Annotated in this window: 111 protein-coding genes, 1 tRNA gene, 1 pseudogene and 1 riboswitch (1 of these 114 only partly in view); of the genes and pseudogenes, 66 read left to right on the top strand and 47 right to left on the bottom strand. The window is 64.6% G+C overall.

The genetic code is table 11. From position 1 onward, the window contains the following. The 7 genes from pilM to HWY30_RS19170 form a co-directional block, all read left to right on the top strand. Positions 1-194, top strand: the 3' portion of a protein-coding gene (gene pilM, locus HWY30_RS19200; protein WP_090802137.1) for a pilus assembly protein PilM. It extends 796 nt beyond the left edge of the window; 194 of the gene's 990 nt are visible here — the last part of the coding sequence; the start codon falls outside the window, past its left edge; the stop codon is at positions 192-194. Next, complete coding sequence (locus HWY30_RS19195; RefSeq protein ID WP_090802136.1) at positions 191-877, top strand: fimbrial assembly protein; 687 nt, start codon at positions 191-193, stop codon at positions 875-877. Before pilM ends, HWY30_RS19195 begins: the two co-directional genes overlap by 4 nt. Then, entirely contained in the window at positions 874-1,806 is a 933-nt protein-coding gene (locus HWY30_RS19190) for a hypothetical protein (RefSeq protein ID WP_090802134.1), read from the top strand. The genes HWY30_RS19195 and HWY30_RS19190 overlap by 4 nt, the downstream gene beginning before the upstream one ends. Further along, a complete protein-coding gene (locus HWY30_RS19185; RefSeq protein ID WP_090802133.1) occupies positions 1,803-3,521 on the top strand; it encodes a type IV pilus secretin PilQ in 1,719 nt (572 codons plus the stop codon). The genes HWY30_RS19190 and HWY30_RS19185 overlap by 4 nt, the downstream gene beginning before the upstream one ends. Before the next feature lie 114 nt (positions 3,522-3,635). Beyond that, complete coding sequence (locus HWY30_RS19180; protein WP_090802131.1) at positions 3,636-4,187, top strand: shikimate kinase; 552 nt, start codon at positions 3,636-3,638, stop codon at positions 4,185-4,187. Between the two features lie 8 nt (positions 4,188-4,195). Next, a complete protein-coding gene (aroB, locus tag HWY30_RS19175) occupies positions 4,196-5,272 on the top strand; it encodes a 3-dehydroquinate synthase (RefSeq protein WP_167368607.1) in 1,077 nt (358 codons plus the stop codon). Positions 5,273-5,416: 144 nt separating this feature from the next. Then, positions 5,417-6,619 (top strand): deoxyguanosinetriphosphate triphosphohydrolase, encoded by a 1,203-nt coding sequence (locus HWY30_RS19170; RefSeq protein WP_244144944.1) that lies wholly within the window; start codon positions 5,417-5,419, stop codon positions 6,617-6,619. A gap of 100 nt (positions 6,620-6,719) precedes the next feature. Here HWY30_RS19170 and HWY30_RS19165 read toward each other — a convergent pair whose 3' ends face one another. Together HWY30_RS19165 and HWY30_RS19160 are read right to left on the bottom strand one after the other, a co-directional pair. Continuing rightward, positions 6,720-7,100 carry an ElaB/YgaM/YqjD family protein gene (locus HWY30_RS19165; RefSeq protein ID WP_090802126.1) on the bottom strand — a complete coding sequence of 127 codons (381 nt, stop codon included), beginning with the start codon at positions 7,098-7,100 and terminating at the stop codon, positions 6,720-6,722. A 367-nt stretch (positions 7,101-7,467) separates the two neighbouring features. Then, positions 7,468-8,193 carry an OmpW/AlkL family protein gene (locus HWY30_RS19160; protein ID WP_090802125.1) on the bottom strand — a complete coding sequence of 242 codons (726 nt, stop codon included), beginning with the start codon at positions 8,191-8,193 and terminating at the stop codon, positions 7,468-7,470. A 187-nt stretch (positions 8,194-8,380) separates the two neighbouring features. On the opposite strand from HWY30_RS19160, the gene HWY30_RS19155 reads away from it, so the two are divergent. The 3 genes from HWY30_RS19155 to HWY30_RS19145 all read left to right on the top strand — a co-directional run bounded on the left by HWY30_RS19155 (position 8,381) and on the right by HWY30_RS19145 (position 15,718). Further along, on the top strand, positions 8,381-9,088 hold the full coding sequence (locus HWY30_RS19155; protein WP_013090727.1) for a transposase: 708 nt from the start codon (positions 8,381-8,383) through the stop codon (positions 9,086-9,088). Positions 9,089-9,439: 351 nt separating this feature from the next. Further along, positions 9,440-14,143, top strand: coding sequence for a glutamate synthase-related protein (locus HWY30_RS19150; protein WP_090802123.1), 4,704 nt, complete (start codon positions 9,440-9,442; stop codon positions 14,141-14,143). 105 nt (positions 14,144-14,248) lie between these two features. Then, entirely contained in the window at positions 14,249-15,718 is a 1,470-nt protein-coding gene (locus tag HWY30_RS19145; RefSeq protein ID WP_090802122.1) for a glutamate synthase subunit beta, read from the top strand. Positions 15,719-15,915: 197 nt separating this feature from the next. Here HWY30_RS19145 and HWY30_RS19140 read toward each other — a convergent pair whose 3' ends face one another. After that, positions 15,916-17,181, bottom strand: a complete 1,266-nt coding sequence (locus HWY30_RS19140) for a D-amino acid dehydrogenase (protein ID WP_090802121.1) — start codon at positions 17,179-17,181, stop codon at positions 15,916-15,918. A 27-nt stretch (positions 17,182-17,208) separates the two neighbouring features. After that, a complete protein-coding gene (locus HWY30_RS19135) occupies positions 17,209-18,468 on the bottom strand; it encodes an MFS transporter (RefSeq protein ID WP_090802120.1) in 1,260 nt (419 codons plus the stop codon). A 353-nt stretch (positions 18,469-18,821) separates the two neighbouring features. Here HWY30_RS19135 and HWY30_RS19130 point away from each other — a divergent pair, with 353 nt between their 5' ends. Further along, complete coding sequence (locus HWY30_RS19130) at positions 18,822-19,697, top strand: tyrosine-protein phosphatase (RefSeq protein WP_090805497.1); 876 nt, start codon at positions 18,822-18,824, stop codon at positions 19,695-19,697. 191 nt (positions 19,698-19,888) lie between these two features. Here HWY30_RS19130 and HWY30_RS19125 read toward each other — a convergent pair whose 3' ends face one another. Then, positions 19,889-21,196: an ATP-binding protein gene (locus tag HWY30_RS19125; RefSeq protein ID WP_090802119.1), complete on the bottom strand. Its 1,308-nt coding sequence runs from the start codon at positions 21,194-21,196 to the stop codon at positions 19,889-19,891. Continuing rightward, positions 21,193-21,933, bottom strand: a complete 741-nt coding sequence (locus HWY30_RS19120) for a response regulator (RefSeq protein ID WP_090802117.1) — start codon at positions 21,931-21,933, stop codon at positions 21,193-21,195. Before HWY30_RS19120 ends, HWY30_RS19125 begins: the two co-directional genes overlap by 4 nt. A 434-nt stretch (positions 21,934-22,367) precedes the next feature. On the opposite strand from HWY30_RS19120, the pseudogene HWY30_RS19115 reads away from it, so the two are divergent. Both HWY30_RS19115 and HWY30_RS19110 read left to right on the top strand, forming a co-directional pair. Continuing rightward, positions 22,368-22,853, top strand: a pseudogene (locus HWY30_RS19115) (hypothetical protein); the annotation flags it as partial. Between the two features lie 121 nt (positions 22,854-22,974). Beyond that, entirely contained in the window at positions 22,975-23,646 is a 672-nt protein-coding gene (locus HWY30_RS19110; RefSeq protein WP_090802116.1) for a flagellar basal body L-ring protein FlgH, read from the top strand. Between the two features lie 94 nt (positions 23,647-23,740). Here the strand turns inward: HWY30_RS19110 and HWY30_RS19105 are convergent, their stop codons facing one another. From HWY30_RS19105 to HWY30_RS19085, 5 genes are all read right to left on the bottom strand, one after another. Then, complete coding sequence (locus HWY30_RS19105) at positions 23,741-24,484, bottom strand: response regulator (protein WP_090802114.1); 744 nt, start codon at positions 24,482-24,484, stop codon at positions 23,741-23,743. 101 nt (positions 24,485-24,585) lie between these two features. Continuing rightward, entirely contained in the window at positions 24,586-25,131 is a 546-nt protein-coding gene (locus HWY30_RS19100) for a hypothetical protein (RefSeq protein ID WP_090802112.1), read from the bottom strand. 57 nt (positions 25,132-25,188) lie between these two features. Beyond that, entirely contained in the window at positions 25,189-25,662 is a 474-nt protein-coding gene (locus HWY30_RS19095) for a hypothetical protein (protein WP_090802111.1), read from the bottom strand. A 205-nt stretch (positions 25,663-25,867) separates the two neighbouring features. Continuing rightward, positions 25,868-26,671 (bottom strand): SDR family NAD(P)-dependent oxidoreductase, encoded by an 804-nt coding sequence (locus tag HWY30_RS19090; RefSeq protein ID WP_090802109.1) that lies wholly within the window; start codon positions 26,669-26,671, stop codon positions 25,868-25,870. After that, a complete protein-coding gene (locus HWY30_RS19085) occupies positions 26,668-28,419 on the bottom strand; it encodes an ABC transporter ATP-binding protein/permease (RefSeq protein WP_090805496.1) in 1,752 nt (583 codons plus the stop codon). The genes HWY30_RS19090 and HWY30_RS19085 overlap by 4 nt, the downstream gene beginning before the upstream one ends. 430 nt (positions 28,420-28,849) lie before the next feature. Further along, a riboswitch (TPP riboswitch) is annotated at positions 28,850-28,973 on the top strand. A gap of 221 nt (positions 28,974-29,194) precedes the next feature. On the opposite strand from HWY30_RS19085, the gene HWY30_RS19080 reads away from it, so the two are divergent. The 28 genes from HWY30_RS19080 (at position 29,195) to tatC (ending at position 51,031) form a co-directional block, all read left to right on the top strand. Continuing rightward, positions 29,195-30,331, top strand: a complete 1,137-nt coding sequence (locus HWY30_RS19080; protein ID WP_090802108.1) for an FAD-dependent oxidoreductase — start codon at positions 29,195-29,197, stop codon at positions 30,329-30,331. A gap of 59 nt (positions 30,332-30,390) precedes the next feature. After that, entirely contained in the window at positions 30,391-30,588 is a 198-nt protein-coding gene (thiS, locus tag HWY30_RS19075; protein ID WP_026225709.1) for a sulfur carrier protein ThiS, read from the top strand. A gap of 107 nt (positions 30,589-30,695) precedes the next feature. Then, the gene (locus HWY30_RS19070; protein WP_090805494.1) at positions 30,696-31,511 is read left to right on the top strand and encodes a thiazole synthase; all 816 of its coding nucleotides are present in this window, start codon (positions 30,696-30,698) and stop codon (positions 31,509-31,511) included. After that, on the top strand, positions 31,508-32,611 hold the full coding sequence (gene thiE, locus HWY30_RS19065) for a thiamine phosphate synthase (RefSeq protein ID WP_090802106.1): 1,104 nt from the start codon (positions 31,508-31,510) through the stop codon (positions 32,609-32,611). The genes HWY30_RS19070 and thiE overlap by 4 nt, the downstream gene beginning before the upstream one ends. 91 nt (positions 32,612-32,702) lie before the next feature. After that, positions 32,703-33,527, top strand: coding sequence for an ABC transporter ATP-binding protein (locus HWY30_RS19060; protein WP_018420056.1), 825 nt, complete (start codon positions 32,703-32,705; stop codon positions 33,525-33,527). Continuing rightward, positions 33,524-34,291: a lipid asymmetry maintenance ABC transporter permease subunit MlaE gene (gene mlaE, locus HWY30_RS19055; RefSeq protein WP_018420057.1), complete on the top strand. Its 768-nt coding sequence runs from the start codon at positions 33,524-33,526 to the stop codon at positions 34,289-34,291. The genes HWY30_RS19060 and mlaE overlap by 4 nt, the downstream gene beginning before the upstream one ends. Before the next feature lie 91 nt (positions 34,292-34,382). Next, a complete protein-coding gene (mlaD, locus tag HWY30_RS19050; RefSeq protein WP_090805493.1) occupies positions 34,383-34,913 on the top strand; it encodes an outer membrane lipid asymmetry maintenance protein MlaD in 531 nt (176 codons plus the stop codon). A 19-nt stretch (positions 34,914-34,932) separates the two neighbouring features. Beyond that, complete coding sequence (locus HWY30_RS19045; protein ID WP_090802105.1) at positions 34,933-35,913, top strand: MlaA family lipoprotein; 981 nt, start codon at positions 34,933-34,935, stop codon at positions 35,911-35,913. A 114-nt stretch (positions 35,914-36,027) separates the two neighbouring features. Beyond that, a complete protein-coding gene (locus tag HWY30_RS19040; protein WP_090802103.1) occupies positions 36,028-36,660 on the top strand; it encodes an MlaC/ttg2D family ABC transporter substrate-binding protein in 633 nt (210 codons plus the stop codon). Then, positions 36,657-36,977: an STAS domain-containing protein gene (locus tag HWY30_RS19035; RefSeq protein WP_090802102.1), complete on the top strand. Its 321-nt coding sequence runs from the start codon at positions 36,657-36,659 to the stop codon at positions 36,975-36,977. The genes HWY30_RS19040 and HWY30_RS19035 overlap by 4 nt, the downstream gene beginning before the upstream one ends. A gap of 191 nt (positions 36,978-37,168) precedes the next feature. Beyond that, complete coding sequence (locus HWY30_RS19030; RefSeq protein WP_090802100.1) at positions 37,169-38,101, top strand: ABC transporter ATP-binding protein; 933 nt, start codon at positions 37,169-37,171, stop codon at positions 38,099-38,101. Further along, positions 38,098-38,862: an ABC transporter permease gene (locus HWY30_RS19025; RefSeq protein ID WP_090802099.1), complete on the top strand. Its 765-nt coding sequence runs from the start codon at positions 38,098-38,100 to the stop codon at positions 38,860-38,862. The genes HWY30_RS19030 and HWY30_RS19025 overlap by 4 nt, the downstream gene beginning before the upstream one ends. 15 nt (positions 38,863-38,877) lie before the next feature. Next, positions 38,878-39,117, top strand: coding sequence for a BolA family protein (locus HWY30_RS19020; RefSeq protein WP_008918725.1), 240 nt, complete (start codon positions 38,878-38,880; stop codon positions 39,115-39,117). Between the two features lie 111 nt (positions 39,118-39,228). Further along, positions 39,229-40,491 (top strand): UDP-N-acetylglucosamine 1-carboxyvinyltransferase, encoded by a 1,263-nt coding sequence (gene murA, locus HWY30_RS19015; RefSeq protein WP_090802097.1) that lies wholly within the window; start codon positions 39,229-39,231, stop codon positions 40,489-40,491. Continuing rightward, positions 40,488-41,189 carry an ATP phosphoribosyltransferase gene (gene hisG / locus HWY30_RS19010; protein WP_090802096.1) on the top strand — a complete coding sequence of 234 codons (702 nt, stop codon included), beginning with the start codon at positions 40,488-40,490 and terminating at the stop codon, positions 41,187-41,189. The genes murA and hisG overlap by 4 nt, the downstream gene beginning before the upstream one ends. A 58-nt stretch (positions 41,190-41,247) precedes the next feature. Next, positions 41,248-42,582: a histidinol dehydrogenase gene (hisD, locus tag HWY30_RS19005; protein ID WP_090802094.1), complete on the top strand. Its 1,335-nt coding sequence runs from the start codon at positions 41,248-41,250 to the stop codon at positions 42,580-42,582. A 244-nt stretch (positions 42,583-42,826) separates the two neighbouring features. Then, positions 42,827-43,897, top strand: a complete 1,071-nt coding sequence (gene hisC, locus HWY30_RS19000) for a histidinol-phosphate transaminase (protein WP_090802092.1) — start codon at positions 42,827-42,829, stop codon at positions 43,895-43,897. Positions 43,898-44,012: 115 nt separating this feature from the next. Beyond that, positions 44,013-44,600 (top strand): imidazoleglycerol-phosphate dehydratase HisB, encoded by a 588-nt coding sequence (gene hisB / locus HWY30_RS18995; RefSeq protein ID WP_013090696.1) that lies wholly within the window; start codon positions 44,013-44,015, stop codon positions 44,598-44,600. Positions 44,601-44,761: 161 nt separating this feature from the next. Next, positions 44,762-45,403, top strand: a complete 642-nt coding sequence (hisH, locus tag HWY30_RS18990) for an imidazole glycerol phosphate synthase subunit HisH (RefSeq protein WP_090802091.1) — start codon at positions 44,762-44,764, stop codon at positions 45,401-45,403. 181 nt (positions 45,404-45,584) lie between these two features. Then, entirely contained in the window at positions 45,585-46,337 is a 753-nt protein-coding gene (hisA, locus tag HWY30_RS18985; RefSeq protein WP_090802089.1) for a 1-(5-phosphoribosyl)-5-[(5-phosphoribosylamino)methylideneamino]imidazole-4-carboxamide isomerase, read from the top strand. 246 nt (positions 46,338-46,583) lie between these two features. After that, on the top strand, positions 46,584-47,357 hold the full coding sequence (hisF, locus tag HWY30_RS18980) for an imidazole glycerol phosphate synthase subunit HisF (protein ID WP_090802088.1): 774 nt from the start codon (positions 46,584-46,586) through the stop codon (positions 47,355-47,357). Between the two features lies 1 nt (position 47,358). Then, positions 47,359-47,769 (top strand): phosphoribosyl-AMP cyclohydrolase, encoded by a 411-nt coding sequence (gene hisI / locus HWY30_RS18975; RefSeq protein WP_090802086.1) that lies wholly within the window; start codon positions 47,359-47,361, stop codon positions 47,767-47,769. Then, entirely contained in the window at positions 47,766-48,161 is a 396-nt protein-coding gene (locus HWY30_RS18970) for a phosphoribosyl-ATP diphosphatase (RefSeq protein ID WP_090802085.1), read from the top strand. Before hisI ends, HWY30_RS18970 begins: the two co-directional genes overlap by 4 nt. A gap of 90 nt (positions 48,162-48,251) precedes the next feature. Then, on the top strand, positions 48,252-48,647 hold the full coding sequence (locus HWY30_RS18965; RefSeq protein ID WP_090802083.1) for a DUF4870 family protein: 396 nt from the start codon (positions 48,252-48,254) through the stop codon (positions 48,645-48,647). 93 nt (positions 48,648-48,740) lie between these two features. After that, positions 48,741-49,106 carry a histidine triad nucleotide-binding protein gene (locus HWY30_RS18960; protein WP_090802081.1) on the top strand — a complete coding sequence of 122 codons (366 nt, stop codon included), beginning with the start codon at positions 48,741-48,743 and terminating at the stop codon, positions 49,104-49,106. A gap of 268 nt (positions 49,107-49,374) precedes the next feature. Next, entirely contained in the window at positions 49,375-49,620 is a 246-nt protein-coding gene (gene tatA / locus HWY30_RS18955) for a Sec-independent protein translocase subunit TatA (protein WP_090802080.1), read from the top strand. 48 nt (positions 49,621-49,668) lie between these two features. Then, the gene (tatB, locus tag HWY30_RS18950) at positions 49,669-50,211 is read left to right on the top strand and encodes a Sec-independent protein translocase protein TatB (RefSeq protein ID WP_090802078.1); all 543 of its coding nucleotides are present in this window, start codon (positions 49,669-49,671) and stop codon (positions 50,209-50,211) included. Positions 50,212-50,245: 34 nt separating this feature from the next. Next, positions 50,246-51,031, top strand: coding sequence for a twin-arginine translocase subunit TatC (gene tatC / locus HWY30_RS18945; protein WP_090802077.1), 786 nt, complete (start codon positions 50,246-50,248; stop codon positions 51,029-51,031). Positions 51,032-51,120: 89 nt separating this feature from the next. On the opposite strand, the gene HWY30_RS18940 is transcribed toward tatC, so the two are convergent. Next, complete coding sequence (locus HWY30_RS18940; protein WP_090802075.1) at positions 51,121-52,341, bottom strand: Do family serine endopeptidase; 1,221 nt, start codon at positions 52,339-52,341, stop codon at positions 51,121-51,123. Positions 52,342-52,360: 19 nt separating this feature from the next. Between HWY30_RS18940 and HWY30_RS18935 the strand changes: the two genes are divergently transcribed. The 8 genes from HWY30_RS18935 (at position 52,361) to HWY30_RS18900 (ending at position 59,028) form a co-directional block, all read left to right on the top strand. Further along, complete coding sequence (locus HWY30_RS18935; RefSeq protein ID WP_090802074.1) at positions 52,361-53,107, top strand: Nif3-like dinuclear metal center hexameric protein; 747 nt, start codon at positions 52,361-52,363, stop codon at positions 53,105-53,107. 220 nt (positions 53,108-53,327) lie between these two features. Further along, positions 53,328-53,948: a ubiquinol-cytochrome c reductase iron-sulfur subunit gene (gene petA, locus HWY30_RS18930; protein WP_090802072.1), complete on the top strand. Its 621-nt coding sequence runs from the start codon at positions 53,328-53,330 to the stop codon at positions 53,946-53,948. Then, positions 53,948-55,327 (top strand): cytochrome b, encoded by a 1,380-nt coding sequence (locus HWY30_RS18925; protein WP_090802071.1) that lies wholly within the window; start codon positions 53,948-53,950, stop codon positions 55,325-55,327. The genes petA and HWY30_RS18925 overlap by 1 nt, the downstream gene beginning before the upstream one ends. Positions 55,328-55,350: 23 nt before the next feature. Next, positions 55,351-56,106 (top strand): cytochrome c1, encoded by a 756-nt coding sequence (locus HWY30_RS18920; RefSeq protein WP_090805491.1) that lies wholly within the window; start codon positions 55,351-55,353, stop codon positions 56,104-56,106. A gap of 95 nt (positions 56,107-56,201) precedes the next feature. Then, on the top strand, positions 56,202-56,813 hold the full coding sequence (locus HWY30_RS18915) for a glutathione S-transferase N-terminal domain-containing protein (protein WP_006052302.1): 612 nt from the start codon (positions 56,202-56,204) through the stop codon (positions 56,811-56,813). Between the two features lie 66 nt (positions 56,814-56,879). Continuing rightward, complete coding sequence (locus HWY30_RS18910; protein ID WP_090802069.1) at positions 56,880-57,377, top strand: ClpXP protease specificity-enhancing factor; 498 nt, start codon at positions 56,880-56,882, stop codon at positions 57,375-57,377. A gap of 19 nt (positions 57,378-57,396) precedes the next feature. Further along, a tRNA-Thr gene (locus tag HWY30_RS18905) sits at positions 57,397-57,472 on the top strand. Positions 57,473-57,903: 431 nt separating this feature from the next. Beyond that, the gene (locus tag HWY30_RS18900) at positions 57,904-59,028 is read left to right on the top strand and encodes a methyltransferase (RefSeq protein WP_090802068.1); all 1,125 of its coding nucleotides are present in this window, start codon (positions 57,904-57,906) and stop codon (positions 59,026-59,028) included. Positions 59,029-59,043: 15 nt separating this feature from the next. On the opposite strand, the gene HWY30_RS18895 is transcribed toward HWY30_RS18900, so the two are convergent. Then, complete coding sequence (locus HWY30_RS18895; RefSeq protein ID WP_090805489.1) at positions 59,044-60,315, bottom strand: TIGR03862 family flavoprotein; 1,272 nt, start codon at positions 60,313-60,315, stop codon at positions 59,044-59,046. A gap of 442 nt (positions 60,316-60,757) precedes the next feature. Here HWY30_RS18895 and HWY30_RS18890 point away from each other — a divergent pair, with 442 nt between their 5' ends. Beyond that, complete coding sequence (locus tag HWY30_RS18890; RefSeq protein WP_090805487.1) at positions 60,758-60,967, top strand: DUF1059 domain-containing protein; 210 nt, start codon at positions 60,758-60,760, stop codon at positions 60,965-60,967. A 135-nt stretch (positions 60,968-61,102) separates the two neighbouring features. On the opposite strand, the gene HWY30_RS18885 is transcribed toward HWY30_RS18890, so the two are convergent. Continuing rightward, positions 61,103-61,423 (bottom strand): type II toxin-antitoxin system HicA family toxin, encoded by a 321-nt coding sequence (locus tag HWY30_RS18885; RefSeq protein WP_090802066.1) that lies wholly within the window; start codon positions 61,421-61,423, stop codon positions 61,103-61,105. 388 nt (positions 61,424-61,811) lie between these two features. On the opposite strand from HWY30_RS18885, the gene HWY30_RS18880 reads away from it, so the two are divergent. Further along, complete coding sequence (locus tag HWY30_RS18880) at positions 61,812-62,654, top strand: class I SAM-dependent methyltransferase (RefSeq protein ID WP_090805485.1); 843 nt, start codon at positions 61,812-61,814, stop codon at positions 62,652-62,654. Between the two features lie 20 nt (positions 62,655-62,674). Here HWY30_RS18880 and HWY30_RS18875 read toward each other — a convergent pair whose 3' ends face one another. After that, entirely contained in the window at positions 62,675-63,229 is a 555-nt protein-coding gene (locus HWY30_RS18875; protein ID WP_090802065.1) for a DUF1415 domain-containing protein, read from the bottom strand. A gap of 58 nt (positions 63,230-63,287) precedes the next feature. Next, positions 63,288-63,935: a TetR/AcrR family transcriptional regulator gene (locus tag HWY30_RS18870; RefSeq protein ID WP_090802063.1), complete on the bottom strand. Its 648-nt coding sequence runs from the start codon at positions 63,933-63,935 to the stop codon at positions 63,288-63,290. Positions 63,936-64,086: 151 nt separating this feature from the next. Between HWY30_RS18870 and HWY30_RS18865 the strand changes: the two genes are divergently transcribed. Together HWY30_RS18865 and HWY30_RS18860 are read left to right on the top strand one after the other, a co-directional pair. Further along, complete coding sequence (locus HWY30_RS18865; RefSeq protein ID WP_090802061.1) at positions 64,087-65,370, top strand: MFS transporter; 1,284 nt, start codon at positions 64,087-64,089, stop codon at positions 65,368-65,370. Between the two features lie 169 nt (positions 65,371-65,539). Next, on the top strand, positions 65,540-66,157 hold the full coding sequence (locus HWY30_RS18860; protein WP_090802060.1) for a nitroreductase family protein: 618 nt from the start codon (positions 65,540-65,542) through the stop codon (positions 66,155-66,157). A 103-nt stretch (positions 66,158-66,260) separates the two neighbouring features. Here the strand turns inward: HWY30_RS18860 and HWY30_RS18855 are convergent, their stop codons facing one another. Next, positions 66,261-67,754: an MFS transporter gene (locus tag HWY30_RS18855; protein ID WP_090802058.1), complete on the bottom strand. Its 1,494-nt coding sequence runs from the start codon at positions 67,752-67,754 to the stop codon at positions 66,261-66,263. Positions 67,755-67,942: 188 nt separating this feature from the next. Between HWY30_RS18855 and HWY30_RS18850 the strand changes: the two genes are divergently transcribed. Next, positions 67,943-69,193: an Hsp70 family protein gene (locus HWY30_RS18850; protein ID WP_090802057.1), complete on the top strand. Its 1,251-nt coding sequence runs from the start codon at positions 67,943-67,945 to the stop codon at positions 69,191-69,193. A 134-nt stretch (positions 69,194-69,327) separates the two neighbouring features. Here the strand turns inward: HWY30_RS18850 and HWY30_RS18845 are convergent, their stop codons facing one another. After that, positions 69,328-69,531 (bottom strand): cold-shock protein, encoded by a 204-nt coding sequence (locus tag HWY30_RS18845; RefSeq protein WP_007180251.1) that lies wholly within the window; start codon positions 69,529-69,531, stop codon positions 69,328-69,330. A gap of 430 nt (positions 69,532-69,961) precedes the next feature. On the opposite strand from HWY30_RS18845, the gene HWY30_RS18840 reads away from it, so the two are divergent. Then, entirely contained in the window at positions 69,962-71,557 is a 1,596-nt protein-coding gene (locus HWY30_RS18840) for an APC family permease (protein ID WP_090802055.1), read from the top strand. A 117-nt stretch (positions 71,558-71,674) separates the two neighbouring features. Here the strand turns inward: HWY30_RS18840 and HWY30_RS18835 are convergent, their stop codons facing one another. The 7 genes from HWY30_RS18835 to HWY30_RS18805 form a co-directional block, all read right to left on the bottom strand. Further along, positions 71,675-72,460: a DODA-type extradiol aromatic ring-opening family dioxygenase gene (locus tag HWY30_RS18835; RefSeq protein WP_090802054.1), complete on the bottom strand. Its 786-nt coding sequence runs from the start codon at positions 72,458-72,460 to the stop codon at positions 71,675-71,677. Positions 72,461-72,594: 134 nt separating this feature from the next. Continuing rightward, positions 72,595-73,197: a UbiX family flavin prenyltransferase gene (locus HWY30_RS18830; RefSeq protein ID WP_090802052.1), complete on the bottom strand. Its 603-nt coding sequence runs from the start codon at positions 73,195-73,197 to the stop codon at positions 72,595-72,597. 40 nt (positions 73,198-73,237) lie between these two features. Next, the gene (gene grxD / locus HWY30_RS18825; protein WP_018420101.1) at positions 73,238-73,549 is read right to left on the bottom strand and encodes a Grx4 family monothiol glutaredoxin; all 312 of its coding nucleotides are present in this window, start codon (positions 73,547-73,549) and stop codon (positions 73,238-73,240) included. 112 nt (positions 73,550-73,661) lie between these two features. Beyond that, positions 73,662-74,549: a peptide chain release factor N(5)-glutamine methyltransferase gene (gene prmC, locus HWY30_RS18820; protein ID WP_090802051.1), complete on the bottom strand. Its 888-nt coding sequence runs from the start codon at positions 74,547-74,549 to the stop codon at positions 73,662-73,664. A 10-nt stretch (positions 74,550-74,559) separates the two neighbouring features. After that, positions 74,560-75,642 carry a peptide chain release factor 1 gene (prfA, locus tag HWY30_RS18815; protein WP_090802049.1) on the bottom strand — a complete coding sequence of 361 codons (1,083 nt, stop codon included), beginning with the start codon at positions 75,640-75,642 and terminating at the stop codon, positions 74,560-74,562. A 121-nt stretch (positions 75,643-75,763) separates the two neighbouring features. Continuing rightward, on the bottom strand, positions 75,764-77,050 hold the full coding sequence (gene hemA, locus HWY30_RS18810; protein WP_090802047.1) for a glutamyl-tRNA reductase: 1,287 nt from the start codon (positions 77,048-77,050) through the stop codon (positions 75,764-75,766). An 80-nt stretch (positions 77,051-77,130) separates the two neighbouring features. Continuing rightward, positions 77,131-77,841, bottom strand: coding sequence for a response regulator transcription factor (locus HWY30_RS18805; RefSeq protein ID WP_090802046.1), 711 nt, complete (start codon positions 77,839-77,841; stop codon positions 77,131-77,133). Between the two features lie 229 nt (positions 77,842-78,070). Between HWY30_RS18805 and HWY30_RS18800 the strand changes: the two genes are divergently transcribed. From HWY30_RS18800 to HWY30_RS18790, 3 genes are read left to right on the top strand one after another with little or no spacing between them, the layout of a single operon-like run. Beyond that, positions 78,071-78,343 carry a hypothetical protein gene (locus HWY30_RS18800; protein WP_090802044.1) on the top strand — a complete coding sequence of 91 codons (273 nt, stop codon included), beginning with the start codon at positions 78,071-78,073 and terminating at the stop codon, positions 78,341-78,343. An 18-nt stretch (positions 78,344-78,361) separates the two neighbouring features. After that, positions 78,362-80,176, top strand: a complete 1,815-nt coding sequence (locus tag HWY30_RS18795; protein WP_090802043.1) for an aminopeptidase P family protein — start codon at positions 78,362-78,364, stop codon at positions 80,174-80,176. Positions 80,177-80,209: 33 nt separating this feature from the next. After that, positions 80,210-80,833 carry an HAD family hydrolase gene (locus tag HWY30_RS18790; RefSeq protein WP_090802041.1) on the top strand — a complete coding sequence of 208 codons (624 nt, stop codon included), beginning with the start codon at positions 80,210-80,212 and terminating at the stop codon, positions 80,831-80,833. 14 nt (positions 80,834-80,847) lie between these two features. On the opposite strand, the gene HWY30_RS18785 is transcribed toward HWY30_RS18790, so the two are convergent. The 9 genes from HWY30_RS18785 to ychF form a co-directional block, all read right to left on the bottom strand. After that, on the bottom strand, positions 80,848-81,972 hold the full coding sequence (locus HWY30_RS18785) for a DUF748 domain-containing protein (RefSeq protein ID WP_090802040.1): 1,125 nt from the start codon (positions 81,970-81,972) through the stop codon (positions 80,848-80,850). Between the two features lie 158 nt (positions 81,973-82,130). Further along, a complete protein-coding gene (gene ettA, locus HWY30_RS18780) occupies positions 82,131-83,795 on the bottom strand; it encodes an energy-dependent translational throttle protein EttA (RefSeq protein WP_090802038.1) in 1,665 nt (554 codons plus the stop codon). 231 nt (positions 83,796-84,026) lie between these two features. Further along, positions 84,027-85,115 (bottom strand): sn-glycerol-3-phosphate import ATP-binding protein UgpC, encoded by a 1,089-nt coding sequence (locus tag HWY30_RS18775; protein WP_090802037.1) that lies wholly within the window; start codon positions 85,113-85,115, stop codon positions 84,027-84,029. A gap of 50 nt (positions 85,116-85,165) precedes the next feature. Next, positions 85,166-86,011, bottom strand: a complete 846-nt coding sequence (gene ugpE / locus HWY30_RS18770; RefSeq protein WP_090802035.1) for a sn-glycerol-3-phosphate ABC transporter permease UgpE — start codon at positions 86,009-86,011, stop codon at positions 85,166-85,168. After that, positions 86,008-86,892, bottom strand: coding sequence for a sn-glycerol-3-phosphate ABC transporter permease UgpA (gene ugpA / locus HWY30_RS18765; protein WP_090802034.1), 885 nt, complete (start codon positions 86,890-86,892; stop codon positions 86,008-86,010). The genes ugpE and ugpA overlap by 4 nt, the downstream gene beginning before the upstream one ends. 72 nt (positions 86,893-86,964) lie before the next feature. After that, positions 86,965-88,290 carry a sn-glycerol-3-phosphate ABC transporter substrate-binding protein UgpB gene (gene ugpB, locus HWY30_RS18760; RefSeq protein WP_090802032.1) on the bottom strand — a complete coding sequence of 442 codons (1,326 nt, stop codon included), beginning with the start codon at positions 88,288-88,290 and terminating at the stop codon, positions 86,965-86,967. Positions 88,291-88,515: 225 nt separating this feature from the next. Next, complete coding sequence (locus HWY30_RS18755; protein ID WP_279613292.1) at positions 88,516-89,088, bottom strand: DUF4276 family protein; 573 nt, start codon at positions 89,086-89,088, stop codon at positions 88,516-88,518. 17 nt (positions 89,089-89,105) lie between these two features. Further along, complete coding sequence (locus HWY30_RS18750; RefSeq protein ID WP_090802030.1) at positions 89,106-90,311, bottom strand: AAA family ATPase; 1,206 nt, start codon at positions 90,309-90,311, stop codon at positions 89,106-89,108. Positions 90,312-90,559: 248 nt separating this feature from the next. Beyond that, complete coding sequence (gene ychF, locus HWY30_RS18745; RefSeq protein WP_090802028.1) at positions 90,560-91,654, bottom strand: redox-regulated ATPase YchF; 1,095 nt, start codon at positions 91,652-91,654, stop codon at positions 90,560-90,562. 268 nt (positions 91,655-91,922) lie between these two features. On the opposite strand from ychF, the gene HWY30_RS18740 reads away from it, so the two are divergent. From HWY30_RS18740 to HWY30_RS18720, 5 genes are all read left to right on the top strand, one after another. Then, positions 91,923-92,291, top strand: a complete 369-nt coding sequence (locus tag HWY30_RS18740; protein ID WP_244144941.1) for a hypothetical protein — start codon at positions 91,923-91,925, stop codon at positions 92,289-92,291. A gap of 237 nt (positions 92,292-92,528) precedes the next feature. Continuing rightward, positions 92,529-93,701, top strand: coding sequence for a UbiH/UbiF family hydroxylase (locus tag HWY30_RS18735; RefSeq protein ID WP_090802026.1), 1,173 nt, complete (start codon positions 92,529-92,531; stop codon positions 93,699-93,701). Positions 93,702-93,926: 225 nt separating this feature from the next. Next, on the top strand, positions 93,927-94,652 hold the full coding sequence (locus HWY30_RS18730) for a DsbC family protein (protein ID WP_090802025.1): 726 nt from the start codon (positions 93,927-93,929) through the stop codon (positions 94,650-94,652). Between the two features lie 145 nt (positions 94,653-94,797). Then, complete coding sequence (locus HWY30_RS18725; protein WP_090802023.1) at positions 94,798-96,588, top strand: M61 family metallopeptidase; 1,791 nt, start codon at positions 94,798-94,800, stop codon at positions 96,586-96,588. Positions 96,589-96,779: 191 nt separating this feature from the next. Next, the gene (locus tag HWY30_RS18720; RefSeq protein ID WP_090802021.1) at positions 96,780-97,376 is read left to right on the top strand and encodes an FMN-dependent NADH-azoreductase; all 597 of its coding nucleotides are present in this window, start codon (positions 96,780-96,782) and stop codon (positions 97,374-97,376) included. A gap of 126 nt (positions 97,377-97,502) precedes the next feature. Here the strand turns inward: HWY30_RS18720 and HWY30_RS18715 are convergent, their stop codons facing one another. The 8 genes from HWY30_RS18715 to rpe form a co-directional block, all read right to left on the bottom strand. Further along, entirely contained in the window at positions 97,503-98,318 is an 816-nt protein-coding gene (locus HWY30_RS18715; protein ID WP_090802020.1) for a uracil-DNA glycosylase, read from the bottom strand. Between the two features lie 85 nt (positions 98,319-98,403). Continuing rightward, entirely contained in the window at positions 98,404-99,030 is a 627-nt protein-coding gene (locus HWY30_RS18710) for a CYTH domain-containing protein (protein ID WP_090802018.1), read from the bottom strand. A gap of 62 nt (positions 99,031-99,092) precedes the next feature. After that, a complete protein-coding gene (gene trpC / locus HWY30_RS18705) occupies positions 99,093-99,878 on the bottom strand; it encodes an indole-3-glycerol phosphate synthase TrpC (RefSeq protein ID WP_090802017.1) in 786 nt (261 codons plus the stop codon). A gap of 18 nt (positions 99,879-99,896) precedes the next feature. Further along, a complete protein-coding gene (gene trpD / locus HWY30_RS18700; protein WP_090805481.1) occupies positions 99,897-100,928 on the bottom strand; it encodes an anthranilate phosphoribosyltransferase in 1,032 nt (343 codons plus the stop codon). Positions 100,929-100,947: 19 nt separating this feature from the next. After that, positions 100,948-101,565 (bottom strand): aminodeoxychorismate/anthranilate synthase component II, encoded by a 618-nt coding sequence (locus HWY30_RS18695; RefSeq protein WP_090802015.1) that lies wholly within the window; start codon positions 101,563-101,565, stop codon positions 100,948-100,950. Positions 101,566-101,578: 13 nt separating this feature from the next. Further along, complete coding sequence (trpE, locus tag HWY30_RS18690) at positions 101,579-103,072, bottom strand: anthranilate synthase component I (RefSeq protein WP_090802014.1); 1,494 nt, start codon at positions 103,070-103,072, stop codon at positions 101,579-101,581. Positions 103,073-103,448: 376 nt separating this feature from the next. Next, positions 103,449-104,165 (bottom strand): phosphoglycolate phosphatase, encoded by a 717-nt coding sequence (locus tag HWY30_RS18685; protein WP_090802012.1) that lies wholly within the window; start codon positions 104,163-104,165, stop codon positions 103,449-103,451. A 13-nt stretch (positions 104,166-104,178) separates the two neighbouring features. Continuing rightward, positions 104,179-104,862 (bottom strand): ribulose-phosphate 3-epimerase, encoded by a 684-nt coding sequence (rpe, locus tag HWY30_RS18680; protein WP_018420129.1) that lies wholly within the window; start codon positions 104,860-104,862, stop codon positions 104,179-104,181. A 327-nt stretch (positions 104,863-105,189) separates the two neighbouring features. On the opposite strand from rpe, the gene apaG reads away from it, so the two are divergent. After that, positions 105,190-105,564, top strand: coding sequence for a Co2+/Mg2+ efflux protein ApaG (gene apaG / locus HWY30_RS18675; protein ID WP_090802011.1), 375 nt, complete (start codon positions 105,190-105,192; stop codon positions 105,562-105,564). 145 nt (positions 105,565-105,709) lie between these two features. On the opposite strand, the gene HWY30_RS18670 is transcribed toward apaG, so the two are convergent. Next, positions 105,710-105,871: a hypothetical protein gene (locus HWY30_RS18670; RefSeq protein ID WP_176078910.1), complete on the bottom strand. Its 162-nt coding sequence runs from the start codon at positions 105,869-105,871 to the stop codon at positions 105,710-105,712. A 28-nt stretch (positions 105,872-105,899) separates the two neighbouring features. On the opposite strand from HWY30_RS18670, the gene mltA reads away from it, so the two are divergent. Beyond that, entirely contained in the window at positions 105,900-107,018 is a 1,119-nt protein-coding gene (gene mltA, locus HWY30_RS18665) for a murein transglycosylase A (protein ID WP_090805479.1), read from the top strand. A 178-nt stretch (positions 107,019-107,196) separates the two neighbouring features. On the opposite strand, the gene paaK is transcribed toward mltA, so the two are convergent. From paaK to paaN, 4 genes are all read right to left on the bottom strand, one after another. After that, positions 107,197-108,501: a phenylacetate--CoA ligase PaaK gene (paaK, locus tag HWY30_RS18660; RefSeq protein WP_090802009.1), complete on the bottom strand. Its 1,305-nt coding sequence runs from the start codon at positions 108,499-108,501 to the stop codon at positions 107,197-107,199. 112 nt (positions 108,502-108,613) lie between these two features. Beyond that, a complete protein-coding gene (gene paaI, locus HWY30_RS18655; protein WP_090802007.1) occupies positions 108,614-109,075 on the bottom strand; it encodes a hydroxyphenylacetyl-CoA thioesterase PaaI in 462 nt (153 codons plus the stop codon). A 1-nt stretch (position 109,076) separates the two neighbouring features. Next, on the bottom strand, positions 109,077-109,868 hold the full coding sequence (paaG, locus tag HWY30_RS18650; RefSeq protein ID WP_090802006.1) for a 2-(1,2-epoxy-1,2-dihydrophenyl)acetyl-CoA isomerase PaaG: 792 nt from the start codon (positions 109,866-109,868) through the stop codon (positions 109,077-109,079). A 166-nt stretch (positions 109,869-110,034) separates the two neighbouring features. Continuing rightward, a complete protein-coding gene (gene paaN / locus HWY30_RS18645) occupies positions 110,035-111,735 on the bottom strand; it encodes a phenylacetic acid degradation protein PaaN (protein ID WP_090802004.1) in 1,701 nt (566 codons plus the stop codon). A gap of 135 nt (positions 111,736-111,870) precedes the next feature. Here paaN and HWY30_RS18640 point away from each other — a divergent pair, with 135 nt between their 5' ends. Beyond that, complete coding sequence (locus HWY30_RS18640) at positions 111,871-112,647, top strand: enoyl-CoA hydratase (RefSeq protein ID WP_090802003.1); 777 nt, start codon at positions 111,871-111,873, stop codon at positions 112,645-112,647. Positions 112,648-112,947: the final 300 nt, after the last annotated feature.

Below are 112,947 nucleotides of genomic sequence, written 5' to 3'. Positions count from 1 at the left end.
TTGGCGGCGAAATCGATCTGCTCGACGGCGTCGGCTTTTCACTCGCCGATATTGGCGACGTGCTCGGCTGCTCGGCGCTGCCGTTCGAATGCGCGCTGCTCGGCAGCCACGCGCGGCCGCTCGACGACGCCTTGCTGCACGAGCCGGCTGGCGCGGTCGCGTTTGGGCTCGCGTTGCGCGGGGTGCTGGAATGAAGGCCGTTCTGTCGTTTTCGTCTGGCGTCGCCGCGAGTGCCGATCAGCGCGCCGCTGTACCGTGGCTGGGCGGCTTCAATCTGCTGCCGTATCGCCAACGCAACGCGCGACTCGCGCGGCGCCGCTGTATGCGCGACTGGGCTGTGGCCGCTTGTGTCGGTGCCGCGGGTGTGTTGCTCGTCGCCGGTTGGCAGAGCTTCGCTGCAGCGCGGCTCGATGCGCGGCGCGCGGCGGCCGGGCAGGCGCTGACTCCGCTCGCCGTGCCGCTCGCGGAGCACGCGAAGCTGTCGCGGGCCGAACAGGATGAGCGCGAAGCCGCGGCGCGCGCCGCGAGTCTCGCGAGGCCGCTCGCACATCTGCGCGATCTGCTCGACGCGCTGAGCTTCGAACCCGGCGATCGCGTCGTGTTGCGGCAGTTGCGCCAGCGCGAGTACGAGACTGAATTGCTGGCGACTTCGAGCGGCCATATCGCATCGGCTGAGTGGCTCAAGCGGCTCGGCGCGATCCACGGCGTGCAGGGCGCGGAGATGCGCGATCTGCATCGGCCGACGGGGAAGGGCGGCGCGTCGATGGAACAGGCGATAGGCGGACCCGTGGAGTTCGATGCGCGCCTGCGCTGGGGCGATCCGCCGCACAAAGCGACGCGCGCCCTGAAGGCCGCACGAACGGGAGGTGCGCGATGAGCACGACCTTTTTCGAGGCGGGTGGTGCGGCGCATGGGTCCGCGGGTTTTTCGCGCTGGGTCAAGCGGGCGCGTATGCCGCTCGAGGCGTGGAGTCGGCGCCGTCGCTGGCTCGTCGCGGCGACGCTTGCCGCGCTCGTGTTCGGCGTCGGCGCGTACGGCTGGAACGCGGCTGATCTCGCCGGACTGGAAGCGAGCCGCGCGGCGCTCGCGGTCAGCACGCAGCGTCTCGCGCACGCGCGGCACACGCTCGCACAGCTGCCGTCGCTGCGCCGTGCAGCCGCGGCGATGCCGGCCACGGCGTCGAGCGCCGTGTCGTGGAACTCCGCCGACGACGTGCGCATCGTCTCCGAGCTGGCCACGCAAAGCGGCGTCGCGCTGCTTGCGGTGGAACCGGGCGCGGCGAGCGGCGAGGGCGTCGAGCGGATGCGCGTGCTGCAGCTCACCGCGCGCACCGACTTCGTTCACCTGATGGCGTTTTTCCACGGGCTCGCGCAACTGCCGGTGCTGATCGTTCCCGTCGACGTGACCGTCAAGCAGGACGGCAAAGGGCTCGCGGTGGCCGCGACGCTGCAGGTGTACGCCGCGCTGCGACCGGTGCCCGACACCCCGGCTGCGAGCGCCGAGGCGAGCCCTGACGCCGACGAGGCTGCCGACGATGACGACGAAGGCCTCGTGTTCTTCGATCCGTTTGCGAAGTCGCAGATCTCCGCGAGCGGCGAGCTGGGCGATGCTTCTGAGTTGCGCCTTGTCGGTTTGCTGCGCGATCGTACCCGCGGGCTCGCGCTGCTCGACACGCCAGACGGCACGACGACGGTCGCGGCTGGGCAACGACTGGGCGTCGAGCGGGTCACACAGCTCGACGCGCTTGGCATTACGCTCGCGAACGGCGGCGCGACGCGCACGCTGACGCTGACGGAGGCGTCATGATGCGCCCGCTCAAGCGATGGAGCGTGGCGAAGATGGGTGTCGGACGCGAGGTCCGCGTCGTCTCCGGACGGTGTTTCGGGCTCTACGTCGCCGCGACGCTGGGTGCCGGCGTCGCCCAGGCAGCGACGCCACTGCTGCTGCCGCCGTTGCCGACTTACGCGGCGCTCGACGACCCGGCCGTATCGGCCAACACCGCCTACGAGACGGCGCCGCTGCCGAGCGGCGGCATCGGCCAGGCGGCGAATCCGTTCGGCGACGTTTCCACGCCAGGCGCGGCCCAGGAGCCGGACACGCTCCAGCCGGCCGCGCGTTCCGCGATAGCGCCCGACGCCTCCCCGGACGACCTCGCCAACGGCCCGATGCCGCCGCCTTCGCCAACACAACCCGCCACCCCGGCTCGCGACGACAGTGCCGGCACGCCTGGTCTCGAAGGCCCGCCGGTCCCGCTGCCGCCGCGGCCGCGCCTCGCCGACGCATCGGCCAGTGCGGACTCGGGCCTTCCCGCGGGCAACGAGCCGATCTCGCTGAGCTTTCAGCGTGCGCAACTTGGCGCGGTCCTGAAAGCGTTCGCCGAGTTCACCGGCCTGAACATCGTCGCCAGCGCCAAAGTGCGCGGCGCCGTGTCGATACGTCTCGACAAGGTGCCGTGGCGCACCGCGTTCGACACCTTGCTCGACGTCAACAATCTGGCGATGGAGCGCCACGGCAACGTAATCTGGGTCGCGCCTGCCGCCGAGCTCGCCGCGCGCGAACGTCAGCGCTTCGAAGCCCACGCGCGCGCCGCGGACCTCGAGCCGCTCGTGAGCCGCACCTTCGAGCTGCACTACGCGCATGCCGAGGACGTGCGTCGCCTGCTGACCGGTTCCGGCACGCAGCGCGTGCTGTCCAAACGTGGCGCCGTCACCGCTGATCCGCGCACCAACCTGCTGTTCGTCACCGATCTCGCGGGGCGGCTCGAGCAGATCGCGGCGCTGATCGCTTCCGTCGACCGGCCGACTCGCCAGGTGCTGATCGAGGCTCAGATCGTCGAAGGCGACCAGGGCTTTTCGCGCAATCTCGGGGTGCGGCTGTCGCTCGCCGGCACCAGCGCGGACGGTACGTCGAGAGGGCTGACGGGTGGAACGGACGGCTCCGTGTACGATCTGTCGGCCCGACCGATCTCCGGATTCGATGCCGCGACCGCCGGCCTCACGCTGTTCGCGGCTCACGCGACCCGGCTGCTGAATATCGAACTCTCGGCGCTCGAGTCCGAAGGGCATGGGAAAATCGTGTCGAGCCCACGGGTCGTCACCGCGGACCGGATGAAGGCGATCGTCGAGCAGGGCACCGAGCTGCCGTATCAGGCGAAGGTCGGCCAGGGCGTATCGGGCGTGCAGTTTCGTCGGGCGACGCTCAAACTGGAGGTCGAGCCGCAGATCATGCCGGATGGCCGCGTGGTGCTCGATCTCGACGTCGCGAAGGACAGCGTCGGCGAGCAGACCGACGCCGGGCCCGCGATCAACACCAAGCACGTGCAAACGCGCGTCGAGGTCGAGGACGGTGGTACGGTGTCGATCGGCGGAATTTACGAGACCGACGACCGTGACGACGTCGAGCGGGTGCCCCTCCTCGGCAAAATACCGGTTCTGGGCGCATTGTTCCGCCATCGGACTCATCGCGACACGCGTAGCGAACTGGCGGTTTTCATCACGCCGCGCGTGGTGCGGGAAAATTAGGGCATATAGGGCACGCATGCACCGCCGTCCGCCGGCGGCGCGCAGGCTCGACAAGGCAGCCGCTTTGCCAGTAAGCTGCGGCACGAACTACACCGGATTAGCCAGAGGACACCGTTGCAAGCGCGGGACGCACACGCCAATGTTTTTTTCGTAGGGCTCATGGGGGCAGGAAAAACCACTGTGGGTCGGGCGGTTGCGCGCCGTCTCGAGCGCCCGTTCTTCGATTCCGACCATGAAATCGAGGCGCGCACGGGCGCGCGCATTCCCGTGATCTTCGAGCTCGAGGGCGAAGCGGGCTTTCGCGATCGCGAAGCGAGCGTGATCTCCGAGCTGACCGGGCGCGACAATATCGTGCTCGCGACCGGCGGCGGTGCAGTCCTGCGGCCGGAAAACCGCGAAGCGTTGAAAAGCCGTGGCCTCGTGATCTATCTGCGCGCCAATCCGCATGACCTGTGGCTGCGCACGCGGCGCGACAAGAATCGCCCGCTGCTGCAAACGGAAGACCCCAAGGCGCGCCTCGAAGCGCTCTATGAAGTGCGCGACCCGCTGTACCGCGAATGCGCGCACTTCGTGATCGAAACCGGCCGGCCCTCGGTCAACGGACTCGTCAACATGGTTCTGATGCAGCTCGAGATGGCCGGCGTCGCCAAACATCCTGCTTCATAATGGACCGTATGATTACCGTCAACGTCGAACTGGGCGAGCGCGCCTACCCCATCCATATCGGTGCCGGCCTGATCGGCCAGACCGCACTGTTCGCGCCGCATATCGCCGGCAACTCGGTCACGATCGTCACCAATAGCACCGTCGATCCGCTCTACGGCGACAAGCTGCGCGCAGCGCTTGCGCCGCTGAACAAGCAGGTGTCCACGGTGGTTTTGCCGGACGGCGAAGCACACAAGAATCTGCAGACGCTGAACCTGATCTTCGACGCGCTGCTCGGCTCGCGCGCCGACCGCAAGACCACGCTGATCGCGCTCGGTGGCGGTGTGATCGGCGACATGACCGGGTTTGCCGCCGCCTGCTACATGCGCGGCGTGCCGTTCATCCAGGTGCCGACCACGTTGCTGTCGCAGGTGGATTCGTCGGTCGGCGGCAAGACCGGCATCAATCATCCGCTGGGCAAGAATATGATCGGCGCGTTCTACCAGCCTCGGGCGGTGATCGCTGACATCGGCGCATTGCGTACGTTGCCCGAACGCGAACTCGCGGCGGGCATCGCCGAGGTCATCAAGACCGGCGCAATCGCCGAGGCCGGATTCTTCAGCTGGATCGAGGCCAATATCGAGGCTTTGAACCGCTGCGAACCGGAGGCGTTGACCGAGGCAGTCAAACGCTCGTGCGAGATCAAGGCGTCGGTGGTGGCGCAGGACGAGCGCGAAGGTGGTCTGCGCGCGATCCTCAACTTCGGTCACACGTTCGGCCACGCGATCGAAGCCGGACTCGGCTATGGCGAGTGGCTGCACGGCGAGGCGGTCGGCTGCGGAATGGTGATGGCGGCGGATCTGTCCGTGAGGCTCGGTCATCTCGATGAAGCGTCGCGCAAGCGGCTCGTCGACGTCGTGCTTGCCGCGCATCTGCCCACTCGTGCTCCCGCGCTCGGCGCGGATCGTTACATCGAGCTGATGCAGATCGACAAGAAGGCGGAAGCCGGCGCGATCAAGTTCATTCTGCTGAAGCGTTTCGGTGAGACACTGATCACCCGCGCGCCCGACGCCGACGTGCATGCGACGCTGGCCGCCGCCGTCTAGATTCAACACGGCCCTGCAGCCACGCTTCACGCACCCGCGTCACGAGGCGCCGCCCATGTTTCGGAGGACCCGGTGACTGACAGGCGCAGCGACGATATCCAGCATGACACGACGAGCGCGCGCGCAGGCGCCGGGAACGGCGTCATCGCCGCCACGGCCAGCACCGCGGATGCCGCTGCCGCGGTTGCCACACCCGCCGTCCCCGCGCCGACCCAGCAGGCGCTCGAAGCGCATCTCGCGCCGTACGCGGCGCATTCGAGCCAGTCGCGTGGGCGTCGCTATGCGGAAACCGCGCCGAGCGCGCGTACCGAGTTTCAGCGCGACCGCGACCGCATCGTCCACTCGACCGCATTCCGGCGGCTCGAATACAAGACTCAGGTATTCGTCAACCACGAGGGCGACCTGTTTCGCACGCGCCTCACCCATAGCCTTGAAGTTGCGCAGATCGCGCGCTCGGTTGCGCGCAATCTGCGCGTCAATGAAGATCTCGTCGAAGCGATTTCGCTGGCGCACGATCTCGGCCATACGCCGTTCGGCCATGCCGGCCAGGATGCGTTGAACGAATGCATGCGCGAGCATGGCGGCTTCGAGCACAACCTGCAGAGCCTCACGGTCGTCGACGAACTTGAAGAGCACTACGGAGCGTTCAATGGGTTGAACCTGTGCTTCGAGACGCGCGAGGGCATTCTCAAGCACTGCTCACGCGACAACGCGCGCCGGCTCGGCACATTGGGCGAGCGCTTTCTCGAAGGGCGGCAACCGTCGCTCGAAGCGCAGATCGCCAACGTCGCCGACGAAATCGCGTACAACAATCACGACGTCGACGACGGTCTGCGCTCCGGTCTGCTGTCGCTCGAGCAGCTCGCCGAAGTGGAACTCTGGCAGACGCACTGCGAGGCGGCGCGCGGCGACTATCCGCAGATCGAGGGGCGTCGGCTGATTCACGAGACGGTGCGGCGCGTGATCAATACGCTGATCGTCGATCTGATCGAAACGACGCGGGCCAATCTCGCGCGCTACGCGCCGGCGTCACTCGACGACGTACGCGCGGCGCCACCGCTCGTCGCGCACAGTGATGCGATCGCCGCGCAGGCCGCGGCGCTCAAGCGCTTCCTGTTCAGAAACATGTACCGTCACTATCGCGTGATGCGCATGGCCAATAAGGCACGCCGCGTCGTGGTCGGCCTGTTCGACGCGTTCACCGACGACCCGCGGCTGCTGCCGCCGGACTATCAGTCGGCCGATGCGACGCGGCAGCCGCGTTTGATCGCGCATTACATCGCCGGGATGACCGATCGTTACGCGCTGAAGGAGTATCGGCGGCTGTTCGTGATCGACGACAACTAGGCGCTAGCGGCTGGGCGCGGCAAGCGGTGTAACGTTCAGCCTTCGCATCGAGCGGCCGTCGCGCCCCCTTGCCAGCACCGTCAAACCGGGCAAGCCAGCGTCATCGCGAACGGGACGCGAACAGCGCCCCCAGCACCAGCGCAAGCCCGCCGACGATCGCAATCGTCTGCCACGGATTTTCATGCACGTAGTGATCGGCGTCCGAGATCGCGACGCCCGCACGATCGCGCATCGCGTCGCGCGTGTCGTTCAGCCGCTCGCGCGCGGCGTCCAACTGTTTGCGCAGCCTGCCGCGCAGGGCCACGGCGTCGGCCTGCGTGCCGTCGGCCAAGGTCGATTCGAGTTCCGACAGCAGGGTGCGCAACTCGACCGCGATGTCTTCGGCCGCGTGGCGGCTGTGGCGAGCGATGCGCCGCGCGCGGCGACTCGCGCTGGTCCAGGATTCGCCGAGGGCGTCTCGCGTATTTGGAAGTGCTGTCATGGTCGCTCCGTCGATGAGTTGAAAGGCCCCGCGCATCGTCGCGCGGACACGCAATGCGCAGACGCAGTATCACGTCGTCGCATAGGAAACGCCATCTAAACGCAACTTCGATGCCAAGCGCTGCATTGCCGGCACCGCTGCACGCGTGCGGCTCGCGACAGGATGGGGCGTGCCCGTATCGTCGCCGGATTTTGCACATGGACGCGCCGAATTCGCGTCAAATTTACAAACGCTGATGCCGGATGACGCTGCCATGCCGATGCAACAGAGACGCCAAATGCAAACGCCGTGATCGGTTCGATGACGGCGTTCCCCAGGTCGCGAAAATTCGACTACCCTAATTCAAGCTACCCGCTCTAGCGAAGCGTTAGAAACGGTAACCGACGTTGACGTAAGTGACGATCGGGTTCAGCTTGATCTTGGTTTGCGATTGCACGGTCAGCGTGCCGACCGGCGTGGCCGATGCCGAACTGAGCTTTGCGGTCGTGCTGAGCGGCAGGTACGAGATCGACACGCCGGCGAACCAATGCTGATTGAAGGCGTACGTGAAGCCCGCATTAAACACAGGTTCCCACGAACTATCCGTCGACACACTGGTCGGACCATGCAGAACGTTGGCTACGAATGCGCTGTTGGAAATGTGTGCGTCGGTGAACCAGATGCGGCTCACACCGAGACCGAGATACGGGCGGAACGAAGCAGTCGGCGCGTTGAAGTAGTACTTGAACAGCAGCGTCGGGCTCCACTGTTTGGCCTGCCCGAGCTTGCCGAACTGCGCGAAGCTGCCCGTGCCGTACAGATCGAAAGTAGGGGGGACGCCAATGACGAATTCGGTTGCGATATGGTCGGTGACGAAGTAGCCGGCGGTGAAACCGATGGTATCGGCCGAACTCAGCGAGGCGCCGGTGTTGGGTTCGGTGATGTTGGTTGGGCTACCGCCAATGCTGGTCACGGTCAGTGGGTCGCTGCTCGATTGGGGCGCAAGATGGAACCAGCCCGTCGAGAAGTAAATGGTGCCGGCCGATTGTGCGTGCGCTGCCGTGCTCATGCAGGCTAGCACTGCCATCCCCGTTACGGCCTGTTTTAATTTCATATGTGCTCCTCCAAAAAAGGCCCGCTCATTATGACTACAACGTTTGAAACAAACCATACGCGGCGGTTAGAGTTTTCTCCCTAAGCACCGCGTGGTTTCTGGCTTGGCCGCATGGCGCCGAACCTTGCGCCCATGCGGCTCTTCGGACCTTCGGGTATATACCAACGCGACTATTGGACACTCCAGCATGGCACGGCTTGCACGTCTTTATGTCCCCGACCAGCCGCAGCACGTCATCCTCCGCGGGCTCGACCAGCAGCCCGCCTTCGTCGACGACCAGGACTACGAGCTTTTCATCGACTGTCTGAAGGCGGCCTCCCGGGACCATCACCTTTCGATCCACGCTTACGCCTTGATGCCGGGCGCCGTGCAACTGCTCGTCACGCCCACTGAGGAGTCGAGCCTGCCCAAGGCGATGCAGGCCGTCGGGCGGCGCTATGTCGCGCACTTCAACCGGCGCTATGCGCGTCGCGGCACCTTGTGGGAAGGCCGTTACCGGGCCACCGTGATCGAGGGTGAGCGCTACTTCCTGCTTGCGAGCCGGGTCGTGGAAATGTGTCCGGTGCGCTTGCAGCTGGTCAACGCGGCCGAGGATTATCGCTGGTCGAGCTACCGTCATCACATCGGCCTCACCCTCGACAGTCTGATCACGGATCACCCCCTTTACTGGTCGCTCGGCAATACGCCGTTCGAGCGACAGCGTGCTTATCGCGAACTGTGCGAGCAGCCGCTCGACGAGCGCGAGGCAAGTCAGCTCCAGCAAGCCACGTTGAAGGGCTGGGTGCTCGGCAGCGACACGTACCGCGAATGGGCGGCGCGCGCCGCCAACCGACGTGTGTCACCCCTACCGCGTGGCCGGCCACGCAAGGTGCGCGAGACGCCGCATACGCAGTGAGGCGACGGCAGGGCGATACCCGGCGGCGCCGATAGAGCCGCTTTAAATCCGATTAAAGTGTTTTGCATCAAGGGACTGCATGAAGACGGCACGTCGGATGCCGTTTTCTTTTGCCCCAAATTGATGTGGCACCAATAAAAAATAACCGCACTGCACCAATTTGATAATCGGGGTCCTATCATTAGGTTTTATTTGCTATTTCCTTGATTCGTCGCGTATATTCCGATTTCCGACGCTTTTCGTCCCGCGCAGTCTTGCTGCGAGAAGAGCGCCGTCGTAATCGCGAAGCGCACTGCGGCAAAAACACAATGGTTTAACGGCCTGTCCGGCCTCCTCACAGACGGTGTCCCCATGAACGACCACCAGCAACCGATTCACCCGGTTCCCGCCGCCCAAGGTCTGTACGACCCGCAAAACGAGCATGATGCCTGCGGCGTCGGCTTCGTCGCCCATATCAAGGGCCACAAGAGTCACGAAATCATCCAGCAGGGCCTGAAGATTCTCGAGAACCTCGATCACCGGGGCGCCGTCGGCGCCGATCCGCTGATGGGCGACGGCGCGGGCATCCTGATCCAGATTCCGGACGGCTTCTATCGCGAAGAGATGGCCCGGCAGGGCGTGACGCTGCCGCCGGCTGGCGAATACGGCGTCGGCATGATTTTCCTGCCGAAGGAGCACGCGTCGCGCATCGCCTGCGAACAGGAGCTCGAGCGCACGGTGAAGGCCGAGGGTCAGGTCGTGCTCGGCTGGCGCGACGTGCCGGTCGACCACGCCATGCCGATCTCGCCGACCGTGAAGGCGAGCGAGCCGCTGATCCGCCAGATCTTTATCGGCCGCGGCAAGGACATCATGGTGACCGACGCGCTCGAGCGGAAGCTGTACATCATCCGCAAGACCGCGAGCCATCGCATCCAGGCGCTGAAGCTCAAGCACGGCAAGGAATACTTCGTGCCGTCGATGTCGGCGCGCACGGTCGTCTACAAGGGTCTGCTGCTGGCGGGCCAGGTCGGCGTGTACTACCGCGACCTGCAGGACGACCGCACCATCTCGGCGCTCGCACTCGTGCACCAGCGCTTCTCGACCAACACGTTCCCGGCGTGGGAACTGGCTCACCCGTACCGCATGATCGCCCACAACGGCGAAATCAACACGGTGAAGGGCAACGTCAACTGGCTGAACGCGCGTACCGGCGCGATCGCCTCGCACGTACTCGGCGACGATCTGCCGAAGCTGTGGCCGCTGATCTATCCGGGCCAATCGGATACGGCATCGTTCGACAACTGTCTCGAACTGCTGGTGATGGCCGGCTACCCGCTCGTCCACGCGATGATGATGATGATTCCGGAAGCCTGGGAACAGCACACGCTGATGGACGAAAATCGCCGCGCGTTCTACGAATACCACGCCGCCATGATGGAGCCGTGGGACGGCCCCGCCGCCATCGCGTTCACCGACGGCCGCCAGATCGGCGCGACGCTCGACCGTAACGGTCTGCGCCCGGCGCGCTACATCGTCACCGACGACGACCTCGTCATCATGGCGTCGGAAGCCGGCACGTTGCCTATTTCCGAGTCGAAAATCGTCAAGAAGTGGCGTCTGCAGCCGGGCAAGATGTTCCTGATCGACATGGAGCACGGCCGCATCATCGACGACAAGGAACTGAAGGACAACCTCGCGAACGCCAAGCCGTACAAGAGCTGGATCGACGCCGTGCGCATCAAGCTCGACGAGATCGAGGCGAAGGCCGAAGACGTCGTGACGGAACGCCGCGAAGCTGCTGCGCTGCTGGATCGCCAGCAGGCGTTCGGCTACACCCAGGAAGACCTGAAGTTCCTGATGGCGCCGATGGCGCAAGCGGGCGAGGAAGCCGTCGGCTCGATGGGCAACGACTCGCCGCTCGCGGTCATGTCCAACAAGAACAAGACGCTCTATCACTACTTCAAGCAGCTGTTCGCGCAGGTCACGAACCCGCCGATCGACCCGATCCGTGAAAACATGGTGATGTCGCTTGTGTCGTTCATCGGCCCGAAGCCGAACCTGCTCGACACGAACAATATCAACCCGCCGATGCGTCTCGAAGTGTCGCAGCCGGTGCTCGACTTCAAGGACATCGCGAAGATCCGCGCGATCGATCAGTACACGGGCGGCAAGTTCAGCTCGTACGAACTGAACATCTGCTATCCGGTCGCCTGGGGCAAGGAAGGCATCGAGGCACGCCTTGCGTCGCTGTGCGCGGAAGCCGTCGATGCGGTCAAGTCCGGCTACAACATGCTGATCGTGTCGGACCGCAAGACCGACCGCGACAACGTCGCGATTCCGGCGCTGCTCGCTACGGCCGCGATCCACACGCACCTCGTGCAGCAGGGTCTGCGCACGAGCACGGGTCTCGTCGTCGAAACCGGTTCGGCGCGTGAAACGCACCACTTCGCGCTGCTCGCGGGCTATGGCGCGGAAGCCGTGCACCCGTACCTCGCGATGGAAACGCTGAGCCAGCTCGCGGCCGGCCTGAAGGGCGACCTGTCGGCGGAGAAGGCGGTCTACAACTTCACGAAGGCAGTCGGCAAGGGCCTGCAGAAGGTCATGTCGAAGATGGGTATTTCGACCTACATGTCGTACACCGGCGCGCAGATTTTCGAAGCGGTCGGTCTCGCCGCGGATCTGGTGTCGAAGTACTTCCACGGCACGTCGTCGAAAGTCGGCGGCATTGGTCTGTTCGACGTCGCGGAAGAAGCGATCCGTTTGCATCGCGAAGCATTCGGCGACAACCCGGTCCTCGCGAACATGCTCGACGCGGGCGGCGAGTACGCGTACCGCGTGCGCGGCGAAGAACACATGTGGACGCCGGATGCGATCGCCAAGCTGCAGCACTCGGCGCGCAGCAACTCGTACCAGACGTACAAGGAATACGCGCATCTGATCAACGATCAGACCAAGCGCCACATGACTTTCCGCGGCCTGTTCGAGTTCAAGTTCGATCCGACCAAGGCGATCCCGCTCGACGAAGTCGAACCGGCGAAGGAAATCGTCAAGCGTTTCGCGACCGGCGCAATGTCGATGGGCTCGATCAGCACCGAAGCGCACGCCACGCTCGCCGTCGCGATGAACCGCATCGGCGGCAAATCGAACACCGGTGAAGGCGGTGAAGACGCGAACCGTTATCGCAACGAACTGCGCGGCATTCCGATCAAGAACGGCGACACGATGAAGTCCGTGATCGGCGACGAAGTGGTCGTCGACATTCCGTTGAAGGAAGGCGATTCGCTGCGCTCGCGCATCAAGCAGGTCGCGTCGGGCCGCTTCGGCGTGACGGCGGAGTACCTCGCGTCGGCCGACCAGATCCAGATCAAGATGGCGCAGGGCGCGAAGCCAGGCGAAGGCGGTCAGCTGCCGGGTCACAAGGTGTCGGACTACATCGGCAAGCTGCGGTACTCGGTGCCGGGCGTCGGCCTGATTTCGCCGCCGCCGCACCACGACATCTACTCGATCGAAGATCTGGCGCAGCTGATTCACGATCTGAAGAACGCGAACGCGTCGTCGAGCATCTCGGTGAAGCTCGTGTCGGAGTCGGGCGTCGGTACGGTTGCCGCGGGTGTCGCGAAGGCGAAGGCCGACCACGTCGTGATCGCCGGTCATGACGGCGGCACGGGTGCATCGCCGCTGTCGTCGATCAAGCATGCGGGCACGCCGTGGGAACTGGGTCTCGCCGAAACGCAGCAGACGCTGGTGCTGAACCGGCTGCGCGGCCGTATCCGCGTGCAGGCTGACGGTCAGATGAAGACCGGCCGCGACGTCGTGATCGGCGCGCTGCTCGGCGCTGACGAGTTCGGCTTCGCGACGGCGCCGCTCGTCGTCGAAGGCTGCATCATGATGCGCAAGTGCCATCTGAACACGTGCCCGGTCGGCGTCGCGACGCAAGATCCGGTGCTGCGCGCGAAGTTCCAGGGCCAGCCGGAACACGTCGTGAACTTCTTCTTCTTCATTGCGGAAGAGGCGCGCGAAATCATGGCGCAACTCGGTATCCGCAAGTTCGACGACCTGATCGGTCGCGCGGAACTGCTCGACACGAAGAAGGGTATCGAGCACTGGAAGGCGAAGGGCCTCGACTTCTCGCGTGTGTTCTACCAGCCGCAAGTGCCGGCTGAAGTCGCGCGCAAGCACGTCGACGTGCAGGATCACGGCCTCGACCGCGCGCTCGACCACACGCTGATCGAGAAGGCGAAGGCCGCGATCGAGAAAGGCGAGCACGTGTCGTTCATCCAGCCGGTGCGCAACGTGAACCGCACGGTCGGCGCGATGCTGTCGGGCACGATCGCGAAGAAGTACGGCCACGAAGGACTCGCGGACGACGCGATCCACATCCAGTTGAAGGGCACCGCGGGTCAGAGCTTCGGCGCGTTCCTCGCGAAGGGCATCACGCTGGATCTGGTCGGCGACGGCAACGACTACGTGGGCAAGGGCCTGTCGGGCGGCCGCATCATCATCCGTCCGACCAACGATTTCCGCGGCAAGTCGGAAGAGAACATCATCTGCGGCAACACGGTGATGTACGGCGCGATCGAAGGCGAAGCCTTCTTCCGCGGCGTGGCCGGCGAGCGTTTCTGCGTGCGTAACTCGGGCGCGACGGCGGTCGTCGAAGGCACGGGCGACCACGGTTGCGAATACATGACGGGCGGCACGGTCGTCGTGCTCGGCGAGACGGGCCGTAACTTCGCGGCCGGTATGTCGGGCGGCATCGCGTACGTGTTCGATCCGGACGGCATGTTCGCGAGCAAGTGCAACAAGTCGATGGTCGCGCTCGAACCGGTGCTGCAACAGGCCGAACAGGAGCGCACGGTCGATCAGGGCGTGTGGCATCGCGGCACGACCGACGAAGCGCTGCTCAAGGGGCTCATCGAGCGTCACTTCCAGTTCACGGGCTCGCCGCGCGCGAAGGCGCTGCTCGAAAACTGGGACGCGGCACGCCGTCAGTTCGTGAAGGTGTTCCCGACCGAATACAAGCGCGCGCTCGGCGAACTCGCCGCGAAGAAGGCGAACAGCGAAGTGCTCGCCGCCTGAGCTGCCTTCACGGAAGTCAACTTTAGACGTACCCGCCGCGTTCCGACCAATCGACGCGTGGCGGGTCCAGATTACCCCCTAGATACAGATAGAGAAGAGAACCACATGGGCAAGGCAACCGGTTTTCTCGAGTTCGAACGTCGCCACGAGACGTACGAGGCTCCGCTCACGCGTGTGAAGCACTACAAGGAATTCGTCGCGGCACTGACCGACGACGAAGCGAAGATTCAAGGCGCGCGTTGCATGGACTGCGGCATTCCGTTCTGCAACAGCGGCTGCCCGGTCAACAACATCATCCCGGACTTCAACGACCTGGTGTTCCGTCAGGACTGGAAGAACGCGATCGAAGTGCTGCATTCGACCAACAACTTCCCCGAGTTCACGGGCCGCATCTGCCCGGCACCGTGCGAAGCGGCGTGCACGCTCGGCATCAACGACGACCCGGTCGGCATCAAGTCGATCGAGCACGCGATCATCGACAAAGCCTGGACCGAAGGCTGGGTCGCGCCGCAAACGCCGAAGCACAAGACCGGCAAGAAGGTCGCCGTGGTCGGCTCGGGCCCCGCGGGTCTCGCGGCCGCGCAGCAGCTCGCGCGCGCCGGTCATGACGTGACCGTGTTCGAGAAGAACGACCGGATCGGCGGCCTGCTGCGTTATGGCATCCCCGACTTCAAACTGGAGAAGTGGCAGATCGACCGCCGCATGCGCCAGATGGAAGGCGAAGGCGTGACGTTCCGCACCAACGTGTTCATCGGCAAGCCGGACTCGCTGCCGGCGCACATCGGCAACACGGCGAAGGAAACCATCACGCCGGCCGAGCTGAACGAACAGTTCGACGCGGTCGTGATCGCCGGTGGTTCCGAAATGCCGCGCGATCTGCCGGTGCCGGGCCGGGAACTCGAAGGCGTGTACTACGCGATGGAATTCCTGCCGCAGCAGAACAAGGTCAACGCCGGCGACAAAGTGCCGAACCAGCTCGTCGCGAAGGGCAAGCACGTCGTCGTGATCGGCGGCGGCGATACCGGTTCCGACTGCGTGGGCACGTCGAACCGTCACGGCGCGAAGAGCGTCACGCAATTCGAACTGCTGCCGCAGCCGCCGGAAGAAGAGAACAAGCCGCTCGTATGGCCGTACTGGCCGATCAAGCTGCGCACGTCGTCGTCGCATGAGGAAGGCTGCGAGCGCGACTGGGCGGTCGCGACCAAGCGTCTCGAAGGCAAGAACGGCAAGGTCGAGAAGCTGATCGCCGCGCGCGTCGAATGGAAGGACGGCAAGATGGTCGAAGTGCCGAACTCCGAATTCGAAATGAAGGCCGACCTCGTGCTGCTCGCGATGGGCTTCACGCAGCCGGTGTCGCCGGTGCTCGAAGCGTTCGGCGTCGACAAGGATGCGCGCGGCAACGTGCGCGCCACGACCGAGGGCGACAAGGCGTACTACACGTCGGTGAACAAGGTGTTCACGGCAGGCGACATGCGCCGTGGCCAGTCGCTCGTGGTGTGGGCGATTCGCGAAGGCCGTCAGTGCGCACGTTCGGTCGATGCGTTCCTGATGGGGCATTCGGAACTGCCGCGTTAAGCGTCTTCAGCCGGTGTGCGTGCCTGGCGTTCCATGCCGCGCGCGCCGGCCACGATTTGCAGGAAGACGTGGAGACGACAAGGCGTCCCTTAAAGGGCACCTGTAGCGGGAAAGCAATGCAGTAAAAAAGAAACCGGGCTCGCCTGAAAGGGGGAGCCCGGTTTTCTTTTATCTCGTCGCGGTGCGTTATGTCCGCCTCATTGGCGATAGCGCGCGAGCGTCAGACCGTCGAGATCGATCTCCGGTTTGCGCTGCGCGATCAGATCCGCGACCACGCGCGCCGAGCCCATCGACATCGCCCAGCCCGTCGAGCCGTGCCCGAGGTTCAGCCATAAGTTGTCGATGTTGCACGGGCCGAGCAGCGGCGCGCCATCGGGCGTCATCGGCCGGCGGCCGACCCAGAAGTGCGCGGAAGTCGGATTGGCCGCGTGCGGAAACCAGTCGCGCAGCACCGTGAGCAGCGTTTGCAGCGCCTGCTCGCGCAACGTCGTCTGGCGATTGCCGAGCTCCGCCGTACCCGCGATGCGCAGGTTGTTGCCGAAGCGCGTGATCGCCGTCTTCAGCGATTCGTCCATCAGTGCCGCCCGTGGCGCTTTTTCCTCGTCGGTCACAGGCAGCGTGGCCGAATAGCCCTTCACCGGATAGAGCGGCACCTTCACGCCGAGCGGCGCGAGCAGCGCCGCGCTATCGACGCCGAGCGCGACGACCACCGCGTCGGCCGGCAGCGTCTGCGCGCCCTGCTCGCTTTGAATACGCACGCCGCGCACCGTCGCTCCCTCGACATCGAGCGACGTGACGCGCGTGTCGAAGCGAAAGCTCACGCCATTGCGTTCACAGATCGCGCGCAGTTCGCGGGTGAAGCGCGCGCAGTCGCCGGCTTCGTCGTCGGGCAGATAGAGGCCCGAGAACGGCGCCTGACGCGCCCAGCGCAGACCGGGCTCGATCTCCGCGCACTGCGCGGCGCTGACTTCCCGATGCACGATGCCCGCATCGCGCAGCACCGCGAGCGCCGGCTGCGCGAGTTCGACGTCGTACTCGCTGCGAAACAGTTGCAGATAGCCCTGGCTGCGGCCGTAGTCGAACGGATGGCGGCCGCGGAATTCGTGCAGGCAAGCGCGGCTGTAGTACGCGATGCGCTGCATACGCTGCTTGTTCACGCGAAAGCGGTCGAGGTCGCACTCGCGCAGCCAGCGCGCGATCCAGCGCCATTGGGCCGGATCGAGCGTCGGCCGGAAGATCAGCGGCGAGGCCGGCTTGAACAGGTACTTGAGGATTTTCGCCGGCATGCCGGGCGCGGCCCATGGCGTCACGTAGCCCGGCGCGATCACGCCGGCGTTGCCGAAACTCGTGGCCAGGGCGACGTCGGGTTCGCGCTCGATCACCGTCACGTCGCAGCCTTGCTGGCACAGATAAAAAGCAGTGGCGACGCCGATGACGCCGCCGCCGAGTACGATCGTTTTCATGATTGGGAACTGCGGTGTCAGACGATCTCAAGCGGCGGACCCGGCCGCCCCTAGCACCTTGCCCTTCGTTTCCGGCAGGCACAACGCGGCGACGATCACGAGCAGATACCCCGCGCCCGCGACGATGCCCATCGCCTTCACGAGCGTCATTGTCTGCGCGAAGGTGCCGACGAGTATCGGAAAGAACGAGCCGAGCCCGCGCCCGAGGTTGTAGCAGAAGCCTTGCCCCGAGCCGCGGATTTCGTTCGGATACAGCTCCGACAGATACGCGCCGATGCCCGCGAAAATCCCCTGCACGACGATGCCGAGCGGGAAGCCGAGCGCGAGCATCATCGCGTCGGTGATCGGCAGCATCGTGTAGACCATGCCGAGCACGAACGAGCCGAGCGCGAACAGCACGAACGACGCGCGCCGGCCGATCCTGTCGCACAGAATCGCGCCGACGATATAGCCGGCGAACGAACCGACGATCAGCACGATCAGATAGCCGCTCGTATTGAACACCGACAGATGGCGCTCCGTCTTCAGATAGGTGGGCAGCCACGTCGTGATCGCGTAGTAGCCGCCGAGCATGCCGGTGCACAGCGCGCTGCCGAGCACAGTTGTCTTCAGATGCGCGGCTGAGAAGATCTGCATGAAGTGCGACGTGTTGATGCCGCTTTCGCGCGCGCGACGCGTCGCGAGAAAGATGTCGGGGTCGCTGACATTGCGGCGGATATAGATGATCCACGCGGCGGGCAGCAGGCCAACCCAGAAGCACGCGCGCCACGCGTACTGCTCGGGGAGCAGCGCGAAAGCCGCCCAGTAGACGATCGCCGCGGCCGCCCAGCCGAACGACCAGCTGCTCTGCACGGTGCCGACCGCCTTTGCGCGATGCTGTGGCGAGCGGATCGTCTCGGCCATCATGATCGTCACGACCGACCACTCACCGCCGAAGCCGATGCCCTGCAGCGTACGCGTGGCGAGCAACTGCCAGAACGACTGCGTGAAGCCAGACAGGAACGTGAAGATCGCGAAGGTGGCGATCGTCCATTGCAATACACGGATGCGGCCGTGGCGATCGGCAAGAATGCCGGCGAGCCAGCCGCCGATCGCCGACGAAATCAGCGAGCTGGTGGCGATCATGCCTGCTTCGCTTTTGCTCATGCCCCACGTCGCGATCAGCGTCGGGATGAGGAACGAGTAGATCATGAAGTCGAACGCGTCGACCGCGTATCCGCCGAAACCGGCGAATAGCGTGCGACGCTCGCGCGGGGTCAGCTCGGTGAACCATTGGAGAGAAGACATGTTTTGTTGTGGTCTCCAGGTTTCTTGTGCCCGCGGGGGCCGGATGGGAGGGTGTCAGTATTCTACGGGGATGCGGCGTCGTGAGGCCAGTTGGGGTCAAAAAGGGCGTGCGCGCGGTAACGGCCGATAAGGCACCGCAAGGGAACGGAAATCGGTGTGCCAACCGTCCCTCTTTTTTCTTACTAACCCCTACGATGTAACGCAAAATTTCCTGGTCAACGTTAAACTGCGTCTGCAGCCCCGGCTGCCCCGCGCAATCCTCCTATACACCTGTCGCCCCGATGTCCGTTACCGCGAAAAACCGTTCGCCTTTCCGCGCCCTTGCGAGCACGATCGTGCCCGTGGAGCGCGGCATGCCCGGCGAAGCGTCGGCGGCGCGGCGACGCTTTCTGAGGGGCTCGGCCGGTGCGATGCTGGCCGCGGGTTTCGGCAGCACGCTGCTGTCCGCCTGCGGCGGTAGTCTCGAAGCCGATCAGGCGGCTACGCCGCGGCTCGTGTCGGTCAGCAACTTCCGCGATGTCGGCGGCGCGGGTGCCGGCTATCTGACCGTCGACGGCAAACAGATGCGGCGCGGCGTGTTCTATCGCGCGAACGCGCTGACGCTGAGCGGCACCGACACGGCGACGCTCGACAAGCTCGGTATCGTGTCGGTCTACGACCTGCGCACGCCCGCCGAAATCGCACGCACCGCCGACGTGCTGCCGAGCGGCGCGACATCCTCGACGCTGAACGTGCTCGGCACGAACGACTTCGTCGCGCCCCCGGTCGATTCTCCCGTCGACGCCGTCGCGTTCATGCAGGCGCAGGCGCGCGCGTATGTGACGGGCGGCCCGCAGCGAGCCGCCTATGGCGCGCTGCTCGGCGCGCTCGCCGACGGCACGGGCGCGCAGCTATTCCACTCGAACGCGGGCAAGGATCGCGCGGGCTGGGTCGCGGCGCTGCTGCTCAGCATCGCCAACGTTCCGCTCGACGTGATCATGCAGGACTACCTGCTCAGCAACGTCTATCTCGCGCCATCGATCGCCGCGCAAACCACCACGCTGCGCGCGCAGGAAGGCGCGGCCATCGCGACGGCGAGAGCGCCGTTGCTCGACGTCGACGAGAACTATCTGCAGGCGGGCTTCGACCAGGTGCAGGCGAGCTACGGCACGATGGCGAGCTACCTGACGCAAGGCCTCGGTCTTTCCACGGCGACGGTCGACGCGCTGCGCAATCGGCTCGTGCATTGACGAGCTTCGCTGGCGCGCGTTGGTGGCCTTCCTTACAGCGCAAAAAAAAGTCCGCCGCGGAGGTGCGGGCGGACCGGGAAGGGCTGCATCGAGGTTGCCGGGGGTGCCTATAAGGCCGCACCCCGCGCGACAGTCGATGCGGTAAGGGCAGGTAAGTGTCCGGGCCGCGCCGCGTTTGCCTGCGAACATCCTTACGACAGCGCCGGGTCCACTGGCAATTCGATCCGTACTTCGAGCCCACCCTGCGCGTGATTGCGCACGAGGCAGCGTCCACCGCGATCGTGCGCGAGCCGCGCGACGATCGCGAGACCGAGCCCGCAATGGCCTTCGCCGCCGCGCGCGGCGTCGAGCCGCACGAACGGCTTCATCGCCGCGGCAATGCGGTCGTCGGGAATGCCGGCGCCGTGGTCGCGCACGCTGATCGTCCAATGACGGTCGTTGCACGCGGTCGAGATTTCCACCGGTGGTATGCCGTGTTCGAGCGCGTTGTCGACGAGGTTCGTCACGAGCCGGTCGAGCAGCGTGCGCGGCAGCGTGAACGAGGAGCCGGCGCGCAGATCGAGCGCGAACAGCGGGGTTTCGGCTGGGTCCGCCGCTTCGGCGGTTTCAGCGGCCTCCGCGTAATCGCCCGAAGAAAACTGCTCGCGCAAGAACTCGTCGACTTCGACGGGCGGTCCGGCGTCCGCCGATTGGCCCGCGAATTCGAGGAACTGCTGGACGATGTTGGTCAGGGAATCGACGTCGCGGATCAGGCCCGCGCGCTCGTTTTCGTCGACCAGCACGCTTGCGCGCAGCTTCAGGCGCGTGAGCGGCGCCTTCAGATCGTGCGCGACGCCGGCGAGCATCACCGCCTGGTCGTCGCCGGCTTCGTTCAGGCGCCGCATCATGTCGTTGAATGAGCCGATCAGCTCACGCAGCTCGCGCGGGCCCTGCACCGGCACGGGTCGGGGCCGGCCGCCGGAGCCGAACGCCCGCGACGCATCGGCCACGCGCGACAACGGCCGTTGCATCTGCCACACCGCGAACAACGACAGGATCAGCCCGGCGACCAGCATCGACACCGATTCGATCAGAAAGCGCGGCGGCGGCGGCAGGTCGACCGGCACGACGACCCAGTTCGACTTGCCCGGGACCAGCACCCACAGTTGCGGCGGACGCAGATCGTCGACGGCGATCTGCGTGCCGGCCGGCAGGTTCTCACGCAGGTGCCGGCTCAGTTCGACCACCATATGCTCGTGCGGCTCGCGCAGATGCACGCTGGTCGGCATGTTCCAGGTGGGCACCAGATGCACGCGCATCGCCGGCGCGAGCGCGGCGCCCTTGATCGGCTCGCCGTTGATCGCCTGCAGCACGAGCAGAATGCCGCGCGCGAAGCCGTCGATTTCATGGCGCGGCGGCTGCATCGTCACCAGCACGAACCAGCTCGCCTGAATCGCGAACAGCACCGCCGCCGACAGCAACGCCATTCTGCCGAACAGCGTGTTCAGCGGATTTCTCATGCGCTCGGGGCGGCCCCGTCCTCGAAGGGTGCGCCGTTGGCGTCGGGCACGAACACGTAGCCCTTGCCGCGCACCGTTTGCACGTAGCACGGGTTCGACGGGTCGTCCTCGATCACGCGGCGCAGGCGCCAGATCGGTACGTCGAGGCTACGGTCGCGGAACGCGAGGTTGTCGCGATGCACGAGATCGTGAATCAGCACGCGCGACAGCACCTTGTACGGATTGTTGACGAAGATCTTCAGCAGCGCGAATTCGCTGTCGCGCAGCGGCAGCTTGGCGTCGTCGCGGCTCAGCGAGCGCGTGGCGAAGTCCAGTTCGAATGGACCGAAGCGATAGCGCTTGCGTGCTTCGGGCGCGCTCGTGGTGGACGGCCCGCGCCGGCGCAACACGGTCTGGATCCGCACGAGCAGTTCGCGCGGATCGAACGGCTTGGTCAGATAGTCGTCCGCGCCGAGCGACAGGCCGACGATGCGGTCGGCCACCGTGCCGCGCGCGGTCACGAAGATCACCGGGATGTCGTCGCCGGCGGCGCGCAACGCGGTGAGCGCGCGCAGGCCGTCGGTGTTCGGCATCATGATGTCGAGCACGACGACCGACGGCCGCTCACGCTCGAGACGACGCTGCAAATGGGTGCCGTCATGCAGCACGGACGCATCTAAGCCGTTCGACTGCAGAAATTTGCAAAGCAGATCGCGTACGACCGGATCGTCGTCGACGATAAGGACCTGTGGATTCATGGCGAAATTCTAGACTGGCCCGCCCGACGCGCGACCGGGCATTTCCTTACCAACGCTTACTGTGCGCCGCTCGGTGCTGGCGGGCTCGCGCCGGGGCGGATCAGCGAAGGTGCAGCGCTTACTTTAGCACTGCCTGATCCGGCTCTGCGCGACGACAGGCAAGCGATGACAACAGTTGGCAAGCACTCGAAAGCCCTCGCAAGCCCACGGAACGGATCGTAACAACCGCGCGAAAGCGTGCTTTGCTTCGCCCATCGTCGGCACCCGCGCGGCGCGATGATTCGTTCCGCAGCAAGTCGCGCCGCACGCCGAACGAGGCCCGCTGCCTCGGACGACGGCGCGCGGCGTTCAACCGACACCGGTGCGCAATGCGCACCTTCGCGAGGTCCATCATGTCGATCCACAATACGCTCAGTTCCACGCCTTTCTCCTCGCCGGTCGGCAGCGTGCCGATCTGCGAGACGGACGTGCAGGCCGGAGCGCTCGGCATGCGGCTGAAGTCGCACGATAGCCTGAGCGTCGCGTGCCGCTGGGCGCATCGCGATGATGAACGCTGGGCGGTGTCGCAGGCCGTGGTCGATGGTGCGCCGGCGCTCGAACACGTGATGCGCTTCGCGCGCATCGACGGGCAGGGCGCGCTGCGTCTCTACGAGATGTCGTTCGTGATCGACGAGCTGACCGCGGAGGATCTGCGCGACGCGCTCGAGGATCGTTACGGGCCACCGCGTCTCGCGACCCGCAACGCGGCGGCGCCGGGCGCGATGCCGATGTACGTATGGGAGAACGCGGTGAGTTCGATCACGCTGTGCTTTCTGCCCGGCAGCCGCAACGGCACGCTCACGTATCTGCTGAAGGGCTCGGATGCGTGGATGAAAGCGGTCGTGCGGCAGTGGCAGGCGAGCGGCGCCGACGCGGGCTGACGCGGGCTGACGTTTGCCAGGCAACCCTGATTACCGGTGCGATCCCAACGCCGAAACCGGGCGGTGTCCGGATAGGCCGCCTCACTTCGACTCCTTTCATCCTTTCCGCCACGGAGCCAGCATGACCGCGCTACGTCTCACCCTCGTGCTCGGCGCCGCGAGCTGTCTCGCGGCCTGTTCGAGCGCGCAGACCGGGTCGATCGTCGAAACGCCGATGGCGCCGCCGCTCGCGTCCGCGCCGTTGAACGTCAACACGCAAGGCGCGATCTATCAGGCCGGCGCGCCGCTGCTGCTGTATGAGACGCCGCGCGCGCAGCACGTCGGCGACGTGCTGACGATCCGGCTGTCGGAATCGTATAGCGGCAACAACAGCGCGAGCGCGTCGGCGAACCGCACGAGCAGCATCACCGCGACTGCCGCGGATCAATCGACGAATGCCGCCGCGCGACTCGCCAAACTCTTCAACATCGGCTCTGCCGGCACCGACTACAAAGGGCAGGGCAATCTGAGCGACATCAGCGACATGACGGGCACGCTAGCCGTGACCGTGATCGGCACGGTGTCGGGCGGCAATCTCGTCGTGTCAGGCGAGAAGGTGATCGCGATGAGCGGGACCCGCGACCGTCTTCGACTCTCGGGCATCGTCAATCCCAAGGACATCGAAGCAGGCAATTACGTCGCGTCGAGCAAGGTCGCGAACGCGCGCATCGAGCAGGCGGGCCTCGGCATGGTCAACGATGCGACGACGATGGGCTGGCTGCAGAGGATGTTTCTGAGTGTGCTGACGTTTTGACCGTCAGCCGGGTCAGCGCGGTGCGCGCGACACCGCGCTGCGCGTTACGTGCGACGCGTGGGCCGCATCAACCGGCTTCGACCGTCAGGCGCCGCTAACCGAGCGGCGGCGCAAGCCCGCGTTCGGCCGCGCCGATCTCGCCGTCCGGCACGAACACGTAGCCGCGTCCCCACACCGTCTGCACGTAGCGCGGTTCCGACGGATCCACTTCGATCAATCGACGCAAGCGCCAGATCGATACGTCGAGACTGCGGTTGCGATGCGCTTCGCTATTGCCGTGCAGTTTTTCGAGCAGCTGCGCACGCGTGAGCACGGTCATCGCGTGCGTGACGAACACCTTCAGCATCGCGAATTCGCTCGAACGCAGCGTGATGCGTTCGCCGTCGCGGCGCAGTTCGCGCGCGGGGAAGTTCACTTCGAAGCGGCCGAAATGATAGGGCGCGCGCTGTTCGGGCGCGCCCGGCGCGATCGAGTCGCGACGCCGCAGCACGGTGCGAATCCGCGCGACGAGCTCGCTCGGTTCGAAAGGCTTGCCGAGATAGTCGTCGGCGCCGAGTTCGAGGCCGATCACGCGATCGATCGGATCGGCGCGCGCGGTCAGCAGGATCACGGGAATGTCGTCGCCGGCGACACGCAAGGCGCGCAGCGCGCTGATGCCGTCGAGCTCCGGCATCATGATGTCGAGCACGACGAGCGCGGGACGCTCCTGCTGCAATCTGCGCTGCAACGCCAAGCCATTTTCCAGCATGGCGACCTTGAAGCCGCGGCCGTGCAGATATTCGCCGACGAGCTCGCGTACGACGGGATCGTCATCGACGATCAGGATGGTCTGGTTCATTCAGGTCATCTTAGTGATGCGCACGGGCCGCGCAAAGCGTATACCGCTTTCCAATCCTTTCCCGTGTAAGGCGCTGCAAGCGAAAGCAAAGCCGCGAGCACTCAGTGGGGCGGCGGGAAAGCCTGCGAGGTTTGCAGGGTCTGCTGTTGCTGCGCTTGATGCGGGAAATCGGTCCGATCGACCACCATCCGCTCGATCAGTCCGCCGAGCTTGACCGAGGCCGACGAAAAACGGTCGGTGTTCAGGCCGCCGGTCTGATAGCGCGCGGTGACCAGAATGCGGCCACTCTGGATCAGCGTCGAGCGGCGGCCATAGCCGATCGCGGCGTCGTAGACGAGCCGCGCTTCGCAGCCGGCCGGCGAGGTGCCCGGATTGTAGATGTCCGAATGAATACCGCGCCGCTCGAGCGCGAGCTGCAGCGCCGGCACGAAATCGCCGACCGACACCGTCGGGTTCACTTCGATGCAGAGGTGCTGCAAATCCGCGGGCCGGCCGTTGACGAAGGTCGGCGACGAGTAGTTCGACGCGATCGCGTAGCCGGCCTGGATGACGGAGCCGGTGGCGTCGGCGGCCTGGATCAGCGTCCAGGCGCAACCGTCGAGCGCGAGCGTCAGCGTCGCGGCGAAGGCGGCGAGGTCATGAGGCAGCGCCCGATCCCGGTCACAAAATGCGATGGAGCATCAAAAGCAGCGACGGCCGCGCGCTCAGCGCGTCACGCGCAGTCGCAGTTCGTTCTGACCTTGCACGCTCGCGGTGACGTTCACGCGACGGGCGTCGGTGGTCACGACGAAATGCTGGCGCACGGGTGTGTTGACGTCGTGCACGACGCGCGGAAAGCAGGCGGCGATGTCGGCGCCGAGTTCTTCGAGCGGATCGTTGATGACGCCGTCGGCTTGCCAGTGCGCACGCCAGTGGCAGTCGTACGCGTGCGGGCTGGCGCGGCAATCGTCGGGATGGGAGACGCCCGGCAGTTGCGCGGCGGTCTCGTTTGGCAGTCGCCGGAAATCGCTCGCATCGACGATGTGCGTGAGCGCCGCGCAGATATCGGCGGGTTGGTTCGGCCCGGTCGTTTGCGCGGCATCGACGGCGTTCGTGAGCAGCAGCGCCGCGCCGCAGGCGAGCGCGATGCGCGGGAGCAAAGACGGGAGCAAAGGTGAAACACGGCGAGCGAATGACATGGGCGAGGAGTCCGAAGAGCGGTTGCGATGAAAGACGTGACTGACATCAACGACGGCCGGCGCATGGCGCGGCCCGTACGACTATCGTCGCTGCTCGCAGGCATTTTCAAAGCGCGGAACAGCTTGCGCGCTCCGCAAATGCTTTCGAACTCTTCTCGTGTCTTTCCGGATGTTGCGCCCGGAGGTGCCGGCGCGCAGGCGAGGCTTAACCGAGCGTCAAGCCGCCATCGATGTGAATCACCTGGCCGGTGATGTGGCGTGCCGCGTCGGACAGCAGGAATGCGATCAGCGCGGCGACGTCGTCCGGTTCGGCGACGTGACCGAGCGGCGTGGCTTCGGCGGCGTGCGCCCACACGGCCGCGTTGTCGGCGCTTGGGCCGCGATCCTTGCGCGTGTAGCCCGGCGCCACGCAATTGACGGTCACGCCGAGCGGCGCGAGCTCCGCGGCCGCCGTTTTCGCAAGCGCTTCGAGTGCCGCTTTCGCGGCCGCCGTCGCGGCGAATGGCGCATCCGCGCGATAGCGATGCGCGACGAACGAACTCAAGGCGACCACGCGACCGCGCTTCGATGTTTCGAGCGCGGGCATCGCGCGCCGCACGAGCGCGGCGAAGGCGGCTGGCATCGCGGCGAAGGCGGCGCCGAAGGTGTCGGGATCGAGCGCGGCCAGCGTTTGGCGCTGCGCATGGCCGGCGTTCGCGACCAGTTGATCGAGTGCGCCGAAGCTCGCGAGCGTCTGATGGATCACGTGCTCCGCCGCGCCGCGCTCGGCGAGGTCGCCGAACACGGTCGCGCAGCGTGCGCCGCTTGCCGTGCAGTCGGCGGCAACCTGCACGAGCCGTCGACGGGAGGCGTCGTCTGCGCCGCGCGCGTGCAGCATCAACGACGTATGCGGCGCCGCGAGGCGCCGTGCGAGCGCCGCGCCGATGCCGGAACCGGCGCCGGTGATCAGCACGACGCGAGCGGCGGTGCCGTGCGCTTCGCTGACGTGAGCGCCGCTCGCGTCGCTCACGCCGCTACCGCTTCGACAGAACGCTCGACGTCGAGCGTTTCGTGATGGAACGCTGCGAGCGATTCGCGATGCGCGACGCTGACGATCGCAGCCTTCGGCAACCGCTCGGTGAACAGCCGATAGAGCCGCGCCTCGTTTTCCGCGTCGAGCGCGCTGGTCGCTTCGTCGAGGAACAGGTAGTCCGGCTTGTGCAGCAGCACGCGCGCGGCGGCGAAGCGCTGCTGTTCACCCGGCGACAGCACGCGAGTCCAGTGCGCCGTTTCCTGCAGACGGTCCGCGTATTCCGACAGATGGCAGGTGATGAGCGCGTCGCGGCATTCGTCGTCGTCATAGGTGTCCGCCGCCGACGGATACGCGAGCGCCGCCTTCAGCGTGCCGATCGGCATGTAGCTGACCTGCGGGATGAACATCATGCGCGCGTTGACCGGTGCGTCGATCGAGCCGTCGCCGAACGGCCACAGGCCCGCGAGCGCGCGCATCAGCGTGCTCTTGCCGGCGCCCGACGGACCGCGCACGAGCCAGCGCGAGCCCGGCCGGATCACGATATCGCGGATGCGCGACAGTGGGTTGCCATTGGGCAGCGCGAGCTGGAGGCTGTCGGTGGTAAGCGTGTTGCTGTCGACGAAATGCAGATTGATGCCGCCATGTTCCGTGGCCGGCGACACCGATTCCTTCAGACGCGGCGAATGCACGACGCGCTTGAATTCGCGCAACCGGTTCACGGTCGCGCGCCATTCGACGAGGCTCGTATAACTGTTGATGAACCACGAGAACGAATCGCTGACCGTGCCGAACGCGCTCGAAATCTGCATCAGCACGCCGAACGTGAACGCGCCCGCGAAGTAGCGCGGCGAGGCGACGACGATCGGGAAAATGATCGCGATCTGGCCGTAGAAGCTCAGCACGAAGGTGAGGCGCTTCGTGTACTTCATCACCTGCCACCAGTTGTCGCGGATGCGGCCGAACAGCGTGCGCGCGTTCGTCTTCTCGGTTTCCATGCCGTTGTAGAACGCGATCTGCTCGGCGTTCTCACGCAGCCGTATCAAGCCGAAACGGAAATCGGCCTCGACTTTCTGCGCCTGATAGTTGATCGACACGAGCGGATGGCCGACCTTCTGCGTGACGAGCGAGCCGCCCACCGCATATAGCGCCGCGGCCCACACCATATAGCCGGGGATCTGCAGCGGCATGCCGCCGAGCGAGATGCTCAACGCGCCCGCGAGCGACCACAGGATCGTGATGAACGACACGAGCGTGACGACGGTCGACAGCAGATCGAGCGTCAGCGACAGCGTGGTGGTCGCGAACGACTGCAGGTCGTCGCTGATCCGCTGGTCGGGGTTGTCGGCGAGGCGGTCGCGCTCGATGCGGTAGAACGCGCTGTCGTCGAGCCACTCGTTCAGGTAGCGGGTGGTCAGCCACTGGCGCCAGCGGAAGCCGAGCATCTGGCGCAGATAGCGTCCATACACGGCGAGGATGATGAAACCGAACGCGAGTCCGGTGAAGATCATCAGCAGGTGCGGGAAGTCGTGGACGTTCTTCGCCTGCAGCGCGTTGTAGAAGTCCCTGCTCCAGCTATTCAGGCGCACGTTGATCCAGACGACGAGCAGGTTCATCACGATGATCGTGACGAGCAGCCCCCACGCGATGCCTCGTTCCTCGGAAACCCAGTAGGGCTTGATCAGGGTCCACGCGGAGACCTTTTCGTCGGGCGGCAGCGCGGGGCTGGCGGAAGTATGTGGTGTCATGAGCATCCTGATGAAGTGCTGACCCGAAGTGCCATTCCGGCGTACGGGTCCGATCTGGTTGACCCATGTCGGGCGATCCCGCGAACAGCAGGCGCCTTTGCGAGGGTGTGGCTGCCGCGGGTCTGCGATACCTGGCCGGTCATCGCGCCATCACGCTCGATGACGCGAGTCCGGACGGGCGCCCGATTCTGGCGTGACGCCCTTAAGCGAAAATTAATTTTCGGGGCCGGCATCCGCCGGGGTGCCGCCGCCACGCATGCGGCCACGAGTGCCGCGCGCGCCGCGTTTTTGCGGCACCGATCACGGCATTGTGCCAGAGCGCCGGGCCGCTTCGCACCGGCATCTCGATAGACGGTGCCAGATCAAAATTGGGGTGGCGACCGCGGAGCGCTGGTTTGCGGGCGCCGCGCCTTTTATGGTCTAATAACCTGCGACGAAACAGGGGTGCTTCGCCCACAGGCGGCATGACTTTCATGCCGGGGCGGCGAGGCTGAGAGAGACCCTTTGCACCCGATCCGGGTAATACCGGCGCGGGAAGTTTCCGGAAGCAACCGTCTTCCATTCCCCGCCGGGCGGCGAGCGCAGCTCACATGTGCACGTCGTGACCGGCCGGCTTCACCCGCCGGTTTCGTCCTGGGTACGTGCGTTTTTGGCCGTACGGAAAGGACTCGATGACCGCCTATTCTTCAGACATGCATTTTTCCCTTCGTCACGCCGCCTCGGGCGAGCCGTGCCGTTTTGGTTTTGCCCACCGCAGTCGAACGGAGCGCGCGCGATGAACCGTCCCGCCCGACCCGATTTCGCCGTGCTCGGCGGCGGCCTGTGCGGCCGCCTGGTCGCGTGGCGCCTCGCTGGCGACGGGCATCGCGTGGCGCTCTACGAGCGCGGCGATGCCACCGGTTCGCAGGCTGCCGCGTGGGTCGCCGCCGCGATGCTCGCACCGCTGGCAGAGGCCGCGAGCGCCGAGCTGCTGATCACGCGGCTTGGCGCGAGTTCGCTCGAAAGCTGGCCGCGCGTGCTTGCCGAACTGCCGGAGCCGGTGTTTTTCCAGCGCAACGGCACGCTCGTCGTCTGGCATCACGCGGATCGCACCGAGGCGCCGCTATTCGAGCGGCGCGTGCGTGCGAACGCGCCGGCCGAGTTGCTCGACGGCGGCTTCGTCGCGTTGGCGGGCGCGCAGCTCGGCGCCGCCGAACCCGCGTTGGCCGGCCGCTTCAGCCAAGGCTGGCTGCTGCCGCGAGAAGGCCAGCTCGACAACCGCCAGGTGCTGTCCGCGCTCGCGGCCGGGCTTGCCGAGCGCGGCGTCGACACGCACTGGAACACGCCGATCGACGACGCGTCGCTGCCCGAGGCCGGCATCACCATCGATTGCCGCGGGCTCGGCGCGAAGCCGGTGCTGCCGACGCTGCGCGGCATCCGCGGCGAAGTTGCGCGCGTGCATGCGCCTCACCTGCAGCTGACGCGCCCGGTGCGGCTACTGCATCCGCGTTACCCGCTGTATATCGCGCCGAAGCAGAACGGCCTCTACGTGATCGGCGCGACCGAGGTGGAGGGCGAGGACATGTCGCCCGTCAGCGTGCGTTCGGCGCTCGAGTTGCTGAGCGCGGCGTTTTCGGTGCACCCGGGCTTCGGCGAGGCGCGCATTCTCGAGCTGAATTCGCAGTGCCGGCCGACCTTGCCCGATCATCGTCCCGCGCTGCTGTGGGACGGCGCGCGCACGCTGCGCGTGAACGGCCTGTACCGGCACGGCTACATGATCGCGCCCGAAGTCGCCGACGAAGCCGTGCGCTTCGCGAGCGCGCTGCTCGACGGCCGCGTCGGTGATGCCGACGCATTCGCCGGCTGGCGGCGCGACTCACGCTGGAGCGAGCTGTTCCAGCAGCATTTCGCGCGCGAGCCGGCCCGAGCGTAGCGGCCAACGTGCCGCGCGCGATGCCGCTTGCGCCATCGATTGAACCGCATTCGAACACCATGGACATTCATATCAATCAGAAGCCGTTGTCGCTGCCCGAGGGCGCGACCGTCGCCGATGCGCTCGCCGCCTTTGGCGCGCGTCCGCCGTTCGCGGTCGCGCTCAACGGCGATTTCGTCGCGCGTGCGCAGCATGCGGCGCGCGCGTTGCAAACGGGCGACCGGCTCGACGTCGTGCAGCCGGTCGCGGGCGGCTGAGCGCGACCGCGCCAGCCTGTCGCTTACCGAACGCAACAACCGTCGCCGAAAACCCATTGCCGCAACGCGGTCGGTTCTAGCCGCGAGGGCAAACCAGGATGATGCAAATGACTTCTCACGAGACCGCCGACGCGCTGACGCTATACGGTCAAACTTTTGCAAGCCGCGTGCTGCTCGGCACATCGCGCTATCCGTCGCTGCAATCGCTGTCCGATTCGATCGACGCCGCGCGCCCCGGCATGGTGACGGTCGCGCTGCGCCGTCAGATGAACGAGGGCCACGCCGAAGCCGGCTTCTTCGATCTGCTCAAGCGCCATGGCGTGCCGCTCTTGCCGAACACGGCGGGTTGCCTGAGCGTCGGTGAAGCGGTGACGACCGCGCACATGGCGCGCGAAATCTTCGAGACCGAGTGGATCAAGCTCGAACTGATCGGCGACGACTACACACTGCAGCCCGACCCGGTCGGCCTGATCGAAGCCGCCGCGCGGCTCGTCAAGGATGGCTTCAAGGTGCTGCCGTACTGCACCGAAGATCTGGTGATCGGCCGCCGTCTGCTCGACGCCGGCTGCGAGGCGCTGATGCCGTGGGGCGCGCCGATCGGCACCGGCAAGGGCGTGATCAATCCATACGGGCTGCGCGTGTTGCGCGAGCGGCTGCCGGACGTGCCGCTGATCGTCGACGCCGGGCTCGGCGTGCCGTCGCATGCGGCCCAGGTGATGGAGTGGGGCTTCGACGGCGTGCTGCTGAACACGGCCGTGTCGCAGGCGACGCACCCCGACGCGATGGCGCGCGCGTTCGCGCTGGGCGTCGAGGCGGGTCGGCAAGCGTATCTCGCGGGCCCGATGGCCGAGCGCGAGAGCGCGCACGCGAGCACGCCGGTGGTCGGCATGCCGTTCTGGCATCAGGATGGAGGTGCCGCATGACTCAGTCGTTGACGCTGAAGGACCGCGATCTGTTCTGGCCGACGGCCGACGAACTCATCGAAGCCGCCGAGCGCATCCGCGCACGTCTCGGCGACTGGCCGCCGACGCACGCGCCGTGGCGCATCTGCCTGATCGCACCCGACGAACCGAACGGTGGCGACCTGATCGTGACCGCCGACGCACAGCCGCACGGCGAGCAGATCGCGCGCTGGCTGACGCGGGGTGCGGGTGTGATCGTCGCCGCGGAAAACCGCGCGACGCTGCATCTGGGCGGCGAGAAGTACGGCCTCGAAGGCCATCTGGCGGAAGACTGGATTCCCGCGCTTGCCGCGTTCCTCGACTGCGGTTTCGATCCGCACGACGCGCTGGTGCTCGCGCTCGCGTGGCGCGATGGCGACGAGACCCGCGCCGACGATGCTTTCCCGGCCGACCTCGCTCGCTTTCCGCGCCTTACCGACCTGCCGGCGGCACCCGCCAAGGCGTTCCCGCGCTGCCCGGCAAGGCTCGGCCTGTATCCGGTGTTGCCGACCGCGGACTGGGTCGAACGGGTGGTCGGCTTCGGCGTGAAGACGGTGCAGTTGCGCCGCAAGTCGGCCGAACCCGCCGACGAGCTGAAGCGCGAAATCGCGCGCTGCGTGGCGGCCGGCCGCGCGCACGACGCGCAGGTGTTCATCAACGATCACTGGCAGGCGGCGCTCGCGGCGGGCGCATACGGCGTGCACCTCGGCCAGGAAGACGTGCATACCGCGGATCTGTCCGCGCTGGCCGACACGGGCATCCGCCTGGGCCTGTCCACTCATGGCTTCTACGAGATGCTGAAGGCGCTGCATTTCCGGCCGAGCTACATTGCATTGGGCGCCGTGTTCCCGACCACGACCAAGGTCATGCCGACCGCGCCGCAGGGCTTGCGCCGCCTCGCACGCTATGTGCGGCTGCTCGACGGCGTGGTGCCGCTCGTCGCGATCGGCGGGATCGATCTGCAGGTGCTGCCGGACGTGCTCGCGACCGGCGTCGGCTGCGCGGCCGTGGTGCGCGCGGTGACGGAAGCGGCCGACCCGGCCGCCGCCGTGTCTGCACTGCAACACACGTTTACGCAATAATCGTCAGGCATAGTCAAGGAACGGGGCACCTCACGGCAGCTTTTGCACGATGGCCCTATAATTCGGCCTTCCCTGTAAAAGGATTGTCAGTGTGGTGCCTTCCTATCCCGAGACCTTACTCGAGCTGCGCGACGTCGACTTCGGTTACGGCGACCGGCTCGTCCTGTCGAATCTGAATCTGCGCTTTCGTCGCGGTCAGGTCGTCGCGGTCATGGGCGGCTCGGGTTGCGGCAAGACCACGGTGCTGCGGCTGATCGGCGGCCTCGTGCGCGCCCAGCGCGGCCAGGTGCTGTTCCATGGCGAGGACATCGGCGAGCAGACGCGCGAAGGCCTTTACGCGCTGCGCCGCAAGATGGGCATGCTGTTCCAGTTCGGCGCGCTGTTCACCGACATGTCGGTGTTCGAAAACGTCGCCTTCTCGCTTCGCGAGCATACCGATCTCCCCGAAGAACTGCTGCGCGACCTCGTGCTGATGAAGCTCAACGCGGTCGGCCTGCGCGGCGCGCGCGACCTGCTGCCGTCCGAGATTTCCGGCGGCATGGCGCGGCGCGTGGCGCTCGCGCGCGCAATCGCGCTCGACCCCGAACTGATGATGTACGACGAGCCGTTCGCCGGTCTCGACCCAATCTCGCTCGGCATCACCGCGAACCTGATCCGCACGCTGAACCGGGCGCTCGGCGCCACGTCGATTCTCGTCACGCATGACGTGCCGGAATCATTCGCGATCGCCGACTACGTGTACTTCCTGTCCAACGGCGGTGTGCTTGCCGAGGGCACGCCCGACGAACTGCGCGCGTCGACCGATCCGACCGTGCGGCAGTTCATCGACGGCGCGCCGGACGGCCCGTTCAGATTCCACTATCCGGCGCAGACGCCGCTCGCGGCGGACTTCGGCATCGGCGGAGGCCAGTCATGATCAGTACGATCGGTCGCTCGGTCATCACCGGGCTCGGCACCGCCGGCTACGCGACGCGCTTCTTCCTGCGGCTCGTGCTCGAGTTTTTCCCGCTGCTGCGCCGCCCGCGTCTTGTCACGAAGCAGATCCACTTTGTCGGTAATTATTCGCTAGTGATCATCGCGGTGTCGGGGCTGTTCGTCGGCTTCGTGCTCGGGCTGCAGGGCTATTACACGCTGAACCGTTATGGCTCCGAGCAGGCGCTCGGGTTGCTGGTCGCGCTGTCGCTCGTGCGCGAGCTCGGGCCGGTCGTGACCGCGCTGCTGTTTGCCGGGCGCGCGGGCACGTCGCTGACCGCCGAAATCGGCCTGATGAAGGCGGGCGAGCAGCTCACCGCGATGGAAATGATGGCCGTCGATCCGGTCAAGGTCGTGATCGCGCCGCGCCTGTGGGCCGGCATCGTGTCGATGCCGATCCTCGCCGCGATCTTCAGCGCGGTCGGCGTTCTGGGCGGTTACGTGGTGGGCGTGCTGCTGATCGGCGTCGATGCCGGCGCGTTCTGGTCGCAGATGCAAAGCGGCGTCGACGTGTGGCGCGATGTCGGCGCCGGGGTCGTCAAGAGTGTGGTGTTCGGCCTCGCGGTGACCTTCGTCGCGCTGTTTCAGGGCTACGAGGCGAAGCCGACGCCGGAAGGCGTGTCGCGCGCGACGACCCGCACGGTCGTGTATGCGTCGCTCGCGGTGCTCGGGCTCGATTTCCTCCTGACCGCACTAATGTTCAGCTAAGACCGCGCAGCATGCCGGCTGCCGGCGGTGCATGATGCGCCGCGCACGGCGGGAGGTGGCGGCGGCGCGGCGGATTCACTTTGGGATGACGATGAAAAAGAATGTTCTCGACTTCTGGGTCGGCCTGTTCGTGGTGCTGGGTTTCGTGGCGTTGCTGTTTCTTGCGCTGAAGGCCGGCAATATGAGCTCGTTGTCGTTCCAGGCAACCTACCCGGTCAAGCTGAAGTTCGACAACATCGGCGGGCTGAAGCCACGCGCGCCGGTGAAGAGCGCCGGCGTGACGGTCGGCCGGGTCGCGTCGATCGGCTTCGACAGCAACACCTACCAGGCGCTCGTCACGATCGATATCGACAAGCAATATCAGTTTCCGAGGGACACTTCGGCGAAGATCCTGACCTCGGGTCTGCTCGGCGAGCAGTACATCGGGCTCGAGCCGGGGGGCGACTCGGAAATGCTGAAGGCCGGCGATACGATCTCGATGACGCAATCGGCGATCGTGCTGGAAAACCTGATCGGCCAGTTCCTGTATAGCAAGGCCGCGGATTCCGGCGCGGCGAAGCCCGCCGCATCCGCCCCTGCACCGGCGCCCGGCGCGCCGGCCTCCGGCGCTGCCGCCCAGTAAGGCCAACAAGGAGAATTAGATGCAGACGACACTGCAGACCGCGCGCAGCGGCGCGCGCGTCCTACAGTTCGGCAAGGTCGCCGTGGCGGCTGCGCTGCTCGCCGGTTGCACGACCGTGCAGACGCCTACCAAGGGCGACCCGTTCGAAGGGCTGAACCGTACGATCTTCACCGTCAACGACAAGATCGACCAGTACGCGCTGAAGCCGGTTGCGCAGGGCTACGTTTGGGTCACGCCGCAGCCGGTTCGCGACAGCGTGACGAACTTTTTCTCGAACATCGGCGACGTCTATATCGCGGCGAACAACCTGCTGCAGCTGCGCATCGCCGACGGCGTGTCCGACATCATGCGGATCGTGATCAACACGTTGTTCGGCGTCGGCGGCCTGTTCGACGTCGCGACGCTCGCGAAGCTCCCGAAGCACGACAACGACCTCGGTCTGACGCTCGGCCACTATGGCGTGCCGGCGGGCCCCTATCTGGTGCTGCCGCTGTTCGGGCCGAGCACGGTGCGCGATGCGGTCGGCTCGCTCGGCAACTACTACGTGAACCCGATCAGCTACGTCGACCCGCCGGGCCTGAGCTGGGCGCTGTATGGCCTGAACATCGTCAACACGCGCGCGAACCTGCTCGGAGCGAGCAACCTGCTGGAAGGCGCAGCGCTCGACAAATACTCGTTCGTGCGTAACGCGTATCTGCAGCGCCGGCAGTATCTGTTGTCGGATAACCGCCGGCGTCCGCAGGAACTGCCGAGCTACGACGAGGAAGCGCCGCTGCCGAAGTACGACGAAGGCGAGACGGGCGCGGCAGGTGCGCCGGCCAAGCCGGCTCCCGCATCCGGCGCGGCCGTGGGCACGCCGCAAGGCGCGTCGGCACCGGAGGCCGCGTCGGGCGCCGAAACACCGCCTCTCGACCTGAAAGGCGGCCCGGAAACGCAAGTTCCGGCCGGTCAGTTGGTGCCGCCCACGCGCTTCAACTTCCCGTCCTTAAGATTGCATTGAACGTGCAGCCGTAACAGATCGATACGACTCTCGCAGTTTGCGCATCGATTGCCGTCGAACTCGCGTGATAAGGTCGGTTCAAACTGTTGCATTATTTTTGAGGCAAAGCTCGATATGAAAAAATTCTTCCTGATTCCGTTGTTTGCCGCGTTGTTTTCGTTCATCAGCGCGGGCGCATCGGCGCAAACCGTCGACACCAGCTCGCCCGACGCGCTGATCAAGACCGTCACCCAGCAGGTGATGGACGCGATTCGGGGCGACAAGTCGATCCAGCAGGGCGACATCAGGCACATCACGGCGCTCGTCAACGAAAAGATCCTGCCGTACATCGATTTCCGCCGCACCACCCAGCTCGCGATGGGCCGTAACTGGCGCACCGCGACGCCCGAACAGCAGAACCAGGTGGTCGAGCAGTTCAAGATGCTGCTGATCCGGACGTACGCGGGCGCGCTCGCGCAGGTGCGCGACCAGCAGATCCAGTACAAGCCGTTCCGCATGAACCCGGACGACACCGACACGGTGGTGCGCTCGGTCGTGATGAACAACGGCCAGCCGATCGAACTCGACTACCGCCTGTACAAGACGGCGCAGGGCTGGCGCGTGTATGACATCAACGTGCTCGGCGCGTGGCTGATCCAGGCGTATCAGCAGCAGTTCAACGAGCAGATCCAGCAGAAGGGTGTGGACGGACTGATCCAGTTCCTCACGCAGCGCAATCAGCAACTCGCCGCGGGCAAGCAGTCGTGAGCGACGTGCTGAACCCGGTGGCGAACCGCTTCGACAGCGGCACGACGCTGACCCACGCGAGCGCGAAGGCCGCGCTCGCGGCAGGTCTGCAACGCATCGCGGCGGGTGCGGGCGGCGTCGATTGCGCGCCGCTCACGCAATTCGATTCGTCGGCGCTCGCCGTCCTGCTCGCGTGGGTGCGGGCCGCGGCGGCGCGCGGCGGCAAGTTCGAAATCGTCAATCTGCCGGCTGGGCTCGCCAGTCTCGCGCAGGCCTACGGCGTCGATACACTTCTCTCTTCTGGCGCCTCCAGCATGGTTGCGTCAGCGCGACATTGACGCTCCTCTAGCGTCGTCTCCTCCCTTCCGGCCAGGCCGGGGGTGTCAGTTTTTGCCCTATAATCAAACGTTTTTTTGGGGCGTCGAACTGGCCCCCTAATCGGCCCCGGTTCCCGTTTCTTCCAGCATTTGCGCGTCCCCAAGCTCCATTGGGGCTACTTCAGGCGCCGCGACGCACGCGGCCCATAGTCATGTCAGCCATAGAAATTCGTAACGTCAAGAAGCGCTACAAGGACTTGCAGGCGCTCAAGGGCGTCAGCCTCACGGTCGAAGAAGGCGAGTTCTTCGGACTGCTCGGTCCGAACGGCGCGGGCAAGACGACGCTCATCAGCATACTCGCGGGTCTCGCGCGCGCCGACGAAGGCAGCATCGCGGTGCGCGGTCACGACGTCGTTGACGATTTCCGCAACGCGCGCCGCGCGCTCGGCGTGGTGCCGCAGGAGCTCGTGTTCGATCCGTTCTTCACGGTGCGCGAAACCTTGCGCATCCAGTCCGGCTACTACGGGCTGCGCAACAACGACGCGTGGATCGACGAGATCATGGCCAATCTCGATCTCACCGAAAAGGCCGATGCCAACATGCGCGCGCTGTCGGGCGGCATGAAGCGCCGCGTGCTGGTCGCGCAGGCGCTCGTGCACCGCCCGCCGGTGATCGTGCTCGACGAGCCGACCGCGGGTGTCGACGTCGAGTTGCGCCAGACGCTGTGGAAGTTCATCTCGCGCCTGAATCGCGAAGGCCACACGATCGTGCTGACCACGCACTATCTGGAAGAAGCCGAATCGTTGTGCGACCGCATCGCGATGCTGCGCCGTGGCGAGGTCGTTGCGCTCGATCGCACCAGCACACTGCTGCAGCGTTTCGCCGGCATGCAACTGTTCGTTCGCTTCGCGCAGGGCGTGCTGCCTGCCGAGCTGCGTCCGCTCGAGGCGGAAAGCGGCGCCGGCAACGGCAATGGCCGCCAGCATCTGCTGCGCCTGACGAGCTACGACGACGTCGAGCGCATCCTCGCGCAATGCCGCGCGGCCGGTTGTACATTCGAAGAAATCGAGGTCCGCAAGGCCGACCTCGAAGACGTATTCGTTCAGGTGATGAACGGTCCAGAAGTGATCGAGGGGCTTGCATGAGCGGGTACAGTGGATTTAGCACGCTGTTTTACAAAGAACTGCTGCGCTTCTGGAAGGTGTCGTTCCAGACCGTGCTCGCGCCGGTCATCACCGCGCTGCTTTACCTGACCATCTTCGGCCACGCGCTGCGCGGCCACGTGCGGGTCTATCCGGGCGTCGAATACACGAGCTTCCTGATTCCGGGCCTCGTGATGATGAGCGTGCTGCAGAACGCGTTCGCGAATAGTTCTTCGTCGCTGATTCAATCGAAGATCACCGGCAACCTCGTGTTCGTGCTGCTGCCGCCGCTGTCGCACCACGAGATGTTCGCGGCCTACGTGCTCGCGGCCGTGGCGCGCGGGCTGAGTGTCGGCTTCGGCGTGTTCATCGTGACGATCTGGTTCGTGCCGCTCGCCTTCACCGCGCCGCTCTATATCATCGTGTTCGCGATGTTCGGCTCGGCGATTCTCGGCACGCTGGGTCTGATCGCCGGCATTTGGGCCGAGAAGTTCGACCAGCTCGCCGCGTTCCAGAACTTTCTGATCATGCCGCTCACGTTCCTGTCGGGCGTGTTCTACTCGACGCATACGCTGCCGCCCGTATGGCGCGAAGTATCGCGGCTCAATCCGTTTTTCTACATGATCGACGGCTTTCGCTATGGTTTTTTCGGCGTGTCGGATATCGACCCGCTGGTGAGCCTCGCGATCGTCGCCGGTTTCTTCGTGGTGCTGGCCGCCGTGGCGATGCGCATGCTCGCTACCGGCTACAAGCTGCGCCACTGACGAGGAGCTTCTCTCATGTTGCCGACTCCCGAACAGGTCAAACAGTACATTGCAGCTGGACTCGCGTGCGAGCATCTCGAAGTCGAAGGCGACGGTCAGCATTTCTTTGCGACGATCGTCTCGCCGAACTTCGAAGGCAAGCGCCTGATCCAGCGTCACCAACTCGTGTATGCGGCGCTCGGCGACCGCATGCGCGAAGAAATCCACGCGCTCAGCATGAAGACGCTGACGCCCGCCGAATGGCAGAACGCGTAATCTGGAAATTTTGTGCGAATTACTCAGGAAGGGCGCGACACCGCTAGCGGCGCGCCGAACACAGACAAAGCAGGTCCGGACGCGAACCGGGCCGATCAGGAACCGACAGGCATGGATAAACTCATCATTGAAGGTGGCTACCCGCTCTCCGGTGAAGTTGTCGTCTCGGGTGCGAAAAACGCGGCATTGCCGATCCTGTGCGCGGCTCTGCTGAGCGCCGATCCGGTGCATCTGGAGAACGTGCCCGATCTGCAGGACGTGCGCACGATGCTCAAGCTGCTCGGCCAGATGGGCGTGCGGATCGAAGCCGGCGAAGGGCGCGTCGCGCTCGACGCGTCGAAGGTCGACAACCTCGTCGCGCCGTACGAAATGGTGAAGACGATGCGCGCGTCGATCCTCGTGCTCGGTCCGCTCGTCGCGCGCTTCGGTCATGCGCGCGTGTCGCTGCCGGGCGGCTGCGCGATCGGCGCGCGTCCGGTCGATCAGCACATCAAGGGTCTGCAGGCGATGGGCGCCGAGATCACGATCGAGCACGGCTTCATCGAAGCGCGCGCGAAGCGTCTGAAGGGCGCGCGCATCGTCACCGACATGATCACCGTGACCGGTACCGAGAACCTGCTGATGGCGGCGGTGCTCGCCGAAGGCGAGACGGTCATCGAGAACGCAGCGCGCGAACCCGAAGTGGTCGACCTCGCGCGTCTGCTCGTCGCGATGGGCGCGAAGATCGAAGGCATCGGCACCGACCGTCTGGTGATCCATGGCGTCGACAAGCTGCACGGTGCGAAGCACACGGTGATTCCGGACCGCATCGAAGCGGGCACTTTCCTGTGCGCGGTCGCGACGGCCGGCGGCGACGTCATGCTGCGCAAGATGCGTCCGCTGCTGCTCGAAGCCGTCACCGAAAAGCTGCGCGAAGCGGGCGTCACGGTCGAGGAAGGCGACGACTGGATGCGCGTGCGCATGGACAAGCGCCCGAGCGCGGTCACGTTCCGCACCTCCGAATACCCGGCGTTTCCGACCGACATGCAGGCGCAGTTCATGGCGCTCAACACGATCGCGGACGGTACGTCGCAAGTCGTGGAGACGATCTTCGAAAACCGTTTCATGCACGTCCAGGAGCTGAACCGTCTCGGCGCGAGCATCACGATCGACGGCAACACCGCGCTCGTAACCGGCGTCGAAAAACTGTCCGGCGCGAAGGTGATGGCCACCGATCTGCGCGCGTCCGCGAGTCTTGTGATCGCCGCGCTGCGCGCCGAGGGCGAGACGCTGATCGACCGCATCTATCACCTCGATCGCGGCTACGACCGCATGGAAGCGAAGCTCAATGCGATCGGCGCGAAGGTGCGCCGGGTTTCCGGGAGCGGGGCATGAGTTCGATGCCGCAAACGTCGTCGTCGCCGGCGGTCAGCGCGCCGCTCACGCTCGCGTTGTCGAAAGGGCGTATCTTCGAGGAAACGCTGCCGCTGCTCGCGGCGGCCGGCATCGAGGTAGCGGAAGATCCGGAGAGCTCGCGCAAGCTGATTCTGCCGACCACCGACCCGAACCTGCGCGTGATCGTCGTGCGCGCGACCGACGTGCCGACCTATGTCGAGTACGGCGCGGCCGACTTCGGCGTGGCCGGCAAGGACGTGCTGCTCGAGCATGGCGGCAGCGGCCTGTATCAGCCGGTGGATCTGGACATTGCGCGTTGCCGCATGTCGGTCGCGGTCGCGGCCGGTTTCGATTATGCGAACGCGGTGCGCCAGGGCGCGCGTCTGCGGGTCGCGACCAAGTATGTTGAAACCGCTCGTGAGCATTTTGCCGCCAAGGGCGTTCACGTCGATCTGATCAAGCTGTACGGTTCGATGGAACTCGCTCCGCTGGTTGGTCTCGCCGACGCGATCGTCGACCTGGTCAGCTCGGGTAATACGCTGCGCGCGAACAATCTGGTCGAGGTGGAGGAGATCATGCAGATTTCGTCGCGTCTCGTCGTGAACCAGGCAGCGCTGAAGCTCAAACGCGCCGCGTTGCGGCCGATTCTCGACGCGTTTGCCAATGCTTCGTCGAAAACCGCCGCCCCGGCGGCCTGACTGACGATGGCAATGTGACGTTGCACTGATAGCGCGCCTTACCGAAACGGATACCTGTATGTCTACCAAGATTCGCAAACTCGATTCCACCGCTCGCGACTTCCACAAGTCGCTGCATGCGGTGCTCGCGTTCGAGGCGAGCGAAGACGAAGCCATCGAGCGCGCGGTCGCGCAGATTCTGAACGACGTGAAGGCGCGCGGCGACGAGGCGGTGCTCGAGTACACGAATCGCTTCGATCGCGTCGATGCCAAAAGCGTGGCCGAACTCGAACTGCCGATGGCCGAGCTCGAGGCGGCGCTCGAAAGTCTCGAGCCGAAGCGGCGCGCGTCGCTCGAAGCGGCGGCGGCACGCGTGCGCGGCTATCACGAGAAGCAGAAGATCGAGTGCGGCAGCCATAGCTGGCAGTACACCGAAGCCGACGGCACCGTGCTCGGCCAGAAGGTCACGCCGCTCGATCGCGCGGGGATCTACGTGCCGGGTGGCAAGGCCGCGTATCCGTCGTCGGTGCTGATGAACGCGATACCGGCGCGGGTGGCCGGCGTGCGCGAAATCGTGATGGTCGTGCCGACGCCGGAAGGCGTGAAGAATCCGCTCGTGCTCGCGGCGGCTCTGCTGGGTGGCGTCGATCGCGTGTTCACGATCGGCGGCGCGCAGGCGGTAGCTGCACTCGCGTACGGCACGCAGACTGTGCCCGCGGTCGACAAGATCTGCGGCCCCGGCAACGCGTACGTCGCGTCGGCGAAGCGTCGCGTGTTCGGCACGGTCGGCATCGACATGATCGCCGGGCCGTCGGAAATCCTCGTGTTGTGCGACGGCACGACCGACCCGCGCTGGGTCGCGATGGACCTGTTTTCGCAAGCCGAGCATGACGAGCTCGCGCAGTCGATCCTGCTGTGCCCCGACGACGCGTTCATCGCGCGCGTGCAGGAAGCGATCGACGAACTGCTGCCCACCCTGCCGCGCCGCGAAGTGATCCGCACGTCGCTCGAAAACCGCGGCGCGCTGATCAAGGTGCGCGACATGGCCGAGGCTTGCGCGATCGCCAACGACATCGCGCCGGAGCACCTTGAAATTTCGGCGCTGGAGCCGCATCAGTGGGCGCAGCAGATCCGTCACGCAGGCGCGATCTTCCTTGGCCGTTACACGAGCGAGAGCCTCGGCGACTACTGCGCGGGCCCGAATCATGTGCTGCCGACGTCGCGTACCGCACGGTTTTCGTCGCCGCTCGGCGTCTATGATTTCTTCAAGCGTTCGAGCCTGATCGAGGTCAGCGCGGAAGGTGCGCAGACGCTCGGCGAGATTGCCGCGGAACTGGCATACGGCGAAGGTCTGCAAGCGCACGCACGCAGCGCCGAATACCGGATGCGGCAGAACAACAACGAACGCGGCTGAGGCGCAGCGCTGATCGCGCCGGCGCGCGGCGGAGTTCAAGCAGGCGTAAGCGGGAGCAGGCGAAGCGGCGAGGGCGGCAACCGCCGCCGCATCGACCGGCTTCCATGTTTTCCGGCTTCCACCCGCTCGAGCGACGGCTCGAGCCCACCCGCCCCATTCAATAACGACGACAGAGACCAACCCGAGCGCCCCACGCCGACGACGCCGCCCCGGCGTCTTTCGCCCGGGCCCGGCCCCCGAACCTATGACGACACCTCAAGACATCATCCGCAGCGACGTGCTCGCAATGACGAGCTATCCGGTTCCGGACGCCACCGGCTTCATCAAGCTCGACGCGATGGAAAACCCGTTTCCGCTGCCGCCGGAACTTGCCGCGCATCTCGGCGAGCGCCTGGCCGGCGTCGCGTTGAACCGTTATCCGGCGCCGCGCCCCGAGCAGTTGATCGAGCGCATTCGTCACGTGATGGGCGTGCCGGCTGGGTGCGACGTGCTGCTCGGCAACGGCTCGGATGAAATCATCAGCATCATGTCGGTCGCGTGCGCGAAGCCGGGCGCGAAGGTGCTCGCGCCGGTGCCGGGCTTCGTCATGTATCAGATGTCGGCGAAGCTGGCGAATCTCGAATTCGTCGGCGTGCCGCTCAAAGCCGACTTCACGCTCGATACCGACGCGATGCTCGCGGCGATCGCCGAGCATGAACCGGCGATCATCTATCTCGCGTATCCGAACAACCCGACCGGCACGCTGTTCGATGACGCCGAAATCGAGCGCGTCATCGCCGCGGCGGGCAAGAGCCTCGTCGTGATCGACGAGGCGTATCAGCCGTTCGCGCAGAAGAGCTGGCTGCCGCGCGCCGACCAGTTCGACAACGTCGTCGTGATGCGCACGGTGTCGAAGCTGGGCCTCGCCGGCATTCGCCTCGGTTTCCTGGTCGGCAAGCCCGCGTGGCTGACCGAGTTCGACAAGGTCCGCCCGCCGTACAACACCAACGTGCTGACGCAGGCCGCCGCTGATTTCCTGCTCGACCACATCGGCGTGCTCGATGCGCAGGCCGCGCAATTGCGCGACGAACGCGAGAAACTCGCGCAGGCGGTGGCCGCGCTGCCGGGCGCCGAAGTGTTCACTAGCGCGGGCAACTTCCTGCTCGTGCGGGTGCCCGATGCGTCGGTATTGTTCGAAACCCTGCTAACGGCGCGGATTCTGATCAAAAACGTGAGTAAAATGCATCCATTGCTGGCCAATTGCGTGCGTTTGACCGTCGGTTCGCCGAACGAGAACGCCCAGTTGCTTGCCGGCCTGAAACTCGTGTTGCGGTAACCCGCCGCATCGAGCGGCGGCACTGAGCCGCTGCGTTGAACGGCTGCACTGAGCAGCCCGCCAGTTTGTCCATCCCACATTACTAGCGCTTTTAAGCCAGATTCGAGGAATTGCCATGCGCCTTGCGGAAGTCGTTCGCAACACCAGCGAAACGCAGATCCGTGTGAAGATCAACCTGGACGGCACCGGCCAGCAGAAGCTGGCCACCGGTGTGCCGTTCCTGGACCACATGCTCGACCAGATCGCCCGCCACGGGTTGTTCGACCTCGAGATCGAAGCGCATGGCGACCTGCATATCGACGACCATCACACGGTCGAAGACACCGGCATCACGCTCGGCCAGGCCGTCGCGAAGGCGATCGGCGATCGCAAGGGCATCCGCCGCTACGGCCATTCCTACGTGCCGCTCGACGAAGCGCTGTCGCGCGTCGTGATCGATTTTTCCGGCCGTCCGGGCCTCGAATTTCACGTGCCGTTCACGCGCGCGCGCATCGGCACGTTCGACGTCGACCTGTCGATCGAATTCTTCCGCGGCTTCGTGAACCATGCCGGCGTGACGCTGCACATCGACAACCTGCGTGGCATCAACGCGCACCATCAGCTCGAAACGGTGTTCAAGGCATTCGGGCGTGCGTTGCGCATGGCCGTCGAACTCGACGAGCGCGCGGCCGGACAGATTCCGTCGACCAAGGGCAGCCTCTAACGTAACGGCCGTAGCAGGCTTTAACACGGGTTTCACCGCCTCCAACGTCTTCAGGCCACTCACCTTCAGGCGATTCATCGGGCAGGACCGCATTTGCCGGCACGTCGTTTGACGCCGCGCGGCGGCATCGATGGATCGAGGGCAGAGCGGCCAAACTTGAAATGAAAACTTCGATAGCGATTGTGGATTACGGAATGGGCAACCTGCGCTCGGTTGCCCAGGCACTGCGTAAAGCGGCGCCGGAAGCGGACGTGACGATCGTCGATCGTCCGGAAGCGATCCGCTCGGCCGACCGCGTGGTGCTGCCGGGGCAGGGTGCGATGCCCGACTGCATGCGCAGTCTCGGCGCGTCCGGTTTGCAGGAAGCGGTCGTCGAGGCGTCGCGCAGCAAGCCGCTGATGGGCGTGTGCGTCGGCGAGCAGATGCTGTTCGACTGGAGCGCCGAGGGCGACACGCCGGGTCTGGGTCTGTTGCCCGGCAAGGCGGTGCGCTTCGAGCTCGAAGGCCAGGTGCAGGACGACGGCTCGCGCTTCAAGGTCCCGCAGATGGGCTGGAACCGCGTGCGTCAGGCGCAGCCGCATCCGCTGTGGGACGGTGTCGCCGACAACGCGTTCTTCTACTTCGTGCACAGCTACTACGTGGTTCCGGACAACCCGGCGCATACGTCGGGCGAAACGGTCTACGGCGTGCCCTTTACCTCGGCGGTAGCGCGGGATAACATCTTTGCCACCCAATTCCACCCTGAAAAGAGCGCCGAGGCGGGTTTGCGCGTGTATCGCAACTTCGTGCACTGGAACCCGTGAACGCCTTTTTTCATCCCGTTGCCGCGCGCGCGTCGCGCGGTGCCGCGGTCCCGCATCCGACCGGCGCCCCACTGGAGCGCCGAACGAGTTGTACTAAACTAGCGAGACGGTATTGCGGCGGGCTGACTCGCCAGCCGCTGCCGCCGACCTTCAATCCACTCCCAGATAACACCCGATTGCTATGCTGCTGATTCCCGCCATCGACCTGAAAGACGGTCAGTGTGTACGCCTCAAACAGGGCGATATGGACCAGGCGACGATTTTCTCCGAGGAACCGGCGGCAATGGCCCGACATTGGGTCGACCGCGGCGCGCGTCGTCTGCATCTCGTCGATCTGAATGGCGCGTTCGCCGGCAAGCCGAAGAACGGCGATGCAATCCGGGCGATCATCGATGAAGTGGGCGGCGCGATTCCGGTTCAGTTGGGCGGTGGCATCCGCGACCTGAACACGATCGAGCGCTATCTGGACGACGGTTTGTCGTACGTGATCATCGGCACGGCCGCGGTGAAGAACCCCGGCTTTCTGCAGGACGCGTGCACCGCGTTCGGCGGTCACATCATCGTCGGCCTCGACGCGAAAGACGGCAAAGTCGCCACCGACGGCTGGAGCAAGCTGACCGGTCACGAAGTGGCCGACCTCGCGCGCAAGTTCGAGGACTACGGCTGCGAGTCGATCATCTACACCGACATCGGCCGTGACGGCATGCTGCAAGGCATCAACATCGAAGCGACGGTGCGCCTTGCGCGCGCGGTCAAGATTCCGGTGATCGCGAGCGGCGGTCTGTCGAACCTCGCGGACATCGAATCGCTGTGCGAAGTCGAAGGCGAGGGCATCGAGGGCGTAATCTGCGGCCGCGCGATCTATTCGGGCGACCTCGACTTCGCGGCCGCGCAGACGCTCGCGGACAAGCTGCGCGAAGCGGACGACGCTTAAGCACGGCGTCGGCTGCGCGTGCTGGGCAGGTTGCGCGGGCCGCCGGCGTTGCGCTCGTGTCGGCTTGCGGCGCTCGGTCGAACGATGGCTTGCCTGTAACGCGCGTCGCACGATTCAGCGCCCGGAACCTCGCCAGCTTCCGGCCGGCACCTCACTCGCGGCGCGACGCAACCGCTCGCGCCGGCACCGTGCCGCTTGCCCGCAAGCGAGCGGCCTCATCAGCGGTATTGGCAGAATTGCACGATCATGGCTCTAGCTAAACGCATCATCCCCTGTCTCGACGTCACCGCGGGCCGCGTGGTCAAGGGCGTCAACTTCGTCGAACTGCGCGACGCGGGCGACCCGGTCGAAATCGCGCGCCGTTACGACGATCAGGGCGCCGACGAACTGACGTTCCTCGACATCACCGCGACCTCGGATCAGCGCGACTTGATTCTGCCGATCATCGAGGCGGTCGCTTCGCAGGTGTTCATTCCGCTGACGGTCGGCGGCGGCGTGCGCGCGGTCGAAGACGTGCGGCGCCTGCTGAACGCGGGCGCAGACAAGATCAGCATGAACTCGTCGGCGGTAGCGAATCCGCAACTCGTGAAGGACGCGACCGACAAATACGGCTCGCAGTGCATCGTCGTCGCGATCGATGCGAAGCGCGTGTCGGCCGACGGCGAAACGCCGCGCTGGGAAGTGTTCACGCACGGCGGGCGCAAGGCCACCGGTCTCGATGCGGTCGAATGGGCGCGCAAGATGGCCGAGTTGGGCGCGGGCGAAATCCTGTTGACAAGCATGGATCGCGACGGCACCAGGAGCGGCTTCGACCTCGCGCTGACTCGCGCGGTGTCGGACGCGGTGCCGGTGCCGGTGATCGCCTCGGGCGGCGTCGGCAATCTGCAGCATCTCGCCGATGGCATCAAGAGCGGTCACGCGGACGCGGTGCTCGCCGCGAGCATCTTCCACTATGGCGAACACACGGTCGGCGAGGCCAAGCGCTTCATGGCCGATCAGGGCATTTCGGTGAGGTTGTGACGTGACGAATCCTTCGGCAGTGAACTGGCTCGACAAGGTCAAGTGGGACGCGAACGGCCTCGTGCCGGTGATTGCGCAGGAAGCGTCGACGAACGACGTGCTGATGTTCGCGTGGATGAACCGCGAGGCCCTCGCGAAGACCGTCGAGACCGGCCGCGCGGTGTATTTCTCGCGCTCGCGCCAGCGCCTGTGGTTCAAGGGTGAGGAGTCGGGCCACGTGCAGCATGTGCATGAAGTGCGACTCGATTGCGACGAAGACGTCGTGCTGCTGAAAGTCGAGCAGGTATCGGGCATCGCGTGCCATACCGGCCGCCACTCGTGCTTTTTCCAGAAATTCGAAGGCTCGGTGGACGATGGCGACTGGCAGGCCGTCGATCCCGTGCTGAAAGACCCCGAACACATCTACAAATGACGCAATCCACGCAAAACCCGTCGCCCGCCACGGCTTCCACGCTCGACACGCTGCTGCGCCTCGCGGCGGTGATCGACAACCGCAAGGGCGGCGATCCGGACATCTCGTATGTATCGCGCCTGTTCCACAAGGGCGACGACGCGGTGCTGAAAAAGATCGGCGAAGAAGCCACCGAAGTCGTGCTGGCCGCGAAGGACGTGCGCCAGGGCGGCGCACCGAAGGCGCTGGTCGGCGAGGTTGCGGACCTGTGGTTCCACTGCCTCGTGATGCTGTCGCATTTCGATCTGAGCCCCGCCGACGTGATCGCCGAACTCGAGCGTCGCGAAGGCCTGTCGGGCATCGAGGAAAAGGCGCTGCGCAAGAGCCGCGAGCGCGAGGAAAACGGCGACTGAGCAGCCGGAGCGGAAACCTGGTGTTTCCGCTTGAAGTCGCGCGCGCCGGCACCAATATAGCGGTAACCGCACCTCCGGGAGGACGCAAGCATGGAACAGCCGCAGGGAAGCTATCCGCCGCCGGTCTACCGCCACGCGATGGAGCCTGAGCGCGAGCGCAGCCTGCGCACGCTCACGCACGTGCTGTACGCGCTGTATGCGGTCCACTGGCTGACCGGCGGGCTCACCGTTCTGGTCGCGATCATCATCAACTACGTCAAACGGTCGGACGTGGCCGGCACGCCGTACGAAGCGCACTTCGAATGGCAGATCCGCACGTTCTGGCTGGGCCTCGTCGGTTACGCGATCGGCGCGTTGCTGCTGCTCGTCGTGATCGGCATTCCGGTGCTGTGGGCAGTCAGCATATGGATGTTGTACCGTATTATCAAAGGCTGGCTGTATCTGTACGATAACAAGTCGTTCGCGAATCCGGCCAGTTGGGTCTGAGCGCCAGCCGGTCCGTATGGGCGGGCCGGCTTTCGGATCGAAGCTCGGCGCGGGCGGCTTCGCTCGCCCAAGTCATACCGCGTCAGGAATACGATGAGTCACGATCCGAACTGCCTTTTCTGCAAGATTGCCGCTGGCGAAATCCCGTCGACCAGGGTCCACGAAGACGACGAGTTCGTCGCCTTCCGCGACATCCGTCCGGCGGCCGAAACGCATGTGCTGGTGATTCCTCGCAAGCACATTGCAACGCTGTCGAACTGCACGGAAAGCGACGCGCCTCTGCTTGGTAGAATGCTTGTCCTGGCCGCGCGACTGGCCGAACAATTGGGGGTCGCCTATCACGGCGGCGAAACGGGCTTTCGCACGGTAATCAATACCGGTCCGGGCGGTGGTCAGGAGGTGTATCACCTGCACGCGCACATTCTCGCGGGACCGCGTCCCTGGCAACGCATGGGCTGAGCGCCGGATCACGCGTCAGGCGCGCTGCGTGGCAAGTGCGCACCGCCGCGAGTTTTGGTCGGGGACAATAGCGCCGTCGTTGTTTTTACCGCTGTGTAATAACGTCGACGCGATCGTGTGGCCACAATGACAGGCGAAGATGGCCGCATTGCGAGCGAGGCGGTGCAGCCTGATGTAACGTAGAGATATATCGAGACGAAGCGCACGCGCTTCAGGTTATGCAAATTGGCCGCATCAAGATGCGGCGCCGGGGTTAAGGAGAGTAGTCATGGGTTCGTTGAGTATTTGGCATTGGTTGATCGTTCTGTTGATCGTCGCGCTCGTGTTCGGCACGAAGAAGCTGCGCAACATCGGCAGCGATCTGGGCGGCGCCGTGAAGGGCTTCAAGGAAGGCATGAAGGAAGCCGATTCGTCGTCGGCCGACGCGCAACAGCAGCAGCGCGAGCTGCCGCGCAACGGCGCGGTGGACGTCGAAGCGAAGGAAAAGACGCAGCAATCGAGCGATTACCGCTAAGCCGCGGCCTTCGCGCCGTTCCCGCGTTTCTGACGGACATTCCACTTCATGCTGGACCTCGGTCTAACCAAGATGGCGCTGATCGGCGTCGTCGCGCTGGTCGTCCTCGGGCCTGAGCGCCTGCCGCGTGTCGCTCGCACGGCCGGCGCGCTGTTCGGCCGCGCACAGCGGTACATCAACGACGTTAAGGCCGAAGTCACGCGCGAAATCGAGCTCGACGAATTGCGGCGCATGAAGACCGAGTTCGAGAAGGCCGCGAGCAATGTCGAAACGGCGGTTCAGGACAATCTGCGCAAGCACGAGAATGAACTGAACGAAGCATGGAATAGCGGTACGTCGGTATCGCCGAGCATCGCCGGCGGCGCGCTCGAAGACGCCGGCAGCGGGGCCAGCGGCAGCGCGGGTGCCACCTCGTGGCCCGTCAGTACGCCGGCCGCCGCGCCCAAACGCAAGACCTGGCGCGTCCAGCAGAGCGCCACGCCCACCTGGTACAAGCGAGCGAGCCTGCGGCGCACGCGCGTGCAGTCGGGCGCCGCGCGCGTTGCGCGGCACACACCTGCCAACCTGCGTCGTCCGACGCGGTTTTTCTGATGTTCAGATCGACAATCCCCAACCGAGGGCCGGTGTGAGCGACCCCCAGCAATCCCAGAGCGAAGGCACTGAAGAGACCTTCATTTCCCACCTCGTCGAACTGCGTGACCGCATCATCCGTGCGGGGCTCGCCGTCGTCCTCGTGTTCATCGGGCTCGTGTACTGGGCGCCGGACATCTTCAAACTGCTCGCCCGTCCGCTGATGATGAATCTGCCGAAGGACGGCAAGATGATCGTCACCGACGTCACCGGCTCGTTCTTCGTGCCGATGAAGGTGACGATGCTGGTCGCCTTCGTGATCGCGCTGCCGGTCGTGCTGTACCAGATCTGGGCGTTCGTCGCGCCTGGGCTCTATCAGCACGAGAAGAAGCTCGTCGCGCCGCTCGTCGCGAGCAGCTACACGCTGTTCCTGTGCGGCATGGCGTTCGCGTACTTCGTCGTGTTTCCGACCATCTTCCGCGTGATGGCGCACTACAATGCGCCGCTTGGCGCGGAGATGACAACCGATATCAACAATTACCTGAGCTTCGTGCTGACGATGTTCATCGCGTTCGGCGTCACGTTCGAGGTACCGATCGTCGTCGTGCTGCTGGTGCGGATGAACGTGGTGAAGCTGAAGAAGCTGAAGGAGATCCGGCCGTATGTGATCGTCGGCGCGTTCGTGGTGTCGGCCGTCGTAACGCCGCCGGACGTGTTTTCGCAGCTGATCCTCGCGGTTCCGCTGATTCTGCTGTACGAAGCTGGCATCGTCGCGGCGCGGTTGATCGTCGGCAAGCAGCCGGTGGTCGTGGAGGATGCGAGTCCGCCGCCGTCTAGTTGAAGTGCCGCGAGTCAGTGCCGGGTGTCAAATGAAAAAGGGCAGTTCATGGCGGACTGCCCTTATTCATTGCGTGGAATCGCGGCATTACTTCAACCGCCTTCGTCATCCGGCTGATCGCCGCCGTTATCGTCTGGCGCCTGCTTCGGCGGCGGCGGGCGTTTGCCGATCATCACGTCGAGATCGATCTGATGACCTTTGCGCACCAGATGCACTTTCGCCGCCGTACCGGGCTTGATCTGCGCGATCACGTTCAACAGACGCGTGGTATCGGTGATAACCTGGCCGTTTACGCTCGTCAGGATGTCGCCGGGCTTGATGCCCGCACGGTCGGCCGGGCCGCTTTTCAGCACGCCCGCGACAATAGCGCCCGACTTCTGATCGAGCCCGAACGACTCCGCGATTTCCGGCGTGACGTCCTGCGGTTCGACGCCGATCCAGCCGCGCGTGACCGTGCCGGTCGTAATGATGCTCTCGAGCACGCTGCGCGCGGTCGACACCGGAATCGCGAAGCCGATGCCGAGCGAGCCGCCCGAGCGCGAGTAGATTGCGGTGTTGATGCCGAGCAGGTTGCCGTTCACGTCGACGAGCGCACCGCCCGAATTGCCGGGGTTGATCGGGGCGTCGGTCTGGATGAAGTTTTCGAACGTATTGATGCCGAGATGGTTGCGGCCGAGCGCGCTGACGATGCCCATCGTTACGGTCTGCCCGACGCCGAACGGATTGCCGATCGCGAGCACGACGTCGCCGACGCGGGTCTGGTCCATCCGGCCGAGCGTGATGGTGGGCAGATTGGTCATATTGACCTTGAGCACGGCCAGATCGGTTTCGGGGTCGATGCCGATGACCTTCGCGCTGGCGGTGCGGCCATCGGCGAGCGCGATTTCGATCTGATCGGCGCCGTCGACGACGTGCTGGTTCGTTAGAATGTAACCTTCCGAACTCACTATCACGCCTGAGCCGAGATTCGAGGCAGGCTGCTCCTGCTGCTTGCGATTGTTCCTGTCGCCGAAGAAGTAGCGGAACAGCGGGTCTTTGGCGCGCGGGTCGGGAGGTAGCGAGCCATCCTTGCTGGAGAACACGTTGACGACCGCGGGCATGGCCTTTTGCGCCGCTTCGGCATAGGACGTTTCGGCATGGCCAGTGCCGATGCCAGGCGCCACTTCCCGTAGCGCGACGATCGGTTCGGCGAGTTGTCTGCCGAATTGTCCTTGACGCTGCAGCCACTGCGGTTTGAGGGTCGCAATGATGAACATCAGCGCCAACAGCACCGTCACCGCTTGGGCAAATAACAGCCAGAAGCGTCTAAGCATCTGAAGACTAGAGGTCTATATGGATCGGATTGAACTTGAATTGTACTTGAACAATCTCCTTGAAACCGCGCGCTTCAAGGACTATTGCCCGAATGGATTGCAGGTCGAAGGACGCCGCCGGATCAACAAGCTCGCGACCGGCGTGACCGCGTCGGTGGCCTTCCTGGAGGCCGCGCTCGACTGGGGCGCGGACGCCGTGCTGGTCCATCACGGCTACTTCTGGCGCAACGAGGCACCGCAGATCACCGGCCGCAAACATGCTCGTTTGAAGCTGCTGCTCGCCAACGACCTGAACCTGTTCGCCTACCATCTGCCGCTCGACGATCATCCCGAGTTCGGCAACAACGCGCAGATCGGCGAAAAGATGGGCTGGATCAGCGACGCGCGTTTCGGCGACAACGATCTCGGCTGGCTCGCCACGCTGCCAATGCCGATCACGCTGTCGCACCTCACCGCGGAAATCGCGCAGACACTGGGCCGCACGCCGCTCGTGTTCGGCGATCCGGATATGGAGCTGCGCCGCGTCGGCTGGTGCACGGGCGCCGCGCAAGGGATGTTCGACGCGGCGATCAACGCGGGTGTCGACGTCTACGTGACCGGCGAGGTATCGGAGTCGGTGATGCATACGGCGGCGGAAAGCGGCGTCGCGTTTCTGGCGGCTGGCCACCACGCGACCGAGCGCTTCGGCGTGCAGGCGGTGGGCAAGCATCTGTCCGAATCGTTCGATATCGAACATCTGTTTATCGATATCCCCAATCCCGTTTGAATTGCGAATTGCATTAACGAAGAACAAGGCAGGAATACCGCAGAAGGCACTTAAAAGGAAGTGCGAAAAAGTTTGCGATCGGTACGGACAAACCCTGAGTTATCAAGGGCTTCGCACGGTTTTTGGCAATCGGCCCTTGTAAATGGCGACTCCATTCGAGCAAACTAGCGGCGGTAGAAGCGACGTGAAGGAAAAATCCAACTCAGAAGTGGGGCGTGTGATGCGAGACAAAGAAGAGGAACGCGTCGATGGCAGCCGCCGTAACTGGCTGGTAGCGACGACCGTAGCAGGCGGCATAGGAGGTGTTGCCGTTGTCGTACCCTTTGTTAGTTCCTTTGCACCATCCGAAAAGGCCAAGGCCGCAGGTGCCCCGGTCGAAGTCGATATCAGTGGTCTGAAGCCCGGCGACATGATGACGGTCGCCTGGCGCGGCAAGCCGGTGTGGATCATCAACCGCACGGACCGCATGCTCGCCGATGTTCAAAAAGCCGACAGCCAGGTAGCGGACCCCCACTCGCTGAATCCGTTTTCGATGCCGCTGCCGGACTACTGCAACAACGAATTCCGTTCACGCGCCGAGAACAAGCATCTGCTGGTTGCCGTCGCCGTTTGCACGCATCTGGGCTGCACGCCGACGCCGCGCTTCCAGGAAGGCCCGCAGCCGAATCTCCCCGACGACTGGCCCGGCGGTTTCCTGTGCCCGTGCCACGGCTCGACCTACGACATGGCCGGCCGCGTCTTCAAGAACAAACCCGCTCCGCAGAACCTCGACATCCCGCGCTTCATGTTCACGTCGGCGACGGCCCTTGTGATCGGGAAGGACGAAAAAGGAGAAGCGTAATGGCGAGCGAACACGAAGTAGAGACGACCGGGCTGGCTGGTTGGATCGACCAGCGCTTCCCGATGACTGCCACGTGGAAGAAGCACGTTTCCGAGTACTACGCGCCGAAGAACTTCAACTTCTGGTACTTCTTCGGTTCGCTTGCGTTGCTGGTGCTGGTCAACCAGATCGTCACCGGCATTTTCCTGACGATGAACTACAAGCCCGACGCGACGCTCGCGTTTTCGTCGGTCGAGTACATCATGCGCGAGGTGCCGTGGGGCTGGCTGATCCGCTACATGCACTCGACGGGTGCGTCGATGTTTTTCGTCGTCGTGTATCTGCACATGTTCCGCGGGCTCCTGTACGGCTCGTACCGCAAGCCGCGCGAACTCGTCTGGATTTTCGGCTGCCTGATTTTCCTGAGCCTGATGGCCGAGGCGTTCTTCGGCTACCTCCTGCCGTGGGGCCAGATGTCGTTCTGGGGCGCGCAGGTGATCGTGAACCTGTTCTCGGCGATTCCGTTCATCGGGCCGGATCTGTCGCTATGGATTCGCGGCGACTACGTGGTCTCTGACGTCACGCTGAACCGCTTCTTCGCGTTCCACGTGATCGCGATTCCGCTGGTGCTGATCGGCCTCGTGATCGCCCACCTCGTCGCGCTGCACGAAGTCGGCTCGAACAACCCGGACGGCATCGAGATCAAGGCGAAGAAGGGGCCGGATGGCGTGCCGCTCGACGGCATTCCGTTCCACCCGTACTACTCGGTGCACGACTTCATGGGCGTAACGATCTTCCTGCTGATCTTCGCGGCGATCATCTTCTTCGCGCCGGAAATGGGTGGGTACTTCCTTGAAGCCAACAACTTCATCCCCGCGAACCCGCTGCAGACGCCGCCGGAAATTGCGCCTGTGTGGTACTTCACCGCCTTTTATGCGATGCTGCGCGCCACCACCGATCCATTCAAGATCGTGCTGATGATCGTCATCGCGCTACTCGGGTTGCTGGCGCTCGTGCGCGCGCGCGGCAAGTGGAAGCTCGGTCTGCCGCTGCTTGCGGTGCTGGTGATCGTCGCGATGGTGTTCACCGAATCGAAGTTCTGGGGCGTCGTGGTGATGGGCAGCGCGGTGATTTCGCTGTTCTTCCTGCCGTGGCTGGACCGGTCGCCGGTCAGGTCTATTCGCTACCGGCCGTTCTTCCACAAGGTTTTCTTCGGGATCTTCGTGATCGCGTTCCTGACGCTCGGCTTCCTCGGCACGCGACCGCCATCGCCGGCCGCGACGCTGATCGCCCAGATCTGCGCGCTGATCTACTTCGCGTTTTTCCTCGGCATGCCCTTCTGGACCCGGCTTGGCAAGTTCAAGCAGCCGCCCGAGCGGGTGCGGTTCAAGCCTCACTAATCGCGAGCCAGGAGAACATGAAGATGAAAAAACTGCTTTCGATGTGCGCGCTGGTCGGCGCGACCGTGCTTGCGCTGTTGGCCGCTCCGGTTCACGCGGACGAGAATTTCCCGCTCGATCGCGCGCCGGACAACACGAACAATTTCGCTTCTTTGCAGCGCGGCGCGCAATTGTTTGTAAACTACTGCCTGAATTGCCACAGCGCGAACCTGATGCGCTACAACCGCCTGACTGATCTCGGCATCACGCCGAACGAAATCCGGGCGAACCTGCTGTTCACCACCGACAAGGTCGGCAACACGATGACCGTGGCGATGCGCCCGGAGGACGCGAAAGCGTGGTTTGGGGCGACGCCGCCGGATCTGTCGGTGGAGGCGCGGGCGCGCGGCACGGACTGGCTTTACACGTATCTGCGGAGTTTTTACCGCGACGATACGCGGCCGACCGGCTGGAACAATCTGGTGTACCAAAACGTGAGCATGCCTCACGTGCTGTGGCAGCTTCAGGGGCAGCGTGCGGCGCAATTCGGCGACGAAACCGACGAAAGAACCGGCGAAAAAGTACACAAATTCCTCGGCTTCCAGCAACTGACTCCGGGGACGATGTCGCCGGTAGATTATGATTCTGCTGTGGCCGACCTCGTGTCGTACCTGTCATGGATGTCCGAACCGACGCAGCAAACCCGCAGGCAACTTGGCGTGTGGGTGCTGTTGTTCCTCGGTATCCTGAGCTTTTTCGCCTGGCGACTGAACGCCGCGTACTGGAAACATATCAAATAATCACGCCGCTACATGGCGTGGGGCCGGCGCCAGGAAAAACCTGCTGAACGGTTTTTCCGCGCGCTGGCCCTTCAGCTTTTTGAGGAAACGTAAACATGATGGTTCTGTATTCCGGCACTACTTGCCCGTTCTCCCAGCGTTGCCGGCTGGTGTTGTTCGAAAAGGGCATGGACTTCGAGATCCGCGACGTCGACCTGTTCAACAAGCCGGAAGACATCGCCGTGATGAATCCGTATGGTCAGGTGCCGATTCTCGTCGAACGGGACCTGATTCTGTACGAATCGAACATCATCAACGAGTACATCGACGAGCGCTTCCCGCACCCGCAGCTGATGCCGGCCGATCCGGTCCAGCGCGCGCGTGCCCGCCTGTTCCTGCTCAACTTCGAGAAAGAGCTGTTCGTCCACGTCGGCACGCTCGAAAACGAGAAGGGCAAGGCAGCGGAGAAGAATCACGAGAAGGCGCGCCTCGCGATCCGCGATCGCCTGACGCAGCTCGCGCCGATCTTCCTGAAGAACAAGTACATGCTCGGCGAAGAGTTCTCGATGCTCGACGTCGCGATCGCACCGCTGCTTTGGCGCCTTGACCACTACGGTATCGAACTGTCGAAGAACGCCGCGCCGCTGATGAAGTACGCCGAGCGCATTTTCAGCCGCCCGGCTTATATCGAAGCGCTGACGCCGTCGGAAAAGGTGATGCGTCGTTGAGTTTGGCTTTGGAGCGCGGACGCCGCATCGCTTCGATGCGCGACCGCGCCCGCAAGAGGACTGTTGATGCAAGAGATTTCCACGAAGCCTTATCTGTTGCGCGCGCTCTACGAGTGGTGCACGGATAACGGCTACACACCGCATATCGCGGTCCGCGTCGACAATCAGACGCGCGTGCCACGTCAGTTCGTGCGCGACAACGAGATCGTGTTGAACATCAGCTTCGAGGCGACCAGCCAGCTGCAGATGGGCAACGAGTGGATCGAGTTCAACGCGCGCTTCTCCGGCAAGTCCCACAAGATCGAAGTGCCGGTCGCCAATATTCTTGCGATCTACGCGCGCGAGAACGGCCAGGGTATGGCGTTCCCGGTCGAATCGGCGGGCGGCGAGGCTCAGGATTCGGGCGCGGATGCCGCGGACGAAGCTGACACGCCGGCGGCTCCGCGCGCCGTCGAAACCGCCCCCGCCGACCCTGTCGAGGCCACCGACGCCGACGACAAACCGCAGCCCGACGACGATGGCTCGAAAGGCGGCGGAAGGGCTCGCCTTAAGATCGTGAAATGAAGTAGAATCACGGCCTCATGCCGGCTTAGCTCATCAGGTAGAGCGCTTGACTTGTAATCATGAGGTGGCGGGTTCGAGTCCTGCAGCCGGCACCAGATTGCTTTATCAGCAGTAACTGGAAATGCTAGAAAACCCCGTCGAAGCACACGCTTTAGCGGGGTTTTTCTTTTTTCGGTGGAAATTGCCCGGATCGTTGCTGATGCCGATCACCGAAGCCTTGGCCAGGCTTGTTTGCGACGAGGGTTTCACGCACGTCAAAACGTGCGAAGGCAGCGTGAGATGAGCCGCGCGATGGCTCAAAAATCATGGTATCTCTTTCACCTTGTCGATTGTAGACATTATTGTCTACTTTCGGTGCGTCTAGACTCACCTCATCACCGTCACCAATTCATGCCGCGCCGCGAATCCGCACGGCGGCGGTACGTTACTATTCGGGCGTCGCCCGGGATGGCGGGCAGCCGCCGGACATTCCGGTCCGCTGCCGCGGTCCACGTCGCCGGCGACGTCACATCGACTCCATTGCACCATGACCAGCCCCGCAACTCTCACCTGGCCAGAAGCCGACGGCCCGCGCACCGCACGCTGGCGTTCCGAGGCGGCCGTGCCACCGCCGAAGCGCGTCGTCGTCGCTGACGACCGCACCACCGCCGATTCGGCCTACCGCCTCGCCTGCGAAGGCACCGCGCTGCTGTGGCGCGGCGACTTCCAGAACGCGCGCCAACTGCTGCAGGCCGTCACGCGCCGGCTCGAACGCAAGCCGCGCAAGCAGGGAGCCACACCGCTCGACGCGTTCAACCAGCATCGGCAGGCGCAGTCGCAGCGCGCGCGCACGCTCGGCATGATCCTGATTCCGCTCGATGCCGACTACGCCATTCCGCTGCGTCGCGCGCCCGACGTGCGGCAGGCCTGCATCGAAGCTTATGGACCGGGGAGCGGTGACGCGTCGATCGTGTCGTTGCGCGAGTTGCTCGGTTTGATCGGCGCGCACGAATGGCGCAAGAAGGGCGTCGAGATTACGGCGCTCGGCGAGCGCATCCATCCGCACTACGGTGTGTTCTCACCGGTGCGCGGCGAGTACGTCGATCTGGTCGCGCGCACGCCGCTGCCGTCGTTGGACCTCGCGTTCGATATCGGCACCGGCACTGGCGTGCTGGCCGCGCTGCTGGCCAAACGCGGCGTGCGCAAGATCGTCGCGACGGACCAGGATGCGCGCGCGCTTGCGTGTGCTCGTGAAAATCTCGCGCGTCTTGGTTGCGCCGAGCAGGTCGAGATCGTACAGGCCGATCTGTTTCCGGACGGTCGGGCACCGCTCGTCGTCTGCAATCCGCCGTGGGTGCCGGCGCGGCCCGCGTCGCCGCTCGAATACGCGATCTACGATCCGGACAGCCGCATGCTGGTCGGCTTCCTGAACGGCCTCGCCGATCATCTGACGCCGGGCGGCGAGGGCTGGCTGATCATTTCGGATTTCGCCGAGCACCTTGGACTGCGGACGCGCGAGTGGCTGCTCGCGGCGATCGAGCACGCGGGGCTCAGTGTCGTGGGACGCGAGGACATTCGTCCACGGCATCCGAAGGCCAGCGATCAGAACGATCCGTTGTATGTTGCGCGAGCGGCCGAGGTCACGTCGTTGTGGCGGCTCAAGGCGCGGTGACGGCGACTGCGCGCGTCACGCCGACGTGCCGTGCGCTTCCAGATACGCGCACGCGCCCCGGCCAGCGACCAGCCCGCTGGCAAAGCAGGCGGTCAACAGATAACCACCGGTCGGCGCCTCCCAATCGAGCATTTCGCCCGCGCAGAATGCGCCGGGCATCCGGTCGATCATCAGATGCGCGTCCAACGCCTCGAACGGGATTCCGCCCGCGGTACTGATCGCTTCCTCGATCGGTCGCGCGCGCAGCAGTCGCATCGGCAGCGCCTTGATCGCGTGGGCGAGGCCGCGTGCATCGGCGAAGGCTTCTTTCGACAGAATCTCGTGCAGCAACGCCAGCTTGACCCCGCCGATTCCGATTCGCCCGTGCAGATGACTCGCGATCGAGCGTGAGCCGCGCGGCCGCGTCACTTCCTCCACGATTCGCTCGAGCGGCAAGCCGGGCGCGAGATCCAGCGCGATCGTGACCTCGCCGCCGGCGAGAATCCGCTCGCGGATCGGCGCCGACAACGCGTAAATCAGGCTCCCTTCGAGGCCCGTTTCGGTCAAAAGTATTTCACCTTGTCGATTGTGGACTTTTCCGTCTACACCGGTGACGGAAATCGCGACCGTCTTGATCGGCTGACCCGCGAAACGCTCGCGCAGATACGGGCTCCAGTCCGCGTCGAAGCCGCAGTTCGCGGGACGCAGCGGCGTCACCGGCACGTCGCGCGACGTCATCAGCGGCACCCACGCGGCGTCGGAGCCGAGACGCGGCCAACTGGCGCCGCCGAGCGCGAACACGACCGCGTCGCAGCTGATCGTCTGCTCACCGTTGGGCGTGTCGAAGCGCAACGCGTGGGCGGCACCGTCTTCGGATGTTGACGCCCAGCCGCTCCACTTGTGACGCATATGAAACTGCACACCCGCTTCGCGCAGCCGATGCAGCCACGCGCGCAGCATCGGCGCGGCCTTCATGTCGGACGGAAATACGCGCCCCGAACTGCCGACGAACGTCTCGACGCCCAACTCGCGCAACCATGTGCGCAGCGCGTCGGGACCGAACGCGTCGAGTAACGGCGCGATGCGCTCGCGGCGCGAGCCGTAGCGCTCGAGAAACGGCGCGAGGGCTTCCGAATGCGTGATGTTCATGCCGCCTTTGCCCGCCATCAGGAATTTGCGGCCGACCGACGGCATCGCGTCATATACGTGGACTTGCACGCCGTGCCCGGCAAGCGTCTCCGCGGCCATCAGGCCGGCGGGGCCGCCGCCGATCACGGCGACGCGGGCGGAATCGAGCGAGAATGACATGCGGTTCAGCGGATCAACGGGGAGAAAAGGCGGTGCGCCGCGGTGACCGAACGGATAGGCGGCGCGAAGGGCGCTATTGTCACACCGCGCGCGGCGCGCGGCAAACGCCGACAAACTCTGTCGAACTGTGCTCGGTACTGGCAAACAGGCGGCTATTCGGCCAGGCGACCGGGCTCGATCGCCCCAGACCGGAAAATACTGGATTCAGTCTTTCTCCCGGCCGTTGCGCATCGCGTTCACCGCTTGGCCCGCGCCGCACGCGACCTATACTTTTCAAACATCTTCCATCGGACGCCGTTCGCGTCGTTCCTCGCGTCAATCCCCAATCACGTCGCTTGCGACGCAGCCGCTGCGGCGCGCTTCACTGCCGCGCGCCGGCAGCCGACGCGAAGCGCCTGTTGAATCGGTGGAAGAGTCGATCGTCTGGTTCAAGGAGATTGCCATGACCCGCAAATATATCGACTGTCGCGAGTTTCCGAGCGAAACGAACTGCACTGTCGCGCTATCCGCCGACAGCGACGGCGAACTGCTCGAAGCCGCGGTCCAGCATGCCGTCAGCGTTCACAAGCACGCGGATTCGCCGGAGCTGCGCGAGCAGCTGAAGACGCTATTTCATGAGGGAACGCCGCCCGTCGAGGCGCGGCACGCTTGAGAGACCCGTGGAAGGGGAGTGTGGAAGCCCGCGTCGCGAGCGGCATCCAGCCGCCCGCGTGCGGGCGTGTTGCAGCAGTCTTGTGGTGACACGAGAAACGCGATACCAAGCCAATCTAACCAGCATGCCGACGCGCTAACCCGGATACGCCTCATCGACCTTCAGCCCGGCGAGCTTGAAGATCACCCGCAACGTCTGCGGCTTGATGTCGCGTCGCGACGCGAGCGTCGTCATCACGAAGTCGAGCACCTTGGCGTACTTGAGCATCGTCAGGCAGGTCTCGAGGTCGACGTTGCCGTCACGCATGACCTCGGCGAGCCGCAGCATTTCCGTGGAGATGTCGCGAGCCATCTCCAGTTCGAGTTGCTGTTTCTCCGACCATGCCGGCGCGGCGGTGAGCTTCGCCATCATTTCCTGAAACTTCTGTTCGACATTTCCGTTGGGTACCGTATCCATTGCCGCCTCTTCTGTGATCATCCGAGCGCGCGACCCGTTGCAAAGCCGGCCGCTGCTGGTTACGTAACGTTCGCCCCTTGTTGCGGGGCCGCTCTCCCCACATGCATCCGGTTCGCGTGTCCGGTTGCACGGCCGGACAGCTTCCTGTTTTCGGCGACGCGGCTTGCACCCGCAGGCTCAGCCGGCGCTCAAGCTGTTTTCAGCCATTCTCGAGACACTTCCGCGCAGCGCCTTTCGAGCAGGAAGTGTTCCCAGTGGACCGCCTGTCTCGCGTGACCCGGGCGGCGTACTCGCTGGGATTGCCGCACTTTGGGTAAACTGGCAGCAACCTTTCTCTTTTTCCGTCATCTGTCGCACGTTCGCACTGCAATTGATGGCGGCCCATACGATGTCCGGCAAAACCCACGAAATCCGTCCCAATCAGTCCGTCGAACTGCTCAAAGAGCTCCACATCCTCACGCGCGACGGCAAGATGAATCAGGACAGCCGTCGCAAGCTGAAGCAGGTCTACCATCTGTTCCAGTTCATCGAGCCGCTACTCAAGGACCTGAAGGACCAGCAGGGGGCGCTGACGCTCGTCGATCACGGCGCGGGCAAGTCATACCTCGGTTTTATCCTGTACGACCTGTTTTTCAAGGAGTTTCAGGATGTGGCTGGTGGGGCTTCGCACATTTACGGCATTGAAACGCGCGAAGAGCTGGTGACGAAGTCCGAAGAGCTGGCGGCGCGGCTCGGCTTCAAGGGGATGTCGTTTCTGAATCTGTCGGTGGCGGAGTCGATCACGTCGACGCGGCTGCCCGCCGAAATCGACATCGTGACCGCGCTGCACGCGTGCAATACCGCCACCGACGACGCGATCCGTTTCGCACTCGAAAAGCACGCGAAGTACATCGTCGTCGTGCCGTGCTGCCAGGCCGAGGTAGCCGGCGTGCTGCGGCAGAACAAGGGCAAGGCTCTGAAGACCGCGCTGACGGAAATCTGGCGGCATCCGCTTCACACGCGCGAATTCGGCAGCCAGATCACGAACGTGCTGCGCTGCCTGCAGCTCGAAGCGCATGGCTATCAGGTCAGCGTGACCGAGCTGGTCGGCTGGGAACACTCGATGAAAAACGAGTTGATCATCGCGCAGTACAAGGACCTGCCGCGGCGCCGGCCCGCTGAGCGGCTCGGCGAAGTGCTGGACGCGCTCGGGCTCGATACGCTGAAGGAGCGATTTTTCGTGCCGGCCTGAGGCGCGACCTGGCGCTTCACTTAGCGCTTCATCAACGCATCCCAGCCCGCGAGGCCAATGCGCCGCAGCGTCTCCTGATTGCGCTCGTAGATCTCTTCCGCGTCGGGAAAGGCCTGCACGGCCCGCTCGATGCTGTCCTCGCGCAGCAGATGCAGGATCGGATAGGGCGCCCGGTTCGTGTAGTTTTCGATATCGTCGGGCTCGCTGCCTTCGAACTGGTAATGCGGATGAAAGCTCGCGATCTGGATAGCGCCTTCGAGCCGTAGCTGCTGAACGAGCCGGTCGGCGAAGAACAGGCAGTCGTTGAAGCCGAGAAAGTCCTCGAACGCGCGCGGCAGGATCAGCAACGTCGTGTCGATGGCGGCGGGGTCGGCGACGACGAGGGTCTGCAGCTCGGCTTCCAGGTCGGTCAGCACCGCTTCGAGCGTGCCCGCTTCGCTGACCGCATAGCGAATCTGCCCCTTCACATGCACGGCCTTCGCGAACGGACACAGGTTCAGGCCGATCACGGCCTCCGTCAGCCAATGACGGGTCGCGGCGATAACGGCATCGTGGGATTCGGCGGGCAACGGCATGGCGGACGGATGTGACGGGAAAACGCGCAATTCTAAAGGACCCAGCTGACGGACTGGCTCAGCGAACCGGCTTCTCCGCGCAAGCGGCCGCTATCAACTGCGCGGCGACTTTCGGCGCGGCGAGGATCGGCCCGCAGCCCGGCCCGTAAGTCTGGCTCGCCGCGTACACGCCCTCGATCAGCAGACCGAGCCCATCGGCCAGCGCTTGCGGATCGCCGGCGCCGGCCGCTGTCGACAGTTCGACGAGGCGCGCCATCAAGCGCTGCTTGTTGCGGAACACGAACTGCCGCGCCGGATGCGCGGTATCCGAAAACTCCACCGACACGTTCACGAACGGGCAGCCGCGGTAATCGTCGACCGAGGCGCGCACCGCGAGGTCGTCGAAGTACTGCTGAAGCTGCTTCGCCGGCTCGCCAGGATGCTTCGCGAAGCTCTTCTCGACGTAGCGGAAGAACTGCTCGTCCTTCTGCGCCAGATACGCCATCACGAGCTCATCCTTCGACGAAAACTGCCGGTACAGACTCATCTTGTTCACGCCCGCGCGCTCGACCACCGCATCGACGCCGACCGTGCGCACGCCCTCGCGATAGAACAACTCGCTGGCCGCGCGCAGCAGATGCAGCTGCGCCTGCGGCCCGGCGGTCTGTGCGCCGCGCGCGCGCCGCGCACGAGTAGGGGCGGGCTTGGGGGGTTCGCTGTCGGACATGGCAAGTCACCCAAATGAGATTGACGCCTTGACATGTTACCGACCAGTAACTAAGATCGCAACACAATTGTGACCGATCTGTCACAAGTCATTCACCGAGGCCGTAAATACGAACGACGCCGCCACCGGGGCCGCGTCGATGGGAGAATCGATGAACTGGGCTGCGCGACTGATAGGCGGGCGTTTCCACTACGGCTGGTTGACCGTCGCTGTGGTGTTCCTGGTGTTGCTCGCGGCTGCGGGTACGCGAGCGACACCGAGCGTGATGATGGTGCCGCTCGAGCACCAATTCGGCTGGAGCCGCGCGACGATTTCGCTCGCGATCTCGGTGAACATCGCGCTGTACGGGTTGATGGGGCCGTTCGCGGCCGCCGCGATGCAGCGCTTCGGTGTGCGCCCCACGCTGCTGAGCGCGCTCGGCGCGATGGCCGCGGGTGTCGCGCTGTCGTCGCTGATGACGCATCCGTGGCAAATGGTGCTGATCTGGGGCGTGATGGTCGGCGGCTCGACCGGGGTAGCGGCGCTGTCGCTGTCGGCGACGGTCGTGACGCGCTGGTTCACGACGCGCCGCGGTCTCGTGATGGGTATCCTGACCGCCAGCTCGGCGACCGGCCAACTGGTGTTTCTGCCGCTGCTCGCGGCCATCGCCGAGCATTACGGCTGGCGTCAGGTCGTGTGGGTCGTCGCGCTCGCGGCGGGCGTCGTGATTCCGCTCGTCGCGTTCCTGCTGCCCGAGCATCCGGCCAGCATGCAGCTGCGCCCGTACGGCGAACCGCATGACGCGCCCATCACGACGACCGTCACCAGGCAGAATCCGCTCGCGATCGCATTCGGCACGCTCGCGTCGGCGAGCAAAACGCGCGACTTCTGGCTGCTGTTCTTCAGCTTCTTCATTTGCGGCGCGAGCACCAATGGCTATGTCGGCACCCATCTGATCGCGATGTGCGGCGACTACGGGATGACCGAAGTGCAGGGCGCGTCGTTGCTCGCGGCGATGGGCGTGTTCGACCTGTTCGGCACGACGATGTCGGGCTGGCTGTCGGACCGCTTCAATAGCCGCGTGCTGCTGTTCTGGTATTACGGGCTGCGGGGGCTGTCGCTGATGTATCTGCCGCACGCGTTCGGCATCGACTTTTTCGGACTGCCGCTGTTCGCGGTGTTCTACGGTCTCGACTGGATCGCCACCGTGCCGCCGACCGTGCGTCTTGCGACCGACGTCTACGGCAAGGAATCGGCGCCGATCGTGTTCGGCTGGGTGGTCGCGGGCCACCAGCTCGGCGCGGCGTTCGCGGCGCTCGGCGCGGGCATGCTGCGCGCGAGTCTTGGCACCTACACGGTCGCATCGATGATTTCCGGCGGCTTGTGTCTGATCGCCGCGGTGATCGTGCTGCGCATCAATCGCCCGGCCAAGGTGCCGACGCCGCAGGCAATCTGAGGCGCCCTCGCGAGCCGCGCGGATTCACCGTCAGCGAAGCAACGACGCACGGCCCCATAACGGGGCCGTGCGCGTTTTCTCAGCCAGCACGCATAGCGCCGCGCCGCAACTTGGAGCGCGCACCGAAAGCCCGTTATGCTATGTGGCCTCGGGCAGCCGCCCGGAGAACATGAATATCTACCGAGAGAAGCGCATGGCCACCAAACCCGCCTCAACCGAAGTTGCCATTCACGAGCTGATTGCAGGCCGTTGGAGCCCTCGCGCGTATTCGAGCGAGCCGGTGAGCCGCGATCAGTTGCGCGCCGTGCTCGAAGCGGCGCGCTGGGCGCCGTCTTCATATAACGTGCAGCCTTGGCGTTTTGTGGTATTCGATCGCAGCGTCGACGAAGTCGCGTTCAAGAAGGCTTTCGCCACGCTGGTGCCGTTCAACCAGGGCTGGAATGCGCTTGCGCCGGTGCTGATCGCGGTGACCGCGCACACACTGACCAACAAGGGCGAGGTAAACCGCTGCGCGTTCTACGACGCCGGCGCGGCGGCGATGTCGCTGGTGCTGCAAGCGCACGCGCTCGGCCTCGCCGCGCACCAGATGAGCGGCTTCGACGTGAACGCGTTCCGTACCACCTTCGAACTACCAAAGGACGTCGAGCCGATCGCGATGATCTCGCTCGGCCATTACGGCGACGTCGACAAACTGGACCCGGTCCTGCGCGAACGCGAGAAGGCGCCGCGTCAACGCGCGGCGCTCGCGGATATCGCGTACGCCGGCGCCTGGAAGAAGGCGTTCTGAGCGATGGATTCGCCGCGCTTGCCGCGCGATTTCGCGTAAAGGGAAGAAAGCAGTCGATGAGCAACTAAGCGGTCAGGCACGCGCGGCACGGTCCGCGCGTTTTTCATGCAGCGCCGTCCATGCCGTTCTCGCCATCCGTCACGCTGGACAGCGGCGCGGCCACATGCTCGAGCGACTTGCGCTCCGCGTCGACACCCCAGATCGCCGCGACGAGCGCCGCCGCGAGCATCAACGCCGAGCCGACCAGATAGCCCGAAAACACCTCGCTGCGCTGATGCGTATCGATCAGCCGACCGAAAAACGCCGGCCCGATGATGCCGCCGAGCGCGGTGCCGAACGCATAGAAAACCGCGATCGCGAGCGCGCGGATTTCGAGCGGAAACGATTCGCTCACGGTCAGATACGCGGAACTCGCGGCCGCCGACGCAAAGAAGAAAATGACCATCCAGGCGACCGTCTGCGTGACGACGCTCAGCAGTTGCTGCTCGAACAGATAGCCGGACAGCGTCAGCAGGATCGCCGACATCGCGTAGGTCGCGGCGATCATCTTGCGTCGGCCGATCACGTCGAACAGCCGCCCGAGCACGAGCGGCCCCAGGAAATTGCCGAGCGCGAAAGGCAGCAGATACCAGCCGATGTCGTCGCCCGGCACGTGATAGAAGTCGGTGAGGACGAGCGCGTAGGTGAAAAAGATCGCGTTGTAGAAGAATGCCTGCGCGGTCATCAACGTGAGACCGACCAGCGCGCGGCGCCGGTGCACGTTGAACAGCGTGTGGAACACCTCGCGCAACGGCGTATGGTCGCGCGCGCGCAGCCGCAGCCGCGTGAGGGCGTCGTCGGCGAGCGTGTGACCGGCGTCGCGAAAACGCGTCTCGATGCCCTCGACGATCGTGCGGGCGTCGCGCTCGTCGCCGTGCGTGAGTAACCAGCGTGGGCTTTCGGGTATCCAGATGCGCATCGGCAGGATCACCAGCGCGAGCACCGCGCCGATGAAAAAACACGCGCGCCAGCCCCAGTCGGAAGGCAGTAGGTGCGGATCGAGCAGCACCAGCGAGCCCGCGGCGCCGAGCCCCGCGCCCACCCAGAACGTGCCGTTGATGCCGAGGTCGGTCCAGCCGCGCACGCGTGCCGGCGTGAATTCCTGGATCGTCGAATTGATCGCCGTGTATTCGCCGCCGATACCCGCGCCGGTCAGGAAGCGGAACAGCATGAAGCTCATCAGATTCCACGACAGCGCGGTCGCCGCGGTCGCGGCCAGATACAGCGTCAGCGTGACGAAAAACAGCTTGCGGCGGCCGAGCCGGTCGGTCAGCCAGCCGAAACCGAGCGCACCGAGCACCGCGCCGGCAATGTATGCGCTGCCCGCGAGGCCGACCTCGGCATTCGAAAAGCGCAGCGCCGGGCTGGTTTTCAGCGCGCTCGCGACCGCGCCGGCAAGCGTCACCTCGAGGCCGTCGAGCAGCCACGTCACGCCGAGCGCAACCACGATCAGCGTATGAAAGCGGCCCCACGGCAGACGGTCTAGCCGCGACGGCAGATCGGTTTCGATCAGCGTGGCGTGCTGGTCATCGACGGCGGCGGTGGGCGGCACGCTCATGACGCGAAGTCTCCTCGATGGCGAAATGGGGCGGCATATCCGGTCGGACGCAGCAAGATGCATTCCGCGCCATGATTTCAATCGATCTTGCGGCCGTCCCGGCAGCTTCAGTTGATGCTGCCGGAGTTTTCGTGATACAAAGCCGCTCCCCTTTCTTTGCGCGCCAGCCGTGAGCGGCCATTCCTGCCATGAACTATTGCGCGATTGACTTCGGTACTTCCAATTCGGCCGTCGCGGTTCCGATCGGCCCGCAGCTGAAGCTGGCGCCGGTCGAAGGCGCGTACACGACGCTGCCCACCGCGGTCTTCTTCAATACCGACGAACACACCAGCGAATTCGGGCGCGCGGCGCTCGCTGCTTACATCGACGGTTTCGACGGCCGGCTGATGCGCTCGATGAAAAGCATTCTCGGCTCGCCGCTCGCCGAGAATACGACCGATCTCGGCGACGGCAGTGCGATCAAGTACACCGACGTGATCGCGACGTTCCTGACTCACCTGAAGCGCGCGGCCGAGGCGAGCGCCGGCGGCGCGATTGACCGCGCGGTGCTGGGCCGCCCGGTGTTCTTCGTCGACGACGACCCGCGCGCCGACCAGATGGCGCAGCAACAGCTCGAAGCCGCTGCGCGCACCGCCGGCTTGCGCGACATCCACTTTCAGTATGAACCGATCGCGGCTGCGTTCGACTACGAATCGCACCTGAGCGCCGAGGGGCTCGTGCTTGTGGCGGACATCGGCGGCGGTACGTCGGACTTTTCGCTCGTGCGAGTGGGGCCGGAACGGATGAAGCGCGTCGAGCGCAAGGACGATGTGCTCGCGCACCACGGCGTGCACGTCGCGGGTACGGACTTCGACCGCCGCGTCGAACTCGCGACGATACTGCGCGAACTCGGCTACCAGTCGCTCGATCCGCAAGGGCGCGAAATCCCGAACCGGATTTATTTCGATCTCGCGACCTGGCACCTGATCAACACCGTCTACACGCCGAAGCGCGTCAGCGAACTCGCGCTGATGCGGCACCTTTTCACGGAGACAAAGCACCACGACCGGCTGATGCGCGTGGTCGAGCAGCGTTTCGGGCACGCGCTCGCCGCCCACGCGGAAGAGGCGAAGATCGGCGTGGCGGCGGGCGGCGAAACCGTGATCGATCTCGAGCAGGTGGAAGAGGATCTGCGTCTCGCGTTCGACGAAGCGCAGCTCGTCAAAGCAGGCGAGGAAGAAACGCGACGCATCGTGCAGGCCGCGCGCGATACGGTGCAGGCGGCCGGCGTCGCGCCGCGCGATGTCGACGCGATCTATTTCACCGGCGGGTCGACCGGCCTCGCGTTTCTGTCGGGCGCGTTGGCCGCGGCGTTTCCAGACGCGCAAGCGGTATTCGGCGATCGTCTCGCGAGCGTGGCGACTGGCCTCGGTATTCATGCGCGGCGTGTATTCGGATAATCCCGAATAATCAACAAATAATCCGCCGCGGATTGCGAAGTAACGCGAAGTTAATCGGCGCATTCAGATTGGCCGCCGTAATAAAAAACCCCGCCGAGGCGGGGTTTTTTTGCGTCCAGAAGGAAGCGCGGAGCTTACACCGGCTTGATGTTAGCCGCTTGCTTACCCTTCGGGCCCGTCTTCACTTCAAACGTGACCTTTTGGTTTTCTTGCAGCGTCTTGAAGCCTTCAGTGCGAATTTCCGAGAAATGCGCGAACAGATCTTCACCGCCGCCGTCCGGAGTGATGAAGCCAAAGCCCTTAGCGTCGTTGAACCACTTGACGGTACCGGTTTCCATATTACTTTTTCCTAAAAATGGTGAATAAGGCCGAAGCCCGGGGTGCATGAAAATCAAGGAAGGGGGTAATGGGACCAACCGGAGTACCGTTGATGGGCGAACTACGAAAGAACCACTTCACTCGCCACTTGAAATCCTGCCCGAACGTTATACGGCGAATTCGGACGAAGGTCAACAGTCTAGACGAAACTTTGCCGGACTGATCCGAAACTTTCTTACAAAGCTTGCGCAGGGGGACAACTTTTTGCTAGGGGGAACCCTTAGTTCGGCTGCGGTTTCGCTGCAGTAACACGGTGCAACCGTTAAACTACGCGCCGCGCGTCGGTTGCACCTATTCCGCATCTGGACGCGCTTACATGCGCGTCACCCCGTCCCCACCGCCACAAGCGATGTCACGCGGTGCCGACATGGTTCTGATTTAGGAGAAGACTTGAAAAGTTCTATACAACGGAACATCGGGCCATTCGCGCTGATGCTGACCGGTCTGGGCTCGATCATCGGTTCGGGTTGGCTGTTCGGCGCGTGGAAGGCTGCAAAAATTGCCGGTCCGGCTGCGATTTGCGCATGGATCATCGGTGCGGTCGTGATTCTCGCGATTGCGCTGACCTACGCGGAACTTGGCGCGATGTTTCCGGAATCTGGCGGGATGGTGCGCTATGCGCGCTACTCGCACGGCGCGCTGGTCGGTTTCATCAGCGCGTGGGCCAACTGGATCGCGATCGTGTCGGTGATCCCGATCGAGGCCGAAGCATCGATCCAATATATGAGTACCTGGCCCTATCCCTGGGCGCATGCGCTGTTCGTCGACGGGTCGTTGACGACCAACGGCCTGCTGTTGTCCGCCGGGCTCGTCATCATCTATTTCCTGCTCAACTACTGGGGCGTCAAGCTGTTCGCGCGCGCCAACTCGGCGATCACGATCTTCAAGTTCCTGATCCCGGGCGCAACGATCGTCGGCCTGATGATGACAGGCGTCCACACCGAGAACTTTGGTCAGACGACCACGTTCGCGCCGTACGGCTGGTCGGCGGTGCTGACCGCAGTCGCGACGAGCGGCATCGTGTTCGCATTCAATGGTTTCCAGAGCCCGATCAACCTGGCCGGTGAAGCGCGAAATCCGGCCAGGAGCGTGCCGTTCGCGGTGATCGGCTCGATCCTGCTCGCGCTCGTGATCTACGTGTTGCTGCAGATCGCATACATCGGCGCCGTGAATCCGGCCGACGTGATGAAGGGCTGGAGCCACTTCAGCTTTGCTTCGCCGTTCGCGGAACTGGCGATTGCGCTGAACCTGAACTGGCTGGCGATCCTGCTGTACGTCGACGCGTTCGTGAGCCCGAGCGGCACCGGTACGACCTACATGGCAACCACCTCGCGCATGATCTACGCGATGGAGCGCAACAACACGATGCCGAAGATGTTCGGTAACGTGCACCCGTTCTATGGCGTTCCGCGCAACGCGATGTGGTTCAACCTGCTCGTCTCGTTCATCTTCCTGTTCTTCTTCCGCGGCTGGAGTTCGCTCGCGGCGGTGATTTCGGTCGCGACCGTGATCTCGTACCTGACCGGCCCGATCAGCCTGATGGCACTGCGCCGCGCGGCAACCGATCTCGAGCGCCCGCTGCACATCGCCGGCATGAAGGTGATCGCGCCGTTCGCGTTCGTCTGCGCGTCGCTGATCCTGTACTGGGCGAGGTGGCCGCTGACCGGCGAAATCATTCTGCTGATGGTCGTCGCGCTGCCGGTGTATTTCTACTTCCAGGCGAAGTCGGGCTTCGAGGGCTGGGGCCGTGACCTGAAGGCTGCCTGGTGGCTGGTCGCGTATCTGCCGATCATGGCGATCCTGTCGCTGATCGGCAGCAAGGAGTTTGGCGGCTTCGGCATTCTGCCTTACGGCTGGGACATGCTCGTCGTGATCGCCTTCGCGTTGGTGTTCTACTTCTGGGGCGTGAACAGCGGCTATCGTTCGGAGTATCTGGACGAGCGGCTCGAGCACGACGAAGTGCTCGAAGTTATCGGCGCGCATTGAGCGCCGGTCGAAACCGAAGATCCGCTCGACGCGGGTCTTTCGGGGCCGATAAAAAGCCCGCCCGATCGATGATCAGGCGGGCTTTTTGTTGACCTTTGTGCGCGACCCCGCGCCGGATCAGGCGGTCCCGAACACGTAGTTCGTCATCGCGAGCGAGCGTTGGTAGGTGCCGAGCGACTGGATCGCGAGCGAATAGTCGTCGTCGGCGGCACCGAGCGCGGCGAATACCGGCAACAGATGCTCGTCGGTCGGATGCATCAACACCGCGTGCGGCGCCTGGCGGCGATAGTCGAGCAGCGCGTCGAGATCGCGCGCGACGAGCTTGTCCTCGAACCAGTCGGTGAATTCGGCCACGCGCGGATCGGCGTCTTCCGGGCGCGCGGAGAAATCGGCGGCGCGCAGGTTATGGGTGATCTGGCCGGAGCCGATCACCATCACGCCTTCGTCTTTTAGCGCGCGCAGCGCGCGGCCGACGCGGAAATGATGCGCGGCGTCCTTGTGCGGTTGGATCGACAGTTGCGCGATCGGCACGTCCGCTCGCGGAAATATCAGCAGCATCGGCACCCATGCGCCGTGGTCGAGTCCGTGCGGCTGCACGTCCGCGACGATGCCGCTCGCGCCGAGCAGCGCGGCGGCGCTACGTGCGATGTCGGGCGCGCCCGGCGCCGGATATTGGATTTCATAGAGCTGGCGCGGAAAACCATAAAAATCGTGGATGGTTTCAGGCGCCGTCGCGATGCTCGCGAGTGGCTGCGCGGTGCCCCAGTGCGCCGACAACATCAGGATTGCCTCGGGACGCGGCAGTTGCGTGGCGAGCGCGCCGAACTGGGCGGACGGCATCGACGGATCGATCGGCAACGTGGGTGCGCCGTGAGACAGGAAAAGCGAAGGTAAGCGGTTCATGACAGCAACGCGGCCGCGTAAGCACGGCACGGAGAAATTGGGTTGCTACCAATATAGGTCCGCACGCCAGCTTGATAAATGGGTTCGGCGGGAATTGATTGCGTCGCAGCCGTTGTTAATCCGCGTTGTCGCGGTTAATCCTGCGCGCCCCGCAATCCTTCCCACGCCGGCGACAACGCCGGCCCAAGCGCAAACAGATCGAGCACGCGTGCGACAGTGTGGTCGACCATCTCGTCGATCGAAGCAGGCCGGTTATAGAACGCGGGCAGCGGCGGGAAGATCACTCCGCCCATTTCGGTGACGGCCGTCATATTGCGCAGATGCGCGAGATTGAACGGCGTTTCGCGCACCAGCAGCACGAGACGGCGACGCTCCTTCAGTGTGACGTCGGCGGCGCGGGTGATCAGGTTGTCGGCGAAACCGTGCGCGATGCTCGCGAGTGTTTTCATCGAGCAGGGCGCGACGATCATGCCGTCGGTCGCGAACGAGCCGGACGCGATGCTCGCGCCGACATCGCGCACCGAATGGACGACATCCGCGAGCGGATGCACGTCTTCCTTGCCCAACTCGAGTTCATGCTGGATGTTGAGCCAACCCGCGCTCGAAATCAGCAGGTGGCTCTCGACGCCGCCGAGCCGCCGCAGCGTCTCGAGCAGCCGGATGCCGTAGATGGCGCCGGAGGCGCCGGTGATCGCGACGATCAGCCGGCGAGGCACCGCGGTGCGTGCTTGCTGCATGGCTTGCGGCGCCTGATGAAGCGAACGAAGCGTAGAACGCTCAGGCCGCGGCGAACAGCTGCTGCAGTTCGCCCGATTCGTACATCTCCATCATGATGTCCGAGCCGCCGATGAATTCCCCCTTCACGTAAAGCTGCGGAATGGTCGGCCAGTTCGAGAACACCTTGATGCCCTGACGGATTTCGTCGTCTTCGAGCACGTTGACGGTCTTGATTTCACCGGCACCGCACGCCTTCAGGATCTGGATGGCGCGGCCGGAAAAACCGCACATCGGGAACTGGGCCGTGCCCTTCATGAAGAGAACGACGTTGTTGCCGTCGACGATTTGCTTGATGCGTTGTTGCGTATCCATGACTGACCTTGCGGTTCCGATAAAGGATGGGAATAGGCTGAAATGATAGCGGATTTCGCTACGGGCGGCCGCAGCCACGTCGCGCCTGGGGTTTTAGCCTCGGCGACCGCGCTCAGGCCGCAGCGGCGCGCAGCACGCCGCCGCTGATCCGCTCGATGCCGGCGAGATCGCGCGCCGAGCGGACCTCGGCAAAACCGCGTTCGCTCAACAATGCGCGCACGGCTTCGGCCTGGTCGTAGCCATGTTCGATCCAAACCGTGCCGTCGGCGGCGAGACGCTCGGGGGCGCCGGCGACGATCGCGCGGATCGCGCTGAGGCCGTCGGCCTCGTCGGTGAGCGCGCCGCGCGGCTCGAAGCGCAGATCGCCCTCACGCAGATGCGGGTCGCCGCTCGCGATATACGGTGGATTGCTGACGATCGCATCGAAGCGCAACGCGGCGTCGAGCGAGCCGTACCAGTCGCTGGGCAGGAAAACGACGGCGCCCCCCGGGCGTTTCACGTCGAGCAGGCGCGCGCCGTTGCGCGCGGCGACGGCGAGCGCGTCGGCCGAGCGGTCGAGCGCCCAGACCTGCGCGTCGGGCCGCATCGACGCGATCGCCACCGCGATTGCGCCGGTCCCGGTGCCGAGATCGAGCACACGTGGGCGCGGCCGAGGTTCGATCGCCGCGAGCGCGGTCTCCACCAGCAGCTCGGTCTCAGGACGCGGAATCAGAACATGCGGCGTCACTTCGAATTCGAGCCCGAAGAACTCGCGCGCACCGACGAGCTGCGCGACCGGCTCGCCGGCCATGCGCCGCGCCTCGAGCGTGCGATAACGCTCGACGCTTGCGCGTTCGAGCGGCTCCTCGCCGCGCGTGATCAGCTGCGTGCGCCGCCAACCGAGCACATGCGTGAGCAGAATCCGCGCTTCGAGCGGCGGCAGCGGCGATGCGCGCAATAGCGCCTCGGCCGTGGGGGGCAGAGCGGTGGGGTCGAGCGGAGCCGGGGAGGCGTCGGTCATTGTCGGGGCGTTAGTCCGCGTCGCCGAGCGAAGCCAGCAGTTCGGCCTGATGCTCGCTGACGAGCGCCGCGATCAGTTCTTCGAGATCGCCGTCCATGATCGCGTCGAGGCGATACAGCGTCAGGTTGATGCGGTGATCGGTGAGGCGCCCCTGCGGGAAGTTGTACGTGCGGATGCGCTCCGAACGGTCGCCCGAGCCGATCAGGTTCTTGCGCGTCGCCGCTTCCTTCGCCTGCTGCTCGTGCGCCTGCTTGTCCTTGATGCGCGCGGCGAGCACCTTCAGCGCGCGATCCTTGTTCTTGTGCTGCGAGCGGTCGTCCTGACATTCGACGACGATGCCCGTCGGCAAGTGCGTGACGCGCACCGCCGAGTCGGTCTTGTTGATGTGCTGGCCGCCCGCGCCCGACGCGCGGAACGTGTCGATACGCAGATCGGCCGGGTTGATCTCGACTTCGCCGATCTCGTCCGCTTCCGGCATCACCGCGACCGTGCACGCCGAGGTATGGATGCGGCCCTGCGTTTCGGTGGCCGGCACGCGCTGCACGCGATGCCCGCCCGACTCGAACTTCAGCTTCGAATACGCGGCATCGCCGGCAATTCGCACGATCACTTCGCGATAGCCCCCGAGGTCCGATTCGCTCGCCGACATCATCTCGACCTGCCAGCGGTTGCGCTCGGCATAGCGCAGATACATGCGCAGCAGATCGCCCGCGAACAGTGCGGATTCGTCGCCGCCGGTGCCCGCGCGGATTTCGAGGAAAATGTTGCGCTCGTCGTTCGGGTCTTTCGGCAGCAGCATTTTCTGCAGTTCGACGCCGAGCGTCTCCATACGATCGCGTGCTGCGCGGATTTCCTCTTCGGCGAAATCGCGCATCGACGCGTCGGCGAGCAGGTCCTGCGCGGTGGCGGCGTCGTTTTGCGCCTGGCGCCACAGCCCGTAATGCTCGACGACCGGGTCGAGCTCCGCGTGTTCGCGCGTCAGCTTGCGGTACTGGTCGAGGTTGGCGGTGATGTCCTCGCGGCTCAACAGGTCGTTCAGTTCGGCCAGCCGGGTGGTCAGCTGGTCGAGCTTGCGTTGCATGCTCGTTTTCATCGGGCGGGTAGCGGAGCGGACTCCGGAATGGATGCGGCCAGGGGAACGGGCGAATGCCCGGGGCGGAAGCACTTTGCGAGCCACGGCGGTGGCGCGCGGGGGTGCGGCGAGCACTGCGCCGCTAACGCTCGGTAGAGCCGGGGTGTTTGTAGAAGCCGCTCATCAGCTCGATCAGCTTGTCGCGGTTGTCGGTGCTCGCGCGATTCAGCGCGTGCGTAGGACCATGGATCAGCTTGTTGGTGAGCGATTGCGACAGTGCCTCGAGGACTGCGGCCGGATCGTCGCCGCGCGCGAGCATTTTCTGCGCGCGTTCGACCTCTGCGCGGCGCAGCGTGTCGGCCTGCGTGTGCATGTGGCGGATCACCGGCACGATGCTGCGCGCATCAAGCCACTGCATGAAGTTCTGCACGCGCGTTTCGATGATCGCTTCGGCCTGCGCGACCGCGGCCTGGCGCGACGCATTGCCTTCGCGGACGATCGCACCGAGGTCGTCGACGGTGTACAGGAACACGTCTTCGAGCTGGCCGGCTTCGGGTTCGATGTCACGCGGCACCGCGAGGTCGACCATGAAAATCGGCCGGTGACGGCGCGCCTTGACCGCGCGCTCGACCGCGCCAAGACCGATGATCGGCAACGTGGACGCCGTGCACGACACGATGATGTCGAATTCGTGCATCCGCGCGGGGAGCTCGGAGAGCGGAATGGCGCGGCCGTTGAAGCGCTCGGCGAGCCGCATGCCGCGCTCGGCGGTTCGGTTCGCGACGACGAGTTCCCGCGGATGCTGCGCCGCGAAGTGCGTCGCGCAAAGCTCGATCATTTCGCCAGCACCGATGAACAGCACGCGCTGGTTCGCGATCTTGTCGAAAATGCGTTGGGCGAGGCGTACCGCGGCGGCGGCCATCGACACCGACTGCGCGCCGATCTCGGTGGTGCTGCGCACTTCCTTCGCGACGGCGAAGGTGCGCTGGAATAGCTGATTCAGGTAGGTGCCGAGGGCGCCGGCTTCGGAGGCGGTGCGCACCGCGTCCTTCATTTGTCCGACGATCTGCGTTTCGCCGAGCACCATCGAATCGAGCCCCGACGCGACGCGGAACGCATGGCGCACGGCTTCGGACTGCGGCAGCGCATAGACGTGCGGCGCGAGCTCATCGATCGGGAGGTTGTGGTACTTCGACAGCCACTGCACCGAGGCTTCGCGCGCGGCGAGGTCGTCGGTCGCGCAGTAGAGTTCAGTGCGGTTGCAGGTGGACAGAATTGCCGCCTCGGGCGCGTTGGGGGCCATGTGGCCCAGCCAGATGCCTTTGAACGTATCCAGAGCGGGCTTTATCTGTTCGAGCGGAAACGCCACGCGTTCGCGCAAGGCGACAGGCGCAGTGTGATGGTTGATTCCGATCGTTAGAAGCTGCATTTGGGGGGAGCTATCGTTCAGCCCTATATTATAGCGTTTCCACGATACTCACATTCTGCCCGCCATATATCCCGCATGCGTCAGTTCGCGCCTGTCAGGCTCTCCGGCGGGATCGCGTCGAGCTGGTAACCGTAACCATAGATCGGCGTCAGCGTGTAGCCAAGCTCCGGGCGCAGTTGCAACTTGCTGCGCACGCGCGACGCGTGGGTGTCGATGGTGCGCGAATTTACGTCACGGCGGCGGGCCCACACGGTTTCGAGAATATGCGCGCGCGACACCGGCCGCGCGAGATTGTTGAACAGCACCAGCGCGAGACGGAATTCCTTCGGCGTCAGGATCACGGTCAGGTCGCGGAATGTCACGGCCAAATTCGCCGCGTCGAACGTATAGCCGCCGATCACGTCGCGTCGACGGTTGGGCGGCCGCCGCAGGCCCGCACGGCGCTGCAGCGCCTCGACACGCGCGAGCATTTCGGGGCCGCGCACTGGCTTGCTGAGACAGTCGTCGGCGCCGGCATGCAGCGCGGCGACGATCTGGCATTCGCGCGGTGCGCTCAGCAGCATCATGACGGGCAGGCCCGGCAGAATGGAGCGCGCGCGCGGGATCACGTCTTCGGCGCAATGGTCGCCGGCCCAACTTTCGGTGATCAACAGGTCGAAAAATTCGTCGGTAGCGCGCTGCAGGAAGGTGGCGCTAGTGGTGAAGTGCTGGCACGCGTGGCCGCCGGCGAAAATGAGCCGGTCAACCAGTTTGGCGTGTTGCAGGTCGGGTTCGATAAGGGCGATGCGCATGGCGCTGCGTCAGCCTGGCAACGGGCGAAGCATGAGGCGTTTTCGTCAGACTTACAACTTGCCTAAGCACACCCCGATCCCTAAACTCAACCGCTATGCGGAAAGCGCCGTGCTGAACTTGTATAGTTGAGGAGGCAAAAATGCTAGCGTTGGCGGCTCCTTTCGCCTATGAGACGAATCCGAAATTGATCTTGCCGTGTTTGAGCGCCCAGTCTGGAGTCGACGCCTGATGGGTTGGCCAGGCATTCTCGTACTCGGCGCGGTGATCGGCCTCGCGGGCTGGTGGTTGCATCCGCAGCGCCGCGCGAGCCGCGCCCGCTGGTGGGCCGCGCTGTTGGCCGGTGTGCTCGGCACGAGCGTCGCGCGGATGGCCGGCAACGTGACAAGTCTCTTCCATGACGGCGACATGCTCGAATGGCCGGTATGCACCGCCGTCGCGCTCGTCGCCGTGACGGTCGGTCTCTTGTCGCGTCAATCAACGCGCCGGTCAATCCGTCGATGAATCCTTGCAGGTAACTCCATGAACGCCCGACTTCCCGAAACCTCCTCCATTCCCGAGCGCCTCGCGAACCTGCGCGCCGCGATGGCGCGCGAGGGCATTGCCGCTTACCTCGTGCCGTCGGCGGATCCGCATCTGTCCGAGTATCTGCCAGGGCGCTGGCAAGGCCGCCAGTGGCTGTCGGGGTTCACCGGCTCGGCCGGCACGCTGATCGTCACCGCCGATTTCGCCGGCGTCTGGACCGACAGCCGCTACTGGGAGCAGGCGAGTGCGCAGCTCGCCGGCAGCGGTGTCGAGCTGATGAAGATGACCGGCGGCCAGCTCACGACGCCGCATTTCGAATGGCTCGCGCAGAACGTCGCGAGCGGCGGCACGGTCGGTGTGGACGGCGCGGTGCTGGGCGTCGCGGCCGCGCGCGCGTTGAGCGCCGCACTGAACGCGCGCGGCGTGCAATTGCGCACCGACCTCGACCTGTTCGACGCGATCTGGGCGCAGCGCCCGGCGCTGCCCGCCGACGCCGTCTTCGAGCACGCCGCGCCGCAAGCGGGCGTCACACGTGCGGACAAGCTTGCGCAGGTGCGTCGCGCGATGGTCGAGAAAGGCGCGCAGTGGCACTTCATCTCGACGCTCGACGACCTCGCCTGGCTGCTGAATCTGCGCGGCGCCGACGTCAGCTACAACCCGGTGTTCGTCGCGCACGCGCTGATCGGCGTGGATCGGGTGTCGCTATTTATCGCCGACGGCAAGGTGTCGCCGGCGCTCGCCGAAGTGCTCGCGCGCGACGGCATCAGCGTCGAGCCGTACGTGAAAGCCGCCGCCGCGCTTGCTGCGCTGCCAGCCGGCAGCACGCTGCTGATCGATCCGCGCCGCATCACGTACGGCTCGCTGCAGGCGGTGCCGTCGTCGGTCAAGGTGGTCGAGGCGGTCAATCCGTCCACTTTCCTGAAGTCGTGCAAGACCGCCGCCGATGCCGCGCACGTGCGTGAGACGATGGAGCAGGACGGCGCCGCGCTCGCCGAATTCTTCGCGTGGTTCGAAAGCGCGCTCGGCCGCGAGCGCATCACCGAGCTGACGATCGACGAGCGTCTGACGGCAGCTCGCGCGCGCCGTCCCGGCTTCGTGTCGCTGAGCTTCGCGACGATCGCGGGCTTCAATGCGAACGGCGCGATGCCGCACTATCGCGCGACCGAGGAGTCGCATGCGGTGATCGAAGGCAATGGCCTGCTGCTGATCGATTCGGGCGGCCAGTATCTGAGCGGCACGACCGACATCACACGCGTCGTCCCGGTCGGCACGCCGAGCAGCGAACAGCGCCGCGATTTCACCGTCGTGCTGAAGGGCATGATCGCGCTGTCACGCGCGCAATTCCCGCGCGGCATCCGCTCGCCGATGCTCGACGCGATCGCGCGCGCGCCGATCTGGCAGGCCGGCGCCGACTATGGCCACGGCACCGGTCACGGGGTCGGCTACTTCCTGAACGTGCACGAAGGCCCGCAGGTGATCTCGCACTACGCACCGGCCGAACCGTGGACCGCGATGGAGGAGGGCATGATCACGTCGAACGAGCCGGGTCTGTATCGGCCGGGCAAGTGGGGCGTGCGAATCGAAAACCTCGTGCTGAACGTGGCCGCGGAAAAAACCGAATTCGGCGACTTCCTGAAGTTCGAAACGCTGACGCTGTGCCCGATCGACGCGCGCTGCATCGAGCTGTCGCTGCTGCGCGACGACGAGCGCGCGTGGCTCAACGCGTATCACGAGACGGTGCGCGCGCGCCTCGCGCCGCATGTATCGGGCGACGCGAAAGCGTGGCTGGAACTGCGCACGCAACCCATCTGAGCGTAGCGACGACCTTCCAAAGGAGCGTGGTGCATGGCGATCAAGGCAGTGGTGTTCGATTTCGGCGGTGTGCTGATCGACTGGAGTCCCGAGTACCTGTACCGCGAGCTGATTCCCGACGAACTCGAGCGCCGCTGGTTCCTCACGCACGTCTGCTCGATGGACTGGGTGATCCGCCAGGATGGCGGCCAGCCGATCGTCGAAGCCACCGACGAGCTGATCGCGCGGTTTCCCGATCACGAACCGCTGATCCGCGCGTTCTATGAGCGCTGGCACCAGATGGTGGCGGGTGTGCTCGACGACGGCATCGCGCTGATGGAAAAGCTCGAAGCGGCCGAGGTGCCGCTCTTCGGGCTGACCAACTGGTCGGCCGAGACGTTTCCGTACGCGTGGGAGCACTATCCGGTGCTGCGGCGGTTTCGCGACGTCGTCGTGTCGGGGCGCGTGAAGCTCGTGAAGCCCGACCCGGCGATCTTCGCGGAGATGCGCCGGCGCATCGAACTGCAAATGCCCGGTGTCGAGCCGGCCGAACTCGTCTTCATCGACGACAACGCGAAGAACGCCGAAGCCGCGAAGGCGCTCGGCTGGCACGGCGTGCATCACACGAGCGCCGCGCAAACGGAAGCCAAGCTGCGCGAGTTGGGCTTGCCGGTTTGAGCTGACCGCCGCCGCTACTGCCCCAGCAGATTCTTCAGCGCATTACCGAGACCCTTGACGGTCTCGCCCGCACCCTTCGCGACGCCTTCGACGCTGACCCCGAGCGCCTGCGCAAACCCCGCGCCGATGCGCGCGAGGATCCCTTCGCGCACCGAGAACTTCGGATCGCGCAGATCGCCGTCGAGCACGAAATGCAGCGTGATATTGCCGTTATGCGTCTTCAGCGCCGCGACGGCGGCGCGGGTCGGAATCGACATGAACGTCTCGAGCGGATTGTCGGATTCGGCGAGCTGCAGGTTGTGGACTGTCACCGTGCCGGGCGCATGGAGATGATAGTTCCGCACCGTCGAGTCGATCGTCAGATCGACGGTGCCGCCCGTCACCTGTGCGCGCGTGCCGGCCTTCTTCAGCAGATACGGATCGAGCATCGCAATATCGACGCCGTGCAGCGTGCTCGTCGTCTGCGAATCGCGGCTGGCGATTTTGATCCAGCCGTCGAACGTCACGGTGCCCGTATGCGCCGGCCCCTTCATCGCGCCGCGAACGCTGACATGGGTCGGTTCGGTAAGCGCCGGCAGATGCAGATGGTCGACGCTCGCGTTCGCGTTGCTGACCGTGACCTTGAACGGCGGCGGCCCGACAGTCATGTCGTAGAAATGGAAGTTGCCGTGTTCGAAGCGGATATGGTCGACCAGCTTTTCGCGCGGGATCGGCGGCGCCGTGCCGGCGTTGCCCGGCTGATCGCCGCGGTTCAGCGATTCGCGCAGGTTCGGCAGCAGATTCAGCGAGCCGTCCTCCGTGCGTAACACGGCCATGTCGAAGCCGCGCACGACGACCTCGCGGATATGCATGCGCCGCGCGATCAGATCGCGCACGTCGGGGGTGATCGTGATTTCGTCGGCGCGTAGCGGTTCACCCGCAGGCCAGTCGGGCGGCGCTTTTAGCACGACGTGGGTGAGGTGTACCGAGGTGAGGCCGACGTCGATACTGTCGGCGCTGCCAAGCGGCCCGAGCGCCGCGCTGACGCGATTCTTGACTTCCTGTTGCGCGAATTGCATCGCGCCGATCGCGATCAGAACCAACGCCAAAAGCGTTCCGCCCACGATGACGATCCAGCGCCTGCCCTTCGACATCGCCATGCCTGTCTCCTCGTCGCCGCGTCGCGCGGCGGTGTGTTGACCGTCTGTCGCGTGCGCGAGACTTTAACGCGCGCGCCTCCATCTAGCGACGATTAGCAACGCGCATGTCCCGCGGCCCGTCCGGTATTGCGCCAGACGGACCGTCGCCCGCCCGCTTCTTAACGCGAGATCGGCTTGTAGCGCAGGCGCTTCGGCCGCGCGCCTTCCTCGCCGAGACGCGCGCGCTTGTCCGCTTCGTATTCCTGGTAGTTGCCGTCGAAGAACGTGACTTGCGAGTCGCCTTCGAACGCGAGGATATGCGTCGCGATGCGATCGAGGAACCAGCGATCGTGCGAAATCACGAGCACCGAGCCCGCGAATTCGAGCAGCGCGTCTTCGAGCGCGCGCAGCGTTTCGACGTCGAGGTCGTTCGACGGTTCGTCGAGCAGCAGTACGTTGCCGCCCGCGATCAGCGTCTTCGCCAGATGCAGACGACCGCGCTCGCCGCCGGACAGATTGCCGACGATCTTCTGCTGGTCGCCGCCCTTGAAATTGAAGCGGCCGATATACGCGCGCGATGGTGTTTCGTACCTGCCGACCGTCAGCACGTCCGCGCCGCCCGAGATTTCCTCGAACACGGTCTTGGTGCCTGCGAGCGCTTCGCGGCTCTGGTCCACGTACGCGAGCTTGACGGTCGGACCCTGCACGATTTCGCCCGAATCGGGTTGCTCGCGGCCGGTCAGCATACGAAACAGCGTCGATTTGCCGGCGCCGTTCGGACCGATGATGCCGACGATCGCGCCGGCCGGGATCTTGAAGCTGACGTTATCGAGCAGCAGCCGGTCGCCGTACGACTTGCTGACGTTCTTGAACTCGATCACTTCATTGCCGAGGCGGTCGCCGACCGGAATGAAGATTTCCTGCGTTTCGTTGCGCTTCTGGTAGTCCTGGCTGTTCAGTTCCTCGAAGCGCGCGATACGCGCCTTCGACTTCGCCTGGCGGCCCTTCGGGTTCTGGCGCACCCACTCGAGTTCCTTCTTGATCGCCTTCTGGCGCGCGGACTCCGACGCTTCTTCCTGCTTCAGGCGCTCTTCCTTCTGATCGAGCCAGCTGCTGTAGTTGCCCTTCCACGGAATGCCGTGGCCGCGGTCGAGTTCGAGAATCCACTCGGCGGCGTTGTCGAGGAAGTAGCGATCGTGGGTGACGGCGACCACGGTACCCGGGAAGCGCGTCAGGAACTGCTCGAGCCATTCGACCGATTCCGCGTCGAGGTGGTTGGTCGGCTCGTCGAGCAGCAGCATGTCGGGCTTTTGCAGCAGCAGCTTGCACAGCGCGACGCGGCGCTTTTCGCCGCCCGACAGATGCTCGATCTTGGCGTCCCATGCCGGCAGGCGCAGTGCGTCGGCGGCGATTTCGATCTGCTGCTCGGCGCTGCCGTCGGTCGTTGCGAGGATCGCTTCGTACTTCGCCTGCTCGGCGGCCAGCGCGTCGAAGTCGGCGTCCGGCTCCGCGTAGGCCGCGTAGATTTCGTCGAGCTTCTTCTGCGCTTTGAACACGTCGCCGAGGCCTTCCTCGACCGCTTCACGCACGGTTTTCTGCGGATCGAGTTGCGGCTCCTGCGGCAGATAGCCGATGTTCAGGTTCGGCATCGGTGTCGCTTCGCCTTCGATCTCCGTGTCCACACCGGCCATGATGCGGATCAGGGTCGACTTGCCCGAGCCGTTCAGGCCGAGCAGGCCGATCTTCGCGCCGGGGAAGAACGATAGCGAAATGTCTTTCAGGATCTGGCGCTTGGGCGGCACGATTTTGCCGACCCGGTTCATGGTGAAAACGTATTGGGCCATTAGCTTGCAGTAGACGTTGACGACGCCGGCCGCGTGCGGGCGGGCAGTCGGGGGTGAATGGGTAATCGGTGTGAGGGCCGGGCGGAACACCCGGCGCCGGCCGGCGCGGCGTCGGATTCGACGACGCTGCCGCGCGCGGCATGTGGTTCAGGTGGCATTGTACTTCGCGGCGAGGGCCGGGCGGCAGGGGGTTCCGGCGGCGGGCCGCCGTCGCGGCGCGCCGCGGGCGTCTCAGTTCGCGCGCCGTCCAGTCGCCGGATCGAAGAAGTGCAGATGCTGCGCGGGCAGCACGACCTGCAGCGCCTCGCCGGCCGCGGGACGATGCGCGTGCGGCAGCCGCGCGGTCACATCGTGCTTGCCCCAGCGGCCGTGCGCGAGATTGTCCGCGCCGAGAATTTCGCAAGAATCGACGCTCAGTGTCGCGAACGGTGCGTTGGCCGTGCCCGGGCTCAGATGCTCGGGGCGAATGCCGAGCGTCCACTCGCGGCCTGTCGCGACTTCGCGGCCGATCGACGGCACGCCCGCGAGCGGCAGCTTCGGGCCGTTGCCCGCAACGTCGAAGGTCGAGCCGTCGTCCGCGACACGGCCTTCGAGCAGGTTCATCCCCGGCGAGCCGATGAAGCTCGCGACGAACACCGTGGCCGGCCGCTCGTAGACTTCGGTCGGCGCGCCGATCTGCTCGGCGTGGCCCTGGTTCATCACGATCACGCGCTGCGCCAGCGTCATCGCTTCGATCTGATCGTGCGTGACGTACAAACTCGTGGTCTTGAGGCGCGCATGCAGGCGCTGGATTTCGAGGCGCATCTGCACGCGCAGACGCGCGTCGAGATTCGACAGCGGCTCGTCGAACAGAAACACCGCCGGCTCGCGCACGATCGCGCGGCCCATCGCGACGCGCTGCCGCTGCCCGCCCGACAGCTCGCGCGGCTTGCGCTGCAGCAGCGCGCCGAGCTCGAGAATCTGCGCGGCGGCTTCGACGCGTTTTGCGATCTGCGCACGATCGACGCCCGCGATCTTCAGCGCGTAACCCATGTTCTCGGCCACGCTCATATGCGGATACAGCGCGTAGTTCTGGAACACCATCGCGATGTTGCGATCCTTCGGCTCAAGCTCGTTGACGACCTTGCCGGCGATCGAAATGCTGCCGTCGGAGATGCGCTCGAGCCCGGCGACCATTCGCAGCAAGGTCGATTTGCCGCAGCCGGACGGCCCGACCATGACGACGAATTCGCCGTCGGCGAGGTCGACGTCGATGCCGTGCAACACGAACTGTTTGCCGTCGTAGGTTTTCTTAACGCTTTGCAGAGTCAGTGCAGCCATGCCGTTCTAGCCTTTGATTTTGAGTGCTTGTCGCAGTCCGCCATACCGGATCATTTTTCCGAATCCACGAGGCCGCGCACGAACCAGCGCTGCATCGTCAGCACGACGGCGAGCGGCGGCAGCATCGCGAGCAGCGTGGCCGTCATCACCAGATGCCATTCGGTCGCGGTATCGCCCGAGGCGATCATCCCCTTGATGCCGATCACCGCGGTGATCAGCGACTGCTGGCTGGTGATCAGGATCGGCCACAGATACTGGTTCCAGCCGTAGATGAACGTGATCACGAAGAGCGCCGCCATCGTGGTCCGCGACAGCGGCAGCACGACGTCCCAGAAGAAGCGCAGCGCGCCCGCGCCGTCGATGCGCGCGGCTTCCATCAGCTCGTCCGGCAGTGTCTTGAAGAACTGGCGGAACAGGAACGTCGCGGTCGCCGACGCGATCAGCGGCAGCGTCAGACCGGTGTACGTATTGCTCAGATGCATCGACGACACCACCTGCACGGTCGGGAAAATCCGCACTTCGACGGGCAGCATCAGCGTGATGAAGATCAGCCAGAACGCGAGCGTGCGGAACGGAAAGCGGAAGTAGACGATCGCGTACGCGGAGATCATCGACACGGCGATCTTGCCGATCGCGATGACGAGCGCCATCACGAGGCTGTTGACCAGCATGCGATTGAACGGCGCCGCGGCGTTGCCGGTGCCCTGCGTCCAGATCGTGACGATGTTCTCGAACAGATGCGTGCTCGGCACGAGCGACAGCGGCACCGTGAACACCTCGTGCTCGCTCATCGTCGCCGCGCAGAACGCGACGTACACCGGAAACACCACCAGCGCGACGCCGATGATCAGCACCGCGTGACAGAACAGGTCGAAACCGCGTCGGTTCTCGATCATGAGTATTGAACCCTGCGTTCGATGAAGCGGAATTGCACGACGGTCAGCGCCACGACGATGATCATCAGCACGACCGACTGCGCGCCCGAGCTGCCGATGTCGAGCCCCTGGAAGCCTTCGGCGAAAATCTTGTAGATCAGCGTGCGGGTGGCCTGGCCTGGACCGCCGCCGGTCGCCGCGTCGATCACGGGAAAGGTGTCGAAGAACGCGTAGGTGATGTTGATCACCAGCAGAAAGAACGTGGTCGGCGACAGCAGCGGCAGGGCGATGCCGAAGAAGCGGCGCACCGGACCGGCGCCGTCGATCGCGGCCGCTTCGATCAGCGAGCGCGGAATCGCCTGCAGGCCCGCATAGAAGAACAGGAAGTTATAGCTGATCTGCTGCCAGACCGACGCGAGCACGACGAGGAACATCGCCTGACCGGGGTTCAGCGCGTGATTCCATACGATGCCGTGTTTCGCGAGCGCATACGTGACGAGGCCGATGCTCGGGTTGAACAGGAACGACCACAGCACCGCGGCGATCGCGGGCGCGACCGCGTACGGCCAGATCAGCAGCGTTTGATAGGCCTTCGCGCCGCGCGTCACGCGATCCGCGCAGACCGCGAGCAACAGCGAGATCACGAGGCCCGACACGGTGACGAGCGTGCAGAACACGATCGTCGTGTTGAACGACGCCAGATACAGCGGGTCGGCGAACAGCTGTTTGAAGTTTGCGAGTCCGACGAACGCGCTCGACGTACCGAACGCGTCCTGGGTTTGCGTCGATTGCCAGAGCGCGACGCCCGCCGGCCACAGGAAGAACACGAGCGTGATGAGCAGTTGCGGCGCGACGAGCAGGTAGGGCAGCGCGCTGGTGCCGAAGTAGGAGCGCTTTTCCATCGGAATGTCCAGAGTGTGCTGCAACGACGGGTTCCCGCGCAGGAGCGCCGGAACCCTGCCTGCAGGCGATGCTTAGTTGCTGGCCTTTTCGAAGCGGCGCAGCAGGTCGTCGCCGCGCGCGACGGACGAGTCGAGCGCCTGTTGCGGCGTCTTCTTGTCCGCCCACACCTGCTCGAGTTCTTCGTCGATCACGGTGCGGATCTGCGGCATGTTGCCCAGACGCAGGCCCTTCGTGAACGGCAGCGGCGGCTTGTTCAGCATCTGGCGGATCGCGGTGTCGCTGCCGGGGTTCTTGTCGTAGAAGCCCTGCTGGCGCGTCAGGTCATACGCGGCGGTCGTGATCGGCAGATAGCCCGTGTCCTGATGCCACTTCGCGGCGACTGGCGCCGTGGCCAGATAGGCGAGGAACTTCGCGACGCCCTTGTAGACGGCCGGGTCCTTGCCCGACAGCACCCACAGGCTCGCCCCGCCGATGATCGCGTTCTGCGGCGCGCCCTTCACGCTGTCGTCGTACGGCATCATGCCGGTGCCGAAGTTGAACTTCGCGTATTTCTTGATCGTCGCGAGCGAGCCTGACGAGTTCGTGATGATGCCGCAGTCGCCGCTATAGAACTTCGACACCGGTTCGTCCTTGCGGCCGACATAGGTGAACGTGCCGTCCTTCGCCATGTTCTGCAGGAACTGGATGTGCGCGACCTGCAGCGGCTTGTTGAATTCGAGCTGCGCGTCCATGCCGTCGAAGCCGTTGTTACGCGACGCGAACGGCGCCGCATGCCACGCGCTGTAGTTCTCGAGCTGAATCCAGCTTTGCCAGCCCGACGAGTAGCCGCACGACATGCCCGAGGCCTTCAGCTTCTGCGCATCGGTGTGCAACTCGGCCCAGGTCTTCGGCGGCTGGTTGGGATCGAGGCCAGCCTTCTTGAACGCATCCTTGTTGTAGTACAGCACCGGCGTCGAGCTGTTGAACGGCATCGAGATCAGTTCGCCGGTTTTCGAGTCGCTGTAATAGCTCGCGATGGTCGGCACGAAGGCTTTCTGATCGAGCGGCAGGCCCGCGTCCTTGAATACCTGCGTGACCGGGACGATGGCTTTCTTCGCCTGCATCATCGTCGCGGTGCCGACCTCGTAGACCTGCAGGATGGCCGGCGCATTGCCGCTGCGATAGGCGGCGATGCCGGCGGCGAGGGTCTGGTCGTAGGTGCCCTTGAACACGGGCACGATCTTGTAGTCGTTTTGCGATTTGTTGAAGTCGTTCGCGATGTCGTTCAGACGTTCACCCAGTGCGGCTTCCATGGCGTGCCAGAACTGGATTTCGGTCGCGGCGTGAGCCGCCTGGCTGACGCCGATGCTCAATACAGCGGCGACGGAAAGTGAGCGGAACAGCGGCTTGTAATTCATCGATTTGTCTCCGGTTCGGAAGGGGCGCGGACGCGAATCGCGCGATTCTAGTTGTGTTCGATGACATTCCGGCGTCGGCGCGCGGGAAGCCGAAATTTAGCATTGGCTGTCAGGGAAAGGAAATAAACGGGAGGCGAAAATTGGAGGTGACCGGGACAGCGTTGGAGGCTCAAGGGGACGATATTGAGCGCCAAGCCAAGGTGTGTTTCGGTTTGAATTTCCGGTTCAAGGACGCTGAGAGACATGGGTCTGCCATTCCTTGTGCAACTTGCGAAACGAGCGGCTGTTGTCCAATGCTTGTTGCAGATCCATCCTTGCGGTGAATGCAGGTTGATCGAGTATTTCGCTGTACGTGCCACTTTGCATATGCTCTCTCATCCATCCTTTGGCATTACGCGGAGTCTCTGCATCTAGTAATTCAGTGGGTGCAATAGAAAAGCCACGCGCTCCGTCAAGGGACGGCGCCGCCGCAATGAACCAAGCCTCGAACTCTCGATTCGCCAGGACAACCGATAACCGCCGATGTGGCACGTATTGTCGTGCGCGCTCGAATATCTTCTGTCCGAGTCTTGCCGGGCAATCGTCATCCGCATCTAGTACGATCAAGATCCATCCATCCTCGCCAGTCTTGGCAGCCGCCAGGAGCAATTGCCTGCGGAATTCCTCTTCTTTGTTCAAAAACCTGTCTCGCCGTACCCGAATAGGCTGTAGAGGGTTTATCACCGTGTCAGGAGACCATTGGGCAGCCATCCTTCGCAAGAGTATCGGCAATGCCGAGACTTCCCCATCACCCTCCACAATCGACGCGATGGGAATCACGACCGCACCTCGCTGAACAAATCGAACTGGACTTCGCTTTGCTGCTTGATGATTTGGCGGTCAGGCGCCAACTGGTTCATTCGTAATAGTTCTCCGGCGGAAAACAGATGATCACGCAACATTTGACGGGAAGCTTGGTCCAACGGAGCAATCTGTGTTTCCCCTCCCTCAGAGACGACGGCTAGGATGGCGTCTACGTCGATACCACGGTCATCTAGCAGATCAGGGCTATGGCTAGTCACAAGCACTTGTGTGTGCTTGGCCGACTGAACTAAAACCTCTCTTAAGGCCGCACTCGCTGCCGGGTGCAGCGCCGTTTCCGGCTCTTCAATGCCGATCAAAGTGGGCGCGTAATCAACATTGGTTTGGAGTAGCGCTGTCAACACGCCGAGCGCACGCAAGGTGCCGTCGGACATGTTCTGAGCCAGAAATTTCCACGGATACTTCGCTCCTGCCATATCCTGTCGAAACTCGAGCGTCTCCATTGGACCGATGGCCTTGCGCTCCACGCCATGCACCATGGGCACGACTGACTGGAGGTATTCTTTGATGGCCCCCACGCGATCCGGTGCCACGCGCTCGAGATGACCGATGACGCTAGCGATATTTTCGCCCACGGGCTTAAGCAAACGGCCATCCTGCGGCTTTTGAAGCTCACGCATCAATTTGGGGTTCAGGTTATAAAACCCCATCGCAGTTAAGGCATCGAACACGGGCCTGAATGCCGTGAAGCCTGATGCCGCCACGAGAGCCAACCGGTCAGCGGTAATGGCAGGAAAGGCAGTTTCGCTACTGTCGAGTAAGCGGCCTTTCTCTATGCGGAAGAAAGGTCCCTTGCCGATGCCATCGATCACACATTTTTCGTGTTGTACTTCATAGCCTCCGCTGGCCATGGCACCGATGTCGAAGGCATACCATCCGTAGCGACCATCCTTGAGTCGAAACTCGATCCGGATGCCGAAATGCGTTGGATGTCTACTCGAACGTCGCCGCACTTCATTCAACCCACCTCGTTCATTAATCGCGTTGTCCAAGGAACCTGCCAAAGCATCGCGAACGAAGTGCAAGGCATCTAAAAAATTGCTTTTGCCAGCACCGTTCTGCCCGACAAGATATGTCAGGGGCTGCAAGCGGACGTCACAGTGACCGATGCTCTTGTAGTTGCGCAGCACTACGCGCTGGATAAAAACGGTATGCGACATGAAAGCCTCACTGTCCGGACAATCGCTTCAACGAGCCAACCGGTCTGAATGGGTTACTGTACTTTTGACACCATTAATTACCTTACCCCTCAGGTGATTGATTACCTCGAGGCTTCCCTCTGCATTGCTAGGACTGCGCGAACAATAGAAAGCCGCGGCGAATCTCATTCAGAAGGCTACCTATTTGAAATCCGGTAGTTGGCCTTCCATTCAACGCACTCGTGCTCTGTTGGAAGCAGTAGTCGGCTTTAGACGTTGAACAAAAAGTTCATCACGTCGCCATCATGCACGACGTACTCCTTGCCTTCCGCGCGCATCTTGCCGGCTTCCTTCGCGCCTTGTTCACCCTTGTAGGTGATGTAGTCGTCGAAGCTGATCGTCTGCGCGCGGATGAAGCCGCGCTCGAAGTCGGTGTGGATCGCGCCGGCCGCCTTCGGCGCCGTATCGCCGACGTGGATCGTCCACGCACGCACTTCCTTCACGCCGGCCGTGAAGTAGGTCTGCAGGCCGAGCAGCTTGAAGCCCGCGCGGATCACGCGGTTCAAGCCCGGCTCATGCATGCCCATGTCGGCGAGGAAGACTTCCATGTCGGCTTCGTCGAGGTCGGCGATTTCCGCTTCGACCGCCGCGCACACGGCCACGACCGGCGCGCCTTCAGCAGCCGCGAACTTCGTGATCGCGTCGAGGTGCGGGTTGTTCTCGAAGCCGTGTTCCTTCACGTTGGCGACGTACATCGTGGGCTTGGCGGTGATCAGGCAGAACGGCTTGAGGGTAGCCTTTTCTTCATCGGTCAGATCGAGCGCGCGGACCGGCTTCGCCTGGTCGAGCTGCGCGCGGACCTTCTCCAGCACCGCCGCGTTCTTCGCGGCTTCCTTGTCGTTACCCGACTTGGCCGCCTTGGAATAGCGCGCGAGCGCCTTCTCGACCGTGGCGAGGTCGGCAAGTGCGAGCTCGGTGTTGATCACCTCGATGTCCGACAGCGGATCGATCTTGTTCGCGACGTGAATCACGTTGTCGTCTTCGAAGCAGCGTACGACGTGCGTGATCGCGTCGGTTTCGCGGATGTTCGCGAGGAACTGGTTGCCGAGGCCCTCGCCCTTGCTTGCGCCGGCCACCAGACCGGCGATGTCGACGAACTCGACCACGGCCGGCAGGATGCGCTCCGGCTTGACGATTTCGGCGAGCGCCTTCAGCCGCGCGTCCGGCACCTCGACGATGCCGACGTTCGGCTCGATCGTGCAGAACGGATAGTTTTCGGCGGCGATTCCCGCCTTGGTCAGCGCGTTGAACAGGGTGGACTTGCCGACGTTGGGCAGGCCGACGATGCCGCATTTGAGGCTCATGGAAATCCTTCAGTGAATCAGTAGGTTGCGTGATGCGCTCGACGCTGCGCGCGGATTCGGAAAGCCTTCGCGTAAGGTGGGGCGCGGCAGGCTCAGCGGAGCGGACAAAACACCGAATCGGGGCGTTGGCTCGACGATTGAGTGCGAGTTTTCACGGAAAGCGCAATTGTAACCCGTTCGCCCGCGCGGACCCGCCGGCGCATTGGCCCGAAGCCACTGTAGAATCGTCAGTTCAAAGCCGGCAGAGCTCAATTTCCGGGGGAGCAACGTGGGACTCATCAGATGGGTTGGGATCGGCGTCGTCGCCGCGGTCGTGGTGGGCTCGGTCGCGACATGGGTCGCGCCGAATTTCGACGAAGCGCAGGCCACCACGGACCGGCAGACCATCGATTGTTTGACGACCCGCCTGTCGCACGAAGATCACGCCGACATCGCGCGGTTCGCCGATAAGAACGACTACGACTCGCTATGGCGCGTGTTCGACCGCGTGTTCCCCGACTGCGCGGTACGCAGCGATCAGCGCGATCGCAAGGCGGAGCTCGAGGCGGCCGCGTGGCGCAACCTCTCGTCCAATCGCGACTTCATGCGCATGCGCGAGGCGAACGCGGCGCTCGCGGCAAGCGCCGCGACGCATTAGCACGACGCATCGAGGCCGCGCGGCCACCGGCCCGGGACTCAAATGCGCGTGGCCGCCAACGCATGAAGTGCGGGTTGCGCGAGCGGTCGGCATCAGACTCGCACAGTCCCGGCCGACAACCTCAGGCTCTGCCCCCAGACACCATGTCCGGCACGAGCCCGCGAGACCCCGCGCACAGCGCCCAACGGCGCGCCCGTCGATCCGTCCCCCGCACCCCCCCGCGGCTATAATGCGCGCATGAACGCACACCACCAGACCTTTGATGCCGCCGTGATCGGCGGCGGGCTCGTCGGCAAGACCGCGGCGCTCGCGCTCACGCAAGCCGGACTGCGCGTCGCACTGCTCGCGCAGCCTTGCGCGGCGCTGCCCGCCGGTGCTGTCTTCGACTCGCGCGTCTATGCGTTGTCGTCGAGTTCGCAGGCCTTGTTCGAACGGCTGCGGGTCTGGCAGGCGCTCGATCACACACGGCTCGGTCCCGTCTACGACATGCGCGTCTATGGCGACGCGCATGCCGAGCTGCATTTCTCGGCGTTTCAGGCATCGGTGCCGCAGCTTGCGTGGATCGTCGAGTCGTCGGTGATCGAGCGCGCGCTCGATGCCGCGCTGCGCTTCCAGCCGAACCTCACGTGGATCGACACGCGCGCGCAGGCGCTCGATTTTTCCGTCGACAACGCGAGCGTCGGCCTCGCGAACGGCAGCGTGCTCGAAGCGGATCTGGTAGTCGGCGCGGACGGCGCGCACTCGTGGGTGCGCGCGCAGATCGGCTCGAAGATGGTGCGCCGCGACTACAGACAGATCGGTGTGGTCGCCAATTTCAAGGCTGCGAAGCCGCACGGCGAAACCGCGTATCAGTGGTTCCGCGACGGCGAGATCATCGCGTTGCTGCCGATGCCGGACGGCCACGTGTCGCTGGTCTGGTCGGCGCGCACCGAACACGCCGAGCAGTTGCTCGCGCTCGATCCCGAGCGGCTCGCCGCCGAAGTCGAGCACGTGAGCGGTGAACAGTTCGGTGCGCTCGACTGCGTGACGCCCGCGCAGGGCTTCCCGCTCGCGTTGCAGACCGTGGACCGGCTCGTCGCCCCGCGGGTCGCGCTGGTCGGCGATGCCGCACATCTGATCCATCCGTTGGCAGGACAGGGCATGAACCTCGGCTTGCGCGACGTCGCCGCGCTCGCGAGCACGATCGGCGGCAAGGAGTCGTTCCGCGATCTCGGCGACATGGTGCTGCTGCGTCGCTACGAACGCGCGCGCCGCGAAGACATTCGCGCGCTGATGATCGCCACCGACGGCCTGCAGAAACTGTTCTCGGTGCCCGGTCCGCTCGCGCGCGCCGTGCGCAATACCGGCATGGCGTTCGTCGGCGCGCAGCCATTCATCAAGCGCTGGCTCGTGTCGGCCGCGCTGGGGTAAACCGCGACGAGGCGTCGGGCGAATAGCCGATGGCCGGTCACCGGCGCCCGGGACAGGTATCATGACCGGATCGAAGCGCTGCGATCCGCCCCTTATCCGACCCCCGATCGAACCTGATCGAGCCTGATCGAGCCTGATCGAGCCTGATCGAACAGATAGGCGGCCGAAACTCGCGGCCGGAACGTAAAAAACGCGCAGGTGCGCGACTGACTCCAGGACTCCAGCATGAAAAAGACCTTCCGCATCGCCGCCGCCGCGCTCGCGATCGGTGCCGCTATGCTCGGCTGCTCGGCGCAGGCCGACCAGACCACCGACAAGCTCAAGGCCACCTTGCAAACCCGTCTTTCCGACGTGACGATCAAAAGCGTGTCGAAGACGCCGATCGCGGGCCTGTACGAAGTGAATCTCGGCACGCAGATCGTCTACAGCGATGCGAGCGGCGACTACCTGATGCTCGGCGACATGGTGGACTCGAAGACGCGCAAGAATCTGACCGAGGCACGCCTGTCGGAAACCAACCGCATCGACTTCGCGAGCCTGCCGTTCGGCAACGCGGTGAAGGTCGTGCGCGGCAACGGCGCGCGCAAGATCGCGGTGTTCTCCGATCCGAACTGCCCGTACTGCAAGCAGCTCGAAAAAACGCTGCTGTCGATCGACAACGTGACGGTCTACACGTTCCTATACCCGGTGCTGTCGCCCGATTCGACGGCCAAGTCGAAGTCGATCTGGTGCTCGGCCGATCGCGCGAAGGCGTGGGAATCGTGGATGCAGGACCGTCAGGCGCCGACCGCCGCCGCCACCTGCGACACCGCCGCGATCGACAAGAACCTCGCGCTCGGCCGTTCGATGAACGTCGAAGGCACGCCGACGGTGTTTCTCGCCGACGGTCGCCGCCTGCCCGGCGCGGTGCCGGCAGATCGGCTCGACAAGGAACTGTCGGCCGTGCACTGAACAGCGCGCTGGCCACAGCGCCACGCCCGCCCCGGGCGCGCAACAGATGCAACGTTCAAACTGAAGGAGGCGCACGCAGCGCCTCCTTTCGCATCGAGCCCCGAACTTCTCCGCCTCACTCTCCTGACACTCCCAAGCGCCGCCGATGAAGCCGATCCGCTACACCATCGTTCCTTGTAACCCCGCCGCCCACCTGTTCGAAGTCACCGTGACCGTCGCCGATCCCGATCCGGCCGGCCAGCGTTTCATGCTGCCGGTGTGGATTCCGGGCAGCTACATGGTGCGCGAGTTCGCGCGCAACATCGTCACGCTGCGCGCGGTGAACGACGCGGGCCGCAAGGTGCGCGTCGAGAAGATCGACAAGCACACGTGGCAGGCCGCGCCGGTCAAGGGAGCCTTGACGCTGCGCTACGAGGTGTACGCATGGGACCTGTCGGTGCGCGCCGCGCATCTGGACGACACGATCGGCTTTTTCAACGGCACCAGCGTGTTCCTGTCGCCGCTCGGCCATGAGGACGCGCAGTGCGTGGTCGATATCCAGAAGCCGCAGGGCGCGGCGTATCGCGGCTGGCGCGTCGCGACCGCGCTGCCGGAAGCGCGCGGCACGAAGCGCTACGGCTTCGGCGAATACCGCGCGCAGAACTACGACGAACTGATCGACCATCCTGTGACGCTCGGGGAATTCGCGCTCGCGACGTTCAAGGCGCACGGCGTGCCGCACGACGTCGTGATCGGCGGTCGCGTGATCGGGCTCGACATGGAGCGTCTGTGCAAGGATCTGAAGCGCATCTGCGAAGCGCAGATCGCGTTGTTCGAACCGAAGTCGAAGAAGGCGCCGGTCGAGCGCTACGTGTTCATGACGCAGGCTGTCACCGACGGTTACGGCGGGCTCGAGCATCGCGCGTCGACCGCGCTGATCTGCAATCGCACCGATCTGCCGGTGCAGGGCCGCGAGCCGATGAGCGAGGGCTACCGGACCTATCTCGGTCTGTGCAGCCACGAGTATTTCCACACGTGGAATGTGAAGCGGATCAAGCCGGCCGAGTTCGCGCCGTATGACCTCGGCGTCGAAAACTACACGTCGATGCTGTGGCTGTTCGAGGGCTTCACGTCGTATTACGACGACCTGATTCTCGTACGCAGCGGCGTGATCTCGCAGGACGACTATTTCGGCCTGGTCGGCAAGGTGATCGGCGGGGTGCAGCGCGGCAGCGGGCGCCTCAAGCAGAGCGTCGCCGAAAGCTCGTTCGATGCGTGGGTCAAGTACTACCGGCAGGACGAGAACGCGCCGAACGCGATCGTCAGCTATTACACGAAGGGCTCGCTGATCGCGCTCGCCTTCGACCTGACGATCCGCGCGCAGACCGGCAACCAGAAATCGCTCGACGACGTGATGCGTCTGCTGTGGAAGCGCTTTGGCCGTGACTTTTATCGAGGCAAGCCGGTCGGCGTCGACGAAAGCGAGATCGAGGCGATTTTCGCGGAAGCGAGCGGCGCGCAACTGGCCGAACTGTTCGCCGAGGGCGTGCGCGGCACGCGCGATCTGCCGCTCGACGCGCTGCTCGCGCCGTTCGGCGTGGCGCTCGCGCCGGACGTCGACAAAAACGGCAAGCCGTCGCTCGGCGTGCGGCTACGCGGCGGCGCGGATTGCGCGCTCGCGACCGTGCACGAGGGCAGCGCCGCGCAGAAGGCCGGCCTCTCCGCTGGCGACGTGCTGATCGCGATCGATGGTCTGCGCGTGACCGGCGGGAATATCGATGCTCTGCTGTCGCGCTATCAGCCGGGCGCGAAAGTCGACGTGCACGCGTTCCGCCGCGACGAGCTGCGCGTCACGCAGGTGAAGCTCGACGGTCCCGAAGTGGCGCGCTACAAGCTCACGGTCAGCGATCACCGTCCCGCCGCGCGCAAAGCCCTTGAGCGCTGGCTGACGAAGTGATCGGCGTGGTGGTGGGCCGCACCGGGCGGTCCACCGATCGTCGCCTGTCCCGTCGTCAATCGACGGAGGAGGGCGGTGGATTGTTCTACCCATGCAACAATCCTTCGCCGCCGGACGGCTTTTTCGCCGGCCGGTAAAAAAACACAATGACTTCACTCGCGCAACACTGCGCGCCCCTACTGGAGTCAACCATGACCACGATCCTGCAAATCAACTCGGCAGCCCGTTCGCAAGGCGCGAACTCGACGCTTCTCGTCAACGAGCTGACGGAAAAGCTGCAACAGTCGAATCCGGGCGCGCAAGTCGTCGTCCGTAATCTGCAAGCCGAACCGCTGCCGCACCTCGACGACGCCGTGCTCGGCGCGTTCTTCACGCCGGCCGACCAGCGCACCCCGGAACAGGCCGCGATCGCCGCACGCAGCGAAGCGCTGATCGCCGAACTGCAAGCCGCCGACGTCATCGTGATCGGTGCGCCGATGTACAACTTCGGCATCTCGTCGCAACTGAAGACGTACTTCGACTTCATCGCACGTGCGGGCATCACGTTCCGTTACACCGCGAACGGCCCGGAAGGCCTCGTGACGGGCAAGAAGGTCCACGTCGTGTCGGCGCGCGGCGGCAAGTATCTCGGCACGCCGAACGATAGCCAGACGCCGTACCTGAAGAGCTTCCTCGGCTTCCTCGGCCTAACCGACGTGAACTTCATCTACGCCGAAGGCCTGAACATGGGCCCGGACGCCGCGAACGCCGCGCTGAGCTCGGCACGCGAAGCGATCGCCGCGGTTTAAGCGGGTTTGTCCTGCCGCATTGCGCAGCTTCGATGCGGCGCGAGCGGTGAAAAGAATAACGCCGCGGATGGGTTCACCCTCCGCGGCGTTTTCGTTGTGTATCGCAATCTTCTGACGACGACGCTCTCACGCAAGCATTTGCGCGTCGTCCGGTAGACGCCAGTCGATCGGCTCCCGGCCGTGCTGCAACAGATATTCGTTCGCCTTCGCGAAATGCCCGCAACCGAGAAAGCCGCGATGCGCGGACAGCGGCGACGGATGCGGCGCCTCCAGCACATAGTGCGACTTGCCGCCGAGTAACGCGCGCTTCGCCTGCGCATGCGCGCCCCACAGCATGAAGACGAGGTTCTGATGCCGCGTCGCGAGTTCGTGGATCAGCGTGTCGGTACATTTCTCCCAGCCGCGTTTCGCGTGGCTCGCGGCGCTGTCGCGCTCGACGGTCAGCACCGTGTTCAGCAGCAGCACGCCCTGTTTGGCCCAGCTGTCGAGGCAACCGTGCTGCGGCGTCTGGTGCCCGAGACTCGCGGCGATTTCCTTGAAGATGTTGCGCAGCGACGGTGGCGGCCGCACGTGCGGCGCGACCGAAAACGCGAGACCGTGCGCCTGCGGCGTGCCGCGGTCTTCGCCGTGGTACGGGTCCTGGCCGAGGATGACGACTTTCACTTCGTCGGGGCTCGTCAGGCGGAGCGCGCGGAACACGTCGGCCGGATAGATCGTTTTGCCGGCGGCACGCTCACCGTCGACGAAGCGGCACAGCGGCGCGTAGGTGTCGCTGTCGATGAAGGGTTTCAGGTGCGCGCGCCAGGCCGCGGGTAGCGCGGCGAATTGTGCTTCGAGCGTGGGCGGGGCGGTGGTGGGGGCGGCGGAGGCCGGGGCGGGCGCGACATCGTCGAACAGCGATGCCTGCGGCAAACTGGAGCGGGTGCGGGAAGCGGAGGTCATGGCGGGGAAGTGTCGCAGCAAACGCGGACTAGCTCAAGTTGCGGCAAGCGAGCGCATGAGGTGCGGCGGGTTTCGGGCAACGCGCTCACCTGGCGCGCAACCGATACCCGCGCTGCGCCTTGCTGATGTCATCCGGCGCGAGGCCGGCAATCCGTTTGCCGAGTTCGGCGGCGAGCGTGTGAAGCGCCGCTTCGTCGCCCGATTTCAGTTCGAGCTCGATCTCCGAGATCGGCGCGCGGCGCGCTTCATCGTCGACTTCGGCAAGCACGTCGCCCTGATCGATCGCCGCCTCGATCTGAGCGCCGTCGGAGTCGAGCAGCCATAGCGTGCGCGTGAAATTGGTGTGGAACAGCTCGATCAGCGCAGGCGCGGCCTGTTTCAGTGCATCCGCGGCGGCGGGTTCGTCGCAAGCGCTCAGCAACGATTCGATTTCGAGCTTCGCGCCCGCGACCGGCAATTCCCATTCGTGCCGGCTATGCAAGCCGTTCGTCGCCGTGCCGACCGTCTTGAAGGTCTGCAGCCAGCCGTCCGGGGTCTGCCGTAGACGCAACGCGCTCTTTGACGACGCCAGCGTCAACTGCGGCGTATCGAAGTAAATGTTCACGAGCTTGATCGCGCGTCCGTTCTTGCCGGCGCGCGCGGCGAACCACTGCGTCGCCGCCTGCACCTGCGAAGCCGGCAGCGCCAGCTTGATTTCGCGTTCCATGCCCATGCTGGGTGTCCTCGTTGCGTGGATTTCTCTGCGCCCGATACGCGGATACGTCGATACGACGCTCAGAAAAACATCCGCGCGAGTTCCACGCCCGGCTCGTCCGCGCGCATGAACGCTTCGCCGACGAGGAAGGTATGCACGTTCCGCGCGCGCATGCGCTCGACGTCGTCGCGCGACAGGATGCCCGATTCGGTCACGACGATGCGATCGTCGGGAATCGCGTCGAGCATGCCGAGCGTCGTGTCGAGCGAGGTTTCGAAGGTGCGCAGATTGCGGTTGTTGATGCCGATCAGTGGCGTCTTCAGCGTCAGCGCTTCCTTGAGTTCATCGCTGTCGTGCACTTCGACGAGCACCGCGAGCCCCAGCGAATGCGCGAGCGCTTCGAGGTCCTGCATCTCGGCGGTTTCGAGCGCGGCGGCGATCAGCAGGATCGCGTCGGCCCCCATCGCGCGTGCTTCGACAACCTGATACGGATCGACGATGAAGTCCTTGCGTATCACCGGCAACTGGCACGCGGCGCGCGCTTGCTGCAGATAGGCGACGCTGCCCTGGAAGAACTGCACGTCGGTCAGCACGGACAGACACGCCGCGCCGTGCTTCTCGTACGAACGCGCGATGTCGGCCGGCACGAAGTGCTCGCGCAGCACGCCCTTCGACGGGCTCGCCTTCTTCACTTCGGAGATCACCGCGGCGAGACCCGCCGTGTGCTTGGCGCGCAATGCGCCGACGAAGTCGCGGAGATCGCGCGACGACGCTTCGAGCCGCAGTTCTTCGAGCGGCACGCTTTGCTCGGCCGCCCGGACTTCTTCGCGTTTGACCGCGATGATGCGGTCGAGGATGTCGCTCATGAATGTCTCGCTACGTGATTACTGCTTGAATTGCTGGGTGAAGCGCACTAGTTCGTCGACCTTCGCGCGTGCCTTGCCGCTCGCGATCGCTTCGCGCGCGAGCTCGATGCCGTCCGCGATCGTGGCCGCGACGTTCGCCGAATAGAGTGCCGTGCCGGCGTTCAGCGTGACGATTTCCCGCGCGACGCCGGGCTTGTTGCTGAGCGCGTCGAGCAGCATGACCTTCGACTCGCCCGCGTCGGCGACTTTGAGCGTGCGGTTCGACACCATCTGCATGCCGAAGTCTTCCGGATGGATCTCGTACTCGCGGATCTCGCCGTCGCGCAACTCGCCGACCAGCGTGGCGCCGCCGAGCGACACTTCGTCCATGCCGTCCATCCCGTACACGACGAGCACGTGTTTGGCGCCGAGGCGCTGCATCACGCGCACCTGAATGCCGACGAGGTCGGGGTGAAACACGCCCATCAGCTGATTCGGCGCGCCGGCCGGATTGGTGAGCGGCCCGAGGATATTGAAGATCGTGCGGATGCCGAGTTCCCGGCGTACCGGCGCGACGTTTTTCATCGCCGGATGATGGTTCGGCGCGAACATGAAGCCCATGCCCGTTTCCGCAATCGATGCCGCGACCTGCTCCGGCTGCAGATCGATGTTGACGCCGAGCGCTTCGAGCACGTCCGCGCTGCCCGACTTGCTCGATACGCCGCGATTGCCGTGCTTTGCGACCTTCGCGCCCGCCGCGGCCGACACGAACATCGTCGCGGTGGAAATGTTGAACGTGTGCGCGCCGTCGCCGCCGGTGCCGACGATATCGACGAAGTTCGAGTTGTCCTGCACGTCGACGTGCCGGGCAAATTCACGCATCACCGTCGCGGCCGCGGTGATTTCGCCGATGGTCTCTTTTTTGACGCGCAGGCCGGTGATGATCGCCGCCGACATCACGGGCGAGAGTTCGCCGCGCATGATGAGGCGCATCAGGTGCAGCATTTCGTCGTGAAAAATCTCGCGGTGCTCGATGGTCCGCTGCAAGGCTTCCTGGGGCGTAATGGACATGATCTCGTCTCCCTTTGTGTCAGGCATTGCGGGACGCCGCGTGACTCGAGGCCTTGCCGGCGACGGCGAGCTTCGACTGCTTGACGAAGTTTTCGAGCAGCGCGTGGCCGTGTTCGGACAGGATCGATTCCGGGTGGAACTGCACGCCTTCCACGGCCAGTTCCTTGTGGCGCACGCCCATGATTTCGCCGTCTTCAGTCCATGCCGATACTTCGAGGCAGTCGGGCAGCGATTCGCGTTCGATCGCGAGCGAGTGGTAGCGCGTCACCGTGAAATGCTTCGGCAGGTCTTCGAATACGCCCTTGCAGTCGGTTTCGATCGTGCTGACCTTGCCATGCATGATGGTCTGCGCGCGCACGACGCGGCCGCCGAACGCCTCGCCGATCGCCTGATGGCCGAGGCACACGCCGAGAATCGGCGTCTTGCCGGCGAATTCGCGCAGCACGTCGAGCGTGATGCCCGCGTGTTGCGGATTGCTCGGGCCCGGCGACAGGCAGATGCGCTCGGGGTTCAGCCTGGCGATTTCGTCGAGCGTGATTTCGTCGTTGCGATAGGTGCACACGTCTTCGCCGAGTTCGCCGAAGTACTGCACCAGGTTGTAGGTGAACGAGTCGTAGTTGTCGATCATGAGCAGCATGGTGTGTCTCCGGTCAGAAGTCGCTATCGAGGCCGTCCTGGACCTGCTCGGCGGCGCGCATTACCGCGCGTGCCTTGTTCTCGGTCTCCTGCCATTCGGATTCGGGCACCGAATCGGCGACCACGCCCGCGGCCGCCTGCACATACAGATTGCCGTTCGCGATCACGCCGGTGCGGATCGTGATGGCCAGATCCATCTCGCCGGTGAACGACAGATAGCCGACCGCCCCGCCGTACAGGCCGCGCTTGACGGGCTCGAGCTCGTCGATCAGCTCCATCGCGCGGACCTTCGGCGCGCCCGACAGCGTGCCGGCCGGGAAGGTGGCGCGCAGCACGTCGAAATTGGTCATGTCGTTCTTGAGCTTGCCTTCGACCGAGCTGACGATGTGCTGCACGTGCGAGTACTTCTCGATCACCATCTTGTCGGTCACGACCACCGAGCCGATCTGCGCGATGCGGCCGACGTCGTTGCGCGCGAGGTCGATCAGCATCACATGCTCGGCGATTTCCTTCGGATCGTTCAGCAGCTCGGTAGCGAGCGCGGCATCGCGCTCGGGCGTGTTGCCGCGCGCACGGGTGCCGGCCAGCGGGCGGATCGTGACGATACGGTCCTCGCCGCGCTTTTCCTGGCGCACCAGAATCTCCGGCGACGCACCGACCACGTGGAAGTCGCCGAAGTTGTAGTAGTACATGTACGGCGACGGATTCAGCGAGCGCAGCGCGCGATACAGCGACAGCGGATTGTCGCGGTACGGCTTGATCAGGCGCTGGCCGACCTGCACCTGCATCAGTTCGCCGGCGGCGACGTATTCCTTCGCCTTGCGCACGGCCGCCAGGTAATCGTCTTTCGCGAACTCGCGGTAGATCTCGGTGCGTACGCTGGCCGACACGACGGGCGGCTCGACGGTGACGCGCAGCCGCTGGCGCAGTTCGCGCAGACGGTGCTTCGCTTTCGTGTAGGCCTCAGCCTGGGTCGGGTCGGCGTAGACCACCAGATAGAGCTTGCCGGCGAGGTTGTCGATGACCGCGACTTCCTCGGTCAGCAGCAGCTGGATGTCGGGCAGATTGAGGTCGTCTTTCGGCGCGCTGTGCGCGAGCTTCTTCTCGATGTAGCGCACCGCGTCATAGCCGAAGTAGCCGGCGAGACCGCCGGTGAAGCGCGGCAGCCCCGGGCGTTGCGCGACCTTGAAGCGCGCCTGGAATTGCTGGATGAACGCGAGCGGATCGCCGTCGTGCGTCTCGACGACCTTGCCGTCGCGGACCACTTCCGACACGCCGTTGCGCGTGCGCATGAGAGTCCGCGCCGGCAGGCCGATGAACGAATAACGCCCGAAGCGTTCGCCGCCGACCACCGACTCCAGCAGGAACGAGTTCGCGCCGTTGCGCTCGGTCTGCGCGAGCTTCAGGTACAGCGACAGCGGCGTCTCGAGGTCGGCGAGCGCTTCGGCGATCAGCGGGATGCGGTTGAAACCCTCGTTGGCGAGGGACTGGAATTCGAGTTCGGTCATGTTCCGATCCTGTACGGTGGTCCGGCGGCAGCAAGCGTCGGGCAAAGCGGGGCTAAGCGCCTCCGGTCAGGGCGTGGGTCGACGTTCTCGACACAATGATACCGACCGGCGCGGGTCTTCCATCGGCGCGTGCTAGCGGTGCGGGTGAGCAACGGTACCTTGCGGGTACGCGCAGGCTCAATCAGCCGATGCAGCTGCGCAAAAACAGATCGATGGAAAAAGCGCGTGAGCGCAGCGAAGTAAAAAACGGTTGCCGAAGACGAGCTTCAGCGTACCTCAGGCGAGGTTAGCGCGACCAGCGACGCCAGGGCCAGGCTCCCCGGTCGATGCTAATCAGACTCCGTTTTTTATTCAGAAACATGAGGATGAAGGACTGTTAAGTCGTGGATTGATGCGCTGCGATCGCCCTGGCGGCGTCGAGCAGCGAGGCAACTATACCATCGGATTTTATCGTTTGTATAGCTTGGCCGTGGTTGTACCCGTAGGGCACGGTCAGCGTCGCCATGCCGGCCGCGCGGCCCGCCAGCGCGTCGTTTTCCGAGTCGCCGATCGCCACCGTGGCGCTCGGCTCGACGCCGAGCTGCGCGGCGGCGGTCAGCATCGGAAGCGGGTCCGGTTTCTTTTTCGCGAGACTGTCGCCGCCGAGCACGACGCTGAAATACGGTGCAAGCCGGTACTGCTGCAGCAATTCGAGCGCGAAGCGGTGCGGCTTGTTGGTCACGCAGGCGAGCTTCAGGCCCGCGTCGCGCAGCGCGCGCAGACCGGCCTCGACGTCTGGATAAAGCCGCGTGTGCACGCCGTTGATCTTCGCGTACTCGGCCTGATAGATCGCGAGCGCTTCGTCGAAGCGCTCTTGCGCGTGCTCGGCTTCGAAGCGCGGCGCAAGCACGCTGCGGATCAGATGCTCCGAACCCTTGCCGACGTAGCCGACCACTTCCTCGCGCGTCGTTTCCTCCGCGTCGAGCTGAGCGAGCATACCGTTCAGGCCGGCGGTGAAGTCGTCGGCCGTGTCGATCATCGTGCCGTCGAGGTCGATGATCGCGGCTTCGAGGCGCGCGCCGGTAAACGTCGGGGAGGGATACGAAGTGGTCATGAGGCGCTGGTTTTTAACGCTGGACGGTCGCGAGGGCGGCGCGCATCTTGTCGATCACGACCTTGTGATCGGGCTGGCCAAAGATCGCCGAGCCGGCCACGAACGTGTCCGCGCCGGCCGCCGCGATTTCCGCGATGTTGTCGACCTTCACGCCGCCGTCCACTTCGAGGTGGATGTCGCGGCCGGTGCGCTCGGTGTACGCGTCGATGCGTTTGCGCGCTTCGCGCAGCTTGTTGAGCGCCTCGGGGATGAACGACTGGCCGCCGAAGCCCGGGTTCACCGACATGATCAGCACGAGGTCGACCTTGTCCATCACATGATCGAGATAGTTCAGCGACGTCGCCGGATTGAACACGAGGCCGGCCTTGCAGCCGTGGTCGCGGATCAGCGACAGCGTGCGGTCGATGTGATCCGACGCTTCCGGGTGAAAGCTGATCAGGTTCGCGCCGGCTTTCGCGAAGTCCGGCACGATGCGGTCGACGGGACGCACCATCAGGTGCACGTCGATTGGCACGTCCACGTGCGGGCGGATCGCTTCGCATACGAGCGGGCCGATGGTCAGGTTCGGCACGTAGTGGTTGTCCATCACGTCGAAGTGGATCCAGTCGGCGCCGGCGGCGACGACGTTGCGGACTTCTTCGCCCAGGCGGGCGAAGTCGGCGGAGAGAATGCTGGGGGCGATGCGAAATTGCGTCATGACAGGGGCCGATGCAAGCGGGAAAGCGCCATTTTACCGGTTTTGCGCGTGCAGACCGGGGTGCTGGCCGCGGTTGGCGTGGCGGAATCGCGCGATGAAACTTCGCAAAGTGCCGGCGCAAAAACGACATGGAGACTGGGCGCGGCAAAGCAGCCGTGTCCCAACGTCTTAGACACTGCTGGCCGAAAGGCGTATCCGGTTGCGGCCATGCCGCGCATCAAGCAGAATGCCATTCCATGAGCGCCGCATCGCCGCTGCACCCGCAGACCATTGGCGTTCGGGCCTTCCACGATTTTTCACAGCCCGTTTGATCAGATCGGAATCAGGATGAGCCAGTACGAATTCAGCGTCTCGGCGCAGGTGCACTACCTGCCCGAAGAATCGGACCCGGAGCGTCGCCAGTACGCCTTTGCCTACACGCTGACCATCCGTAACATCGGCCAGGTGCCCGCACAGTTGATCGCGCGTCACTGGATCATCACCGACAGCGAAAACACCGTCCAGGAAGTCAAAGGTCTGGGCGTGGTCGGTCATCAGCCGCTGCTCAAGCCGGGCGAGCATTTCGAATACACGAGTTGGGCAGTGATCGCGACGCCGGTCGGCACGATGCGCGGCGATTACTTCTGCGTGGCGGAGGATGGTGAGCGCTTCGAGGCGCCGGTGCCGGAGTTCGTGTTGCGCATGCCGCGAACGTTGCATTGAACCGGCGCGGTGTTGCGCGGTCGTTAACGAGTTCGTATCGGCGCGCGGCGCAGCGGGCAGTTGAGTGGGTGGTTGGATGAGCGCTCAGACGAGCGCTTGATGCACGAGGGGTTGCGCGGTTCCGTATGCAACCCGGCGGTCAGGGTCACTGCGGCTTTTGCTGTTGGGACCGTTCTGCCGGCTTGGCACGTCTCGCTTTTTTCTTGCCAGACGACGTCCACACAACGATAAAGACGAGCAGGAACAGCGCGAGCAGCGATTCCAGCGCGAAGATGAGCATCGGGTATTCGTCAAACAAATCAGACATGGCGGTTTCCATCAAGAACGAACATTGTATGCGTTTTGTCCGCCGAGCCGGCGCGTGGGTCAGTGCATTGTCGGTTGCGGTGTTGCTTGCCTCCTGCGGCGGCGGCGGCGCGCTCCGGCCTTCGCCGCCGAGCGGCGCGGCGATCATCCCCGGCCAGATCGCGTCGTCGCGCTTGACCGCGGTTGCGTGGCAGCAGGTGCCGGGCTGGCAGGACGACTCGCTGATCGGCGCGACGGCCGCGTTGCGGCAAAACTGCACGAGGCTCGCGCGTCAGCCGAACTGGTCGCGTGCATGCGCGGCCGCCGCGCAAATCGACGATCTCGACGTCACCGGCGCGCGCGCCTTCTTCGAAGCCTACTTCACGCCGTTCCAGCTCGCGAATAGCGACGGCACGCTCGACGGTCTGGTCACCGGTTACTACGAGCCCCTGCTGCGGGGCTCGCGCACGCGGCATGGGGTATATCAGACCGCGCTGTACCGCTGGCCCGCCGGCTATCGCGCGGGGGCGCCGTTGCCGGCGCGCGCCCAACTCGAACGCTCGGGCGCGCTCAGCGGCAACGAACTCGTGTGGGTCGACGACCCGATCGAAGCATTCTTTTTGCAGGTGCAGGGCTCCGGGCGCATCGTGATGGAAGACGGCAGTGTGATGCGCGTCGGCTTTGGCGGTACCAACGATCAGCCGTACAAGTCGATCGGGCGCTGGCTGCTCGATCATGGCGAGATCACACCCGCGCAGGCGACGATGCAGGGCATCAAGGCATGGGCACGCGCGAATCCGACGCGCGTCGATGGATTGCTCGACACCAATCCGCGCTTCGTGTTTTTTCGCGAGATGCCGTCGGCCGAAAGTATGCCGAGCGGCGGCGCGGACGGCCCGATCGGCGCGCTCGGCGTGCCGCTGACGCCGGAGCGCTCGATTGCGGTCGACCCGAGCGCGATTCCGCTCGGCACGCCGGTGTTCCTGCAGACCACACGGCCGCTGACGAACTCGCCGATGAACCGCCTCGTGTTCGCGCAGGACACGGGCACCGCGATCAAAGGCGGCGTGCGCGCCGACTACTTCTGGGGCCTCGGCGACGGTGCCGGTGATCTGGCTGGCAAGATGAAGCAGGGTGGCCGGATGTGGTTGCTGCTGCCGAATTCGTGAGGCGGTGGGGCGCAGGCGGAAGCGTGACTGCCGTTTGAGTTACGGCGGTTTTCGGGAGGCGGGTTGGAGGCTGCCGCGAAGCCGCTAATAGAAGTCGTGGAAATCGGCGTCACGTTCGGATCAGGATCCGTGCGTGACGCCGTTTTTTGTTGGGCTCTTACGCTGCGCGTTGCCTGACTTAGAGCCCCGAACTGCGCTTGTCGACCACCCGCCGCGCCTTGCCCACCGAGCGCTCGATCCCATTCACGGCCAGCACGTTCACCACCGCGCTTACGCCAATCAGCGCCTTGATGTCGTACGCCAGCGCGTTTTTCGCGGTGGTTAGCGCGGAAATATCCGGCGCGCTTTCGGGGCACGGTTCGACGTTCAGCGTCAACACGTCGAGCGGCCCTTCCTTCGTCAGTACGATCTGATAGTGCGGCGCGAGCGCGTGCTGCTTGAGCAGCAACTCTTCGATCTGCGTCGGGAACACATTGACGCCACGGACGATCATCATGTCGTCCGAGCGGCCCGTGATTTTTTCCATACGCCGCATCGTGCGGGCGCTGCCCGGCAGCAGGCGCGTGAGATCGCGCGTGCGGTAGCGGATGATCGGCAGCGCTTCTTTAGTCAGCGACGTGAACACGAGTTCGCCGAGTTCGCCATCGGGCAGCACCTCGCCCGTTTCGGGGTCGATGATCTCGGGATAGAAATGGTCTTCCCAGATCGTCGGGCCGTCTTTGGTCTCGATGCACTCCGAGGCGACGCCCGGGCCCATCACTTCGGAGAGACCGTAGATGTCGACCGCGTCGATGCCCATGCGTTTTTCGATCGCCTCGCGCATTTCGTTGGTCCACGGCTCAGCGCCGAAGATGCCGATGCGTAATGAGCAGCTAGCCGGGTCGATACCCTGGCGCTCGAGTTCGTCGGCGATCGACAGCATGTAGCTCGGTGTCACCATGATGATGTCCGGCCGGAAGTCCTGGATCAGCTGCACCTGCTTTTCGGTCTGACCACCGCCGAACGGAATCACGGTGAGCCCCGCGCGCTCGGCGCCGTAATGCGCGCCGAGGCCGCCCGTGAAGAGGCCGTAGCCGTAGCTCACGTGCACCTTGTCGCCGCGCTTCGCGCCGGCGGCGCGTATCGAACGGGCGACGAGATTCGCCCACGTGTCGATGTCGCGCGCCGTATAGCCGACGACGGTCGGCTTGCCGGTCGTCCCAGACGATGCATGGATTCGCGAAATCTGCTCCGGCGGCACCGCGAACATGCCGAACGGATAGTTGTCGCGCAAATCCTTCTTCGTCGTGAACGGAAAGCGCGCGAGGTCCGCGAGCGACTTGACATCGCCCGGATGAACACCGGCTTCGTCGAACTTGCGCCGGTACACCGGCGAATCTTCATACGCATGGGTGAGTGACCATTTGAGCCGTTCAAGTTGGAGCGCGGCGAGCTCGTCGCGGCTGGCGGTCTCGATCGGATCGAGCGGAAGAGCGGTGCTCATCGAATGTCTCCTTGCTGCCTCAGTATCTGAGTTTGATATGTAACGCGTTGGCGTCAGAGAGCCGCGCAGACAGCTGTCCGCGAGGGCGGCTCTGGCTTGCCGCCGCTCAATGTCAGTCGCCGGTGGGAATCAGGTTGCCCCTGATTTGCGCCGACTTGCCGCGAAACATCGCGACGGTCTCGCCGGCGCGATTCGTGACGCGAATATCGTAGATGCCAGTGCGCCCGCTCGATGTCTGCTCGACCGCTTCGGCGCTCAGCACGTCGCCGCCGTAGACCGGCCGGAGGTATTCAATCGAGCAGCCGGCGGCAACCGTATTGATGTTGTAAGTGTTGCAGGCGAACGCGAAGGTCGAATCGGCGAGCGTGAAGATCAGGCCGCCGTGGCAGATCTGATGGCCGTTCAGGAAGTCGTCGCGCACCGCCATGCGCAGCCGCGCATAGCCGGGGCGCACTTCGAGAATCTCGAGCCCGAGCGCGCGACTGCAGGCGTCGTTTTCGTACATCGCGGCAGCTGTCGCGCGGGCGAGTTCGTCGGCAGTCATCTGGTCGGGGCGGGTGGTTTGCGTGGACATCTCAACGCCCCTCGAAGCGCGGCGCGCGCTTTTCGATAAATGCCTGCACGCCTTCCGCGTAATCGTGCGAGGCGCCTAGTTGGCGCTGCAGATCACGCTCGAGATCGAGCTGCTGGTCGAGCGTTTGCGTTGTGCCGGCACGCATCGCCTGCTTGATCGCGGCGATCGCGCGCGTCGGTTGCTGGGCAAGCTGGGCCGCGAGTTTTGCCGCGGCCGGAGCCAGTTCGGCGTCGTCGAGCGCTTGCCAGATCAAGCCCCAGCTTTCGGCTGTGTCGGCGCTGAGCTTGTCGCCGGTGATCGCGAGGCCGAGCGCGCGTGCCATGCCAACGCGTTGCGGCAGGAACCACGTCCCGCCCGAATCCGGCACGAGGCCGATCTTCACGAACGCTTGGATGAAACTCGCGGAGCGAGCTGCGAGCACCAGGTCGCAGGCCAACGCGAGATTGGCGCCCGCGCCGGCGGCCGTGCCGTTGACCGCGGCGATCACCGGAAACGGTAGCGCTTGCAGACGGCGGATCAACGGATTGAAGTATTCATCGATGACGGCGCCGAGGTCGGTCATCGCGCCGGGCGTGAAATCGAGGTCGGCGAGATCCTGGCCGGCGCAGAAGCCGCGTCCCGCGCCGGTGAGCACGAGCGCACGGGCGCCGGACTTTTCGACCTGGTCGAGTGCCGCGCCGAGTTCCTGATGCATCGCGCGCGTGAAGCTGTTGAGCTTGTCCGGGCGGTTCAGCGTGATGGTGGCGACGTGGCTCGATGAGTCGATGTCCAGCCGGATCGCTTCATATGACATGGGGTGTCTCCTCAAACTCTCTTTGGCCGATGGGCACGGTCGCTCGACTAGCGTCGGCGCGTGATGCCGATCCGATGTCTGATGTTAGTCAGAGCGCACGACTCGGTCCATCCGCCGAACGGCATAGGACGAAGTCGTGCGTTGTGCTGAAGCCTTCTTATGCCGTTCAGCCAGCTACCGCGGGCGCCGCTTTCGGTTCAACATGAACGCGGCTTTGAACGACGCGGAAGCGGTTGGCGACGAAAGCGGCATCGGCAAGCGCGGCATTCGCGGCCGGGTTGGCGCCGGTGCCGTGAAAGTCCGAAAAAGCCGCGGACTGGTTGACGAACACGCCACCGGTCAGGTTGATCGACAGTGCGACGCCGCCGCGAATCGACGCTTCGTGCGCGGCGTCGAGCACGGCGTCGTCCGTGCTGTAGACCGCCAGCGTTAGCGCGCCGTGCTCGGTAGCAATGTCGCCAGCGAGGTCGAGTGACTGCGCGGTCGAGTCCGTCGCGATGACGAACGAGATCGGCCCGAACCATTCTCTCGTGAACTGGGCGCGGTCGGTCGAGGCGTCGAGTTCCAATACGAGCGGTGTGCGCACGCGAGCGCCCGGAAAGGACGGATGGTCGAGCGTCTGGCTCGCGACGAGAACGCGACCGAGCCCGGCGGCTTCGTCGATGCGCTGCACGACGCCTTCGTTCTGGATCGCGCCGAGCAGTTCGACGGCGCGGGCCGGATCGGCGACGAGCTTTTGCACCGCGCCGGCAAGCGCCTGGGAGACATCGTCAAAGCTGAGCGTGCCTTCCGCGGTGCGAATGCCGTCTCGCCGTACGTAGATATTTTGCGGCGCGGTGCACATCTGGCCTGAGTACAGCGCCAGCGAGAACGCGATGTTGCGCGCGGCCGCCTTGATGTCGTCGACCGAGTCGATGACGATCTGATTGACGCCAGCTTTTTCGGTGTAGACCTGCGCGTGGTGCGCGTTGCGCTCGAGCCAGGTGCCGTTCTGGGTGCTGCCCGTGAAGTCGATCAGTTTGATCTCGGGGCGCTGGGCCAGTTGCTGGACGAGGGCGCCGTCGTTCGGGGCGGTGGCCAGCAGCGTGACGACGTTCGGATCGAAGCCCGCTTCGCGCAACACGTCACGCGCGATGCGCACGGTCAGCGCGAGCGGCAGGATCGCGCCCGGATGCGGCTTGACGATCACCGTGTTGCCGGTGGCCAGATCGGCGAACAGGCCCGGATAGCCGTTCCACGTCGGGAATGTGCAGCAGCCGAGCACGAGGCCGATGCCGCGCGGCACGACGGTGTAGCGCTTGTGCATCGCGAGCGGCGGGTTTTTGCCTTGCGGCTTTTCCCAGTGCGCGTCGGCGGGAATACGGCGCAGCTGATCCCAGGCATACGCGACCGCTTCGAGCGCGCGATCCTGCGCGTGTGGGCCCCCTGCCTGGAAGGCCATCATGAACGCCTGACCGGTCGTGTGCATCACGCTGTAGCCGAGCTCGAAGCTGGCGCGATTCAGGCGCGCGAGGATTTCGAGGCTCACGCCGATCCATGCCTGCGAGCCGGCGGCGCGCCAATCGCGTTGCGCCGCGGCAGATGCGGCGATGAGCGCGCTCGGGTCGGCTTTCGGGTAACGCACGCCGAGCTGGAAGCCGAACGGCGAAACCTCTGCGCCGACGGTCTCTCCCGTCGACGGTTGGTCCAGGTCGAACGTTTTGTCTAGAAGCGCCTTGAACGCGGCTTCGCCGTCCGCGTTGGCTGTTTCCCCGTACACTTTCGGACTGGGCATCTCGACGAACGGGCTCCAGTAGCCGCGCGTTTCGAGCGCGGCGAGCGCTTTGTGCAGCGTGTCTTCGTGCTTGGTGAATAGCGGATGTGTCATGGCAAAGAGGCTCGGCTATACGTTGGGGAAATACCTGTCGAATAATTGACCGACCGGTTGGTTGGGGAATGGTAGCATCACCACGGACGATGCGCGAAGCGTTTTTCGCGTGCGATTAACCCTTATGGAGGCGGCATGGCTTACGAAAACATTCTGGTTGAGACGCGGGGACGGGTCGGACTGATTACGCTCAACCGTCCGAAGGCTCTGAATGCACTGAACGACGCGCTGATGGACGAACTAGGCGCAGCGTTGCGCGAGTTCGACGGCGACGAGTCGATTGGCGCAATCGTCGTGACGGGCAGCGAGAAAGCGTTCGCGGCGGGTGCGGACATCGGGATGATGGCGTCGTACTCCTATATGGATGTCTACAAGGGCGACTACATCACGCGCAATTGGGAAACGGTTCGCTCGATCCGTAAGCCGATCATTGCCGCGGTGGCGGGCTTCGCGCTCGGCGGCGGCTGCGAACTGGCGATGATGTGCGACATCATTTTCGCCGCCGACACGGCGAAGTTCGGTCAACCGGAAATCAAGCTCGGGATCATGCCGGGCGCGGGCGGCACGCAGCGCTTGCCGCGGGCGGTGTCAAAAGCGAAGGCGATGGACCTCTGTTTAACCGCCCGTTTCATGGATGCCGCCGAAGCGGAGCGCGCCGGACTGGTTTCGCGCGTGATCCCGGCGGCATCGCTGCTTGACGAAGCGGTCGGCGCGGCCGCCACCATTGCGGAATTCCCGCTGCCGGCGGTGCTGATGGTCAAGGAGTCGGTCAACCGAGCCTTTGAAACGACGCTCGCGGAGGGCGTGCATTTCGAGCGCCGCCTGTTCCATTCGCTCTTCGCCACCGAAGACCAGAAAGAGGGCATGGCCGCGTTCGTGGAGAAGCGCAAACCGATTTTCAAGCACCGTTAATACGCTTGTCAAAATATCGCTTGCAAGTCCCGATGTCGGCGACTAGAATTCCGCACTTTCGTGCTCCGGACGCCGGGGTGCGGAGAAGCGGGAAGCCTTTGATGGCGTGGGCGTGGGCAGGTTAGGCGAGTGATAAAAACCTGTTGACGATCCGACGGAAGTTCTCCATAATCCCGTTTCTCTGCTGCAGACGCAGCGACGCAAACGAAGCAGTGCCGGGTAGTGGTGGTTCAGGCGCGGCGGGTTTGGCGGACCGATCTTTAAAAACTAACAGTCGATAAGTGTGGGCGCTTGATGCGG

The organism is Paraburkholderia tuberum STM678, assembly GCF_902833905.1.
Lineage (GTDB): Bacteria > Pseudomonadota > Gammaproteobacteria > Burkholderiales > Burkholderiaceae > Paraburkholderia > Paraburkholderia tuberum.
The sequence above is the reverse complement of the archived record's forward strand: the minus strand, read 5'-3'. Positions and strand labels throughout refer to the sequence as shown.

Excerpts from the sequence above, each read along its gene's own strand:
- HWY30_RS19195 (WP_090802136.1), top strand. The coding sequence starts at position 191 with ATGAAGGCCGTTCTGTCGTTTTCGTCTGGCGTCGCCGCGAGTGCCGAT.
- HWY30_RS19190 (WP_090802134.1), top strand. The coding sequence starts at position 874 with ATGAGCACGACCTTTTTCGAGGCGGGTGGTGCGGCGCATGGGTCCGCG.
- HWY30_RS19185 (WP_090802133.1), top strand. The coding sequence starts at position 1,803 with ATGATGCGCCCGCTCAAGCGATGGAGCGTGGCGAAGATGGGTGTCGGA.
- aroB (WP_167368607.1), top strand. The coding sequence starts at position 4,196 with ATGATTACCGTCAACGTCGAACTGGGCGAGCGCGCCTACCCCATCCAT.
- HWY30_RS19165 (WP_090802126.1), bottom strand. The coding sequence starts at position 7,100 with ATGACAGCACTTCCAAATACGCGAGACGCCCTCGGCGAATCCTGGACC.
- HWY30_RS19160 (WP_090802125.1), bottom strand. The coding sequence starts at position 8,193 with ATGAAATTAAAACAGGCCGTAACGGGGATGGCAGTGCTAGCCTGCATG.
- HWY30_RS19155 (WP_013090727.1), top strand. The coding sequence starts at position 8,381 with ATGGCACGGCTTGCACGTCTTTATGTCCCCGACCAGCCGCAGCACGTC.
- HWY30_RS19150 (WP_090802123.1), top strand. The coding sequence starts at position 9,440 with ATGAACGACCACCAGCAACCGATTCACCCGGTTCCCGCCGCCCAAGGT.
- HWY30_RS19145 (WP_090802122.1), top strand. The coding sequence starts at position 14,249 with ATGGGCAAGGCAACCGGTTTTCTCGAGTTCGAACGTCGCCACGAGACG.
- HWY30_RS19140 (WP_090802121.1), bottom strand. The coding sequence starts at position 17,181 with ATGAAAACGATCGTACTCGGCGGCGGCGTCATCGGCGTCGCCACTGCT.
- HWY30_RS19135 (WP_090802120.1), bottom strand. The coding sequence starts at position 18,468 with ATGTCTTCTCTCCAATGGTTCACCGAGCTGACCCCGCGCGAGCGTCGC.
- HWY30_RS19130 (WP_090805497.1), top strand. The coding sequence starts at position 18,822 with ATGCCCGGCGAAGCGTCGGCGGCGCGGCGACGCTTTCTGAGGGGCTCG.
- HWY30_RS19125 (WP_090802119.1), bottom strand. The coding sequence starts at position 21,196 with ATGAGAAATCCGCTGAACACGCTGTTCGGCAGAATGGCGTTGCTGTCG.
- HWY30_RS19120 (WP_090802117.1), bottom strand. The coding sequence starts at position 21,933 with ATGAATCCACAGGTCCTTATCGTCGACGACGATCCGGTCGTACGCGAT.
- HWY30_RS19110 (WP_090802116.1), top strand. The coding sequence starts at position 22,975 with ATGACCGCGCTACGTCTCACCCTCGTGCTCGGCGCCGCGAGCTGTCTC.
- HWY30_RS19105 (WP_090802114.1), bottom strand. The coding sequence starts at position 24,484 with ATGAACCAGACCATCCTGATCGTCGATGACGATCCCGTCGTACGCGAG.
- HWY30_RS19095 (WP_090802111.1), bottom strand. The coding sequence starts at position 25,662 with ATGTCATTCGCTCGCCGTGTTTCACCTTTGCTCCCGTCTTTGCTCCCG.
- HWY30_RS19085 (WP_090805496.1), bottom strand. The coding sequence starts at position 28,419 with ATGACACCACATACTTCCGCCAGCCCCGCGCTGCCGCCCGACGAAAAG.
- HWY30_RS19080 (WP_090802108.1), top strand. The coding sequence starts at position 29,195 with ATGAACCGTCCCGCCCGACCCGATTTCGCCGTGCTCGGCGGCGGCCTG.
- thiS (WP_026225709.1), top strand. The coding sequence starts at position 30,391 with ATGGACATTCATATCAATCAGAAGCCGTTGTCGCTGCCCGAGGGCGCG.
- HWY30_RS19070 (WP_090805494.1), top strand. The coding sequence starts at position 30,696 with ATGACTTCTCACGAGACCGCCGACGCGCTGACGCTATACGGTCAAACT.
- thiE (WP_090802106.1), top strand. The coding sequence starts at position 31,508 with ATGACTCAGTCGTTGACGCTGAAGGACCGCGATCTGTTCTGGCCGACG.
- mlaE (WP_018420057.1), top strand. The coding sequence starts at position 33,524 with ATGATCAGTACGATCGGTCGCTCGGTCATCACCGGGCTCGGCACCGCC.
- mlaD (WP_090805493.1), top strand. The coding sequence starts at position 34,383 with ATGAAAAAGAATGTTCTCGACTTCTGGGTCGGCCTGTTCGTGGTGCTG.
- HWY30_RS19045 (WP_090802105.1), top strand. The coding sequence starts at position 34,933 with ATGCAGACGACACTGCAGACCGCGCGCAGCGGCGCGCGCGTCCTACAG.
- HWY30_RS19040 (WP_090802103.1), top strand. The coding sequence starts at position 36,028 with ATGAAAAAATTCTTCCTGATTCCGTTGTTTGCCGCGTTGTTTTCGTTC.
- HWY30_RS19030 (WP_090802100.1), top strand. The coding sequence starts at position 37,169 with ATGTCAGCCATAGAAATTCGTAACGTCAAGAAGCGCTACAAGGACTTG.
- HWY30_RS19025 (WP_090802099.1), top strand. The coding sequence starts at position 38,098 with ATGAGCGGGTACAGTGGATTTAGCACGCTGTTTTACAAAGAACTGCTG.
- HWY30_RS19020 (WP_008918725.1), top strand. The coding sequence starts at position 38,878 with ATGTTGCCGACTCCCGAACAGGTCAAACAGTACATTGCAGCTGGACTC.
- murA (WP_090802097.1), top strand. The coding sequence starts at position 39,229 with ATGGATAAACTCATCATTGAAGGTGGCTACCCGCTCTCCGGTGAAGTT.
- hisG (WP_090802096.1), top strand. The coding sequence starts at position 40,488 with ATGAGTTCGATGCCGCAAACGTCGTCGTCGCCGGCGGTCAGCGCGCCG.
- hisD (WP_090802094.1), top strand. The coding sequence starts at position 41,248 with ATGTCTACCAAGATTCGCAAACTCGATTCCACCGCTCGCGACTTCCAC.
- hisC (WP_090802092.1), top strand. The coding sequence starts at position 42,827 with ATGACGACACCTCAAGACATCATCCGCAGCGACGTGCTCGCAATGACG.
- hisB (WP_013090696.1), top strand. The coding sequence starts at position 44,013 with ATGCGCCTTGCGGAAGTCGTTCGCAACACCAGCGAAACGCAGATCCGT.
- hisH (WP_090802091.1), top strand. The coding sequence starts at position 44,762 with ATGAAAACTTCGATAGCGATTGTGGATTACGGAATGGGCAACCTGCGC.
- hisA (WP_090802089.1), top strand. The coding sequence starts at position 45,585 with ATGCTGCTGATTCCCGCCATCGACCTGAAAGACGGTCAGTGTGTACGC.
- hisF (WP_090802088.1), top strand. The coding sequence starts at position 46,584 with ATGGCTCTAGCTAAACGCATCATCCCCTGTCTCGACGTCACCGCGGGC.
- HWY30_RS18970 (WP_090802085.1), top strand. The coding sequence starts at position 47,766 with ATGACGCAATCCACGCAAAACCCGTCGCCCGCCACGGCTTCCACGCTC.
- HWY30_RS18965 (WP_090802083.1), top strand. The coding sequence starts at position 48,252 with ATGGAACAGCCGCAGGGAAGCTATCCGCCGCCGGTCTACCGCCACGCG.
- HWY30_RS18960 (WP_090802081.1), top strand. The coding sequence starts at position 48,741 with ATGAGTCACGATCCGAACTGCCTTTTCTGCAAGATTGCCGCTGGCGAA.
- tatA (WP_090802080.1), top strand. The coding sequence starts at position 49,375 with ATGGGTTCGTTGAGTATTTGGCATTGGTTGATCGTTCTGTTGATCGTC.
- tatB (WP_090802078.1), top strand. The coding sequence starts at position 49,669 with ATGCTGGACCTCGGTCTAACCAAGATGGCGCTGATCGGCGTCGTCGCG.
- HWY30_RS18940 (WP_090802075.1), bottom strand. The coding sequence starts at position 52,341 with ATGCTTAGACGCTTCTGGCTGTTATTTGCCCAAGCGGTGACGGTGCTG.
- HWY30_RS18935 (WP_090802074.1), top strand. The coding sequence starts at position 52,361 with ATGGATCGGATTGAACTTGAATTGTACTTGAACAATCTCCTTGAAACC.
- petA (WP_090802072.1), top strand. The coding sequence starts at position 53,328 with ATGCGAGACAAAGAAGAGGAACGCGTCGATGGCAGCCGCCGTAACTGG.
- HWY30_RS18925 (WP_090802071.1), top strand. The coding sequence starts at position 53,948 with ATGGCGAGCGAACACGAAGTAGAGACGACCGGGCTGGCTGGTTGGATC.
- HWY30_RS18920 (WP_090805491.1), top strand. The coding sequence starts at position 55,351 with ATGAAAAAACTGCTTTCGATGTGCGCGCTGGTCGGCGCGACCGTGCTT.
- HWY30_RS18915 (WP_006052302.1), top strand. The coding sequence starts at position 56,202 with ATGATGGTTCTGTATTCCGGCACTACTTGCCCGTTCTCCCAGCGTTGC.
- HWY30_RS18910 (WP_090802069.1), top strand. The coding sequence starts at position 56,880 with ATGCAAGAGATTTCCACGAAGCCTTATCTGTTGCGCGCGCTCTACGAG.
- HWY30_RS18900 (WP_090802068.1), top strand. The coding sequence starts at position 57,904 with ATGACCAGCCCCGCAACTCTCACCTGGCCAGAAGCCGACGGCCCGCGC.
- HWY30_RS18895 (WP_090805489.1), bottom strand. The coding sequence starts at position 60,315 with ATGTCATTCTCGCTCGATTCCGCCCGCGTCGCCGTGATCGGCGGCGGC.
- HWY30_RS18890 (WP_090805487.1), top strand. The coding sequence starts at position 60,758 with ATGACCCGCAAATATATCGACTGTCGCGAGTTTCCGAGCGAAACGAAC.
- HWY30_RS18885 (WP_090802066.1), bottom strand. The coding sequence starts at position 61,423 with ATGGATACGGTACCCAACGGAAATGTCGAACAGAAGTTTCAGGAAATG.
- HWY30_RS18880 (WP_090805485.1), top strand. The coding sequence starts at position 61,812 with ATGTCCGGCAAAACCCACGAAATCCGTCCCAATCAGTCCGTCGAACTG.
- HWY30_RS18875 (WP_090802065.1), bottom strand. The coding sequence starts at position 63,229 with ATGCCGTTGCCCGCCGAATCCCACGATGCCGTTATCGCCGCGACCCGT.
- HWY30_RS18870 (WP_090802063.1), bottom strand. The coding sequence starts at position 63,935 with ATGTCCGACAGCGAACCCCCCAAGCCCGCCCCTACTCGTGCGCGGCGC.
- HWY30_RS18865 (WP_090802061.1), top strand. The coding sequence starts at position 64,087 with ATGAACTGGGCTGCGCGACTGATAGGCGGGCGTTTCCACTACGGCTGG.
- HWY30_RS18860 (WP_090802060.1), top strand. The coding sequence starts at position 65,540 with ATGAATATCTACCGAGAGAAGCGCATGGCCACCAAACCCGCCTCAACC.
- HWY30_RS18855 (WP_090802058.1), bottom strand. The coding sequence starts at position 67,754 with ATGAGCGTGCCGCCCACCGCCGCCGTCGATGACCAGCACGCCACGCTG.
- HWY30_RS18850 (WP_090802057.1), top strand. The coding sequence starts at position 67,943 with ATGAACTATTGCGCGATTGACTTCGGTACTTCCAATTCGGCCGTCGCG.
- HWY30_RS18845 (WP_007180251.1), bottom strand. The coding sequence starts at position 69,531 with ATGGAAACCGGTACCGTCAAGTGGTTCAACGACGCTAAGGGCTTTGGC.
- HWY30_RS18835 (WP_090802054.1), bottom strand. The coding sequence starts at position 72,460 with ATGAACCGCTTACCTTCGCTTTTCCTGTCTCACGGCGCACCCACGTTG.
- HWY30_RS18830 (WP_090802052.1), bottom strand. The coding sequence starts at position 73,197 with ATGCAGCAAGCACGCACCGCGGTGCCTCGCCGGCTGATCGTCGCGATC.
- grxD (WP_018420101.1), bottom strand. The coding sequence starts at position 73,549 with ATGGATACGCAACAACGCATCAAGCAAATCGTCGACGGCAACAACGTC.
- prmC (WP_090802051.1), bottom strand. The coding sequence starts at position 74,549 with ATGACCGACGCCTCCCCGGCTCCGCTCGACCCCACCGCTCTGCCCCCC.
- prfA (WP_090802049.1), bottom strand. The coding sequence starts at position 75,642 with ATGAAAACGAGCATGCAACGCAAGCTCGACCAGCTGACCACCCGGCTG.
- hemA (WP_090802047.1), bottom strand. The coding sequence starts at position 77,050 with ATGCAGCTTCTAACGATCGGAATCAACCATCACACTGCGCCTGTCGCC.
- HWY30_RS18805 (WP_090802046.1), bottom strand. The coding sequence starts at position 77,841 with ATGCGCATCGCCCTTATCGAACCCGACCTGCAACACGCCAAACTGGTT.
- HWY30_RS18800 (WP_090802044.1), top strand. The coding sequence starts at position 78,071 with ATGGGTTGGCCAGGCATTCTCGTACTCGGCGCGGTGATCGGCCTCGCG.
- HWY30_RS18795 (WP_090802043.1), top strand. The coding sequence starts at position 78,362 with ATGAACGCCCGACTTCCCGAAACCTCCTCCATTCCCGAGCGCCTCGCG.
- HWY30_RS18790 (WP_090802041.1), top strand. The coding sequence starts at position 80,210 with ATGGCGATCAAGGCAGTGGTGTTCGATTTCGGCGGTGTGCTGATCGAC.
- HWY30_RS18785 (WP_090802040.1), bottom strand. The coding sequence starts at position 81,972 with ATGGCGATGTCGAAGGGCAGGCGCTGGATCGTCATCGTGGGCGGAACG.
- ettA (WP_090802038.1), bottom strand. The coding sequence starts at position 83,795 with ATGGCCCAATACGTTTTCACCATGAACCGGGTCGGCAAAATCGTGCCG.
- HWY30_RS18775 (WP_090802037.1), bottom strand. The coding sequence starts at position 85,115 with ATGGCTGCACTGACTCTGCAAAGCGTTAAGAAAACCTACGACGGCAAA.
- ugpE (WP_090802035.1), bottom strand. The coding sequence starts at position 86,011 with ATGATCGAGAACCGACGCGGTTTCGACCTGTTCTGTCACGCGGTGCTG.
- ugpA (WP_090802034.1), bottom strand. The coding sequence starts at position 86,892 with ATGGAAAAGCGCTCCTACTTCGGCACCAGCGCGCTGCCCTACCTGCTC.
- ugpB (WP_090802032.1), bottom strand. The coding sequence starts at position 88,290 with ATGAATTACAAGCCGCTGTTCCGCTCACTTTCCGTCGCCGCTGTATTG.
- HWY30_RS18750 (WP_090802030.1), bottom strand. The coding sequence starts at position 90,311 with ATGTCGCATACCGTTTTTATCCAGCGCGTAGTGCTGCGCAACTACAAG.
- ychF (WP_090802028.1), bottom strand. The coding sequence starts at position 91,654 with ATGAGCCTCAAATGCGGCATCGTCGGCCTGCCCAACGTCGGCAAGTCC.
- HWY30_RS18735 (WP_090802026.1), top strand. The coding sequence starts at position 92,529 with ATGAACGCACACCACCAGACCTTTGATGCCGCCGTGATCGGCGGCGGG.
- HWY30_RS18730 (WP_090802025.1), top strand. The coding sequence starts at position 93,927 with ATGAAAAAGACCTTCCGCATCGCCGCCGCCGCGCTCGCGATCGGTGCC.
- HWY30_RS18725 (WP_090802023.1), top strand. The coding sequence starts at position 94,798 with ATGAAGCCGATCCGCTACACCATCGTTCCTTGTAACCCCGCCGCCCAC.
- HWY30_RS18720 (WP_090802021.1), top strand. The coding sequence starts at position 96,780 with ATGACCACGATCCTGCAAATCAACTCGGCAGCCCGTTCGCAAGGCGCG.
- HWY30_RS18715 (WP_090802020.1), bottom strand. The coding sequence starts at position 98,318 with ATGACCTCCGCTTCCCGCACCCGCTCCAGTTTGCCGCAGGCATCGCTG.
- HWY30_RS18710 (WP_090802018.1), bottom strand. The coding sequence starts at position 99,030 with ATGGGCATGGAACGCGAAATCAAGCTGGCGCTGCCGGCTTCGCAGGTG.
- trpC (WP_090802017.1), bottom strand. The coding sequence starts at position 99,878 with ATGAGCGACATCCTCGACCGCATCATCGCGGTCAAACGCGAAGAAGTC.
- trpD (WP_090805481.1), bottom strand. The coding sequence starts at position 100,928 with ATGTCCATTACGCCCCAGGAAGCCTTGCAGCGGACCATCGAGCACCGC.
- HWY30_RS18695 (WP_090802015.1), bottom strand. The coding sequence starts at position 101,565 with ATGCTGCTCATGATCGACAACTACGACTCGTTCACCTACAACCTGGTG.
- trpE (WP_090802014.1), bottom strand. The coding sequence starts at position 103,072 with ATGACCGAACTCGAATTCCAGTCCCTCGCCAACGAGGGTTTCAACCGC.
- HWY30_RS18685 (WP_090802012.1), bottom strand. The coding sequence starts at position 104,165 with ATGACCACTTCGTATCCCTCCCCGACGTTTACCGGCGCGCGCCTCGAA.
- rpe (WP_018420129.1), bottom strand. The coding sequence starts at position 104,862 with ATGACGCAATTTCGCATCGCCCCCAGCATTCTCTCCGCCGACTTCGCC.
- apaG (WP_090802011.1), top strand. The coding sequence starts at position 105,190 with ATGAGCCAGTACGAATTCAGCGTCTCGGCGCAGGTGCACTACCTGCCC.
- HWY30_RS18670 (WP_176078910.1), bottom strand. The coding sequence starts at position 105,871 with ATGTCTGATTTGTTTGACGAATACCCGATGCTCATCTTCGCGCTGGAA.
- mltA (WP_090805479.1), top strand. The coding sequence starts at position 105,900 with ATGCGTTTTGTCCGCCGAGCCGGCGCGTGGGTCAGTGCATTGTCGGTT.
- paaK (WP_090802009.1), bottom strand. The coding sequence starts at position 108,501 with ATGAGCACCGCTCTTCCGCTCGATCCGATCGAGACCGCCAGCCGCGAC.
- paaI (WP_090802007.1), bottom strand. The coding sequence starts at position 109,075 with ATGTCCACGCAAACCACCCGCCCCGACCAGATGACTGCCGACGAACTC.
- paaG (WP_090802006.1), bottom strand. The coding sequence starts at position 109,868 with ATGTCATATGAAGCGATCCGGCTGGACATCGACTCATCGAGCCACGTC.
- paaN (WP_090802004.1), bottom strand. The coding sequence starts at position 111,735 with ATGACACATCCGCTATTCACCAAGCACGAAGACACGCTGCACAAAGCG.
- HWY30_RS18640 (WP_090802003.1), top strand. The coding sequence starts at position 111,871 with ATGGCTTACGAAAACATTCTGGTTGAGACGCGGGGACGGGTCGGACTG.